At 57.4% G+C, this 115343-nt stretch carries 93 protein-coding genes and 5 pseudogenes (1 of these 98 cut by a window edge); 49 read left to right on the top strand and 49 right to left on the bottom strand.

Features of this window, described 5'->3' with window-relative positions:
• The 4 genes in view from ACP7BS_RS10615 to ACP7BS_RS10600 are tightly spaced (at most 39 nt apart) and all read left to right on the top strand, a layout consistent with a single transcriptional unit that may run on beyond the window.
• Window positions 1-808: the final stretch of a glycosyltransferase gene (locus tag ACP7BS_RS10615; RefSeq protein WP_426237988.1), read on the top strand. The gene continues 1871 nt to the left of window position 1, outside the view; 808 of the gene's 2679 nt are visible here — the last part of the coding sequence; its start codon lies beyond the left edge, outside the window; it ends in the stop codon at window positions 806-808.
• A gap of 39 nt (window positions 809-847) precedes the next feature.
• Window positions 848-2026 (top strand): polysaccharide pyruvyl transferase family protein, encoded by a 1179-nt coding sequence (locus ACP7BS_RS10610; RefSeq protein WP_426230702.1) that lies wholly within the window; start codon window positions 848-850, stop codon window positions 2024-2026.
• 38 nt (window positions 2027-2064) lie between these two features.
• Entirely contained in the window at window positions 2065-3237 is a 1173-nt protein-coding gene (locus ACP7BS_RS10605; protein ID WP_426237986.1) for a polysaccharide pyruvyl transferase family protein, read from the top strand.
• Window positions 3238-3259: 22 nt separating this feature from the next.
• A complete protein-coding gene (locus tag ACP7BS_RS10600; protein WP_426238079.1) occupies window positions 3260-4366 on the top strand; it encodes a glycoside hydrolase in 1107 nt (368 codons plus the stop codon).
• Between the two features lie 189 nt (window positions 4367-4555).
• Here ACP7BS_RS10600 and ACP7BS_RS10595 read toward each other — a convergent pair whose 3' ends face one another.
• A complete protein-coding gene (locus ACP7BS_RS10595; protein WP_426237984.1) occupies window positions 4556-5263 on the bottom strand; it encodes a GGDEF domain-containing protein in 708 nt (235 codons plus the stop codon).
• A gap of 477 nt (window positions 5264-5740) precedes the next feature.
• Between ACP7BS_RS10595 and ACP7BS_RS10590 the strand changes: the two genes are divergently transcribed.
• Window positions 5741-6403, top strand: coding sequence for a transcriptional regulator (locus tag ACP7BS_RS10590; protein ID WP_426230774.1), 663 nt, complete (start codon window positions 5741-5743; stop codon window positions 6401-6403).
• A 127-nt stretch (window positions 6404-6530) separates the two neighbouring features.
• Window positions 6531-7073 (top strand): hypothetical protein, encoded by a 543-nt coding sequence (locus ACP7BS_RS10585; protein ID WP_426237982.1) that lies wholly within the window; start codon window positions 6531-6533, stop codon window positions 7071-7073.
• A 565-nt stretch (window positions 7074-7638) separates the two neighbouring features.
• On the opposite strand, the pseudogene ACP7BS_RS10580 reads toward ACP7BS_RS10585, so the two are convergent.
• A pseudogene (locus ACP7BS_RS10580) lies at window positions 7639-7824 on the bottom strand (DUF2945 domain-containing protein); the annotation flags it as partial.
• A 76-nt stretch (window positions 7825-7900) separates the two neighbouring features.
• On the opposite strand from ACP7BS_RS10580, the gene ACP7BS_RS10575 reads away from it, so the two are divergent.
• On the top strand, window positions 7901-9184 hold the full coding sequence (locus ACP7BS_RS10575; RefSeq protein WP_426237980.1) for a DUF3095 domain-containing protein: 1284 nt from the start codon (window positions 7901-7903) through the stop codon (window positions 9182-9184).
• Window positions 9185-9489: 305 nt separating this feature from the next.
• On the top strand, window positions 9490-9795 hold the full coding sequence (locus ACP7BS_RS10570; RefSeq protein ID WP_426237979.1) for a pyridoxamine 5'-phosphate oxidase family protein: 306 nt from the start codon (window positions 9490-9492) through the stop codon (window positions 9793-9795).
• On the opposite strand, the pseudogene ACP7BS_RS10565 reads toward ACP7BS_RS10570, so the two are convergent.
• From ACP7BS_RS10565 to ACP7BS_RS10555, 3 genes and pseudogenes are all read right to left on the bottom strand, one after another.
• A pseudogene (locus tag ACP7BS_RS10565) lies at window positions 9729-10286 on the bottom strand (ISNCY family transposase); the annotation flags it as partial. The gene ACP7BS_RS10570 and the pseudogene ACP7BS_RS10565 overlap by 67 nt on opposite strands.
• 228 nt (window positions 10287-10514) lie before the next feature.
• Window positions 10515-10826 (bottom strand): helix-turn-helix domain-containing protein, encoded by a 312-nt coding sequence (locus ACP7BS_RS10560; protein WP_426230696.1) that lies wholly within the window; start codon window positions 10824-10826, stop codon window positions 10515-10517.
• A 200-nt stretch (window positions 10827-11026) separates the two neighbouring features.
• Entirely contained in the window at window positions 11027-11758 is a 732-nt protein-coding gene (locus ACP7BS_RS10555) for a GntR family transcriptional regulator (RefSeq protein ID WP_426230695.1), read from the bottom strand.
• Window positions 11759-11999: 241 nt separating this feature from the next.
• Between ACP7BS_RS10555 and ACP7BS_RS10550 the strand changes: the two genes are divergently transcribed.
• The gene (locus ACP7BS_RS10550) at window positions 12000-13013 is read left to right on the top strand and encodes an SIS domain-containing protein (protein WP_426237977.1); all 1014 of its coding nucleotides are present in this window, start codon (window positions 12000-12002) and stop codon (window positions 13011-13013) included.
• Window positions 13014-13135: 122 nt separating this feature from the next.
• Window positions 13136-13948, top strand: a complete 813-nt coding sequence (locus ACP7BS_RS10545; protein ID WP_426230693.1) for a PfkB family carbohydrate kinase — start codon at window positions 13136-13138, stop codon at window positions 13946-13948.
• A 249-nt stretch (window positions 13949-14197) separates the two neighbouring features.
• On the opposite strand, the gene ACP7BS_RS10540 is transcribed toward ACP7BS_RS10545, so the two are convergent.
• The 7 genes and pseudogenes from ACP7BS_RS10540 to ACP7BS_RS10510 form a co-directional block, all read right to left on the bottom strand.
• Window positions 14198-14938, bottom strand: a complete 741-nt coding sequence (locus tag ACP7BS_RS10540) for an amino acid ABC transporter ATP-binding protein (protein WP_426230692.1) — start codon at window positions 14936-14938, stop codon at window positions 14198-14200.
• 14 nt (window positions 14939-14952) lie between these two features.
• On the bottom strand, window positions 14953-15837 hold the full coding sequence (locus ACP7BS_RS10535; protein ID WP_426230691.1) for a DMT family transporter: 885 nt from the start codon (window positions 15835-15837) through the stop codon (window positions 14953-14955).
• Window positions 15827-16798: an amino acid ABC transporter permease gene (locus tag ACP7BS_RS10530; RefSeq protein ID WP_426230690.1), complete on the bottom strand. Its 972-nt coding sequence runs from the start codon at window positions 16796-16798 to the stop codon at window positions 15827-15829. Before ACP7BS_RS10530 ends, ACP7BS_RS10535 begins: the two co-directional genes overlap by 11 nt.
• A 19-nt stretch (window positions 16799-16817) precedes the next feature.
• Entirely contained in the window at window positions 16818-18098 is a 1281-nt protein-coding gene (locus tag ACP7BS_RS10525; protein ID WP_426237975.1) for an NAD(P)/FAD-dependent oxidoreductase, read from the bottom strand.
• A 62-nt stretch (window positions 18099-18160) separates the two neighbouring features.
• The gene (locus ACP7BS_RS10520) at window positions 18161-18985 is read right to left on the bottom strand and encodes a transporter substrate-binding domain-containing protein (protein WP_426230773.1); all 825 of its coding nucleotides are present in this window, start codon (window positions 18983-18985) and stop codon (window positions 18161-18163) included.
• A 735-nt stretch (window positions 18986-19720) separates the two neighbouring features.
• A pseudogene (locus ACP7BS_RS10515) lies at window positions 19721-19887 on the bottom strand (IS6 family transposase); the annotation flags it as partial.
• Complete coding sequence (locus tag ACP7BS_RS10510) at window positions 19881-20564, bottom strand: GntR family transcriptional regulator (protein ID WP_426230688.1); 684 nt, start codon at window positions 20562-20564, stop codon at window positions 19881-19883. The gene ACP7BS_RS10510 and the pseudogene ACP7BS_RS10515, both read right to left, overlap by 7 nt.
• Before the next feature lie 143 nt (window positions 20565-20707).
• Here ACP7BS_RS10510 and ACP7BS_RS10505 point away from each other — a divergent pair, with 143 nt between their 5' ends.
• From ACP7BS_RS10505 to ACP7BS_RS10475, 7 genes are all read left to right on the top strand, one after another.
• On the top strand, window positions 20708-22222 hold the full coding sequence (locus ACP7BS_RS10505) for an aldehyde dehydrogenase family protein (protein ID WP_426238077.1): 1515 nt from the start codon (window positions 20708-20710) through the stop codon (window positions 22220-22222).
• A 124-nt stretch (window positions 22223-22346) separates the two neighbouring features.
• On the top strand, window positions 22347-23297 hold the full coding sequence (locus ACP7BS_RS10500) for a substrate-binding domain-containing protein (protein WP_426230687.1): 951 nt from the start codon (window positions 22347-22349) through the stop codon (window positions 23295-23297).
• An 83-nt stretch (window positions 23298-23380) separates the two neighbouring features.
• A complete protein-coding gene (locus ACP7BS_RS10495) occupies window positions 23381-24388 on the top strand; it encodes an ABC transporter permease (protein WP_426230771.1) in 1008 nt (335 codons plus the stop codon).
• Complete coding sequence (locus tag ACP7BS_RS10490) at window positions 24388-25125, top strand: ATP-binding cassette domain-containing protein (protein ID WP_426230770.1); 738 nt, start codon at window positions 24388-24390, stop codon at window positions 25123-25125. Before ACP7BS_RS10495 ends, ACP7BS_RS10490 begins: the two co-directional genes overlap by 1 nt.
• Window positions 25109-25999, top strand: coding sequence for a 5-dehydro-4-deoxy-D-glucuronate isomerase (kduI, locus tag ACP7BS_RS10485; RefSeq protein WP_426230686.1), 891 nt, complete (start codon window positions 25109-25111; stop codon window positions 25997-25999). The genes ACP7BS_RS10490 and kduI overlap by 17 nt, the downstream gene beginning before the upstream one ends.
• Entirely contained in the window at window positions 25996-26751 is a 756-nt protein-coding gene (kduD, locus tag ACP7BS_RS10480) for a 2-dehydro-3-deoxy-D-gluconate 5-dehydrogenase KduD (RefSeq protein ID WP_426230685.1), read from the top strand. The genes kduI and kduD overlap by 4 nt, the downstream gene beginning before the upstream one ends.
• Window positions 26752-26762: 11 nt before the next feature.
• Window positions 26763-27092 (top strand): cupin domain-containing protein, encoded by a 330-nt coding sequence (locus tag ACP7BS_RS10475; protein WP_426230684.1) that lies wholly within the window; start codon window positions 26763-26765, stop codon window positions 27090-27092.
• Between the two features lie 201 nt (window positions 27093-27293).
• Here ACP7BS_RS10475 and ACP7BS_RS10470 read toward each other — a convergent pair whose 3' ends face one another.
• The 3 genes from ACP7BS_RS10470 to ACP7BS_RS10460 all read right to left on the bottom strand — a co-directional run bounded on the left by ACP7BS_RS10470 (window position 27294) and on the right by ACP7BS_RS10460 (window position 31225).
• Window positions 27294-28943 carry an ATP-binding protein gene (locus ACP7BS_RS10470; RefSeq protein ID WP_426237973.1) on the bottom strand — a complete coding sequence of 550 codons (1650 nt, stop codon included), beginning with the start codon at window positions 28941-28943 and terminating at the stop codon, window positions 27294-27296.
• Window positions 28940-29737: an alpha/beta fold hydrolase gene (locus tag ACP7BS_RS10465; RefSeq protein ID WP_426230682.1), complete on the bottom strand. Its 798-nt coding sequence runs from the start codon at window positions 29735-29737 to the stop codon at window positions 28940-28942. Before ACP7BS_RS10465 ends, ACP7BS_RS10470 begins: the two co-directional genes overlap by 4 nt.
• 120 nt (window positions 29738-29857) lie before the next feature.
• On the bottom strand, window positions 29858-31225 hold the full coding sequence (locus tag ACP7BS_RS10460; RefSeq protein ID WP_426230681.1) for a cytochrome P450: 1368 nt from the start codon (window positions 31223-31225) through the stop codon (window positions 29858-29860).
• Between the two features lie 99 nt (window positions 31226-31324).
• Here ACP7BS_RS10460 and ACP7BS_RS10455 point away from each other — a divergent pair, with 99 nt between their 5' ends.
• Window positions 31325-32005: a TetR/AcrR family transcriptional regulator gene (locus ACP7BS_RS10455; protein ID WP_426230680.1), complete on the top strand. Its 681-nt coding sequence runs from the start codon at window positions 31325-31327 to the stop codon at window positions 32003-32005.
• 365 nt (window positions 32006-32370) lie between these two features.
• On the opposite strand, the gene ACP7BS_RS10450 is transcribed toward ACP7BS_RS10455, so the two are convergent.
• From ACP7BS_RS10450 to gmd, 4 genes are all read right to left on the bottom strand, one after another.
• The gene (locus tag ACP7BS_RS10450) at window positions 32371-33318 is read right to left on the bottom strand and encodes a helix-turn-helix transcriptional regulator (RefSeq protein ID WP_426237971.1); all 948 of its coding nucleotides are present in this window, start codon (window positions 33316-33318) and stop codon (window positions 32371-32373) included.
• A 630-nt stretch (window positions 33319-33948) separates the two neighbouring features.
• Entirely contained in the window at window positions 33949-34275 is a 327-nt protein-coding gene (locus tag ACP7BS_RS10445; protein WP_426230677.1) for a hypothetical protein, read from the bottom strand.
• A 578-nt stretch (window positions 34276-34853) separates the two neighbouring features.
• Window positions 34854-35795 (bottom strand): GDP-L-fucose synthase, encoded by a 942-nt coding sequence (fcl, locus tag ACP7BS_RS10440; RefSeq protein ID WP_426230676.1) that lies wholly within the window; start codon window positions 35793-35795, stop codon window positions 34854-34856.
• Entirely contained in the window at window positions 35795-36856 is a 1062-nt protein-coding gene (gene gmd / locus ACP7BS_RS10435) for a GDP-mannose 4,6-dehydratase (protein ID WP_426230769.1), read from the bottom strand. Before gmd ends, fcl begins: the two co-directional genes overlap by 1 nt.
• A 287-nt stretch (window positions 36857-37143) precedes the next feature.
• Between gmd and ACP7BS_RS10430 the strand changes: the two genes are divergently transcribed.
• Entirely contained in the window at window positions 37144-37896 is a 753-nt protein-coding gene (locus ACP7BS_RS10430) for a glycosyltransferase family 2 protein (RefSeq protein ID WP_426230675.1), read from the top strand.
• An 18-nt stretch (window positions 37897-37914) separates the two neighbouring features.
• Here ACP7BS_RS10430 and ACP7BS_RS10425 read toward each other — a convergent pair whose 3' ends face one another.
• Window positions 37915-38817: an FkbM family methyltransferase gene (locus ACP7BS_RS10425; protein ID WP_426230674.1), complete on the bottom strand. Its 903-nt coding sequence runs from the start codon at window positions 38815-38817 to the stop codon at window positions 37915-37917.
• 182 nt (window positions 38818-38999) lie between these two features.
• The gene (locus ACP7BS_RS10420) at window positions 39000-39728 is read right to left on the bottom strand and encodes an FkbM family methyltransferase (protein WP_426230673.1); all 729 of its coding nucleotides are present in this window, start codon (window positions 39726-39728) and stop codon (window positions 39000-39002) included.
• Between the two features lie 122 nt (window positions 39729-39850).
• On the opposite strand from ACP7BS_RS10420, the gene ACP7BS_RS10415 reads away from it, so the two are divergent.
• Window positions 39851-41107: a hypothetical protein gene (locus ACP7BS_RS10415; RefSeq protein WP_426237969.1), complete on the top strand. Its 1257-nt coding sequence runs from the start codon at window positions 39851-39853 to the stop codon at window positions 41105-41107.
• Window positions 41108-41191: 84 nt separating this feature from the next.
• On the opposite strand, the gene ACP7BS_RS10410 is transcribed toward ACP7BS_RS10415, so the two are convergent.
• From ACP7BS_RS10410 to ACP7BS_RS10395, 4 genes are all read right to left on the bottom strand, one after another.
• Window positions 41192-41533, bottom strand: coding sequence for a hypothetical protein (locus ACP7BS_RS10410; protein WP_426237967.1), 342 nt, complete (start codon window positions 41531-41533; stop codon window positions 41192-41194).
• A gap of 167 nt (window positions 41534-41700) precedes the next feature.
• Window positions 41701-42204, bottom strand: coding sequence for a ferritin-like domain-containing protein (locus ACP7BS_RS10405; RefSeq protein WP_426237966.1), 504 nt, complete (start codon window positions 42202-42204; stop codon window positions 41701-41703).
• Window positions 42205-42478: 274 nt separating this feature from the next.
• On the bottom strand, window positions 42479-43933 hold the full coding sequence (locus tag ACP7BS_RS10400; RefSeq protein WP_426237964.1) for a family 16 glycosylhydrolase: 1455 nt from the start codon (window positions 43931-43933) through the stop codon (window positions 42479-42481).
• Between the two features lie 168 nt (window positions 43934-44101).
• Window positions 44102-45499, bottom strand: coding sequence for an NAD(P)-binding protein (locus tag ACP7BS_RS10395; RefSeq protein ID WP_426237962.1), 1398 nt, complete (start codon window positions 45497-45499; stop codon window positions 44102-44104).
• 199 nt (window positions 45500-45698) lie between these two features.
• Here ACP7BS_RS10395 and ACP7BS_RS10390 point away from each other — a divergent pair, with 199 nt between their 5' ends.
• Window positions 45699-45959: a hypothetical protein gene (locus ACP7BS_RS10390; RefSeq protein ID WP_426230667.1), complete on the top strand. Its 261-nt coding sequence runs from the start codon at window positions 45699-45701 to the stop codon at window positions 45957-45959.
• 14 nt (window positions 45960-45973) lie between these two features.
• On the opposite strand, the gene ACP7BS_RS10385 is transcribed toward ACP7BS_RS10390, so the two are convergent.
• Both ACP7BS_RS10385 and ACP7BS_RS10380 read right to left on the bottom strand, forming a co-directional pair.
• Window positions 45974-47296, bottom strand: coding sequence for a polysaccharide biosynthesis/export family protein (locus ACP7BS_RS10385; protein WP_426237960.1), 1323 nt, complete (start codon window positions 47294-47296; stop codon window positions 45974-45976).
• Between the two features lie 4 nt (window positions 47297-47300).
• Window positions 47301-48866, bottom strand: coding sequence for a polysaccharide biosynthesis C-terminal domain-containing protein (locus ACP7BS_RS10380; RefSeq protein WP_426237958.1), 1566 nt, complete (start codon window positions 48864-48866; stop codon window positions 47301-47303).
• A gap of 104 nt (window positions 48867-48970) precedes the next feature.
• Between ACP7BS_RS10380 and ACP7BS_RS10375 the strand changes: the two genes are divergently transcribed.
• Window positions 48971-49789 (top strand): glycoside hydrolase family 16 protein, encoded by an 819-nt coding sequence (locus ACP7BS_RS10375; protein ID WP_426237957.1) that lies wholly within the window; start codon window positions 48971-48973, stop codon window positions 49787-49789.
• Window positions 49790-49839: 50 nt separating this feature from the next.
• On the opposite strand, the gene ACP7BS_RS10370 is transcribed toward ACP7BS_RS10375, so the two are convergent.
• The 8 genes from ACP7BS_RS10370 to ACP7BS_RS10335 all read right to left on the bottom strand — a co-directional run bounded on the left by ACP7BS_RS10370 (window position 49840) and on the right by ACP7BS_RS10335 (window position 58566).
• Complete coding sequence (locus ACP7BS_RS10370; RefSeq protein WP_426237955.1) at window positions 49840-50901, bottom strand: glycosyltransferase; 1062 nt, start codon at window positions 50899-50901, stop codon at window positions 49840-49842.
• Complete coding sequence (locus ACP7BS_RS10365; RefSeq protein WP_426230662.1) at window positions 50898-51755, bottom strand: hypothetical protein; 858 nt, start codon at window positions 51753-51755, stop codon at window positions 50898-50900. Before ACP7BS_RS10365 ends, ACP7BS_RS10370 begins: the two co-directional genes overlap by 4 nt.
• Before the next feature lies 1 nt (window position 51756).
• A complete protein-coding gene (locus ACP7BS_RS10360) occupies window positions 51757-52914 on the bottom strand; it encodes an acyltransferase family protein (protein WP_426237953.1) in 1158 nt (385 codons plus the stop codon).
• A gap of 119 nt (window positions 52915-53033) precedes the next feature.
• On the bottom strand, window positions 53034-53951 hold the full coding sequence (locus ACP7BS_RS10355) for a glycosyltransferase family 2 protein (RefSeq protein ID WP_426237951.1): 918 nt from the start codon (window positions 53949-53951) through the stop codon (window positions 53034-53036).
• A 1-nt stretch (window position 53952) separates the two neighbouring features.
• A complete protein-coding gene (locus tag ACP7BS_RS10350; protein WP_426230659.1) occupies window positions 53953-54588 on the bottom strand; it encodes a class I SAM-dependent methyltransferase in 636 nt (211 codons plus the stop codon).
• 16 nt (window positions 54589-54604) lie between these two features.
• On the bottom strand, window positions 54605-56344 hold the full coding sequence (locus ACP7BS_RS10345; RefSeq protein WP_426230658.1) for a GumC family protein: 1740 nt from the start codon (window positions 56342-56344) through the stop codon (window positions 54605-54607).
• Window positions 56337-57569, bottom strand: coding sequence for a hypothetical protein (locus ACP7BS_RS10340; protein ID WP_426237950.1), 1233 nt, complete (start codon window positions 57567-57569; stop codon window positions 56337-56339). The genes ACP7BS_RS10345 and ACP7BS_RS10340 overlap by 8 nt, the downstream gene beginning before the upstream one ends.
• Window positions 57570-57918: 349 nt before the next feature.
• Window positions 57919-58566 carry a sugar transferase gene (locus ACP7BS_RS10335; RefSeq protein WP_426238075.1) on the bottom strand — a complete coding sequence of 216 codons (648 nt, stop codon included), beginning with the start codon at window positions 58564-58566 and terminating at the stop codon, window positions 57919-57921.
• A gap of 278 nt (window positions 58567-58844) precedes the next feature.
• Between ACP7BS_RS10335 and ACP7BS_RS10330 the strand changes: the two genes are divergently transcribed.
• The 9 genes from ACP7BS_RS10330 to ACP7BS_RS10290 are packed head-to-tail and all read left to right on the top strand — an operon-like array spanning window position 58845 to window position 69268.
• A complete protein-coding gene (locus tag ACP7BS_RS10330) occupies window positions 58845-59543 on the top strand; it encodes a Crp/Fnr family transcriptional regulator (RefSeq protein WP_426237948.1) in 699 nt (232 codons plus the stop codon).
• On the top strand, window positions 59524-60657 hold the full coding sequence (locus tag ACP7BS_RS10325) for an acyltransferase family protein (protein WP_426237946.1): 1134 nt from the start codon (window positions 59524-59526) through the stop codon (window positions 60655-60657). The genes ACP7BS_RS10330 and ACP7BS_RS10325 overlap by 20 nt, the downstream gene beginning before the upstream one ends.
• Complete coding sequence (locus tag ACP7BS_RS10320; RefSeq protein ID WP_426237944.1) at window positions 60654-62087, top strand: glycosyltransferase family 4 protein; 1434 nt, start codon at window positions 60654-60656, stop codon at window positions 62085-62087. Before ACP7BS_RS10325 ends, ACP7BS_RS10320 begins: the two co-directional genes overlap by 4 nt.
• Before the next feature lie 26 nt (window positions 62088-62113).
• Window positions 62114-63091: an ADP-glyceromanno-heptose 6-epimerase gene (gene rfaD / locus ACP7BS_RS10315; protein ID WP_426230767.1), complete on the top strand. Its 978-nt coding sequence runs from the start codon at window positions 62114-62116 to the stop codon at window positions 63089-63091.
• The gene (locus ACP7BS_RS10310) at window positions 63057-64397 is read left to right on the top strand and encodes a polysaccharide pyruvyl transferase family protein (protein ID WP_426237942.1); all 1341 of its coding nucleotides are present in this window, start codon (window positions 63057-63059) and stop codon (window positions 64395-64397) included. Before rfaD ends, ACP7BS_RS10310 begins: the two co-directional genes overlap by 35 nt.
• Window positions 64394-65587, top strand: a complete 1194-nt coding sequence (locus tag ACP7BS_RS10305) for an AGE family epimerase/isomerase (RefSeq protein WP_426230652.1) — start codon at window positions 64394-64396, stop codon at window positions 65585-65587. Before ACP7BS_RS10310 ends, ACP7BS_RS10305 begins: the two co-directional genes overlap by 4 nt.
• Complete coding sequence (rfaE2, locus tag ACP7BS_RS10300; RefSeq protein WP_426237940.1) at window positions 65584-67053, top strand: D-glycero-beta-D-manno-heptose 1-phosphate adenylyltransferase; 1470 nt, start codon at window positions 65584-65586, stop codon at window positions 67051-67053. The genes ACP7BS_RS10305 and rfaE2 overlap by 4 nt, the downstream gene beginning before the upstream one ends.
• A gap of 2 nt (window positions 67054-67055) precedes the next feature.
• Window positions 67056-68198, top strand: coding sequence for a glycosyltransferase family 9 protein (locus ACP7BS_RS10295; RefSeq protein WP_426237938.1), 1143 nt, complete (start codon window positions 67056-67058; stop codon window positions 68196-68198).
• Between the two features lie 44 nt (window positions 68199-68242).
• Window positions 68243-69268, top strand: coding sequence for an adenosine kinase (locus ACP7BS_RS10290; protein ID WP_426237936.1), 1026 nt, complete (start codon window positions 68243-68245; stop codon window positions 69266-69268).
• A gap of 314 nt (window positions 69269-69582) precedes the next feature.
• On the opposite strand, the gene ACP7BS_RS10285 is transcribed toward ACP7BS_RS10290, so the two are convergent.
• From ACP7BS_RS10285 to ACP7BS_RS10265, 5 genes are all read right to left on the bottom strand, one after another.
• Entirely contained in the window at window positions 69583-70227 is a 645-nt protein-coding gene (locus tag ACP7BS_RS10285) for a MarC family protein (RefSeq protein WP_426237935.1), read from the bottom strand.
• 261 nt (window positions 70228-70488) lie between these two features.
• Window positions 70489-71829 (bottom strand): HlyD family type I secretion periplasmic adaptor subunit, encoded by a 1341-nt coding sequence (locus ACP7BS_RS10280; protein WP_426237933.1) that lies wholly within the window; start codon window positions 71827-71829, stop codon window positions 70489-70491.
• Between the two features lie 12 nt (window positions 71830-71841).
• Window positions 71842-74031 carry a type I secretion system permease/ATPase gene (locus tag ACP7BS_RS10275; protein ID WP_426237931.1) on the bottom strand — a complete coding sequence of 730 codons (2190 nt, stop codon included), beginning with the start codon at window positions 74029-74031 and terminating at the stop codon, window positions 71842-71844.
• Between the two features lie 8 nt (window positions 74032-74039).
• The gene (locus ACP7BS_RS10270; RefSeq protein ID WP_426237929.1) at window positions 74040-76019 is read right to left on the bottom strand and encodes a hypothetical protein; all 1980 of its coding nucleotides are present in this window, start codon (window positions 76017-76019) and stop codon (window positions 74040-74042) included.
• Between the two features lie 119 nt (window positions 76020-76138).
• Window positions 76139-77833: a hypothetical protein gene (locus ACP7BS_RS10265; protein ID WP_426237927.1), complete on the bottom strand. Its 1695-nt coding sequence runs from the start codon at window positions 77831-77833 to the stop codon at window positions 76139-76141.
• A gap of 777 nt (window positions 77834-78610) precedes the next feature.
• Here ACP7BS_RS10265 and ACP7BS_RS10260 point away from each other — a divergent pair.
• From ACP7BS_RS10260 to ACP7BS_RS10250, 3 genes are all read left to right on the top strand, one after another.
• Window positions 78611-79432: a LuxR C-terminal-related transcriptional regulator gene (locus ACP7BS_RS10260; protein WP_426237925.1), complete on the top strand. Its 822-nt coding sequence runs from the start codon at window positions 78611-78613 to the stop codon at window positions 79430-79432.
• Window positions 79425-79907 carry a hypothetical protein gene (locus ACP7BS_RS10255; protein WP_426230636.1) on the top strand — a complete coding sequence of 161 codons (483 nt, stop codon included), beginning with the start codon at window positions 79425-79427 and terminating at the stop codon, window positions 79905-79907. Before ACP7BS_RS10260 ends, ACP7BS_RS10255 begins: the two co-directional genes overlap by 8 nt.
• A gap of 213 nt (window positions 79908-80120) precedes the next feature.
• Complete coding sequence (locus ACP7BS_RS10250) at window positions 80121-82331, top strand: tetratricopeptide repeat protein (protein WP_426230635.1); 2211 nt, start codon at window positions 80121-80123, stop codon at window positions 82329-82331.
• Window positions 82332-82354: 23 nt separating this feature from the next.
• On the opposite strand, the gene ACP7BS_RS10245 is transcribed toward ACP7BS_RS10250, so the two are convergent.
• The 6 genes from ACP7BS_RS10245 to ACP7BS_RS10220 form a co-directional block, all read right to left on the bottom strand.
• Window positions 82355-82882, bottom strand: coding sequence for a YHS domain-containing (seleno)protein (locus ACP7BS_RS10245; protein WP_426237923.1), 528 nt, complete (start codon window positions 82880-82882; stop codon window positions 82355-82357).
• Between the two features lie 40 nt (window positions 82883-82922).
• A complete protein-coding gene (locus ACP7BS_RS10240; protein ID WP_426237921.1) occupies window positions 82923-83513 on the bottom strand; it encodes an ankyrin repeat domain-containing protein in 591 nt (196 codons plus the stop codon).
• A 319-nt stretch (window positions 83514-83832) separates the two neighbouring features.
• Window positions 83833-84105: a hypothetical protein gene (locus tag ACP7BS_RS10235; protein ID WP_426237919.1), complete on the bottom strand. Its 273-nt coding sequence runs from the start codon at window positions 84103-84105 to the stop codon at window positions 83833-83835.
• Between the two features lie 338 nt (window positions 84106-84443).
• Window positions 84444-87293, bottom strand: a complete 2850-nt coding sequence (locus ACP7BS_RS10230; RefSeq protein ID WP_426237917.1) for an ATP-binding protein — start codon at window positions 87291-87293, stop codon at window positions 84444-84446.
• A 92-nt stretch (window positions 87294-87385) separates the two neighbouring features.
• Window positions 87386-87805 carry an Ohr family peroxiredoxin gene (locus ACP7BS_RS10225; RefSeq protein ID WP_426237915.1) on the bottom strand — a complete coding sequence of 140 codons (420 nt, stop codon included), beginning with the start codon at window positions 87803-87805 and terminating at the stop codon, window positions 87386-87388.
• A 78-nt stretch (window positions 87806-87883) separates the two neighbouring features.
• On the bottom strand, window positions 87884-89191 hold the full coding sequence (locus ACP7BS_RS10220) for an epoxide hydrolase family protein (protein WP_426237913.1): 1308 nt from the start codon (window positions 89189-89191) through the stop codon (window positions 87884-87886).
• A gap of 327 nt (window positions 89192-89518) precedes the next feature.
• Here ACP7BS_RS10220 and ACP7BS_RS10215 point away from each other — a divergent pair, with 327 nt between their 5' ends.
• Together ACP7BS_RS10215 and ACP7BS_RS10210 are read left to right on the top strand one after the other, a co-directional pair.
• On the top strand, window positions 89519-89914 hold the full coding sequence (locus ACP7BS_RS10215) for an Ohr family peroxiredoxin (protein ID WP_426237911.1): 396 nt from the start codon (window positions 89519-89521) through the stop codon (window positions 89912-89914).
• A 105-nt stretch (window positions 89915-90019) separates the two neighbouring features.
• Window positions 90020-91033 carry a DUF3095 family protein gene (locus tag ACP7BS_RS10210; RefSeq protein ID WP_426230619.1) on the top strand — a complete coding sequence of 338 codons (1014 nt, stop codon included), beginning with the start codon at window positions 90020-90022 and terminating at the stop codon, window positions 91031-91033.
• A gap of 203 nt (window positions 91034-91236) precedes the next feature.
• On the opposite strand, the gene ACP7BS_RS10205 is transcribed toward ACP7BS_RS10210, so the two are convergent.
• Window positions 91237-92592: an FAD-containing oxidoreductase gene (locus ACP7BS_RS10205; RefSeq protein ID WP_426238073.1), complete on the bottom strand. Its 1356-nt coding sequence runs from the start codon at window positions 92590-92592 to the stop codon at window positions 91237-91239.
• A 545-nt stretch (window positions 92593-93137) separates the two neighbouring features.
• Here ACP7BS_RS10205 and ACP7BS_RS10200 point away from each other — a divergent pair.
• Window positions 93138-95882, top strand: a pseudogene (locus tag ACP7BS_RS10200) (DUF4347 domain-containing protein); the annotation flags it as partial.
• Window positions 95883-96089: 207 nt separating this feature from the next.
• Window positions 96090-101024: pseudogene (locus ACP7BS_RS10195) on the top strand (DUF4082 domain-containing protein); the annotation flags it as partial.
• Between the two features lie 685 nt (window positions 101025-101709).
• Here ACP7BS_RS10195 and ACP7BS_RS10190 read toward each other — a convergent pair.
• On the bottom strand, window positions 101710-101973 hold the full coding sequence (locus tag ACP7BS_RS10190) for a DUF982 domain-containing protein (RefSeq protein WP_426230615.1): 264 nt from the start codon (window positions 101971-101973) through the stop codon (window positions 101710-101712).
• A gap of 333 nt (window positions 101974-102306) precedes the next feature.
• On the opposite strand from ACP7BS_RS10190, the gene ACP7BS_RS10185 reads away from it, so the two are divergent.
• The 6 genes from ACP7BS_RS10185 (at window position 102307) to ACP7BS_RS10160 (ending at window position 109094) form a co-directional block, all read left to right on the top strand.
• Window positions 102307-103227 (top strand): ArsR/SmtB family transcription factor, encoded by a 921-nt coding sequence (locus tag ACP7BS_RS10185; RefSeq protein ID WP_426230613.1) that lies wholly within the window; start codon window positions 102307-102309, stop codon window positions 103225-103227.
• 114 nt (window positions 103228-103341) lie between these two features.
• Window positions 103342-104850, top strand: a complete 1509-nt coding sequence (locus tag ACP7BS_RS10180) for an alpha-N-arabinofuranosidase (RefSeq protein ID WP_426237909.1) — start codon at window positions 103342-103344, stop codon at window positions 104848-104850.
• Window positions 104851-104877: 27 nt separating this feature from the next.
• Window positions 104878-105975 (top strand): ABC transporter ATP-binding protein, encoded by a 1098-nt coding sequence (locus tag ACP7BS_RS10175; RefSeq protein WP_426237907.1) that lies wholly within the window; start codon window positions 104878-104880, stop codon window positions 105973-105975.
• Complete coding sequence (locus tag ACP7BS_RS10170) at window positions 105976-106857, top strand: carbohydrate ABC transporter permease (protein WP_426237905.1); 882 nt, start codon at window positions 105976-105978, stop codon at window positions 106855-106857.
• Complete coding sequence (locus tag ACP7BS_RS10165; protein WP_426237903.1) at window positions 106854-107705, top strand: carbohydrate ABC transporter permease; 852 nt, start codon at window positions 106854-106856, stop codon at window positions 107703-107705. Before ACP7BS_RS10170 ends, ACP7BS_RS10165 begins: the two co-directional genes overlap by 4 nt.
• A 78-nt stretch (window positions 107706-107783) precedes the next feature.
• Window positions 107784-109094 carry an extracellular solute-binding protein gene (locus ACP7BS_RS10160; protein ID WP_426237901.1) on the top strand — a complete coding sequence of 437 codons (1311 nt, stop codon included), beginning with the start codon at window positions 107784-107786 and terminating at the stop codon, window positions 109092-109094.
• 202 nt (window positions 109095-109296) lie between these two features.
• On the opposite strand, the gene ACP7BS_RS10155 is transcribed toward ACP7BS_RS10160, so the two are convergent.
• Window positions 109297-110001 (bottom strand): GntR family transcriptional regulator, encoded by a 705-nt coding sequence (locus ACP7BS_RS10155; RefSeq protein WP_426230601.1) that lies wholly within the window; start codon window positions 109999-110001, stop codon window positions 109297-109299.
• A gap of 268 nt (window positions 110002-110269) precedes the next feature.
• Here ACP7BS_RS10155 and ACP7BS_RS10150 point away from each other — a divergent pair, with 268 nt between their 5' ends.
• The 5 genes from ACP7BS_RS10150 to ACP7BS_RS10130 all read left to right on the top strand — a co-directional run bounded on the left by ACP7BS_RS10150 (window position 110270) and on the right by ACP7BS_RS10130 (window position 115318).
• Window positions 110270-111358: an ABC transporter ATP-binding protein gene (locus ACP7BS_RS10150; RefSeq protein WP_426230766.1), complete on the top strand. Its 1089-nt coding sequence runs from the start codon at window positions 110270-110272 to the stop codon at window positions 111356-111358.
• 32 nt (window positions 111359-111390) lie between these two features.
• On the top strand, window positions 111391-112680 hold the full coding sequence (locus ACP7BS_RS10145; protein ID WP_426230600.1) for an ABC transporter substrate-binding protein: 1290 nt from the start codon (window positions 111391-111393) through the stop codon (window positions 112678-112680).
• Between the two features lie 208 nt (window positions 112681-112888).
• A complete protein-coding gene (locus ACP7BS_RS10140) occupies window positions 112889-113758 on the top strand; it encodes an ABC transporter permease (RefSeq protein WP_426238071.1) in 870 nt (289 codons plus the stop codon).
• A 1-nt stretch (window position 113759) separates the two neighbouring features.
• Window positions 113760-114581, top strand: coding sequence for an ABC transporter permease (locus tag ACP7BS_RS10135; protein WP_426230598.1), 822 nt, complete (start codon window positions 113760-113762; stop codon window positions 114579-114581).
• Window positions 114582-114586: 5 nt separating this feature from the next.
• Window positions 114587-115318, top strand: coding sequence for an aspartate/glutamate racemase family protein (locus tag ACP7BS_RS10130; RefSeq protein WP_426230596.1), 732 nt, complete (start codon window positions 114587-114589; stop codon window positions 115316-115318).
• Window positions 115319-115343 lie beyond the last annotated feature (25 nt).

Raw genomic sequence — 115343 nt, 5'->3', positions numbered from 1 at the left:
GATCGCCCACGAGCACTGCTACGATGCCTTCCTGACCTGCTCCGAACAACTGAAGATCTATCTGCACAGCTATGGCGTCCCGCACGAAAAAGTCTTCGCCGTTCCCAACGGTGCGAGCTTCTCGGTGCCGCCCAAGGCCCTGGCAGAGGTTCTCGCCGTCCGGCGCATCGATCGCAAGGATGACCGGTTGCGGCTTCTTTACATGGGCCGGCTCGATCAGCAGAAGGGTATCGACCGGCTGGCGGCAGCGCTCGCCATATTGCGGGCTTCCAATGTTGATTTTGACGCCCGCGCCATCGGAGGAGAAATCCTTGCCGATTCAAAAGGTTCCTGGAGCGAACGGCTCAAGGACTTGGGTGTCGACGTGCGGCCGCCCGTCTTTGCAAGCAAGGAACTGATCAAGGCGCTGGGCTGGGCCGACGTTCTCGTCATGCCCTCGCGGTGGGAAGGCGCACCGCTGATGATCGCCGAGGCGCAGCAGCTCGGCTGCGTGCCCATCGCGACAGCCGTCGGAGCCGTGGATGAGCTTATTTCCGACGGCGAGGACGGCATACTCATCAATGCGGCTTCCGATCCTCAGGTGGTGCGGGAGATGGCGCGGATCATCGAAGAGGTCGCGCGCAATCGCGAGATGCTTGCTCCGCTCATGGAGGGCTGCATCAGGACTGCTGCCCACCGGTCATGGGCTTCATCCTTCTCGGATTTCCTCTCGTGGAGCGATCGGTCCGTGAAAAATTCTTCCCTGTCCCGCGCCGCGGTCTTTCGCGAGCAAGCGGTGGCAAATCCCGTGGTCGCGGCAATTGGCTGATTGCCGGGCCGCTCCTCTGAAACAGAAAGGTCTAGTCGAATGCGTCCGCGAATTCTCGTGACGGGTATCCCTGGTCACTACACACGTCTTGTCAATGGCGCTCAAGGCTTGTCCGTCTCCTATGCCGAGCGGCAGCCGCAGCCGGAAACGAAAGACGAGTTTCTGCTGGAGATGCGCAACATCAGCAATACCGGGAATTATCTCATCGGTGAGGGTGCCCTGCGCGCTCTCGCGCCGCATGCCAAGCACATTCCCTTCTGGCACCTCTACAATTTAAGCAAGAGCGGCAGCGGGTTCGACGAGTTCAACGCAAACTTCGATATCTGCGTCTTCACCTGCGCGAACCTCTTGCGCAAGGGGCTCTCCGCGGATGCCGAGGCGGATGTCCTCAGCCGGCTCAACATGCCGATCGTCATGCTGGGCATCGGCCTACAGAACCGCAAGGACCTTGAGAACAATCTTCCAGAGGGAACGAAGCGGCTTCTGGCCGTCCTGAAGGAGCGTGAACACTACTTCCTGACACGCGGCTACGAGTCGGCAGGCTTCCTGAAGGATCAGGGCTTCTCCTTCGTGCGCCCGACCGGTTGCCCTTCCGTCTATTTCATGCCGGACAACATGCGCCGGTCCATGAAGAAACTGCCGGGTGTGGAAATCGGCAAGGCGCGGACCATTTTTTCGGGCTATCTAGGCGGCAATCAGGATGCGATCCTCGATGCGAATGCGCTGGCCCCGCGGGGCACCGTGCCGCAATACGTTGTGCAGGACGAGTTCCTCCACTTCGACATGAAGGTGGAGCCTAACGACGAGGGACGTGCCTATGATTCCTCATCAGGCCTGATGATCGGCAATGTCGCCTATCCCGGCACGGAGCGGGAGAAGCAGCGGTTCGAGGTGCGCACCTTCTTTGACAACAACCAGTGGCGCGCCTGGGCCTCGTCGATGGACTTCAATTTTGGCCGTCGTTTCCATGGCTCGATCATTGCCATGCAGGCGGCCGTGCCAAGTCTGATGGTGGCGGTGGACGACCGCATGCGCGAAATGCTGGGTTTCACCGGCCTGCCGGCTGTCGATATCACGGATGTCGATAAAGCGGAGAACCGCGCCGAGTTCGTGGCCGATCATTTGGCAAAGCTCAACACCACCGAACTCGTCGACCGGTATTCCGACCGTGAGCGCGCCTTCCGCACCACACTTCGTGAAATCGGCATCGGTCTCTAGCGGCCGAACGGCCATCACCTTCGGATCAAAGGACAGTTATGCGTATCTTGCTCACAGGAATTCCATCCTACTTGCAGCGGACGATTGCGGACGTCTCCGGCACGACCGTTATTCACCGACCCTATTTCGACGAAACCAGGACCAAAAAGGATCTGCTTTCGCAGGTCAGGAAGATTGCCAATACTGGTAACTATCTCATCGGAGAAGGGGCGGCTGCGAGCTTGCGCGGTCACGACGTCACCTATCTGCCGTTCTGGCATCTCGCCAACAATCGGGACTCGAACGAGCTCTACGAGCAAGTGAATCGCGAATTTGATTTGTGCGTCTTTGCTGCCGCAAATCTGCTACGTCCGGGCTACTCCGCCGACCTGGAAGCGGAAATCTTCGCGAAACTGAACATGCCGATTGTGGTAATGGGCATCGGCATCCAGCGGAAAGAAGGCCTCAAAGAACAGCTGCCGGCCGGCACACTCAAGTTCTTGGAAGTGCTGCGCAACAAGGAAAGTTTCTTCCTCACACGCGGCTACTTCACCGCCGAATTCCTCAGGGAACAGGGGATGAAATTCGTCAAGCCTACGGGTTGCCCGTCGCTCTACTTCTCACCGGACGACATGAAACGATCGCTTTCGGCGCTTGCCAATCCTGGACTGGCAGAAGCCCAGAAGATAGTCTTCGGCGGCTATCTCGGCAGTGTTGCCGATACGATCGTCGATGCGCATGCCTTGCTTAATCCTGAGAGCGTCGCAAGCTATGTCGTCCAGGACGAGCTGGTTGCCTATAACCTCTCGCTTACCGGCGACGACACTGACAATGTCTATGATCGGGCGAGCGGGCGCATCACTGGCGCGACCGAATACAAGCATTCGGAAAAATGGCAGCGGAAATCCGAGCTGCTGGTTTATTTCGACACGAACCAGTGGCGGGGCGCGATGTCCTCGCGCGATCTCTGCTTCGGCCGCCGTTTCCACGGTTGCATCATCGGTATGCAGGCCGGCACACCCGCCCTGATGATCGCCGTCGACGACCGCATGCGGGAAATGCTGGAATTCATCGGCTTCCCCTATATCGAGGCGTCCACCTGGAACCGGGAGGCGGACAAGCGCGCATACCTGTCGAATTTCCTCGCCAAGATCGACACGCAAGCCGTGATCGACCGCTATTCCGCTTGCGAGGCGAATTTCCGAAATGCTTTGGGGCAGATTGGACTTTGAGAGGATGAAAGCGGCAGCGCGCATGGGCGCGCGCCTCGCTTGCGCGCTGGCAGTGTTCTGGGCCTTTGCACCCGCGCCGCCGGTGGACGCAGACGATGTGTTCCCCGATCGCATCGGCATGAACCGGGTAAACCTCGCTTGGCTTTCCCGCGCCGATCAGAACCGCGTGCTGCAGGAAATTGCGGCAAGCGGCATCACCCACGTCCGGCTTTCGCTGTCGAGACCGATGGACAAGAGCATCGAAGCGGTCGAAATCGCGGAACGGCTGGGGCTGAAAATCCTTATCGAGATCCAGCTCGGCAACAAGGATTACTATGCGGTGGGGGTGCGCCCTCGCACCGGTTTCGGGCGCATCTGGGATGTTCTGCGGCTTTCGGATCTTGACCTCGATCTTTACCGAGCGCAGCTGCGCTCGGCGCTTCGCCGCATTGATGACATGGGCATCCGCATCGATGCCGTCGAGCCCGGAAACGAAATAAACTACAGTGCCTACAATGGCGACCTCGTCGTCTACGAAAAACCGGGGCGGCAGACACCGCGCAACGTTTCGGAACTCGCCGATCGCCCGGCCTTCGAGCGCGGGCTCGACGCATATGTCGGCGCCGTTCGGATCACCCGGGAGGAATTGCAGGCAACGGTCCATAGCCGCGGTGCGCTGCTGATTTCCGCAGGACTTTCCGATGTCAGCGCAGACGAGGCCGACTATCGCGGGAGGGAGCGGCTCGATCCTGGTGCGTTCGTCTCGCTCCTGCGGGAACGGGGGATCGACGCGTTGATCGACGGCTATGGCATTCATGTCTATCCGGGGCGCAGAGGTGGCGCGGCGCTTGCACAGTATGTGACCGCGCTTCTGGACTTTTGCCAACCTGAAGGGGAGGGCAAGCCGTGCTGGGTTACCGAATGGGGCATTGCCAACACCACGCTTTCTTGTCCGATCGACGACCGGAAGCGAGAAGGGGCGATTCGCGCCATGCGCCGCGTCTTTCGGCAACTGATGGCGGAGCGAACACTGGAAGCGGTCTTCTACTATGATTGGGATACCCAGCCGGTCTACAGCGTCTGGCGTTGCGGTACCTTGAGCCCGGCCGGCGTTGCGGCCATCGAAACGGATGCCGGCGAGGATCGGTGAGGATCGGTGAAATGACCAATGTGATCTGTTCCCTTCCTGTATTTCCCGGTCTTAGATTATCTGGCCAGTTTCGGCGTCCTTGCGCACCCAACGTGTCGTTTCAACCGCCGCCTATGTGGCCGTCGCAGAGACGGCGACCCGTCGCGAAGTATCAATCATCCATCGCGAGCAGGCTCCAGCGCCTCCCTGTCACGAAAACAGCTCCCGGAATAGCAGGGGGCCAGCCTCTTCCTCTGCAAGGGCGTCGTGGTTAGCAGCCTCGCGGAGGGCCTGAAAGTCGGACTGGTCTCCGACCCTAGTACCGCCAAGCCGGACCGTCACCGAGAGATGGTGCTCCTGTCCGGCTGTGAAAGTGGTCTCGTCTATGCGCGCGCGGATGCGCTCGCAGAAGTCTCTTGCGTTTTCTGTTGCTGTGCCAGGCAGATAGATCCCGAGTTCGTCGGAAGAGAGGCGGGCAACAAGATCACCGTAGCGTACACAAGAATGGACGATCTGAACAATCGATTGAAGCAGTGTATCTGCCCATTGAGGACCATAACGACGACCGATCTCATCGAAATTGCTGATACGGAGAACGAGCATGACGCCATCCGGGTTTTCCGCAGTGCTCAAGCGCCTGCGATCAATCGCGTGCTCGACCGAGGCCGCAAATGCGTTGGCGCGCAATGTACCCGTGACAGGATCATGCTGCAGGGCGTGCTGAAGCTCTTTTTGCATATCACGAAGCGCTTCGTTTCGTAGGCGAAGAGCCAATTGAAGCGGAAATGTAACAGCTACCGTTAGTGACGCCACGATGGTCAACTCTACCCAAAACTGACGGTCGGGAACAAGCAGGCTTAATACATAAACGAGTGCGATCGCCCCAACGGCACAGCCAAGGGTGCCGAGCGTTGCCATCTTGATATGCGGGACTATTGCGGCTTGGCGAGAACGAAATTGCAGGGTCATCGGTTAATGGAGCTTTTGCAGGGGATGCTATCTTTAGGGGATTCGGTGGAAATATCGGGTGAATAAATCTGACTGCATTTTAGCAATCGGCTACACAAAACTTGATCATCATGCCAAACAGAGTGTCGCGTGTGAAAAACACTGCGGTTCGATTGCCCTCAAGGCGTTGTATCCGCGCGAACCTCTTTACCGGCGTAACCGCGCAGACGTTTATAATCGGCTGGGGTTAAGAGCGTCCAGGTAAGTTCCGTCTCCCCGACCGGCCGGTTTGCGCTTAACGTCTAGAATTGCGTCAGACAACGCAAAAATCGCAATGTGCCTTGTCTCACAAGGGCTGGACTAAAACACGGGCATCGCATATCCCCGAGCTTTCTTTCAACGGTGAACTGTCGATGAATGATCCCATCGCCACCCAAGGTCTTCAAATTGAAAAAAATCCAACGCAGTTTTGCTGTTGAATATAAAAACGGTCGGCGAAAACCAGATGCCAGGTCGAACTCTATCTGGGGGAACATGGATCTCAAATCTGTGGCGCTCGCGATGGAGGAAGAGACGATGCTCTTGCCGGATGCCCAACTTGCCAGAACATCCGACGGCGAAATTTCTCCTTCAAACGCTAAGCCAGCAGTGTTCTCGTTGACACCGCCGATTGGGCAGAACAAAACTGTTGCAGTGATAGAGGAGACAACAATGGCTGACGAAATCGATACAATCACCACTGAAGCGCCGGCCGTTGCGGAAACGCCTGTCGTACCAAAAAAGCAGCGCAAACCTCGAGCGACAAAGGCGACCCTGGAAGCAGTCTCGGTTGAAGTTGCAGCGGAACCCTCCATTGTCTCTGGCAAGCAAAAGCGTGGACGAAAAGGGAAGCCCGTTGACAACGCCGGCGCTGTAAAACGTGCACCTGTGAAACGCTCTCCAAAGGCCGTGCAAACAATGCCTGCCGTGCTGACGCCTGCCGAGGCTGCGGGCGATGAGATGACGGACATCTTGCAGCTGGAAGAAGAAAACCAAAGGCTCCGCAAGCGGCTGGCAGAAAAACTTCGGACCGAAAACGCTGATCTGCGTAAGCGGCTGAACCTCGACTGAAAGATGTAGTCGGCCAATCGCCGACCGCATTTCTGTGTTAAGGGAGACGGTGTTCGGCGGCGGCCATGACTGCCGCCAGATGGCAACCGCTCAACCTGTATGCGGATAGTAACGCGAGGTCGAAGTGATGGCGTCACCCTGGAAGTTTTTTAACCGGCTTATCTCACCGCGACGACAGCGAAAGCAGGATGATACTGCAATTGGTATCGAGCCGGATGTCGCGGCGATCTCGGAGCAGACGGACACCCCAGTCGGGGAGAACGTCGACCAGCCAACACGCGAGACTCCAGCGCCCTTCATTCAAATAGAACCATTTTCGGCAGAGCCCAAACCGCCGATACAGACCGGCCGCGACGGCCAGGACACGCCGCAAAGCGATAGTGACGGGGGTGCAGGAACCTCTAACCCCGCGACACAAGGTATAGGCGCCACCATCGCATCTGCCCCTTCAAGGGAGAGATCAGGTGCTAAAGCTATGGGGAAGAGAAGAGGGCGTGCTGAGAAGATCGCTACGGATGAGGGTGTCTCGCAACCAGCTGAAGTCGTTCCCAAAATTTCGGACGAGATCATACTGGATCATGAAATCAGGATGCTTCGAATTCAACTGACAAGCAGGCTAAGGCTGCAGAACGACCAATTGAAAAAAATGTTGGAGCGGTTCGAACGTTGAACCAGTGGCGATATTTGACCACTTGAGGGCGCATTGCGTCACGCGACTAATGTTAAACAGGAAGCGTAGTTTGACAAGACCGTCGAGCGCGCCACTTCCGGCTGCCCAGGGTTTCGACAAAGCGCATAGCTTTCCAGCCGACAGTTGCGAACCGGTGCGAAAGGCCGCAGGCAGTGGTCGTTGCAACTATTTTGATTGCGAGGTGTGCTATGAAGGGATGCGGTGAGAAGCAAGGCAACAGGCATGCTGAGCGCTGACGCAGTCAATGCCCACACGGAATCAGTTCAATCAAGCGCATTTTTCGTGCGCGAGCATCGTCCCATTCGTATGCCATGCTTATTCCTCCGAGCGGCAATGCAGGTCTCCGCCTCCACCCACGGCTGCTCAGCAATAGTTTTGAGCCAGCGGAATGCATGATTTTGACTATCGAGCGTAAAAAATCCGCCAGACGATTTCTGCTCTCGCTTCATCCGAACCACGCACAGTGTCGAACCGAGGGTAATAATAGCGCGTTTTCCCTGTCGAGAAGTGGCTCAAGCAGCCCTTCGGATTCGAACCATTTAGTTCACGATCGACTCAAAGGTTCTGATTGGCTCTTTCGTACCAGACCTCCGTCTTCCTGCTCGATCAGGTAGGCTAATTTCTCGGCGGAGGCCCTGCGCTTTACTGTTTCGCCTTTGATGGTGCGCTCTACGTCTTCGGTAAAACTTTCTTGAATTTTGCCCTCCGTAGTATACGCGCCCCATTTCCAAGTTACTGTTTGATCTTTTCGAAACCTTGGGTAACAGCAGGTTCCCTGGTGCTAACAAATCTGACTGGGAGCAGTAGTGCGTGCGGTCGCCGCAGGCGGACGTTTAATCGATACCGTGCGTGCCATTGAACACAGTTCGCGCTACAATCCAACGTTCGAACAGGTCGAAGGTGGTGCAATGTCGGGTAATGGTGACTCGAAATTTTTCGACGAACTGACCGTTTTGGACGAGTTCGCTGGCGTGACAGACTTTAACAGCTATAGACCGCTTCCACTGGATTGGGTGCTCGCTGTCGCTGACGTGGTGGATTCGACGAAAGCCATTACCGAAGGACGGTATAAGGCCGTAAATACTGCAGGTGCAAGTGTCATAACCGCTCTTTTGAACGGTCTTGGGAGCTATAAGCACCCGTTTGTTTTCGGCGGTGACGGGGCAATGATGGCATTGCCTGGCAGTCGGCAGGAGGAAGCGGTCGCCAACCTTTCCGCACTTGTCGTGTGGGTCGGGGAAGCGCTTAATTTGGAGATGCGCGCTGCTATCGTTCCGATGGCAGATGTCAGAAACGCTGGCTACGATGTCCAGGTATTACGGTATCGTGCAAGCGTGAACGCCGTCTACTCCATGTTCGTCGGAGGAGGTTCCAGCTGGGCCGAAGATCAAATGAAACGCGGTCGGTACTCGGTGCCAGCGGCTAAGTCAGGTTCCAGGCCTGACTTAACTGGCCTATCCTGTCGCTGGGATCCAATCCCGGCCAGCCATGGCGAAATCCTTTCGTTAATAATCGCCCCAGGCGGCGATGGACTCGGGCCCCGATTTAAATCTCTTCTTACGGATATCCTTCAAATTGTTTCTCAGCAGGCGAGGGATGGGCATCCCTTGCCTCCCAACGGCCCACCGCTTACGCTCACAACCAAGGGTATTGATACCGAGGCACGTGCAACTGCCTCTGAGGGGCGCTTACTGGCTCGTAAACTAGGTATATTCGCGGAAACTATGCTGGCGGTAGGCATCGATTTTCTAGGCCTCCCAATCGGTTCGTTTGATCCGAAAGGTTATAAGGTGGAGGTCGCCGAAAACAGTGATTTCCGCAAATTCGACGACGGCCTAAAAATGACCGTTGATCTCAGCGCGGTGCAGTCAAATCAGATTGAGGACTTACTCGTGAAAGCTGCGGCGTCAGGTGTTTGTCGCTTCGGTATCCATCGCCAACTCGAAGCCCTTATGACCTGCTTCGTGCCGTCACTAGACGCACGAGATCATATCCATTTCGTAGATGGAGCGGGTGGCGGGTATGCTCTCGCTGCAAGCATGATGAAGGCAGATTTTCCCCAAGCGACGCCGCCTGACGAGCTTCCTTAATTGATAACCGCTACCGGCCACCACTGCCCCTTGAATTCATCGGCAGTAAAGGCACTTCCCCTTTCGGCCTGGGGAATAGCAGGCAGTTTTCACGGGAGACGAGCATTGCCGACGAACAGGAATTACGGGACAAATTCTGGAAGGGGTTGAAATCAGACATGACCGTGATGCTTGGTCTGTCCGGCGTTGAAGAAAGCCATACCCGGCCAATGACAGCCCAACTTGACGTGGACCGCGGTCCCATTTGGTTCTTTTCATCGGCCGACTCGTAACTCGTTCAACAGGCCACTGGCGAGGGCCGAGCGGTGGCAACCTTCGTCTCCGAGGGCCACGATATTTTTGCGGCTATCCATGGTAACCTCGGTATCGATAACGACCGCGCACTCATCGATCGTCTTTGGAACAATTACGTTGCAGCTTGGTACGAAGGCGGAAAGGACGACCCAAAACTGGTTCTTCTGAGGCTTGATGCTGAACACGCGGAAAAATGGAAAGGTGGTTCCAGTTTGTGGGCTGAAGTAAAAACTCTGTTCGGTGGGGCCGGGCCAAGCCGCTTGTTCTCGGTGATCGCCGCATGCGTCACCCGCTGGTCCTTGTCGAACACCGTGTAGGGCAGGGAATGCCCCTTCCAACGCACATCCAAGCGACCGTCGGCATAGGCATAAGTCTCGACATAGCGACCGACCAGACCGCGCGTCACATCACTCTCTTCCAGCATGATCCGCTGGCGCTCGAACGAGAACGTCCACTGCGCCCCGTGCTCGCGCTTGCACAGGATCTCGTGTAGTCGATCCGGCGCCAGGTTCATCGGCCGATGCAGGTCTTCCGGCCGGGCAGGGGCAATCGCAAAGCGTGCGTTGTAGTCTTCCATGAAGCCAGGCAAAAACGTATTGCCTGCCGCCATGTCGGCTATCCTGGCCAGCCGCAATTCCTTGACCAACCGATCCTGCAGCGCCCGGTTCATCCGCTCGACACGGCCTTTGGCCTGGCTCGAATTCGCGCAAAGAATCTCGATGTTTAGCTCACACAGTGCACGCCCGAACTGGGTCATGCCCTGGCCAGCCTTGGCATCCTTCTTCGCTACCCGGAACACCGAAATCTTTGAACGCCCACTCGGCACACCAATGTCACCACTCTCGTGGAGCGCAAAAGCCGCTGTACCTTTCTCATCAAGAATCCGAGCCGGCAACCTTTTGCCGATAGTAGAACGTGCTGCGCGAAAGGTCTGCCAATTGCAAGCAGACCGGCAAACGAATGGAGCGGCCTTAACGCCTGAACGGCCTGCGCTTTTTCAGCGGCTGCCGTTCCTGCGCTATGGCCTCCAATTTTTTTAGGTAGGCGTTCTCCATGCGCAGATAAGCAAGGTCCGAAAGCAGTCCGATTCAACGGCGGCGGGTGGTTTGGACATCGATCGTGGTCCTCCTCTGCGGCGCGCGGCCAACGCCTCCAGCCCGCCGCGCTCGTAACGTCTCTCCCAGTCGGCAAAGCAGCCGTTGTTGCGGATGTCAAAGACCGCAGCCACCTGGCGATAGGACAGTCCATCGTCCCACATCCGCTGCAAAACCGCTTGAAGGCCGCATCGTAATGGCTGAACCTGCGGGCTAACCCAGCCAGCCCGTGCGCCGAATGGGCCGCCGCCCATACACGCACCGTCGAATGATCAATGCCGAACCGAGCCGCAACCGTGTGCGCGCCTTCCGCTCGCATAAGTGGCGACAACGCTCCGCTTGAAATCCAAACTATATTTACACATCAAAAAAACCCCCGAAGGTTGATGTCCAACGTTCGGGGATCAGTCCAGGAGAGGCGATAAGTTTTGGGCCCGAACATAATAGAAGCTGTCTATTTGCGTACAAGGCTGAAGGTGAAATGGCTGCCGCGATGATAATCAATCGCGTAGACTACTGGAACGCCCATTGTGTTGAAGCAGGTTTCAGTGATTAGGAGGGCAGGGCCGAAATCGCGAAGATCGTTACCCGCGACGACGTCATCAGGTAGCATTACCGCCGTTACGGACGCGGCCGACATGCGCGGTCGCTGCTTGTGCTGCTCAAGCAATGAAAGCAGCGATCCACCCCAGTCGATATCGTAAAGCCGAGCCGAAATGATGCTGCGTGGAACATAGTCGAGACAATACATGATCGGTGTATCGCCTTCGAGTCGGAGTCGCTCGATACGGATCACTCGCCCGCCGGGCTCTAGGCGCAACTGCCTCGAAATCGTGCCGTCCGCCATTTCTTCGGAGATCGACAATACCTTGTTATGCGGCTTGTAACCATACTGGCGCGCCATGTCGGTCACGCTTTCGAAAACGGTAATCGGCCGATCCACATGCACCGCAGACATCGCCGAAATGAACCGGCCCCGACCGTGCTCGACATAGATGATGTCGTCTTGCTCAAGCAGTTTCAGCGCCTCGCGAAGGGCCGGGCGCGAAATCTTGAACCGCGCCGTCAGCTGAGCCTCTGTCGGCAGCTTGCCACCGGGCAGGAGACCTTCGTCCCGGATTAGATCGGCAATGCGATCACGAAGCTGGATCACCAGGGTGCGGTTGTCGCGAAGGGGCTCGTCCAAGGCAATCCTCATATGGTTTCAAACCTCATTTTCTTGTGCGACAAATCTGCAAAGGTCAAGCGACGGCGCTTCGACAGGCACTGGCTGTAAGAAAACGGTACTTAGGCGCGGTCTCGGGATAGTCCTTTTAACTTCATCTTGACAGTCTGAGGCGAAGATGTCAGTTGTCTTACAACATGTCGAGAGCGACAAGGTCGAGAGGCTCCTGGGCAGCCAGGATCATGACAGAAGAGAGTTTTCCATGCTGAACTTTGACGAACAGAGATTCCTGCGCATCCAATCCGGAGCTGCCGCCCTGGCTAAGCGCTTCGACGACGTGATCGCGGACTGCAATGCCGCGGGCGCAGAGAACGTGTTTTTCTTGGGAACCGGAGGCGCCGCGATCCTTATGCAGCCGGCCTACCAGTTGCTGCAGCGCAAGTCCCGCTTCCCTGCCTTCATCGATTTGACGGCCGAACTCATCATCACCGGCTCAACAAACCTAACTAAAAATTCGATCGTCGTGATGCCGTCGCTTTCGGGCACGACCAAGGAGAGCGTTGCTCTGCTTACGAAAATTAAGGAGATCGGGGCAACCGTTCTGACCCTCGTCGGCCATGAGGAAACGCCACTTGGGAAGGGCGGCGATCATGTCTTCGTCAACTTTGCGGAAGACGACACATCCTGTGAATCCTTCTATCTGCAGTCGCTGTTCGTAGCACTTTCGATCATGAAGCACCGGGGTGAAATTGCCAACTACGACCAACTGATTGCCGAAATCCAGAGCCTTCCCAAGCTCCTGCTTGAGGTCAAGCGCAATTACGAGAGCAAGGCAGAGGATTTTGCCAAGATCCTCGCGGGTTCCGACTACCACATCATCACGGGCGCCGGAAACGTTTGGCCGGAAGCTTTCTATTACGGCATGTGCATCCTGGAAGAGATGCAGTGGATCCGTACCCGTCCAGTCCATGCGTCGGACTTCTTCCACGGCACGCTAGAACTGGTTGACAAGAATGTCAGCGTCATCCTGTTCAAGGGCGAGGACGAGTGCCGTCCGGTTGCCGACCGGGTCGAGAATTTTGCACCGAACTATACCGACAAGCTCGCCGTGCTCGACACCGCCGGCTTCGAACTGCCGGGCATCTCGGCGGAAGTGCGCGGGCTGATTTCGCCGATCCTGCTGGCAACCGTTCTGGAGCGGATCAGCGCTCATCTCGAAGTCATGCGCAATCACCCACTGACGACGCGCCGCTACTACAAGAAGGTTGCTTACTAGGCCGACATCGGCATGATGAGCCATCGCTAGCCTCCAGGTTGTGGGGGCCATCAGATACGGGCCGTGATCGTCGCAATGATGGTCGCGGCCTTGCTGTTAAATACAATTCACTTGAGGTTCCCATGTCCCGTTACCGCTTTGCCGTTGTCGGCGACAATTGCGTCGATCGCTTCCAGCCTCCCGTCGGTCAGTCGCTGATTGGCGGCAATGCCATCAACGTCGCCGTCCACCTCGCGTTACTGGGTCACGAGGTGTGCTATTTTGGAGCTGTCGGGGATGATGCCGATGGCGCTCGCACCCGCGACCTTCTTGTGGAGAACGGTGTGCAAGTCGTTTACTTGCAGATGCTACCAGGCGACACCGCCTATACGAATATAGACATTACAGAGACGGGCGACCGCATCTTTACCCATGAGAATTTTGGTGTTTGCCAGGATTACATTCCGGCCGAAGAGGATTTTGCAGCACTTTGCCGCATGGATCATGTCCACATAGGCTGGATTACGGACGGGGGCATTGTGCGCCGCCGGTTGGCGGAAGCAGGTGTCAGCGTCTCGCAGGACGTCTCGGTTAATAACGACCCCGCCCACCTTGGGGTCGACACACTGCGCATTGCTTTCGGTTCGGCAGGTGAAGATCCACAGAAAGCCGAAACGATGATGCAGGAGTTTCTTAGCGGCGGCGCCCAGCTCGCCGTCGTGACACGCGGTGGCGACGGATCGGCAGCAACGGACGGCAATGAACGTGCCGAAACCAGCATCACGTCTATCGAGGTGATCGATACGACGGGAGCGGGGGACAGCTTTATCGCCGGGTTCCTGCACGCCTATCTTTCTGGTGAAAGTCTTGAAACAAGTCTGGTCTCAGGGAGGGACTGCGCTACGCGCACGTGTTGCCATGTTGGCGGCTTTCCACAAGAGCCGCAGCCGCTTTGACGGTCTAGCAGCGCGTGCAGTATATCGTGATGGCCTTTTTACCCCACTTTCACCTTAGTAAAGCGGGATAATAAGCCTCCCCCCTCCCCACAAGAGGGGCACAAGCTCGCCACCCCAAAACGTTGTTGTCGCGCATTAAGGAGGCCTTGCTGGCAAGTGAGGTGTGACTATCCAACCCCTCCGCTTTGCGGGGCTGGTCGGGGAGGGTCTCGTAGGCTACTGGGCTGTCCTTGAAGGAGAACAGATTCTTCAACGCAAAATCTGACTCAAAAACAGCCTGCTGCGTTCATTTTGCGGATTGTCAAAGAAATCCGCCGGTGCGGCCTCTTCTACCACGCGCCCCTGATCCATGAAGATCACCCGATCGGCCACCTGACGGGCAAAGCCCATCTCGTGGGTCACGCAAATCATGGTCATGCCTTCCTGCGCTAGCGAGACCATCGTATCCAGCACCTCCTTAACCATTTCGGGATCGAGCGCCGAAGTCGGTTCGTCGAAAAGCATGACCTTGGGGTTCATGCAAAGTGCACGGGCGATCGCCACGCGTTGTTGCTGGCCGCCGGAAAGCTGACCTGGATACTTGTTGGCCTGTTCGGGGATTTTGACACGCTCCAGGAAATGCATGGCAATCTCTGTCGCCTTGGCCTTGCTTAGTTTGCGCACCCAAACCGGCGCCAGGATGCAGTTATCAAGGATCGTAAGATGCGGGAAGAGATTGAAGTGCTGGAACACCATTCCGACTTCACGCCGCACCTCATCGATGTTCCTCTCGTTTTCGGTCAGCTCAATGCCACCTACAACGATCTTACCTTGCTGGTGTGTTTCTAGCCGGTTGATGCAGCGGATCAGCGTGGATTTGCCTGAACCAGACGGGCCGCAGATGACGATGCGTTCCCTCTTGGCGACGTCCAGGTTGATGTCGTCGAGGGCATGATATTGCCCGTACCACTTGTGCACGCCGGCAAGCTTGATTTCGGTATCGTGCGGCATGAATTCTCCTCCGGTTACTTCAGGACCAGCCAGCCGGAGACGATGATGATCAAAGCGCCGACAAGGGTGTGAGTTTCTATGGGAGCGCCAAATAGCAGGGCGCCATAAAGGCAACCCCAGACGATCTGGCTATACTGGAAGGGGGCGACGACCGAAGCATCGCCGAGACGGAAGGCGCGCACGAGAAGCGCGTGACCGCCGAAAAGCAGCAGCCCGGCTGCGGCAACGATCGTGATGTCTTTCGAGACAACGGGCGTGAAGCCCTCACCGGCCACCGCGATGGTAAGGGAAAGCACGCTCAGGACCAAGAGCAGGCTCGCTACTAGCGCCCCATCGGATTCCGTCGCTTTTGCCCGGCGCAGGAGAACAAGCGAGAAGGCGAACAGCAGGGCAGAACCTATCGCCGCCGCATGCCCGGAGTTCATTGGGGTAACGCCAGGCTGCAGCGCAACGATGACGCCTGCAAAGCCGAGAAGCACGCCGATCCAGCTTAACCGCGACATCCGCTCACCGAGAAAGGCAAAGGCAAGCACGGCAACAAGCACAGGAGAGAGGAATGCCAGTACATAGGCCTCGGCAAGCGGCAGGGCCGCAAAAGCATAGTAGATCAGTAGTGTGTCGCCGGCGAGCAAGGCGGCACGGAAGAAGGCAAGGCCGGGATGACGCGGCCAAAGCGAACGACCACTCCCGGAGATAACAGCAGACCCCACAACGAACACCAGGGAGGCCATCGCGACCATGAAGGTCACCTGCGGCACTGGAAAATTCTGAGCCAGTAGCTTGACCAACGCATCTGTGCCTGAGAACGCGGCGAATGCGTAAAGTACGATCATGGCGGCGCGCAGGTTGGAGCGGGGCGAGGAAGCCTCGATCTGCAAAGTGATCGCTTCAGCGGACATTGAACCGCCCGAAATGGGCTTCGATTCGCGACTGAAGGAATTCGAGCCCGATCGACAGCACCCAGTAAATCATCGAAGCGGTAATCAGCATTTCGATATGACGGAACTCCGTCTGCCCCTGGGTACGGGCAAGATACATGATCTCCCACACGCCAACCACCGAGACGAGTGACGAGTCTTTCAGCATGGCGATAAACTGGTTGCCGGTCGGCGGTACAATGACCCGCATCGCCTGCGGCAGAATAACAAGGAACATCGTCTGGTTGGAGCTAAGGCCAAGGGCCGTTGCGCCCTCGGTCTGCCCGCGGTGGATGCTTTCGATACCGGCCCGGAAGATTTCCGTCATATAGGCACCGTAGCAGAGCGAAAGTGCAAGGATGCCGGCCGGTATTGCGCCGATGACATAACCGACCTGGGGCAGGCCGAGATAGATAATGTAGATCTGCATGAGCAGTGGCAGGCCGCGAAACAGCGAGGTGTAGAAGGTGGCGAGGCCATAGATCACGCCATTCTTCGAAAGTTTGGCAATGGCGCCAGCCAGCGCGATGACGGTCGCGACGGCAATCGAGATCGCGGAAATATAGAGCGTCGTTACCACGCCCTGCGAGATCATGAAGCCGATCTTTCGGGCGATAAATGTGAGCGACAGGTCGAACGAATAAAAGAATAGCATCAGCAGTGCGAAAAGCTCGATCCAGACTGCCACAATTTGTTGCCTCCGCGGCAGAAGCTGAAGCAATCTCCAATTGAGTGCGATGATGAGGGCGATAGTGATGGATGACACGACCCGGCTGAGTTGGTTGTTCGCCTTCAGCCAGTCGATGGCGGAGGGAAAGAGCTTGCCAATCCAGGCCGAGCTGATGCCAAGCGCATAAAGTGCGGCCGCGACGAGGGCGAAGACCAGCCCGATGCCGATTCGACGCGCCGTCGTGGGATAGGTGAGTATCAGTCTTCCGAGCATGGATGTTCCCCCCGCGGGATCAGGCGACGCGTTCGCGCCACCAGTCCTGCGCCTGCAATTTCCAATAGGTAAGTTGTGCTGTGGCAAGCCCGGCGACGCCGCCGGCCCAGACGAGGCCGAAGGGTTTGAACAGCTTGTAGCGATCCGACTGGCCGAGGATGCCCTCTGCAACCAGCTTGCCGCCGATGGCCGTGGTATTCAGCCCGTGGCCGCCGAAAGCGGTGCAATGCCAGACGCCGGGCTGCATCTCGCCGATCTGGGGCATGAGATGGCGGGCATAGGACATGAGACCGGACCAGGCGAGTTCGGTCTTCAATTCCTTGAGCTGGGGATAGGTCCCGGTCATCTCTCGGCGCAGTTCGCCGGCAAGTACCGCAGGCGACGCGGCGCGCGTGGTAATGCGACCGCCCCAGAGAATGCGTTTGCCGTCTTCTACCACGCGGTAATAATCACCAGCGCGACGGTTGTCGCCGATAGCGTCCCGGGTTGCGATCGCCTCACGGATAAGGCCCGGCGCTTCCTCAGTCAGCATGACGTAGGTGGCGATGGGCAGATAGGAGCGGCTAAGTTTGCTAACCAGCGGCCCGGTGTAGCCGCCGGTCGTGAAGACGATACGCCGCGCCTTTATCTCACCACCAGCCGTCGTGGCGCTCTTTTCAGCGCCGCCGAGTTTGCAGCGTATGACAGCGGAATTTTCGTGGATGCGTCCGCCCAACCGCTCAATTTCTGCGGCAAGCGCCCGCAGATAGTTGAGAGGGTGAATGTGGAACGCGTTGGGATCCCGCAGCGCTTGGAAGTAACGTACCGATTTCAATCGGCTGCGAACGGCATCGGTGCCGAAATATTCGAGTTCGTAACCATAGTCACGGCGCAGCTGGTCGGCGTATTGCTTCAGGCTGTTGCCACCATCGTAGCGCAGCACGCTCATAATGCCAGGCCGCGGCTTTGCATCCACAATGCCGAGATCGCGGATCGCGTCGCGGACGAAATCGACACCTTCGATCGAGAGCCGATGAATTTTTTGCGCAGCTTCCTTGCCGGTGGCACGGGCGATCGCATCGCTGCCCGTCGCAAAACCGGGGCTGACAAAACCGCCATTGCGGCCTGAAGCGCCAAAACCGACGTTTTCGGCCTCGAGCACGACGACGGAGACGCCGGCGCGGGCAAGTTGCAGGGCCGTCGTCAGGCCGGCAAGACCGCCGCCGATGATAACAGTGTCGCAATCGAAGGTGCCGGAGAGGGTCGAGTGCTCGGAGCCATTGGCCATGGTGCGGCGGTAGTAGGTATCTGGATAGGTCATGTTTGGCTCATTTCGGCATGGAAAGGTAATGCCGGGCGCCGGGCCCGGCATTGCTCGACGTTTTAGTCGGCGCTGTAGTCCTTGCCGTACCACTTGGTGGTGAGGGTGGCGAGTGTGCCATCCTTTTTCATCTCCTCGATGAGGCCGCCGACCTTAGCAGTCCATTCCGGATCGACTTTTTCAGCGATGACGACGAGCGGCTCGCGGAAGGCGTACCCGCCTTCAAGAATTCGCAGTGGATAACCGTTCTTGATGGCGTTCATCGCGGTCTGCTCGGGTGCGATGACAGCATCTAGGCGCACCCCAGGACCCAGGCGCAGGTCGTCAAAAGGCAACATGGAATCGGCGAAGGTGCGAACTTCGCCCTGCTCCAGCTTGTATTCGACCGGTGGCAGGCCCGGTGCGTCGATTTCAAGCTTTCGGTTGACAAAGTCTTCCGAGGTCGTCGCTGTTTCCACGCCTATGACCTTTCCTTTGAGGTCGGTGGCAGACTTTGCATCGCTGTCCTTATGAACGACATAGACATAGGGGCTGTAGTAGTAGATGCCAACGAAGTCGATTACATGAGCCCGCGCCTTGGTCGGCGTAACGGAGCCGACACCAAGATCGTAGCGACCCTGCCATCGGCCCCCGGTCAACGTTGCCCAGTCCGGGGTCTGGAAGCTCACCTCGACGCCGAGGCGCTTGGCGACCTCGCGGGATACGTCGATGTCGAAGCCCACCATTTCATTGCTGTCGTCAAGATAGCTCTGAGGTGGCCAGCCGCTATTGGTCGCGATCACTAGCGCCTTGTTTGCCATGACACGATCAAGCGTCTCGCCTGCAAACGCAGAGTTGGCGGCAACAAGCATTGCGACACTGGTAATCAGCTTTGCGAAAATTTTCATGATACCCTCCCAGGGATTTGTAGCGACATTTTGTAAGATGTCTGACAACATAATTGGTGTGAAAATGGCGCCTGTCAACTCTACTGAACTGTAAAAGTAATGAATAATCGCGATGACCAAATGCTTCATGAGCACCACCTACATAACGACCATTGATCACGTACGCGCGAATAACCAGATCGCACTTTCCTCAATTGAAGTCTGGGCTTTAACCGAGACTAGCCTTTAGAAGAAATTGAAATCGATTTTAATGGGCCAGTATCTCTGTTGGATGCTACTTTGAGTAATGACAGACGATGACTTTCTCTCATTCCATGCGCGCGGATGGGTAACGGCCCTGGTATGGCGGTGGTCGAGGCAAACGGGGCAAGCGGGTGTATTTTGTCACCGGATCAAGCTAGGGTGATTGGGCGAAAAGGCTGCGACCCACCTAGCCCCCCTTACACGAAAATCACCCCATCAGAGGCCTCCCTTAATCTGTAAACTGGCGGATGCAGGCTTTCGTGGAGGGTTGCCGAACAAAGGGGATCAGTGAGGCGGTCTTCTGCGTACGTGAAGGAGAGTATGACCCAGGATGAGGTGGTCTATACACCAGCGATGCCGTGGGGGTGGTCCGCCCGCCGCGGCCTACAGACACAAGGGGCATCGCGCCGGCGGCGGCCCGGGCGTAAAAAGTCCTCGCGTCGGGCAATTGCAAGCCGCCGACTGACCGAATCTCTGCATCATCCGTTCTCATTTTCGCAATGGATGTGAGAATTTTCCGCCCGGTTGCTGAGCCCCTTATGAGATAGATGCTCGACACCTCGCATGACTTCCCGCTTTACCGCAGCGTTTTAGTGCAACCTTTCGGTGAAAATGCGGTTTGGCATGAGATGAAATTTAAGCAGTTGTATCACTACTCGAATAGGTCGCGGTTATCAGATTCAATCTGCGGCAGGTCATTCAGAATACCGTTCAGATGTGCCCTCATAGCGTCCGCAGCCGCGTCAGCGTCCCTGGTGTCGATTGCGGTCACGATTTTTTCATGCTGCACGATGAGGTTGTTCATGGAAGTGGGATTACGGAGCTGCAAATTGCAGACCCTGTCCATATGGGCCTTGATATCTGAAATGGCGTTCCATGCGAGACCACAGCCGGCGCCTTCGGCAATCGCGATGTGAAACTGCTCATCCTCTCGTCGGAAGGCATTGTGGTCGTGCTCGCCCATCGCCACTCTTTGCCGCTGCAAGATGCTGTCGATCTTTTTGCGCGTCCAGGTGTCGAAGCTTTCGCTGGCACGCCGGGCGACGGCAACTTCGATCGCCTCACGAACAAACCGGGCCTCCATCATTTGACGGGCTGAGATACGAACCACCACAGTTCCGCGATTGGGGCGGATTTCAACAAGTTTGGACTTGGCAAGGGCAATCAGTGCCTCGCGAACCGGTTGCCTCGAAACGCCAAGACGGGAGGCGATCTCCTGCTCAGACAACCGAGATCCGGGCGCAAGGTCGAGACGGATGATCGCCTCGCGCAGGTCGCGTTCGACCTGCGCTGCCGTCGTTTCCCCAGTTTCAATTTTCAATGTTTCAAGGTTCATGCTTTTCGCCGCCGCCGTCTCGTTGACATCCGCTTATAACCACCATACAGTACCATACACATTAGCGGTAACACAAGCGCGGCGCTCGATACACCGGGCGGGCATGAAGGAGCCGGGGCAGAAATCCCGGTTGGTCAATGACAATACAGAGCAATTTCATAACTCCGGATTCTACTGATCCGCGCTTGCAGAGTAAATCCCGCTACAAGATGCTTGTCGATGGCAAGTCGGTGGATGCGACGTCTGGCAAAACCATCGATCGCCTCAGCCCAGGTCATGCTGACATCGTGGTCGGCACGTGGCCCGATGCGTCAGCCGATGATGTTCGCGCAGCCATTGCAGCGGCCCGTCGGGCCTTCGATACGGGGCCGTGGCCACGCATGTCGGGGGCTGAACGGTCACGCCTGATGTTCAAGACAGCAGAGCTCATCCTGGCTAATGTGGAAGAGATCGCTCTGATCGAGAGCCTTGAGGTTGGCAAGCCAATCGCACAGGCACGCGGCGAAATCGCCTTCTGTGCAGATCTCTGGTCCTATGCGGCAGGTCAGGCACGAGCGCTGGAGGGTCAGACCCACAACAATATCGGCGACAATCGCCTCGGCCTCGTACTAAGGGAACCTGTCGGCGTCGTTGGCATCATCACCCCTTGGAACTTCCCCTTCATCATCGCCTCAGAGCGTGTCCCGTGGGCGATCGGCGGCGGCTGCACCGTCGTGCTAAAACCCTCCGAATTCACGTCCGGTACCTCAATCCGCATGGCGGAGTTGGCGCGTGAGGCCGGCGTTCCCGACGGGGTCTTCAATGTCGTCACCGGATACGGCGACCCCGCAGGCCAAGTCTTGGCGGAAGATCCCGGCACCGACATGATCGCGTTTACCGGCTCGGTTCGGGTCGGCACAAAGCTTGGCGAGATCGCCGCCCGCAGCGTCAAGCGTGTTGGCCTGGAGTTGGGCGGCAAGGGGCCGCAGATCGTCTTTGCCGATGCGGACATCGAAGCCGCCGCCGATGGTATCGCTTACGGTGTCTACCACAATGCCGGACAGTGCTGCATTTCGGGAAGCCGTCTGCTTGTGCAGGAGGGCATCAGGGACGAACTACTGGAGCGTCTACTCGATATTTCCCGCAAGGTCACATTCGGTGATCCGCTGAACGAGCGGACGAAGATCGGCGCCATGATTTCGGAAGCGCATGCCGCCAAGGTGCATTCCTATGTCGAGGCAGGACAGGCCGAAGGAGCCGAACTGTTGCTCGGCGGCGTGCGGGTCGGGCAGGGTTCCGGCCTCTATTACGCGCCGACTGTTTTTTCCGGGGTCACCGCCGACATGTCGATCGCCCGGGAGGAGATTTTCGGGCCGGTTCTATCGACGCTGACGTTCAAGACGGCCGATGAGGCGGTCGCCTTGGCCAACGCGTCGGAATTCGGCCTGTCGGCCAGCGTCTGGTCCACCAATCTGGAAAACGCGTTGCAGAGCATCCGGCGTATCCGGGCCGGACGGTGCTGGATCAACAGCGTCATCGACGGTGCGCCGGAGCTGCCGATCGGCGGCTACAAGAAGAGTGGCCTCGGGAGGGAACTCGGCCGCTACGGTTTTGACGAGTATTCGCAGTTCAAGGGCATTCACGTGACCTTGGGCCGGCCGGATCCTTGGTTCGGGTGACGTTGCTCACCGGACACTGAGGCAGAGGAGGAAAATCTCGGCCGGCGCGATCTTTGGTCGGAGCTCGCCAGCCGAGACATGGGTCTTTCGACCCCGATTGCACATCCAAAGGGAGGATACGCAAATGAAATTGACCAGACTGAAAACCGCAATGCTTGCGGCGTGCGCAGCTATGGCTTTCACATCGACCGCAGTGGCGGCAAATGTCAAGGCGACGATGATCATCTACCTTGATCCGAGTGTCCAGTTCTTTAACCCCGTCGTCAAAGGCGCACAAGACGCTGCGGCGCAGTTCGGCGTCGATCTCGACGTACAATATGCCAATAACGATCCGGTGCGCCAGAACGACCTGATCGAGAGCGCCACGGTCAGCGGTGTCGATGGCATCGCCGTTGCAATCTCCTCGTCGGATGCGTTCGATGCCAGTATCTGCGCTGCCGTCAAGGCGGGCATTATCGTCATCGGCTTCAACAATGACGATCTCGACGGCGCCAAGGGCAATTGCCGCCAGGCCTATGTCGGCATGGACGAATTCGCTTCGGGATATGAACTCGGCAATCGCATGATCGAGCAGTTCGGCCTGAAGGAAGGCGACATGGTCTTCAACCCGCGCGAAATTCCCGAGGCCAGCTTCGCCGTGGCGCGTGGCGGCGGCATCGAAAAGTCGATGAAAGAACATGGCATCAAGGTGGAGACCGTCAAGTCCGGCCTCGATCCGGCCGAAGCGCAGAACATTCTCGCTCAGTTCCTCATCGCCAACCCCACCACCAAGGCTTTGTTCGGCACGGGCTCGGTCACCTCGACGGTCGGCGCGGGCGCTATCAAGGATGCTGGCATCAACATTCCGTTCGGTGGCTTCGATCTCGCGGTCGAGATCGTCAATGCGGTGGAATCCGGCACAATGTTCGCTACGATGGACCAGCAGCCTTACCTGCAGGGCTACTATCCGATCGCCCAGATCGCACTGGCGAAAAAATACGGCCTGACGCCGACGGACATCGACACCGGCCAGGGCGCCTTCCTCGACAAGTCGCGCATCAGCTCGGTCAAGCCGCTGATCGGCAGCTACCGATAAGCGGCACGCCTGAAGACCTTCCGGCCATCAGCCGGAAGGTCAATCGCGATCCCTGGAACAGAGTGATGACAGTGACCTATGCCATGACGGACAGTACCGTGCCAAAATCGCGCACGAAAAAACAATCGCTGCTGAAGTACATTATGACCATGCCGGCCGGAGCTATTCTCCTGGTTTTCGCGACCCTGCAGATCGTCTGCATCGCCGGCGCGCTCGCCTATCCCGACGACTTCCGATATTTGTCGCCGCAGAACCTGACGATCCTGATGAAGGCCATTCCGGTGCTCGGATGCCTAGCGCTTGGTGCGGGTATCCTGATGATCGCCGGCGAGTTCGACCTGTCGATCGGCTCGGTCTATACGTTGACGGCCGTCCTGATGGCGAGCCTCGTCGATGGCGGCATGAGCGCCTTCATCGCCGCACCGCTCGGTATCCTGCTGGGTGTGATGATCGGCCTGCTCAACGGCACGATTACGCTGCGCTTCGGCCTGCCGTCTTTCATCGTCACGCTCGGCGGCCTGTTGTTCTGGCGCGGTGCGGTTCTGCTCTATAACGGCGCCGTCCAGGTGCGGTTCGATCCGGAACCAGCCTTTTCCAGCCTGTTTGCCGGAACGCTGTTCGGCATCAACGCCGCCTTCATCTGGATCGTCCTGTTCGTCGTCGGCTTTTATCTTCTGCTGCACCGTCACAAGTTCGGCAACCATGTGTTCGCCACCGGCGGCAACCCTGCCGCGGCAACGGCGATCGGCATCAACACCGACCGCGTCAAGATGGTCGCCTTCGCCATCGCCGGCGGCATGGCGGCGGTTGCCGGCATCATCGCCACGGCCCGTGTGGGCAGCGTTCAGCCGGGGCAGGGTGCCGGTCTCGAACTGCAGGCGATTGCCGCCTGCGTAATCGGCGGGCTTTCCCTACGTGGCGGTCGCGGCGCGATCATTGGCATCTTCCTCGGAGTCATGCTGATCCACACCATCACTGACGTGCTGCTGCTGCTTCGAGCCCCGGGGTTCTACCTCGATATGTTCATCGCCACGCTGATCGTCGTCGCTGCCGCCTTCAATCATCTCATTGAACGCCGGGGGGCTGCATGATGTCCGCACCCAATCTTCTCGAACTGCACAATATCTCCAAGAGCTTTGGTGCGCTGACGGCGCTGCGAGACCTGAGCTTTCACGTCGGTCCCAGCGAAGTCGTCGGCCTTCTCGGCGACAACGGCGCCGGCAAATCGACCACGGTCAACCTGATTTCGGGCATCCACAAGCCGACTTCCGGCCATTTGAGCGTCGACGGTCAGAAAACAGTGTTCACCTGCCGGTCGGATTCCGCCGATGCGGGCATCGAAACCATCTACCAGAATACCGCGCTCGTGGATTCGCTGTCGATCACCCGCAACATCTTTATGGGGCGAGAACGCACCGATGCGTTCGGATTTCTGAAGCAAGGTGAAATGCGCGACATCGCCATGGAAGTCTTGGAGAAAGCCGTCCACATTTCTGGCATCGATTCACCCGACAAGCTGGTAGGGGACCTCTCCGGCGGCCAGAAGCAGGCCGTTGCCATCGCGCGCGCTGTCTTCTTCAAGCGGCGAGTGCTGCTGCTCGACGAGCCGACCTCAGCTCTATCCGTGCGCGAAACCGAAGCTCTTCTGGCGCAGGTGCTGAAGCTCAAAACGGAAGGCGTGTCTAGCGTGCTGGTGACGCACAATCTCTACCACGCCTACCAGGTCTGCGACCGGTTCGTGATCATGAGCCACGGGACCAAGGTGTTCGATGTGAACAAGGCCGATACCAGCATCAGCCAGCTCACCGAATATGTCGTCCTCACCTGATCCTTCCATCAAACGCCAAGAGGCAAATGCCGTGACACTTTCCGTGAATGTGCGCCAGGTCGTAGGTCCAGAAGACACCGCCCGGCGAAATACGCGAGGCCTGCGCGACGGGTTTCTAATCGAGGGACTTTTTTCCAAGGGTGAGATCAACCTCACCTACAGCCATCTCGACCGGATGGTTGTCGGCGGGATCGTGCCGGTGGGACAGGATCTAATGATTGATCAGGTCAAGGAAACTGGCACCAGCCAGTTTCTCGAGCGCCGCGAAGCCGCCATTCTCAACATCGGCGGCAAGGGCACGGTGATTGTCAGCGGTGTCGACTATGCGCTCGGCTTTCAGGATGCGCTCTATGTCGGCATGGGACAGGGCACACTCAAATTTCGCAGCGACGATCCCTCCAAGCCCGCCGAGTTCTATCTGCTCAGCGCGCCCGCGCATCGTGTCTGCCCGACGGTGCTGATCACGCTCGACATGGCAAAAAAGGTGCGCACGGGCTCGGCCGAAGAGGCCAACGCCCGAACGATCAACCAGTATGTGCATCCGGATGTCTGCAACAGCTGCCAGCTCCTGGTCGGTCTCACCATATTCGAGCCGGGATCGGTCTGGAACACCATGCCCGCGCATGTGCATGACCGGCGTATGGAGGTCTATCTCTATTTCGGCATGGAAGAGGCGACCCGCGTCTTCCATTTCATGGGGGAGCCGCACGAAACGCGGCATCTCGTGCTGAAGAGCCATGATGCGGTGCTGTCGCCGGGGTGGTCCATCCACTCCGGCGCCGGCACCGGCCGGTATTCCTTCATCTGGGCGATGGCCGGCGATAACATGAGCTTCACCGATATGGACAAGATCCCCATGGAAAGTCTGCGATGAACCCGTTCGATCTTTCCGGCCGGTGCGCCATCGTCACCGGCGCCAATACCGGTATCGGCCAGGCGATCGCCGCCGGTCTTGCTGGAGCGGGCGCCGACATCATCGGCGTCGGGCGCTCGCCGATGGAGGACACCGCGCGCCTTGTGACCGCCACGGGCCGCGTGTTTTACCCGCTTTTGGCCGATCTCTCCGCAATGGATGAAGTGCGCGCCGTCATCGCGGGTGCCTGCTCCATCCGGCAACGTCCCGATATTCTAGTCAACAATGCCGGGATTATCCGCCGGGCCGATACGATCGACTTTACCGAGGAAGATTGGGACGCCGTCATGGATACCAATCTTAAATCGGCATTCTTTCTCTGCCAGGCCTTTGCAAGAATGGCGATGGCCGAAAAGGTCTCTGCGAAGATCATCAACATTGCGTCCCTCCTGTCGTTCCAGGGCGGCATTCGGGTTGCATCCTACACCGCTTCAAAGAGCGGTCTTGCGGGGCTTACGCGGTTGATGGCCAATGAATGGGCGGCGCAAGGCATCAACGTCAATGCCATAGCCCCTGGTTATGTCGAGACCAACAACACGACGGCGTTGCGAGCGGATGCCGAACGTAATGCCGATATCCTCAAACGCATTCCGGCCGGACGCTGGGCGCGGGCGGATGATATGGCGGGAGCGGCCATCTTCCTCGCATCCCGCGCGTCGGACTATGTGCATGGCACTGTCCTTCCTGTTGATGGCGGATGGCTGGCACGATAATGGGAGTACGGATGTCCGATCACACCACATTGCCTCACGACCTTACCTGGACGGAAACATCGCCCGGCAACCGCCGCGCCGTTCTTTCGCACCGCCCGGAAATGATGCTTGTTGCCTTCAGCTTCGACAAGGGCGCGATCGGCGCGCTTCATTCCCATCCCCATACGCAGGTCAGCTACGTTGCTAAGGGTTCTTTCGAGGTAACCGTCGACGGCGCTACCAGCACGCTGCCCACCGGAAGCAGCTTCATCGTCGCTCCAAATCTCGTCCACGGCGTTGTGGCACTCGAGGAGGGATTGTTAATCGACACGTTCACGCCAAGGCGAGACGATTTTCTGTAGTGTGAAGGGCGTCACACGGTTCCATGCCGAGATTGATATCCGAGCTGTGCCGTCTCGATCCGTGCTGTTACCGATTTATCTTGTAATCATGATGTCGACCCACACCTGTGTGGGGTCGTCAGCTATAACCCCCGCGTGTCAAATGCTGTCGCCACGTTGCGAAGAGCTCGATTCGCAGCAGCACAGGGACTCCGAGGCCTGTCATGCATCAAGAGCAGTGCGTAATTTTCGGGCGAGGTCACCAAGCGTGGCAGGCTTTTGGAGAAAGATGACGCCTGGATCTAGGATTCCGTTATGGACAACCGCGTTGCGACTATATCCCGTTGTAAATACCACCGATAATCCGGGTCGCTTGACCCTCGCCCTATCCGCAAGCTCCCGGCCATTCATCTGCGGCATTACAATGTCGGTAAACAGTAGCTTGACATCGGGACGCTCGTCGATGACGGCGAGAGCCGCGGAGGGCCTGTCGACGGCGATAACCGTATAACCGAGCTCTTCCAGCATTCGGCTGTGGACCTCCCGGACGCTGGCGTCGTCCTCAACCAAAAGAACGACGTCGCTTGCAGACCCGCGGGGCACGCTGTCGTTCCTCACATGCTGCGCGGTGTCTTCTGCTCCATACTCTCGCGGCAGGTAGATCTTCATCGTCGTGCCGATTCCGACCTCGGAGTAAATCTTCATATGCCCGCCGGATTGTTTGGCAAAACCGAAGACCTGGCTGAGGCCGAGGCCGGTTCCCTTGCCCACCGGCTTGGTCGTAAAAAATGGGTCGATCGCCTTCTTGATGACCCCCGGCGGCATTCCACAGCCCGTATCGGTCACGGCGATCATTACATACTGGCCGGGCGTTAAGTCATGCTCCGCAGCGTAAGTTTCATCGATATGGGCATTTGCTGTCTCGATCGTGAGCTTGCCGCCATCAGGCATGGCGTCACGGGCGTTGACGGCTAGATTGAGGACGGCGTTTTCCAGCTGGTTCGCGTCTGCCTTCGTGCGCCAAAGTCCCGCCGCCAGGACCGTTTCCTTTTGAATGATCTCGCCGAGAGTCGAGGCAAGGATTTCCGCCATGTTCGCCACCAGCTTATTGGCGTCCAGCGCTTCGGGAGACAACGGCTGCTGCCGGGAGAAGGCTAAAAGCCGTTGGGTCAGCGTGGCGGCGCGGTTGGCGCCATCGAGGGCAGCCGCGAGTAGTTTCGGGATGTCGTCCAGAGCGCCTCGCTCGATTCGGCGCTGCGCCATGTTTAGGCCGCCGATCACGACGGCGAGCATGTTGTTGAAGTCGTGGGCAACACCACCGGTGAGGTGACCCAGAGCCTCGATCTTTTGAGCCTGATGTAACGCGCCTTCCGCGGCAAGCTTCTCCTGCACGGCCGCAGCGACACGCTCTTCGAGGCTCGCGTTCAGGTCTCTCAGAGCGGTCGCAGAGCGTTCCGCCACTGCGCGTGCTTCAAGCAGTTCCTTCTCGTATCGACGCCGATCGGTAGCGTTGAAAATGGTGATCCGGATGAACCTGACGCCTCCGCCTTCCGCGATCCGTGCAACAGCGTTGACCAGCACAGGCAGGCGGGTGCCGTCCGCCTTCACCATGTCGAGCGCGACTTCGTTGAAGGCGCCCTGCATCGCCACCAGCGGCGCAAAATGCGTCTCGAAGTAGATCTTCCCGGGCATGGTCAGGAAATCGATTAACTTGCGGCCGACGATCTTTTCGCTGGACATGCCAAGCCATGAGGCGAGTGTTTTATTGGCAAGCATGATGTGCCCCTCGGGAGCCGCCGAGATGTAGCCGCAGGGCGCATTCTCGAAGAGGTCGACGAGATCATCGACATCACTGCCAGTGATCGGGTTCATTCGACGCCTACAAACGACCGGATTGCCCCAGTCGTCTCTTTGGGATGGCTGAGGTTCGGGCAGTGGCCGGTGGCTTTCATCAAGACCAGCTTGCTGTCCGGCAGTTTGGCATGCAGATAGTGGCCGACGGATACAGGGGCGATCACATCCTCCGCACATTGCAGGATCAGGCAAGGAATCGTGACGTTGTCGAGATCGGCGCGGTTATCTGCCGTGAACGTCGCGCGGGCAAAATGCTTCGCAATTTCGGGATCGGTCTTGCAGAAACTGTTGGTCAGCTCCTCGGAGAGCTCGGGCTGTTCGGGATTGCCCATGATCACGGGCGCCATGGCCTGCGACCAGCCCATATGATTGCTGTCCAAAAATTCCAGCAGTTCATCGACCTGCTCCTGGGTAAAGCCGCCGTGATAGTCGCCGTCGTTGACATATCGGGGCGATGGGCCAACAAGCACCAGCTTGGAAAACATGCCCGGCGCCTTCAACGAGGCGAGCACGCCCATCATGGAACTCACGGAGTGGCCGATGAAAATGCCGTCCTCGATCCCAAGCTCCTGCCCGATCTCGAGGATGTCGGAGGCGTAGCCCTCTAGCGTGGCGTATTTTTGAAAATCGTAGGCGGAAAGATCAGAGCCGCCGGCGCCGACATGGTCGAAGGTCACGACGCGGAAGTCGTTTTGGAATTGCGGCGCCACATATCGCCACATGTTCTGATCGCACCCGAACCCATGGGCGAACAGCATCGTCTTCGTACCGTTGCCGGTGATTTTTACGTTGTTGCGGTGGATGACTGACATTGAGGAGACCCCTTCTTTTGCCCGGAAAGATAAAAGGCTGGCCGCAGTGTGTATGTCAGGCTTTAATCGCAGATATACGCATCGGTCAAGCGAGCTCCTGCCCGCTCAGCGCATTCGACCCTAGCGCACGACGAGGTGCATGTTGAGCCGCCGGATCGGGCGCAAAGTCACCTTCATAATAGGCTTTGGTGCTTGGGGCTCGATTGCAGTAAGCCGAACCTTTTGAAGCAGCACCGCAAGAATGGCGACGGCCTCCATCACCGCGAAAGCACTGCCAATGCAGACGCGAGGCCCGGCGCCAAACGGCATGTAAGCATAACGGTGTCGTGCCCTTGCAGCCTCCGGGCTGAACCGCCCGGGATCGAACACCTCTGGATCCGTCCAGAGTGACGCGTGGTGATGAATAGCGTAAATCGGCACAATAAGCACTGTGCCCGCCGGAATCAGGTACTTGCCCAGCTGGAAGTTCTTGAGCGCTGTTCTCGTGATCATCGGGGCGGGTGGATAGAGGCGCATCGCCTCGGAAAACACCTGCCGGGTATAGATCAGCTTCGAAACGTCATCCGCAGCTACAGGCCGCCCCTCAGTCAAAGCGTCGATTTCGGCCAGTACCTTGCCCTCGACGTCGGGATGACGGGAGAGGAGATCGAACGTCCAGGCAAGGCCAAGTGCCGTCGTCTCGTGGCCTGCCGTGACGAATGTCATGAGGTTGTCGACGATCTCCGCGTCACTCATTGTTCTTCCTGTTTCAGGGTCCGAGGCCGCGAGAAGCATGTTCACCAGGTCATGGCGGTCATCCGGGCTTCTCCGCCTCTCCTCGATCACGCTCGAAAGGCTGGACCGCAGGAACGCGACGGCTGCCTTCGCCTTGCCGCGACCAGGATAGGGTATCCACTCGGGAGCGTGCATAAGGCCGAGCGCGAAAGCCCAGCCGGTCGGCGTGAGGAAGTCGGAAATACCTGTCTCGACCTTTTCCACATCGATACCATCGCCGCCGGACATCATCGTCTCGACGATAATGTCGAACGTGGTGCGCATCATCTCGTGGCCGACATCGATGGTTCCGTGACCCTTCTCAAGCCATCGGTTGCGCGTACGCTCTGCGGCGTCAATCATCGTTGGTTGCAGCTCAAGGAGATTGTCGTGCCGAAAGGCGCCTGCAACCGACTGACGTTGCCACTTCCAATGCGCGCCGTCCGCAGTCAGTAGACCCTCACCGAGGGCTGGTCCGAGAGCGCGGCGAACCTGGTCGCCCTTGCCCAACGAGTCTGCGTTTTTCACCAGCGCTTCGTGAATCAAAACGGGGTCTGCGAGATAGACCTTCACTTCGCCAGCAGTTTTCGAGAAAACAAGCGGCTCTTTGAAGATCGAAGGGGGCAGAGCGTCAAGAGGGTTGCGGACGATTGCCACCAGCGCGCCAAGCGTCGACTGTGGCGTCAGGGGAAAGTTCGTCTTCAACTCGCTGTCATTCTCAATCGCCGTGGCCATGCCTCTAATCCTTGATCGCGTTTCGACGATGAAGTACCCGTTTAGGTAGCCGCCTTAACTGAAGTAAGGTGTGTACCTTAGGTTTGCAAGGGGTGAGACATGGCCGGGGGCGACGATGGAGGGAAAATGAGACGTGTCAGTACGCGTGATCGGGTCCTGGAAGCCACCCTGGTTCTTTTCAACGACAGGGGACCGGACCGGGTCACGACCGCGGAAATAGCGCGCACCGTCGGGATCAATGAGGGCAACCTCTATTACTACTTTAAAACAAAAGAAGCTCTTCTAGAGGCTCTGTTTAAAAAACTGGAGGGGGACGCCTCCCGGTTCATGAACCAAGCCGCGTCGAATTCCACCACCGAGCCCGGTACTTACTCGAAATTCATGCAGCGCTGGTTTTCGATCGTCTGGGCCCACCGTTACATTTTCCGGAATCCGCCCGGCGTGATCGCTATTGCTCCGTCGCTGCGTGAGCCAACGCGTGCGCTGAGCATGGATATGCGCGTTGTCGTGGAAGGGATGCTCCATCAAATGGCAGCCGCGGCCTTGATAGATGTCCCAGTCGACGATGCGCCACAGCTGCTGGCCAATGTCTGGATCGTATCGACCTACTGGGCCGTATACCTCAGCTTGCAAGAAGGTATTGAAGAGCTGACACCAGAGCATCTCGACTGGGGACTAAAGCAGGTTGCAAGCCTGTTTAAACCATACCTCTCGGGTGTAGGGAAAAGCGAGCTTCAGGCCATGCTCGATGGTTCTTTCGCGCAGGAAGATGTTTCTTGATGTTCGGTTACTTGGGAAGGGCGCGATGGTCGGGGTCCTGCCAGGACGACTGGGGCCGATCAACGCGGTCGCGATGCTGGTCCCGGTCATGACCGCGCTAGAGGGATATCCGCTCGCCCGTCAGGGCTAGGCGGGCATTGCTCTTTCTCTCTCTGCCTGGACGTCCTTCGTCGGGTCTGCGATCGCGACCACCGGAATAGTGCTGGCAGCGCCGGTTCTGGCGAGTTGGGCCTTGGCGTTTGGCCCGTCGAATATGTCGCGCTGATAATTTTCGCGTTCGCATGTCTGACCGGGCTCCTGACAGACCAGCCGGTGAAAGCACTGCTTGCGATTATGTTGGGGCTCGACATCTCGACAATCGGTATCTAGACGAATTCCGCACGGGGCGGATGGCCAAAATGCTTGCTGTAGGCGGCGCTGAAGGCGGAAGCGCGGGAAAATCCGACCTTACGGTCCGCCTCGGCGACGGAGAGCCGGTACTCCTGCAGGAGAACCCTTGCCATCATCAGCCGCTGTTCGCGCACATGCGCGAAAATGGTCCTGCCGAAGGCGGTCTTGAAATTGGTCTGCAGCGTCGTCACGTTGATGCCGACGCGACGTGCAAGCTCAAGCGTCGTCGGCGTATCGACCAGATCGCTGTCGAGTATTTCGCGGGCATGGATGACGCGGTCGTATTCCCGCCGTCCCAGAAGGGCCACCAGCCGACGCCCGTACTTAAGGGCCTGCGCGGCCTCAATGACATAGGCAAGCGCGCTGCTTTCCAGGAAGAGCTTGCCGAGGTGCCCGCCATAGGGATGATCGATGCAGCGCTTGGCTATCTCCGTGATGCGCGGCGAATGAGTGATGGCGGCGGTGCGGAAGCCACCCGACATCAGATCGCGCAGGGCAAAAAGGCCGTCATCCTCCACGTCCTGGCTGAACCGGTCGAAAAACGAGGGCTGCAGCACAAACCCGACGGAGCGCACGCGCTGGCCGCGCGTCAGGGGCGTGCTGTAGCGGATCGGGTTGTTGATCCCCATCAATGAAACCTGATGAGGGTAGCGCGTGAAGGAGCCGTAACCTTCGACCTGCGTCTCCACCGGCGCCCCCGACAGCATGATGCCGCAAACGAGCGCCGGCTCCATCTCGACCGTAAAGATCTGATCGCAGACATAGGTTACGTCGGCCGCGCTCATCAGCAGGCCGGGCTGCACCTCCGAGGCCACCAGACGCCCGGTGTAGATGGGCGTTCTCTTTTCCTCCGGTGCCATATCGACCGGCTCGGCCCCGAGCGCGAACTCGGCGCCGAGGCGCACGAGATCATCGGCCGTCATTCCGCCCGGCGGTATCAGATTGCTAGTGGATATCCCCATCGGGTGGCCTCCCATCGGCATTTAGCCCGAAAAGCGGGTGGATCGTGAAACACCTAACTAAGATGAGCAGTCAAGTTTTCATTGCGGATGCCGCCCTTGTCCCTTTTGCGGATTAGCCCAGTGCCACACGGCGGCGGAATTCGCTTCCGAACATGGGCGTCCGATCCCGAAGCGGCGGCTGCCGGGAGCGGTATGGCGTCGACCGGATCATAGCCCATCCGGTCGATGAACCCGGCGACAACCGCGCGGGCTCAGGCATCGTTGCCCGCCAGCGCAAGGGCCTGCCGTTCGGATCGCCATGCGGGCGTGCGCCCTGCTGAGTCTCATAATAGCGGGGTCATTGAAGGTGCGGAAAAGACGCGTGCCGGCCAGTTGGTTCTGGACAATCTCGGCGATTGAAGGTGCGCTTTCGAATTCCAATATCGTGCCGTCGGTCGGCGCCCAATAGTTCATCGCCCAGATGACGATCTTTCGTGGCAGCTTTCGACCTGACGGAGCGGCAGGGAAAGCAGCGCGGCGATGCGCTTCAGATCAGGCCGAGACAGGTGATGCAAGCGGTGCGACCGGCATTTTCGTCTCAGCTTGATGAGGTCAGAGCCTATGATTAGGGATAATGAAGGTCCCATCAAGGTTGTCGATGCTCTGGCAGTTTAAGACCGGACACGTCTTGTCATCGCGAGTCGGAATGTTCTTCCACTCCGCATACTGGTTGCCGTCGCAGTAGCCGCTGTCGCGAACGAATCGGTCATATAGGGGAAGACCACGCGGCGACGCCCACCGGAAGATCACCGCGCCCTGATTGTGGACAGCCGCCCGCGCGCGCTCGCAGCTCATAGACAGGGGATTAAGGCGCGAGATGGCGAGTGAAGGTGAGGCGGCGGAGGCTGCGATTACAATAGCAAGTGCAAGTTTGTTCATGGCGCTATCCTTAAAGTTGGTTACAGTAAACCTTCCGCAGTGCATCCGGTTCCAGCAGCTCTCCGGCCCTTTGTGACGCGCCGCGACGACGATTGCTCTTTGTATCCATGAACTGATCACGAATGCCATCAAGTACGGTGCGCTTCGTGAAAAAGATGGCAGCGTCAATGTTGTCTGGACGATCTCAGAACATTCCCCGCCAATGTTCTCGCTGCATTGGACTGAAACTAACGGCCCCAAGGTTATCGAGCCGACCCGCCAAGGGACCCTGGGTCTAGAGTTCGAGCCCGCCGCGTCGCGGTTGGCGCCTCGCGTCGGCATCGTGGTCGCGGTCCAAGGTGGCAGGCGTTGGCGAACTTTTGGAACTCGGACTGCAGTATGGCGCAGGCGCCCAGTCCTTGGGAAGCGCATGGCGCGTTAGCGTTGCAGCTAGGTCGGCTGGATCGGTGATGAACCGCGTCCGGCCGAGCGTCTCGAAGCGGTGGCGTGCGTCGCCGGCGGAGCAGCAACCTCGTGTATGGGTACCTTGAGCCGCGCCGCGCTCCGTCAAAGCACGTGGATAATTATGGTGAGGTACATTAGGTTCTTTTCGAAGAAGACCCCAGGAACCACTGATACGTGTCTTCAAGTCCCTTCCGCAACGGGATGGACGGAGACCAGCCCATGTCTTTCAGCTTGTCCGCATTCATGAGCTTGCGGGGTGTACCATCAGGTTTGGAGAGATCCTGAACGATCGCACCAGTAAAACCGACAATGTCGCATACCAGCTTGGTGAGCTCCAGAATCGTCACATCATCCCCGTATCCAACGTTGACGTGCTGGTCGCCCGAGTATGTCTTCAAAAGAAACACGAGCGCATCAGCACAATCGTCTGCGTGAAGGAACTCCCGGCGCGGCGCGCCGGTGCCCCAGACGGTAACCTGCTTGTCACCGGTTCGCTTGGCTTCATGCGCTTTCCGGATAAGAGCGGGTATCACGTGGCTGGTCGTCAGATCGAAATTATCGCCCGGCCCGTAGAGATTTGTCGGCATTGCTGAAATGTAGTCACGGCCGTGCTGCCGGCGGTAGGCTTGCGCCAGCTTTATTCCTGCAATCTTGGCGATTGCATAGGCCTCATTCGTGGGTTCAAGGGGGCCGGTCAGCAGGGAGTCTTCGGTAATCGGCTGGGTGCTTAGCTTTGGGTAGATGCAACTTGAGCCGAGAAACAGGAGGCGTCCGACATCGTTTTCATGCGCCGCCTGCATGATGTTCGCTTCTATCATCAGGTTGTCATAAAGGAAGTCGGCAGGGTAGGTGCTGTTGGCAAGTATACCGCCAACTCGTGCTGCCGCCAAGACGATCGCATCGGGTCTGACATCCTTCAAATACGCTTCCACTTGGGTCTGGCGTTTGAGATCAACCGCGCTGCGCCCGGCGGTCACCACCTCACAGTTTTCAGTGGCAAGACGCCGGACAACCGCTGCGCCAACCATTCCGCCATGACCTGCAACCCACACGCGCTTCCCGGCAAGTTCAAACATCAGGCGCCCTTTAAAACTGCAGAAGCCTGCATGAGCTTGTAATCTTCCCGGACCATTTCCGTCACCAATTCACGCACGCTGGTCTCGTGAACCCACCCGAGCTTTTCCTTAGCCTTGCCTGGGTCGCCAAGGAGTAGTTCGACCTCCGTCGGACGAAAATAGCGCGGATCTACCTCGACCAGAATGTCGCCGGTGGCTGCATTACAGCCAATTTCGTCGACCCCAGTTCCCTCCCATTTGATATCGATACCGACGTCATTAAATGCCCATTCGACAAACTGCCGCACCATGGTGGTCTTGCCGGTGGCGAGCACATAGTCATCGGGCTCGTCCTGCTGCAGCATCAACCACATGCCGCGGACATATTCCTTCGCGTGACCCCAATCGCGCTGGGCATTGAGATTTCCAAGATAGAGCTTTTGCTGCTTGCCCAGCGAGATGGCTGCGACGGCGCGTGTAATCTTGCGCGTCACGAACGTTTCGCCTCGCAGGGGGCTTTCATGATTGAACAGGATGCCGTTGGACGCATGTATTCCGTAGGCTTCGCGATAGTTCACGGCGATCCAATAGGCATAAAGTTTTGCAACCGCATAGGGTGAACGTGGATAAAATGGCGTTTTTTCACTTTGGGGCACTTCCTGGACGAGCCCATACAGTTCGGATGTGGAGGCTTGATAGAAGCGGGTTTTCTTTTCCAGTCCCAGAATGCGGATCGCTTCGAGAAGTCGAAGCGTTCCGGTGCCATCAGCATTGGCGGTATATTCCGGTGTCTCGAACGAAACCTGGACATGGCTCTGCGCAGCAAGATTGTAGATCTCGTCGGGCTGGGTCTCCTGCACGATCCTGATCAGATTGGTCGCATCCGTCATGTCCCCGTAGTGGAGGATAAAGCGTGGATCCGTTTCGTGCGGATCCTGATATATTCCCTCTATGCGGCCAGTATTGAACGAGGAGGACCGCCGTTTGACGCCATGAACCGTGTACCCCTTATCAAGCAGAAGCCGTGCCAGATAGGCTCCGTCCTGACCGGTTACGCCCGTAATCAATGCTGTCTTTGTCAACTCATCCTCACTCTCCAACAGGAATAGATGTCTGGCCCGTTGTCGTGGCGTTCTATAACTTGTCTTGGGTTTCAGGCAAGCTTTAGACTTAGCCAAGCTTGGGGCTCTTTCCGGCTGGATCAGCGTTTTTCCTCATTTCGTCATCAGCCCTGGGGTTGAGCGGCCACCTTCAAAGCATAAGCCCGGTCGAATTACGCAATCCTGTACACAGCGGTCGAACATTGATAATTGCATTCCGATCCTGGGCGATCGAGGTATCGTCCCGATAGACGAGATAGAGCTGCGAAATGCATGAGAAATCCCACAGCCTGACGATTGATTTATGCATTGTCTTGGGCAGAAGGCCAGATCTTCTGCAAAGAACGCTGGAGAGTTTCGAAAGAGACGTCTTCCCCAACTTCGTATTTCAAAACGTATTCGTCAATATTGATCCGATTTTTGGAACAGAACAGGACGAGCGTGATTGCATGCATCTTGTCAAACTCTGCTTTCCGTCGGCCCATTTCTTCCGTCCGGAGAAACCAGGGTTTTGCGCGGCCGTAAAAAGGCTCTGGAGCCATACGCTCTCGGATTACGTGTTCCACCTTGAGGATGACTGGGTTGCTCTAGACCGTCTTGACAAGCAGCTCATGGAGCCCTTCCACGACCCGCATGTCATGCAGGTATCGTTTCACACGGCGGACCAACATTGGGACATCGCCAGGAAAGGGCACCTCCACCAAAGAAATGAATATGCGCGGGTGTTTGGCGTGAATATCCCTCTGTTTCGGAAGTTTCCCAAATTCACCACATCGCCCTCAGTGCTGCGCGGTGATTTTGCGCGCCAAGCGGCGGGCCTCATGGACGAAACCCGTGATCCGGAGAAGCAATTTTATTCCGGCGTCAACGCTCCGCTGGAACGGCTCGCAAAGCCGAACAAGAACTTTATTTTCTCGCCCCAGCAGAAACCGGTGATCCGCGACATCGGCCGGGAATGGCGGGACAATTGTAGGATCAAGAAAGTTGTCCAGGACGCAACCTCAATCTGGGTTAGCGAGTGATATCGGAATGGCCCCTGCCTAGTGTCCTCTGACCGAGGCGAGATAGGCGACAAGCTGTTCTGGGCCGGCCATTGCGATGTCAAGGCGACCTAATGGAACAAACCCAGCAAAGACGGGGGGCACGGTGGGGGAAGATGCGAGAATAAACCCGTCAAGGCTAGTTGACTGATTGTCGAAGTCTGCAGAGATTTCAATTCGATATCCATGATCGGCAAGAATATCGGCCACCTGCGTATGCAGTTTCTGGCTGTGAGTCGAAATGAAAACGTAGTCTATCCGTTTTTCTCTTAGAAAATTCGAGGCTCCCCGCAGCATCTCCACCTCATATCCTTGGATATCGGAATGCAGGATATCGAGCCGGTCCACTTTGCGTTCCGTGGTGAATGCATCAAGCTCAAAAGCGTTCGACCCCACGAAGGACTGAACGAATTCACCAGAATAGTTGTTTATCTTGAAATTGTTTTGACCACACCGCAGGTTGATTTCATCCGGTTCGACCATGACACAGTGTGCATTTGGAAAATGTTGCAGAAACCACATTGAATAGTGAGCCCAGTAGGCGCCGAGCTCTATCATTTTCGGCGAGCCGGATTTGATCTTCTTCAATGTTTCTTGAAAACAATATTCCTCCAGCGGCTCATGAACGCCCCTGTTCAAAATGAGAATATCGCTAAAATCCTTATAGTACGCGAGATCGCCCTCGACAGCGACGCGGTGACCGTTGTGGAGGATCACACATCTGTCGCCGTCCACGTACCCGGCTTGTGGAACCTTGCTGATCAACAGGTTGAGAGGGTCGGAAATGATCTCCCTGTATCTTTCTATGACGATACTTGCCTTATCAAGTGTCGCCGGACTGCAGTAAACTCTCGGAGAATAGGACGCCAGGCTCTTTTTCAGCAGTTTTTTCAGTATCCGCATTCTCTACGCCTTTTAATAGTCAGACCGGGCACCCGGCAAAGGACTTTAAGAGTCCTGGAAATATTGGATTCTCTGCCAATCAGGCCGAAGACGTCGCGTCCTTGCTAGGCCGTTCGTCAACAGCCCTTAGCGAAGACTGACGGCAGCTGTTGAGCACGCTCCTGTCAGCGTCTCGGCGCAATTTAGAGTTTCCGGTACCATGCGTCCCATCTGGACCATTCACGGTAAACGCGCTCGTACCCTTTTGTCAGAAGGATCTTGTCCAGGTTTTCGTTTGCGTCCGTGTTGTTGTGTTCGATGCAGAAAAGGCGGACCTTAAACCTGTCGAAATCGAACGTGGACAGGATATCCGGCTCATTGCCCTCGGTATCGATGCTGATGAAATCAATATCGGAGGGTGCGCCGTGGGCTTGGAGCAGTTCGTTGAGGCTGATCGTGGTCTGCACGATCTCAACGCTCTCCTTCCTCCTCGTATCGGCATGGCGATCCTTGAACGCGTGATCGGCCATGGATGAAAACTCAGGCTGATCGGCGACAAAGCGCATCGTCACCGATTTGCCCGTAACCGCATCAACGGGCTGGGTGTAAAGCGAGGCTTTCCTGATTTTGCGAATGCCATCGGCAAGCAAGGGATTTGGCTCTGCCAAAATGCCCTTCCAATCGAATTCGGTTTCAAGAAGATAAGTGTTGCTGAGCTCTTTGCCATCGAAGGCGCCGATCTCGACAAAGAAGCCACCCCGCTTTCCGCCAAGTTCCGACAAAACCCATCGGTCCTGTTGCAACTGGGAAAAGCTATGCTCATTCCAAAAGGGCGGGTGCTCCAGTGAAGCGCGTTTCTTCTTTAGTCCCAGCCAAGTTCTAATGCCCATGTCATTAACCTGCTTTGATTGGCGCTCAATTAAATCTTTCAATTAGCGGCTACTTGAAGTCTACGCCAAATGCAAGAAGCTTGCACATGAGATCCCATCATGAGATCCACACGGGTCAATCTCACAGGTTTCACCTGAAGCCCTTGATAACGAAAGAATCTCAATTGCTCGAACAACCTGAAGCGCCGGCTTTACTTCAATCTCGCAGAATGCTCGTTGTGGAAAGGAAGCTTGTTCGCAACCACGGACATTTCCAGACACAGATATGGGCGTTGCAACGCCTTTTGCCGAACTATTCGCTGCATCTGCTTGCGGGCGAAACCTACGACGATTTTCTCGGGCCTGCGGCGGGTAAATTCAGCGATAACGCTGTCAGGCTGACAAAACTTGCCACGCGCGCCAAGTATGGAAATACCCTCCAAAAGCTTGCCGCGTGCCTGACGATGGCTGCGAATGGCACTTTCTTCAAACATCGAGCATCACCCTTGGCTGATACGCTTGAGGAGACGTGCGAACGGTTGGGCCTTAACCGGGATGATCTGGTGATTATTCCGACCGCCGACCTGAACATGCTTGAGGCGGCGCTGGCGCTTATCGACAACAAGAAAGACACCGCTCCAAAATTCTGCTTGCGCTTTTTAAGCCCTGACTTTGGCGAACCCGACGACGGTATCCGCAAGCGGCGGCTGGATGTCGCGTCTAGGGTGAGGACAGATAGACTGGCTCTGTACTCGGAGACAGAGGAACTTGCCGGATATGTACGGGAACGGTTTGGTCTCGCGATACAGCCCTATTTCTATCTCCCTTGCAGCGTCGAACTCACTGCAATTCGATCCCGGGGAATAGGCGGGAGGGGCGCATTCCGGGTTGGAGTGTTCGGGGCGCCGCGGTCGGATAAGGGAAGCCACAGGCTTGCTGGGATCGTTGAAGCCACAGCAAAAGCAAATCGAGGCAACTTCGCCGAAATCGAATTCGTCGTCCAAGGTTCAGAAAACGATTTCGAAAGAGGCGCGTACAAGGGTTTGACTGGTTTTGATCCCGGTGACGGCAAGGTTCAGGTCGAAATGCATTCAGCCAGAATGCCCCCGGACGAATTTTTGGCTCTCTTCCAGTCGGTCGATGCGGTGCTGCTGCCCTATGATGTGTCGGTGTATGGTTTGCAAGGATCAGGTATCGTGCAGGACGCCGTGGCTGCTAGGAAGCTGATTATTCACACCGACAAAATGTCGATGGCTGAATTGCTGGCACACGGGAATGCGAGGTCGGCGACAACCGATGAGGAATTTGCGCATCAGATCATCACCTCGGCGCAGATTGGCGAGGCAGAACTCGAAGCTGCGACCGAACAGGCATTTGCGCATTTTCAGCGGGGACAGACTGAACATCCGATCTTTCATGGCGGTGCGGAAAGAGCGTGGTGACCGAACACTTTCTATCAGTTCGTCAACCGGCCCTTTTCAACGCTTTTGGTTGGAAACCATCGATGGTGTACCGGATCAGTAATTTCAACTTTCGCAGACAAATGTCTTGCTTGCCAGGGGTTTGATCCGCGCGATCTCCGATTCACCTTCGGTCACGCGCAGATCGACGTCAAACCAGCCATTCTGGTTGATGAGATCAAGCAGCGCGATTGCGAGCCTCCCGGCACATACTGGATTCGTGCGGAGATCAATATGTCCGCCGTCTTCTCCCGCCAGCCGCATGACCATTTCGCCATCACCCATGGGGCGAAAACATAGCGCGCTGACAAACCCGACAACGCTTTCCTCTGTCAGGTCTTGCGGTGATGGCCGCTGGTCATTGAAGAGGATATGCGCGTCTGATTTCGCGCTGGCTGTAAAGGGCATGGTTCGGTTTCTCCTCTTGGGAACAATCAGTCCTTCGTCCCCGGTCCTCGGGGATCGACGCCTGTCGATGCACACCATTCCCAACCTGGTGGATAATAAGGTAGGTGAACGGAAAGAATAAGGGCCGCCTCGTAGAGACGGCCCTGGGTTTGGTGACTGCGACGAAATCAGGCGGCTTTCACTTTAGCGCCCTTCGCGTTCGCCGAAGCTTCGCCGAGCTGGGTCAGCTTCTGATCAGTGGCCAACTCTTCCTGCAGATTGGCGTCGAACAGTGCGACGGCATCGGTGTAACCAAGCTGCGCCGCCCACGACTTCAATGTGCCGTAGCGGGCAATTTCATAGTGCTCGACTGCCTGAGCCGAAGAGATGAGGCCAGCGTCGAGTGCTACGGAACCCTTGAACTCCTCAATGATTTCCTCGCCTTCGGCAATAATGCCCTGAATGGCCTCGCACGTTTTTCCGCGCGCGGGTTTGCCAATAATCTCGAACACCTGCTGCAGGCGTTCGATCTGGCCTTCCGTCTCGTCCTTGTGCTTTAGGAACGCGGCTTTGCCGTCCGGTGACTGCGCGGCACGAGCCATTTTCGGCAGCGCTTTCAGGATCTGTTTTTCTGCGAAGTAGATATCCTTGAGCGTATCAAGAAACAAATCGTCCAGTGTTTTCTCAGCCATGGTGGTGTCCTCGTTGGGTTGATAGTAATACTCAACTCAGACCGAGTGCATTCGTTCCGTAGTTTCCAATCCGGAATCGCCGCAGACATGCAGACTGCTTGCCCAAGCATTACATCCAACGGCCGGAGATTTTTTGCGGACGTGATCGTTCCAACGAAGGACTTCTCCGGCGACTGTGATCACCCCTTCGACAGATCATGCCGGGTTGTGAACACAAGGGACCTAGCTCAGTTTGAGATGCCGCGCTCCCTCTGCAGGCGCTCGGCCAAGACCTTCAAAGAATTACAAAGCCGGACAATAGCGAAGACGTGCCGATGTTGACGGCGAAATCGGCTATCCTGTCGCCGTTAACGTCGGCCGAAAGCACCCCGTCGCTGAAACGAACCTGACCTGCCTCGGTGAAGGCGCTCGACCCGATGAAATTGAAAGCTTGATTGCCACCGACAAGTGTGTTGGCATCAAGTGCACTCAGATCAACGCGATCTCCTTTCGCGCCTGAAAAGCCGATGATCGTGTCCCGCGCGGAATATGGGCTTTCCGCTACGCTATCAAAATGGAAAGTGTCTGATCCTCCTTCGCCGTCCAGTCGATCGATCCCAAGACCGCCGGTTAGCACGTCGTTCTGGTTTCCACCAAAGAGCTTGTCGTTTCCTGCACCGCCCAAGAGCGTGTCATTGCCAGCGTCCCCATAGAGGTAATCGTCGCCTGCCAAACCCGCCAAGCCATTGGCATCGCCATTGCCATACAGCTGGTTGTTTCCGCCGTTTCCGGTCGCGCTGAGGGCACCCGGACCCGAGAAACGCAATTTTTCGACATTATCGGGCAGAGTGTAGGACACAGTCGCGTATACAGTGTCGAAGCCGCCTCCGCTTTGTTCCTTAATTTGGGTTGTAGACGCCGAAACGAGGAAAGTGTCGTTGCCGCTCGTGCCCACAAGCACGCCGGATGGTGGGGGGACTGCCTCGTTCAATTCATAGGCACGGAAATAATCGATGTACATCTTTTGATGATCGAGTGCTGGGTCGATCGGCCAGCCGCCACCCGCGGCCAGATCGATCATGAACATCAGATCGGTATCGAGGCCTTTCGGCGTCGCAATGGAAAAGTGGGCACGGCCGTCAAAGTAGAATATCGTCATATCGGGCCTGATTTCGACGCCGTAAGTATGCCACCCGGCCGTCATGACGCCGGTGCCGACGACGTTGTGATGATACTGGCTGGTGTGGCCTTCCAGCACCGTCCCATTCCAATTCCAGTCGTGCAGAATGCTGGCATATCGATCCGGTACCGCACTACCGTGCTGTTCCAGCACATCAACTTCAAAAACATGATCTCTCGCTGCTGAGAGCCGTTCCTTCTCGCTGGCCCAGAAACTGGGCCAAACGCCTTTTCCCGCAGGCAGCCAGGCGCGCATTTCATAATATCCATATGGATCACCGTCCTGGGGCGTGGCGCTCGTTCCGTCTGGGAAGGTATTTGAGATCAGCCCACTCTGGAGCTGTCCCGAGGCGTTCCGCGTCAGTTCGATCTGGAGCGCAGTTTGTCCTCCCTGCTGCACGATCGAAAACGGCGAATTGCTTGCGCCCGCCGGCAGGAACTGGGCGCTGCCAAAGCCGCCACCCCACGCCTGTGCGGTGTACCAGTTGGCCGTTGCGGTAGCCGTGTTGGCAAGGCTTAAACGATCGAATTCGTCAGCGAAGACTATGGAATAGCGGTCTGGTACGGGCATGGTTCCCTCGCAATAAAACAGATCATGAAAGACGATTGAGCGCGCTCAAAGACGCTTCAGGTTCCGGGGATCGCACCGCCAAACCAAAAATTTTATGCATTGCGGCAACGCGCTTTACAAACACCGGAACGCACGACTGACTTGACGGCACCTTGCAGCGTCACGATTTCACGTTGTAACAGGTAGCGCAGGCAACTCGGTGCGCAATTTAACAAGTGAAGGCTCTCGTTGCTGTGGCAGCTCCACGGGTTCGAGCGCCTTTTCCAATGTGTTGATCGTTTCCTTGGCGGCGACGTTCGAATGTGGGATGTACTCAAACTTGCCTTGTCGTCCCAGGCAGATCACTTCCTTGGACGCAAGCCGGACGATCGCCGCATCGCGGCGCGCCTTGAACCCCTTTTGGGGAATTGGGTACGCGTTCCTAAGTTCGGAACTGCCGATCAGGACGAGCTCACCCTCGATGATATTCATGTCACGCAGGTGCGCTTCCACATCCGCGAAAGCGTCTGCCGGCGCCGGCGACATCATCCCGGGCGGGACGGTGATTTCCACAGTGCAGTGTTTGTCGTAGGAACCTGGGCCGGGGTAAAAGTCGGAATGTACGGTGATGCGTTTCCAGTTTCCGAATTTATGAAAATTATAAAGGATGGAACAGCCCGGCAACCAAGACCCGCGCAGCGCGACGAACAGGCTGAGAAGTGTGACGGTCGGCAACGTTGTCTCCGGCAGCCCACATAGTTTCGACGCATCATCCAAAGGGATCGTCGAGATCAGTTTTTTGGCAAGATACGTCCGGTTCGAAGTGGTCACCGCAGTGATGCCGGCTGCAGTTTCGATCTTGAGCGCTTTTTCGTCGAGAACGAATTCGACGCCTTCATCTCTCAACCTGCTGAGAGCTTTTTCGTAGTAGCACCCAAATCCCCCGGGCGGTCTCACCACCGTTTCGCCCCACACCGGGATGTGTTTCATCTTTCTCCGGATGAGCCGGCGAACGCGAAATCTGAGTGACGTCTCGCGGGAAAGCCATTGCATCCGCTTTAAAGCGAAATCGTAGTCGATATGTGCAGCATCGATCCCGAATAGACGCTTTATATAGAGGTCGAGGCCCACCCGCTGATACAGTAAATCGCCGATCCGTGACTGGGCGTAGCTGCGTGCATCATCCTGCCCGCCCTTGCGAAGACGGCATGTCACCAAGCTGACAAGGCAAGATATGCGTTCGGTCAAGCTCATCGACGAGGCCTCCGCGTGCCAGTCGAAGGGGTATCGGCCAACCGAGCCGTTTGTGCAGATCTTCTTGACCTCGACGGCCTTGGGTATGCAAGAGCCAAGCAGTTCGGGAAAATGCTTGAACTGTTCGTCGGTTGTATTGAAGCAGATGGCACCGATGTCGAACTCCATCCCATCGATCACATAGGACTGGTGATTGCCTCCCGGCACCCTGTAGCTTTCAAGGATCAGCACCGCGTTGTTATCGAGCAGGTGTTTTGCTGCGGTCAAGGCAGAAATCCCACAGCCCAGGATGATGTAATCATACACCCGCGGTTCATTTCCGGCATGTTGCATCAATGCGCCTCCCTTTGGCCAAAAAAACAAGTGCTCGAAGACGTGGAACTTCAGCATAAACAGTGCGAAATGGGACGATCACAAAAATTCAGGCATAACGCGGTCCTTTGGGCTCTCTCTGTAAATTACAGTTTTATGGTATGTCTGCTTTGGAACGGCTTCTGCTGACATCCGGCATGCCCAACGAGGTTGTGAAAGGATGACTGTTGCATTTGTTTCGGCGGGGCTTGTGTCCTTTGCTGCTGCGTTTTTCTTGCGCATCGGCGCTTTTTTCCTATTTGCAGTGCTTGTCAGCCTGATCTATCTCGCGCTGACCTATAAATCCGGTTCCCCATTCGCATCACTCGCGCCCGTGCTTGGACTATTCGTGGTGATGCAGGTCGCTTATGTGGTCGGTGTGCTCCTCCCTTGTCCAAAGCTGCGTCATCGTATTGATTGCTTGCGAAAAACAGGCGACTGATTGAGGAAGTCTCCCTAGTGTTCCGGATCCTTGGAAAGAGCAAAATCGGACCGCGTTAGACTTGGCACTGCGGCCCTTAGCTTCAGGCCGTTCGAGGGGCCAGCAATGACTTCCACCAGGTCGCGTGGCTCGATTTTCGAATCGGCCGAGACGTTGATCCGCACAGTTTCCCCGTTTTCGCCGCGGCGCGCAATTTCAAATCGGATGGCGTCGTCGGCGTTTTTTTCGTCAATCATCTGACGCTGCTTCTCGTAGGCTGTTTCCTCGATCAACAGGCGAGCGACCTTTGTTTGGAGATCGGCCTTGGCGATGTCCCTGACAACTTCGTTCATTTCCGTCTGGATTTGCGAATTCATTGAATTAATGAGCTCCTCGCCGTCTCGCCTGTTTTCTTCAAGAAGTTGCCGGGCGCGGATCAACTGAAAATCGAGATCCAAAAGCTTGGTTTCCGCATCGGCTTCGTCCCTGTCGAGTGAAAGGCGCCGCGAGCTTTGGATAAGGCCTTTGTCGACCAGGGTATTGATGCTGGAAAGCTCCTTCTTCACCAATTCGACCTGCCGTTGTTGGGCACTGATCTTGTTTTGCAGCGTCTCGATCTCGTGCGCATAGAGATCGCCGATACCCTTGGCGGCTGCAATCTTGCTTTCAAGTTCGACGCGGCGCAACTTCATGAGATCGAGCTCCTCTGCGTGGATGGCTTCGACGCCGTCCACGCCGCGTAATTCCTCGGGTGTCTCGAAATCCGGTTTTCCATCTTTTTCAGCCCTCAGGCGTGTGCGGCGCATCAACAGGCCGTTGTAATCAAGTTCCGCGCCCCCGAGCACGCCCGCCGCCTGAATCCTGTCGCGCTCAAGCCGCGAGCCTGCGGCATCAGATTCTCGCTCGAAACCGCCCGCGAGGCTTATCGCTTTCATCACAGTCAAATCCGGGCTGAAAGCATACTGTCCGGGCTTATCGACGGCGCCGGTAATGAAGATCGGTCCGTATTGGACAATCTCCACGGCCGCTGATGGCGTCTTGGCGAGGCCGGCACTTTGCTGCAAAAGGAGTGCAATGCGGGCCGATAATTCCTTTGTCGTCAAGCCCATTGCCGTAACCTCGCCAACGAGTGGGACCGAGATGGCGCCATCGTCATTGATCACGAAGGTGCCATTCAAAGCGATCCAGTCCTTGACCTCCGCCTCGCCCGGACGCCATTCGACCACTCTCAGGGCTATCCTGTCTTGCGTGGCAAGCCGGTAGGGGTCAGCTGCCGCCGGTAGCAACACAGCAAGGTTCGCCGCTGTGAAAGTCAGAAAATGGATGAACCAGCCGGCTCTGAGATTTCCGCTTCGCATGGTTTCACCTCGTGGTCGTGATGATTGTCGGGCTTAGGGATCCCGGGTGGATGAAGGACAGAATAATGCCGACCATCCGCGCAAATGGTTGGGGCAAGGGTGCGCTCAAGCGGCGGACCAGCGCGATATCGTCTGCATTTGTAGCGCCAAACAGCCGGAGGCACAGGACGTAGGTGAAAGCAGCAACGGCAATGGCTGCAAACAGTCCTGCCGGATGACCTATGGCTCCGATGGTCACAAACGCGGCACCCGCAGCTGCAAGCGACGCGAGTAGAATGCGTAGAAACGCACCAAAGGGGAAGCTGAAACCGAGCTGCGCGGTAATGAACCAAAGGCCGATCGCCACCATGGCAAGTTGAACGATGGCGCGCGAGATTGCTGCCCCGACCAGTCCAAAATCCGGGATCAGCAGGAAGCCGAAGAGCGTTGACAGCAAGGCGCCGGAGAGCGACGAAAAGAAAATGAAGTCGCTGCGCCCGAGTGCGTTGACGAGATGCGAACCGATGACCGTGGTAATCGTAAAGGCAGCCGCAGTCACAATAATCATCGCCGCTGGGACGGCCGGTTCGAATTCTGGGCCATAGAGGAGCGTTACAAGACCTGGCACGACTGCGGCCATTCCCAGGCAAGTTGGAAGGGCAATCGTTGCTAGCAGGCGTGTTCCCTTTGTAAACGCAGATTGCAATCCGGCATTGTCATCCTGGCCATGTTTTCGCGCCAGCATGGGCAGGAACGCGCCGGTCAGAAGAAGTGGTCCTTGCGAAGCAAGGCCGGAAAGAGCCAGTGCAACACTAAACCAGCCGACTTCCCGATAGCTCCAGAAGACCTGAAGGAACAGAATTTCGATGCGGGACCAAACGAAGGTATTGCAGACATTGGCGGCCCAGGAAAAGCGTCCGTATCGCCAAACCTCGCTGGTGAGGGCAGGGGATACTTTTCCGGAGCGGAAGATGAGGGACAGGGCTGCTGCTGCGAAGCAGACTTGTCCGACCGCGTAACCGGCAAGCGCGCCCACCACACCGTTGAAATGAGCGCCGATGTAAACGGCGCCGATCTGTAGGAACATCGAAACACAGGCGAGCGTCGCAAGCGTGCGGAAACTCTGGGCGCTGCGAAGGTGTGAAGTGCCGAACAGGGCGAAGGATTGAAGCGATGTCAAAGCGGCGACGGCGAGGACAACGGTCAGGGGGATACGTGAGCCGATATCATCCCCTGAGACGGCTTCAGAAACGAGAGTGACATCCGTCCCAATCGAACAGAATGCTGCCAGCGCCGTGACGCCGAAGAGGTGGTAGAGCAAAAGTCGCCTTGCCAACACGGCGGGCAACGCATGTGCAGCGGCATTATTGTCCTGTCCCCGCAACTCGGCAGGAAACCGTCCAACGCTCAAGGCTGTTCCGCCGTCAATAATCGGAGCGAGCATCGCCGCGATCCATACAGCAAAAGCAACCATACCGGCCCCGTGAACGCCGAGAAGATTGGCAATAATTACACCACTAGTGAAGCTCGCAAATACAGTTGCAAGACCAGATGCGGCAGAATACAGAGATTGTCTTGCAAATTGGCCCATTATATTTTGACTTCGTCTTTAAATGATGTAATTTTATCGCAATTATAGTTGATTAAATCATAATGGTAATTTACCTTTCCTGTTCGATTACAAGGATTGTCGCTGTGGATTTCTTCTTCAAAGTATCTAGGACGATGTATTTCTGTGCGGCCGTGTTTTCCGCGTCGGCTGTCTTTCATTCCACTTCGCCCTGCCAGGCCGAAGTGATAGATCCCGACTCTTTCGCTTTGAAACTCGACGAAAATTTTGACTGGCTCGATGTTTCCGCGCGTGGCCCGGGTACCCGCTGGACGGCGCACACGCCGTGGAACGGGGACTTTGGCGATGCCCAGTTCACCGACCCAGTTCCCGACTTTCCTTTTACCGTCAAAAACGGAGTGCTGAGGATCGAGGCTCGTAAGTCTGCCGACGGAAAATGGAAATCCGGCCTGCTCGCTTCGACGGATGCAAATGGCGATGGGTTCAAGCAGCGCTATGGCTATTTCGAAATGCGGGCCCGTTTTCCGGCCGGCGAAGGCGTTTGGCCTGCGTTCTGGCTCGCCAGCCGCGGGGTGGAGAAAGCTATCGAGGTCGATGTGGTCGAGCATTACGGCCATGCTCCCAGCCAATACACCGCCTCTCTTCATATCTGGGACCGCAAGACACCGGCTCTCAGCAAGAGTTTCCACCAGAGCGTGCCGGTAGTCGCTGGAGCTCTCTCGGCGGATTTTCATACTTACGGCGTTGCCGTGCAGGAAGATCGGATAAAATATTTCCTGGACAGGAAGGAAGTGTGGTCCATCGAGACGCCGCGCGAACTGGAGCATCCTTTCACGATCCTGATCGACCTCGGACTCGGCGCTGGCTGGCCGATCGACAAGACGCCGAATCCGTCGGTGATGGATGTCGATTATGTTCGCGTTTGGTCTTTGCCACCGGATTGAGTGGACGGTTGGAGGCAAGGTCAAGAAGTCCTGGATGGGGGAGGGGCGCGTCATGCTGCTGCCCTCTGTGTAATTTCGACCAGCTGGTCCATCTGGTAGCCGATATTAAGCGCAGCACGGCCTGCATGCGAAAGCGTCGCCTCACGTTTCAAGCGGTAAAGAGCCGGATCGCTCCACAGGCTGCGCAACTGGTCCGCCCACAATTCCACCGGGTCGTTACGGCGCAGAAGGATACCGCCAGGGCCGACCGATTCCGGAAGGCCCCCGCTGTCGCTCGAAAGAACTGGTATTCCGCTGAAATGTGCTTCGCTGACGACCCTGCCCCAGGTTTCGTCCCATTGGCTTGGGACAAGAAGAACCCGAGTTTCGGCATAGATACGTTTCATGTCATCGCTGCGCGATACGAGACGGACATTGGGGAGTCGCACAAGACAACGTTTCAATAGTTCGTCGGCCTTCGAGGAGAGCGGCCAGCCACGAACGAACAGGAACGGGATGTCCGGGCTTAATGCTGCGATCGCAAGCGCCAGCTCCAAGCCCTTGACCGGCACGGGATTGATGAACGTTACGTATTTGCCTTTTCCAGGCGTCCGATATTGCTCGGGATGAAATATCGGCGGGATAACAGCTGGCTCTATGCCGTATTTCGACTTGAAGCGTGTGGCGGTATAGCCCGAATTGGCGATATAGGCGGAAAATGGGAGTTCCTCTTCGTTTTCAAGCCACGAACGGGGGCCGGTATCGAATTCAAGGCCGTGAAGATAGGCTACGCTCGATATGCCCCGGTTGGCGAATGTTCGCCCCATCTGCACCATATTGCCGTTTTGAACGACCACGACCTTGGGAAGGGCGAGGCCGCGCAGATCTTTCCAAGGCTTTAACGAGCGATAGACCTCATATCCAAGTGTTCGATCCATCGAAATTTTGCTTAAACGCGCCCGACTTGCCAGAAAAAGCGCCGCACCGAAGAGGTCCCGGAGGGATAGCTTGGAAAGAACGGCCGTCGTGTGTCCGCGTCGATTCAATTCCAACGCAATCTGGTGCGTGTTGATTTCCAATCCGCCAAACAATTGCGGCAGATGCGGTGTTCCGCTGGCGAGCAGCAAGCTCATGACGAGGGCTCCTTGTCTGCCCGCTGGCGCGACGTCATGAAAAGCCACTCTTGGACCCCGGTCCGCCGTTCATTCATCAATTCAACCGCAGTACGAGGCAGCCATTTGGCAATCAACGGCAATTTTCTCGCCGGGAAATCGCGGGCCGTGCGGGGACGGGCGTAAATCGACGTGATGTCATGGGTTTCGCTGAAGCGTTGAAGCAGAGCTTTGCTACATCCGGCGACAAGACCGTCATGTGTTTCGACCAGGATGTCTGCGCGGTTGAGCTCGGGAATTTTGTCGTTGTCGAGCAGGACCTTTTCGCCGCCCTCGATGTCGCAAAGTACAAGTGAACGCGAGTTGGTTTCGGCAAGAACTTTCTGAAGATCCGCAATGTCGCAGAACCCGTGCATTGTGATCCGGTCGGAGACGCCATTGGTGCGCGCGGTATGCCAAAACGGCTCGTGATGCTCAGGCAGACCCTCAAAACCTATGATGTGTGTCGCCGGCATGCGGCGCGCAAAGCCGATTGCATAGTATCCATCAGCAACGCCGACATTGATTACGGTGCGATAAGCGTTGCGGATGACGGTTTCGATGATGGGATGCAGCTCCAATTCCTGTGTGCCGAGTAGATAGCCGAGAAGGTGTCGGCTCGAGATGGGGCTCAAGTGAAGTTTCATGCCCTCGAACGGGCCTGTCAGCACCACATCGCCGGTCTTGTACCTCACAAGCGCGCAGGCGGTTTGCCAGACCGGCGCAACTGCCCAGCGAGCGGGTGCACGCAAAGGCTCTGGTAGATTACGATAGGATCGATAAAGCCGCATGGCGGCGGCGTTCCCTTGGATTGCGTTCCAGGTTGCGTGGCGCATGTTACTTTCTCCCGTAGAGATGCGCTGGCTTTTGAAGCGTCTGCGCAGGTTGCGGTGGAGTTGCCTCGGCTTCTATGTCCGGTATCAGCAGTGCTGTTTCCGAGCGGCCGGAACGCGAGGAAAAAAGGCGGGTCACATTCACCTCGAACAGGTGATGAATGGCATATGCTGCAGCCACAGAGGCAAAATAGGCGGCGGCGACAAACAGGATCGACGGACCCTTTCCAAAAAGCAGCCACCAGATTTTTTCCGCCGCGACGATTGCAAAGAAATGAAACAAATACAGCGCGTAGGAGATATCTCCGAGCTGTGTTCCGAGGCCCCGAGCGAGATTTCTCGGGACGGGCTCTTCAAGCACACATAGCCCCACCGAAAGGATACACACGGCCCAGCCGCCTAGCTGCCATGCCATGGGTATGGGGTAGGAACCCACTATCCAGAGAAACACCGCAGCCCAAATTGACAAAATCACGGCGGCAATCGGGAAGAAATGGATACTGCTTACGGCTCCTCGCAGCGCCTCTGCGGCGAGACTGACTGCAGCGCCGGCAGCAAACAGCAGGATGATAGGGTCGGTCCAAAAGGTAATGACGCCGTGCGGAGCAGACGTGTCGCTAAGCGGTTTGTATATCGCGCCGATCGCCACCAGCCCGGCAAGAGTTGAAAAAAGCAGAAGCAGACCGACTTGCCGCTTGAACAGCAGGCAGACTGCAAAAATGCAGTAGAAGAACATTTCGTAGTTGAGCGTCCAGCCGACGCCTAGAAGCGGGCGCATGTATTCGCCCGGCGCAACGGGTACTGGAATGAAGAATAAAGATGTAAGAAGTGTCCTTAGCTCAATTTCGCCGCCCTTATGCAGCCGTAACGCCGCCTCCAGGGCGGTGGCAGCCCAGTACAATGGTACGATCCGTACGATGCGCTTGCGCAGGAAAGTCAGTGGAGCGCCCATTTTTCCGAATTGATCGCCCGCAGTGTGCATCATGATAAAGCCACTGATCACGAAGAAAATTGCAACACCGAGGGTGCCGCTATAGGGAGCGGCGACCCTGACGATGGCCGGATAGTTGGCCCATTCTGCGTTACGCAGGATGCTGTGATCGACCACCACCAGGCTTGCGGCGATACCCCGTAGAACCTGAAGAGAATCAAGCTTACGCATCAAGGCCCCCTTGTCGTCCCAAGCGTGGAGCGCAGGCGCGTTCATTGCCAAAGAGTTCTATTGCCTTGGAAATGGAAACGATCCGCTCGCACGCTCCGGCCGGTTTCATCACCGTACTCCTAAAACCTGAGGGCGCGGGATGGCGCGAGGCGTTGTGTGAACAGGTCCATAATGGCCTTGAGATTGCCGAGAAGCCTGCCAGGCCTATCGATTGACCGTTCGCCGCGGCATGTCCCGTAAAGATTGGCGGCGAGGTTTCGGCCAATGTGGTTGAGTCCCTTTTTCCAGGAACAGGTTCCCTTGGCGATGAGGTAGCAGGGATTGGCGATTTGCGAATAGCCCAGCCGCACGCCGGTTTGCCGGCCCGATTTCACCCCAAGGTGAACACCACAGGCGCGTTCCGCGCGTACGATGCGGCCAAAGGGCGCAAGGCTGCGGCTGAAGTCGACGTCCTCCAACCAGGCATACAGCGGCAACTCCTCGTCAAATCTCAAAGTATTCGCTCGGACGGTTTCGAGTCGAACCGCCATATTGCAGCCGTAGCCGTTATAGATTTCACGAAGACGGACGTCTTGCGGCTCTGATGGAAGCGACAGCCGCCGTAAAGCCTCCTCAAAGGACAAGCCGGGTCCGATTATGCCGTCTGCGACGACGCGGCCCGTGGTCATCACGATATCGGGATAGTCAAAAAACACGGCTGCAATCTCTGCAAGGTAGTCGTCTGCGATGATGAAATCATCGTCGAGAAACAAAAGAATATCGAAATCCTTGGCGGCTTCGATAAGCCGGTTGCGCTGATGTGGCAGCCCGCGGGGACCGATAATGTGGGTCACATCCGCGTAAGTCTCTATCAACGGCGCAACGTCCCCTTCCTCCGGCGAACAAACGAGAACACCGTCGGCCTTACGGGTCTGTCGTGCAAGAAGGCCGACGGTTTCGTGCGCGACCTGCGGACGGTTGGCAGTCGCAATCGCGATGCCGATCCGCAGGCCACCCTCGGTTGGTCCCCGCTCTCCTGATCTTTGCGCCAGCGCCATGCTACTGCTCCGCGCTCTGAAGTGGTTTGCGGGCGAATGCCCAGACCATCACCGGGAAATTCGGTTCGTTCTTCAACGATCCCATGAAGCCGGCCTTTTGCCAGCGTTTGAAGTTCGCCTGCACGCAGCTGCGATTACCCCAGGAGTTTGTAGTGATGTCCTTCTCGGAAAACCCCGCCTCCTGCAACAGGCAGGAAAGCCCCGTTTCCGTCCACCGGTTGCAATCGATCGGGGAAGCGTGCACGCGCAATAGGAATGGGGTGGCGATGACGAAGTAGCCACCCGGCCGCAGCATATTGTAGACGTTGCGCGCTGCGCGCATTGGCCATTTCAGATGTTCGAAAATCTGGTCGGCAATGATCAGATCGAACTGCTGGGGCAACGCTTCACTGCAGATGTCAAAACCTGGATATTCCGTCGTGCGGTAAGACCTGAATTTGAACTCACGCCGCCATTGAACACCGCCGGAGATCTCCAGCGTATCAAGTTCCTCCGGGCCGAGGTCATGGATGAAGGCGAACGCATCGCGGTACATCATGACGCGGACCCAGTCATCCGTCTCATATCCGACGGACTGCAGCGTTTTTCTCAGACGGTCTTTCAGTTCCGGATGGTTGCGCAATTGGACAAGGTTCATGATGACTGCTTCTCCTTCAGTTTTTCCGTTGTGGGCTTCCGTTGAGAACAACCCCCAGGATGTCGGCGCCGACATCACGCAATGCATCGACGATCTGGGCGAGGGTGTCGAAGGAAGACCGGCCGTATAGGGCGACGATAAGCGATCCATCGAGATAGGGTGCGATGGACTTTGCATCGGAGGATCCGGGCATGGAGGGGAGGTCGATCAGAATGAGATCGAAGCGCTCTTTTAGATCCGCAAAGCTGAACGCGATGCGTTCCGATCCGATGCGCTCGCCCGGCGTCACCTCTCGAAAGGTACCGATCGGCAGGATGGTGAAACGCCTGTCGATCCGGCTGACGAAATCAGTGTACGTGCGTGAATCATTCAACACGTCCATCAGACCCACAGCCCGTCCTTCGCCGAAAGTCTGGCTGAGAGTTGGGTTGGTTGCGCTTGCATCGATCAACAATGTCTTTGAGCCAGAGGCAGCCGCAAGGCGCGCGAGATTGTAGGCGACCGTGGTTGCGCCGGCCTTGGCTTCTGTCCCAACCAAGCCGATCAGATTGGCTTTCCGGCTGCGTCGCAGTCCGCCCAAAGTTGCCCTAAGGTCGCGCATGTCACGATCGAACCATTCGCGTGTGCCGGGTTTTCCCGCTTCCCCGGTTTGTAGCAACTCGGCCGGAGACGCCATCCGCTTTGCCCTGCCCCGATTGGCCTGCGCCACCTCACCGATACAGGGAACTCCGATTTCGGTTGTTATGCGGTGGGCCGAAGTAATGAGACGGTTGCCGAAATGGCGCGCGATTGCGACCACAACGCCGGCACCCAGACCGAGTATCAGGGCGAATGCGACCAGAAGCATGCTTTTCGGCTGGCTTTTCGCAACGGGTATGGTTGCTCGCGACACAAAGGTCGCATCGGAAACGGGGTAGGAAATGCGTTGCTTGGCCTCTGACCAGCTTTGCAGATAAGTCTCATAGAGGCGGTGCTGGGTCTCTGCCACGCTCTTGAGCTCGGTGAGTTTGAATTGGCTTCCCGGATCGCCCGAGGATTGAAACTTCATGACCGCGCGGTCGGCAGAAAAGACTGCTTCCTGCAAGTCGGCTACCCGCTGGGCAAGCCATTCGCTCGACTGAAAAGCTGCCTGAGATTTCATTTTCACATTCTGCGCAATATACTGTTCTGACACGGCATTCGCGATGAGGGCTGCCTTGCGCGGATCGCTGGACGCTGCAGAAATCTCTATCACTGTGGACTGGCCCACCCGACGGATCCACAAGCGGCTCCGGAGGGTTGCTATCGTGTAATTTGCCTGCGCGTCTTCCGGTGAGGTTTCCGTTGTTCCTGGGGTTTCACTCCTCTTTGCTGGATCGGAAAGCATGGAGCGAACAGTGTCGGCAATCGGCAAGTGGTCTAGCTGGAACTCGGCATCCGAGGAAAGATTCATGTTTTCGACTACAGCCGTCAGAACGCCTCCGGACTTCATGATTTCCATCTGCCCTTCAACCAGGGATTCTTCGGCAAGTGTCCGTTGCGCATCCGCCCCTGTTGCCTTCTGTGTTTCCAACATAAGTTGGGCACTGGAGACATAGGTTGGCGAGGTGACGGTGACGTAGACGACGGCAAGCGCAACGAAAAGCGCGGTGATGGAAAAGATCAGCAGAGAGTTCGATATAAGGAAGCGAAAAAGCTGGCGGATATCCAGCGGCTTTTCGCGAACCGGAGGGCCTGATGAGGCAGGATAGGCAAGCGAGACCGGCGGGTTATACATGGCGATAACCCCTGTCGCCTGGCATGAAAGCTCCCCGGCCCGAGGCCCGCTGTGTGTCAGTAGAAGCAAACCCTTTGACAAGCGCATTGAGGCGCGGTGGCGATACGAGCACCGGTGCAATCGCCGCAACCGCGGGCGCCCGCAGCGGCCCAAGCGCATAGGCGACGCACAGCCCTGCTGTAATTGCGAACAGGGGACCGAGATCGATTGCGCCAGCGGAAATGGACGCGGCCGTAACCTGCGCGATACAAGAAAACATCGCCGCGAGCCCGACTTTCTGTTCGACGCCGCCGTCCGTATCGCGCCGAAGCACAGATCGAATGAGGCTTGCCAGGAAGATGAAGAAGATCAGCGTGCCGGGAATGCCGACATTGGCAAGGAGCGCAACGACGAGGCTGGATGCCCTTATACTGCCAACGCCGGCTCCCATCCCGCTCGTATCGAGAAAAGAGCTCAGGGCTTGTGCGTTCCAGCGCATCCGTTCCTCGCCGGATGATGACTCCAGTTTCGTTGTAACTGTCGCGTGTATGAGATTGCTGATGCTTTCCGATACGGAGGGGATCAGCATGATTGCCATGACAAGAAGCGGCAGTGCGAACAGGCACGCAACGACATAAGTCAGATGGCGGGGTGTTGCGTTGTTTCTTAGAATGCGGGCTATGCAGAAAAAAAGGACGAGGATACCTGTAACTGCGCTTGCGGCGTAGGCGGTGGTTGAGGTGCACAGGAGCAGCGCAGTCCCAAGCGCGGCCGTTATCGTTCCCAGAAACCGGGCGGGGAAACCCTCTATGGCAAGCATCAGTACGAAAGCAAACAGGGCCAGTGCCGCATAACCAAAGGCCCCTGCCTCGGGAAATGAGCCGACGATACGTTTGAAGCCCTCGATATCGCCGTCGTTGAGCATTCGGTAGTTGGCATTGCGAATGATAGTGAGCAGGTCTGCCGTATTTGTGGCATATGTCACAAGGTCGGCGATGGCGAAGAAAACGCAGATGGCACTGGTGACGATCAAGGCTTGCGCGACGATCGCCATTCCACCGAGGCGGCCGAATCCAGCCACGATCGCAAAGCAGCAGAAGCTTCCGATCATATAGATGGACTGCGTCAGATTAGTCGTGGTTGGCGAGAGCGGTGTGCTCAGAATCCGGTGCATCTCGTTGGTGCGGGCAAGAGAATAGACAATCGTTGCACCTGCAAAAATCCGGGGCAGAAACAGCGCCGTCAAAACGCTGTAGAGTACGAAAAGCGTGAACCAGAACCCGGGGCCTGGATAGCTTAAAGAAGACAGTGCTGCCGAAAGCGTCTTTGCACGCAAGGCGACAGCGGCGGTCAGAAAGAGCAGGGCAAAGTGCGAGGGCTGGATGTTGGCGCCGCCCAGAGCAGGAAGGATCAAGGCCGCTGCTGCCCCAAGGAGCGTGCAGATGCAGAGAAAGTACATTCCAGCCGTCAGGCCAGCCGCCATCGTGTAGATGCCGGCGATAGCGAGAAGTATACCAATGGGCTCTACGATCATTGTTTGGCCTGTCGTTTGGCCGGATGCCCATGGGGCTCCGGCGCTCAATGAAAATGAACGCTCAGTAAGAACCCCGTCCGGAAAACAAGACCGGAACTGTTTTCAGCATGATTGTCAGGTCTTTTGTAAACGACCACGTCGTGCAGTACTCGGTATCCAGCCGCACACGCTCCGCATAGGACACATCGTTTCTGCCATTGACTTGCCAAGCGCCGGTTAACCCAGGCCTCACGGAGTAATAGTGGGCAATATCCCGGCCGTAGCGGGGCACCTCTTCGGCCACGACAGGCCGGGGGCCGACTAGACTCATATCGCCGCGAAAAATATTGAAAAGCTGAGGTAGTTCATCGAGGCTGGACCGACGCAGAGATTTACCGATCGGTGTGAGCCTTGGGTCATACTTCAATTTTTGCGTTGCGCTCCATTCTTCTGCCGCAACGGGATTATTGAGAAGCCACTCCTGTAGACGCAGCTCGGCATCGGTTTTCATCGTCCTGAATTTCAGACACTCGAACGTTTTTCCGCCGTATCCGATGCGCCGGTGCCGAAAGAGTATCGGACCGCCATCACAAATTTTTACCATTATGGCAACCGACGCGAGTACTGGCGACAACAGAACAATCGCGATGAGCGACGCCATGACATCGAGAGTCCGCTTGTATACTCCATTCGGAGCAAAGGACGATGATAAACTATCAGCCGCAGATATCCTTGATTTTCTAACATTAAAAACACTTGTTCTTGGTTCAAGCGTGGGAATTTTCCGGAGATATTTATTCACTCGAAACCCCCTATTTTAAAAAATAACTGATCACGTTTAAATCTAGGAAACGATATTTTGGCGAAACTGTCTGTGACCATGGTCATAGGCAGGTCCGCATTTTTTCGGCATAGTGGAAAAAATTACTGCAATGCAAAAAATAAAAAAAGGAGGAGATACCGGGCGGCAGCACCCTGATTCAGCTGAATATATTTTAGGAGTTTGCTATGTTAAATGCAGACCGAAGTATCGATGGATACTATAGAAGTAAAAGGGGCGAATATCTTTCCATTCTCGGTAAAGATCTTGCCGGAAGGCTTCTGAAAACAAAGACCGTTAAATTTTATGATAAAGGCGACATCATCTCGCAAGGCGAGAAGTCAGCAAATTATATATTAGTAATACATAGTGGTGTCGTTAAAATTCTAACATACCTCATGGATGGCCGGGAATTCGTGGTTGATACCCCAGCCCCGGGCAGCGTGTTTGGTGAGATCGACGTGTTGCGACGCACCAAGCCTTCCTTTGAAGCTCACGCGCTTACGGCCTGCGAAATTTGGGCGCTTGACGCAAAGATTCTCAGAGAGGCGATCGCATCGGATCCGCAAGTCAGCGCGAACGTCCTCTACTACGTGGTGGAGCGGGTCAAGGACCTCGAAGATCGCCTGGTCTGCTTGGCGTCGGTCAGCATCCCATCTCGTCTGGCAAACGCCTTGCTCAGGCTCTATTCAGCCGAAAGCCCATGCGGCCATATGGCTGCGACAATCAATATCTCGCAGCACGAATTGGCGTCAATGCTCCCGGCATCACGCGAAAAGGTCAACAGGTGCCTGAGGGAGTGGGAGCGCAGCCGGATAGTCGATCTTTCGCCAGGTGCGATCACCATCACAAACCCGCGAGCTCTCTATGAATACGCGATCTGCTGACCGGACGGAAATCGACGGCGCAAGCGCCGCATTCGCACGCGCACCGCGGCAGGCCTGGATCGACGTCGCACGCGCCGTTGCCCTGGTGCTGGTTGTGACCGGCCACACCGAGCGTGGCCTGGTCGCTGCGGGCATCATGACAAGTGACGCAGCGCAAGATTTCGATCTGGTGGTTTACAGTTTCCACATTCCGCTATTTTTCTTGATCTCGGGATTGCTCTTTGCGCAGTCGACTAGGCGGCGGCCGTTTGTCCAGACTTGGAAAGCCCGCACAATGCGGCTTCTGCGTCCATGTCTGATCTGGTCCGTTGTGTTGCTTGTCCTTATCGTTCTCGCGGCCAATCTCGCCAACGCTCCGGTCAGCCCAGCCGACGCTTTCTCCAGCCTTTTGTTACTGCCGTTGCAACCAGTCAGTATCTTCTGGTTTTTGTATACGTTGCTTTTATGCATGGCGGTCTCAGGCCTTGCCATTGAAAACCGCCTCTGCACGGTTCGTCAGCTGCTATTTTGGTCGATAGCGCTTCATTTGGCCTATCTGCTGTTCCTGAGCGACCGACAGGCCGGGATGGGGCTGCATTTTATCCGGTTTGCGGAACATCAATTTTACTTTGCACTCGGGATTTACCTTGCCCGAGCCGTACCGGAAGACGGAAGCCGAAAGGTTGCCAAAAAAGCAATTTCCGGAAAGTACATTGCCACTGCCATCGTTTTCATGGCTGCATGTTTCTTCGCTGCTGCCACAGCTCTGATCAGATTTCAGCTTTCCTATCATTCTCCGATTGGGACGATTGCTGCCTTGAGCGCTAGCGGGGTGATTCTCGCTACCTGTTACCTCGCTTTGAGCATCTGGGAATTCTCCGCGCCGGCTTCGGTCCTCTCTATATCGAAGGAGACTCTTGCGATTTTCTGCATGCATGTACCTTTCGTCAGCGGTACACGGATGGCGCTCAGCCACTTGGGCGTGGAGGGAGCAGCACTCCACCTCCTGTCGGGAACGGTAATAGGAATTTTTGGGGCGCTGCTCGCTCTCAAATTACTGGATAATATGGGTCTGGCAGCAATTGCAGGCTTTGCTAGCGAGCATCGCGCTCAATCATTTGCGAGGCTGCCATGATCACGCGCTTGCGGGATATTCCTGCCACCAGTCTTGCATCTTCAGATACAAACCCTGCGCACGGGGTGACTGATGCTCCGTTTTTACGCCAAGCCCGCAGTGCAGGAGCTACTTCCACCATCCCGGCGCTTCAAAAATCCGGCGGGGTGAGCGGGCGAAGCATCGAAGGAGACATTTTCCGCAAGCACGAAGGTTTCCACGCCATCGATCGTTTGGTGGTTATAAACGATCTCGCGGTCGCGAGAGGTGGCGGGACGGGGCTTGCACTATTGTCGGTGAAGCTGTTCCGCCAGCTAAGTATCCCGGTAACTTATATTTGCGGAGACGACGGAGTAAATCCGGAACTTGCTGCGCTCGGCGTCGAGATCGTACCGCTCTGCGGCGAGCATATTTTGACTGGCTCCCCAGGCCGCACGATGGCGAGGGGCATCCACAACTGCAGCGCCAAGAGGATGCTCAAAGGGTGGATCGCCGCCAATGATACGGCAGGTACGGTCTATCACGTTCATGGCTGGTCAAAAATCCTGTCGCCAGCGATTTTCGCTGCGCTCGCGCCCGTTTCGCACCGGAGCATTCTCCACGCCCATGATTTCTTTCTGGCGTGCCCAAATGGCGCATTTTATGACTATCAGCGTCAAACGGCCTGTGCGCGCACACCACTCAGTTTCACTTGCGCGGCCTGTAACTGCGACAAGCGGAGTTACGCGCAGAAAATCTGGCGCTCTGCCCGTTCGGCCAGGCTGCGTTCGCTCCTACTTCGCAAAGGGACATCCGCAAGGCGTGTGCTTCTACTGCACGAAAAGATGGCGTCCGCCTTCGAGCGGTCCGGCTATGCGCCTGACAGGCTGCATACGCTGCGCAATCCGGTCGTTCCCTATCGCAGCGAGCGTGTTCGCGCCGAGGATAACTCGGACTTCTTCTTTGTTGGTCGATTGGAGCCTGAGAAAGGCGTTGAGGAAGCCGTCGATGCCGCCGCCGCCGCGGGCGTGCCGTTGACGATCATCGGGGACGGTCCCCTCAAAGAGAGACTTTCCCGGCATTCCAAGGGTGTTCGGCTGATGGGCTGGCAAAGCCACGCTCAAATTGCCGAACGCGTTCGCAGCGCCAGAGCCTTGCTTATGCCGACACGATATCCCGAGCCTTTCGGGCTGGTTGCGGTCGAAGCCTCGCAAAGCGGTATTCCCGTTTTGCTCTCCAACAAAGCCTATCTTGCCGATGAGATGGTCTCGACCGGAATTGCCCTGGCTTGCGACACGTCCAACGCATCTGTTTTTGCCGAAACGTTGCAGCATCTTGCTGAGATGTCCAGGGATGACATCCAAGCTATGAGCGAGAGGGCCTTTCATCGAGCGGCGAAGCTATCGACCTCTCCGGAAGAGTGGCGCGACGCACTCGTAGAGCATTACACCCATTTGATCGCGGGGGCGTAACAATGTCAGGGGGATTGACCGGCAAGTTGATCGTGGTGACGGGGGCTGCTGGGTTCATCGGCTCCAATATCGCGCATGCGCTCATCCGCAAAGGCGCCTCTGTCATTGCGTGCGACTGGTTTGGCAGTGACAACCGCTGGCTCAATGTTGCTGACCTCAGGCTGGATGACATCATCCGGCCGGAAGATTTGATGACCTGGCTTCGCAACAACTGCCGACCGCTGGATGCCATCGTCCACATGGGAGCGATTTCCGCGACCACTGAGCGCGACGTTGATCGCATTATCAGCAACAATGTTCGTCTGTCGCTCGATCTGTGGGATCATTGCCGGCACAGCGACGTCGCTTTCGTTTATGCCTCCTCGGCCGCGACATATGGCGATGGGTCGCACGGGTTCAGCGACGACGATACGGAGGGCGGGCTGGCGAGGCTGGCGCCTCTCAATCCCTACGGCTGGAGCAAGCATTTTGTCGACCGGCGTATCTCTGCGGATGTCTACCGTGGTGATGCGGCTCCGCAACGTTGGGCTGGTCTGAAGTTCTTTAACGTCTACGGACCACGCGAGAGCCATAAGCTCGATATGCGGTCAGTGGTTCACCAGATCTGGCCGAGGGTGGCGGCGGGTTCCCCCGTCTATCTCTTCAAATCGCAAGATGAACACTATCCCGACGGTGGACAGATGCGTGACTTCGTATCCGTGGATGACTGTGTGCATGTGGTGCTCCGTGTCCTCGAGGCGCAAGCCGTCGGCGGCATTTTCAATGTCGGAACCGGTCAGGCACGCTCATTTCGCGACCTCGCGATCGCGGTCTTCGATGCCGTCGGCGCGTCTCCGCGGATCGAATATATGGACATGCCGGAGCGGTTGCGCGGTCGCTATCAATACTTCACCCAGGCGGACACGACGAGACTCGTGGCCAATGGCCTAGCCCCCAATTTTCAGACCCTGGAAGAGGGAGTGACACGTTATGTCGACTGGCTTTCAAAGCATCCAGACCAATAGCAGCGCCATACCTGTGCGCCCCGCCTCACTGCCGGATGGCAGCGCGCCAATGGTATTGGCTCGTCCGGCGATGGCATTGCCTGTGGAATGGACCGGAACCGGCACTTTGAAACCCGCACCGCTTCGCATCCGGCTTTTCAATGTCAAATTCAGTCCCAATCTCGGCGATGGCCTGCTGTCGGAGTGCTTGGAAAAGGCTCTGATTGCGCTCGGAGCAAGCGAGGATACCTGGTCAATCGACCTCGCGGGCAGGCAGGCCTATGGCGATGGCCTGACAGGGCGCCTTCAGATCATGTCTGCGCTTGACAGAATGCCGAAATGGTTAAGACGCCATGTCATCCGCATCCCTTTGGCGATCCAAGCATATCGCAAATGGCATCCCCATTATGCAACCTGCGTCGAGGGCGCCAATGCAATCGCGATCGGCGGCGGCAATCTCATTTCTGACATCGATCTAAATTTCCCCACCAAGCTAACGCTGGCAATCCGGGAAGCGGAGCGGCTGCAATTGCCGTTCGTCGTTTATGCATCCGGAGTAACCCCGGACTGGACCGCAAGGGGAACCGGAATGATGAAAAAGGCCTTTGCGAGCCCATTCCTACGCGGCGTCTTTGTTCGCGATCACGATTCCAAGATCCTTTGGGATGAGAAGCTGGGCGAGGCAAGTGGGTTCAAGGCCATTGTGGTGCGCGATCCGGGTCTGCTTGCATCCGACTTCATCTCGCCATCCCGCCTATTCGCCAGCGAACGTCCGGTTGCCGGTGTGGGAGTTATGAGCCACATAGCGATCCGATATCATGCCGACAATGCGCCGGACCCCGCTTATCTTGAGAATTGGTACGTGGATTTGGTAGGCGGCTTGGTCGAGAAGGGCTACCACGCTGTTGCCTTCACCAATGGAAGCCCCGAAGACGTTGTTTATCTCGCCAAACTCCGACCTCGGTTGCAGGCCATTGCAGGAGACGCGATTTCGTTCCCAGTCCAGGACACGCCGAGCGAACTCTGCGCGATTATTTCGAGCCTTGATGTGCTTGTCGCCTATCGCATGCATGCGGTCATCGCGGCCTATTCGTTCGGCGTTCCGGCCGTAGGCCTTGCCTGGGACCGCAAATTGCGGTCGTTCATGACATCCGTGAACCGCGACGAGTTTCTCTGCGAGGTCGCCCGGACAAAAGCCGCCGCAGCCGTTGAACTCGCCTGTCGCGCACATTTAACGCCCATTTCGCGTGTTGAACACAAGCAGGCGCTCTCGGAAGCGTGGGAAGGCGTGACGCAACTCCTTGAAGTATTGGAGGCCGCATCATGAACGTTGTGGCACTGGAACGACGCCCCAATCTTGCCGGACTTTGTAACCGTATGAGAGAGTGGGTCTTCCGGGATGCTTTGCCTTTTTGGAGCACGACGGGGGTCGATGGCAATCGGGGCTTCGTTGAGGCCCTGGATCTGGACGGCAAGCCCAAATCCGTCGGCTTCAAGCGCACCCGCGTTCACGCCCGTCAAATCTATGTTTTCAGCCACGCCTACACGCTCGGCTTCGAGCCGGGCCTTCGAACTGCCAATAACGGGCTCGATTTCCTGCGCGCGAATGCTTGGCGGCCCGGCGGAGGTTGGGTCACGTCGATGGGGGAGGGAGGCGGGATCGTCAACGCGGATCTCGATCTCTACGATCAGGCCTTCGTTCTTCTGGCTTTCGCCTGGTGGACGAGGGCAACGGGTAGGAATGATCTTATTCCCTGGATTGACCTGACCCTGGAAGCAATTGACGACCATTTCGGCCGCGTTGACGGACAGGGATGGAGCAGCGGGCCAGCAGGTGAAGGCAGGCTTTTGCAGAATCCGCACATGCACATGCTTGAAGCGCTCTTGGCGCTGCAGACCGTTCATCCAACCGCCGGCGTCACGCGGCGTTTGAAGCAAATCTTCAGCCTTTTTGAAGATCGGCTGTTTGATTACACGACTGGAACGATAGCCGAGTATTACGACGACCAATGGCGCCGCATCGGTGGCGATTATGGCCATATCGTCGAGCCGGGACACCATTTTGAATGGTATTGGCTTCTTCGCCATGCCGAGCAATGGACGGGTTATCCCGGCCGTGAAGCCGCTGAGAGGCTGTTTGCCTTTGCTCAATGCCATGGGGTCGATACAAAGACCGGTCTCATTCATGACGAGCTGTTGAGCGACGGTACAGTGCAGTCAAGCCGCCACCGGTCGTGGCCGCAGACGGAGAGGCTGAAAGCGCTTCTGGCCCGCGCGGAATTCGACGGTGACTTCGACCGAGACTGTGTCACGACAGTGCTGAGCGTACTCTTGGAGAAGTATCTCGGTATTGCGCCGCGCGGATGCTGGATCGACCACCTCGATGGAGCTGGCCGGCCGTGTGTTTCGGCTATTCCTGCAAGCACCCTTTACCATATTTTCTTAGCAACCGCCGAGCTCATTCGCCTTGAGCGACTCTGGGCTGGGGACAGAACAAGTCATGGAGCGCTGCAATGATTGTAGACAATTTTCTCAGCTGCCGCATTCTTGTCGTTGGAGACATCATGCTCGACCACTATGTTCGTGGATCGGTCCAGCGTGTCTCGCCGGAAGCCCCTGCTTTGGTATTGCAAATTCAAGACGAGCATTGGGCAATTGGCGGCGCCGGCAACGTCGCCGCTAACATCGCCTCGCTCGGGGGGGCCGCCATCCTACTGGGCCTGGTTGGCTGCGATCCGGCGGGCGCAATGCTGAAGGAGATGAATCTCAACCGAAACCCGCGGGTCGATGCGCGGCTCTACTGCCAACCGGGCTTCAACACGATCGAGAAAACACGGTTCCTCGCGCAGGACAGGCACTTGTTGCGCGCCGATCGTGAGAGCCTGATTATCAGCGATGAGGCGGAACAGGGCATTATTACAGAAATACGAAAGGCTGCTGCAGAGTGCTCCGCCATGGTTATTTCCGATTATGCGAAAGGCGTTATAACCCCAAAGGTCGTCAAGACTGTGATCGAAGTGGCCGAGCAATGGGGCATTCCCGTCATTGCCGATCCGAAGCAGCCCGATTTCTCATATTACAAAGGCTGCTCGGTGTTGACGCCGAACCGTAAGGAGCTTGCCGCTGCAAGCGGTAGAGAGGCAGACAGCGAGGAAGGCATTGCTGCAGGCATCGCCACCGCGCTGGAACAGTTCGCCGCGCCGATCCTGCTGACGCGTTCCGAGCAGGGTATATCGCTTTTCAGGCCGGGCAAGTCACCCGTTCATGAGCCGGCGCGCGCGCAACTCGTGCGCGATGTATCCGGTGCAGGCGACACGGTCGTGGCGGCATTCTCGCTCGCACTCGCGGCAGGTGAAAGTATGCCGAAGGCGATGACTATTGCCAATATCGCGGCCTCGGTTGCTGTTACCAAGAGCGGAACGGCGATGGTGACGGCGGAGGAACTGGCCGGAGCGCTCCTTATCGAAGCTGAACCCTCGAGGCGAGACAAGAAGCTTGGGACGCTCGCACTGGCCTATGCTCGCCGCGAGGCGTGGCGGCGGGAGGGGCTCACCGTCGGCTTCACGAACGGGTGCTTCGATATTCTGCACCCAGGCCATGTGAAGCTCCTGAAGGCCGCCAAGTCGCAGTGCGACCGGCTTGTGGTTGGGCTCAATACGGACGCTTCGGTTCGTCGCCTGAAAGGGCCAGAGCGGCCGATACAGGCTGAAGGATCGCGGGCCGTCGTGATCGCGGCGCTCGATACCGTCGATATGGTCATGCTCTTCGACGACGACACGCCCATGGAACTCATCCAGGTCTTGCGTCCGGACGTCATCTTGAAAGGGGCCGACTATACCGTCGACAGCGTTGTTGGTGGCGCATTCGTCCGCGCCTATGGTGGGAAAGTGGTGCTTGTGGATCTTGAGGCGGATCAATCCACCACGGGCGTCATCGCGCGGGCTCAGGCCGCACGCATGCCGCATAACGAAGCGGTACACTGACCATGGCCCGCTCTAACGGTTGGATGCGATGGCTCGATCGGTCGCTGCTTGCAGCCGCAGCCAGGGTGTTGGCAACGGCAAACCGGCATCGATCACTGCCGGTGTCACCCAGCCGCATCGGCATCATCCAGCCATCTGCGATTGGTGACACGCTGATTGCCTCCGGTGCGGTCACAGCGATCGCGGACCGCTATCCGGAAGCAACCCTTTTTATCTTCCATGGCGAAAACAACGCGCCCGCGGTGGGTATGATTGCGGCGCCGCTGACCGCTATCCGTTGCGATTTCTCGCGGCCGCACCGCGCCCTGCGTATGTTGCGAACGGCCCGCCTCGATCTCGTGATCGATCTGACCCCTTGGCCAAATCTGACGGCTATTCTCGCTCGGCTGAGTGCGACCTGCACAGTTGGGTTCGCGCCGGAAGGCTCTGTGCGGGGCGGGCTCTTCGACGTCGCGGTGCCCCACCGGGGCGAACGGCATGAGCTGGAAAATCTTGCCGCCATGGCACGCGTCTTTGGCGCGATAGGCAAATATCGAATGGAGCTTCGCAGCACGGAGTGTGCGCTGGCTCGTGAACTGCCGCTTGAGCGGCTCGTGGTCTGCCAACTCTCTGCCGGTGGCACAAGGGCAGCGGAAAAGGCTTGGCCACTGGACTACTGGGCGGCTCTATGTCGCAAACTGATCGATCTCGGATATGCGCCGGCCTTTACTGGTGTCGATGCGGATCAAAGGACCGTCGACGAACTGTCGGCGCAACTCGGCCTTTATGCCGCATCGACCATCTCGCTTTGCGGCAAGATCCCCTTGAGCGAACTGGGGGATCTCCTGCGCAGGGCTTATGCCGTCGTCAGTGTCGATACGAGCGTGCTTCATCTCGCAGGTGCGGTCGATGCCCGGGTTTTCGGTCTGCATGGGCCGACGCGCTCCTGGCGATGGGGGGCCCGTTCCGCACGCGGGTACAGCTTCGATTCCCCTCATCCGGATGCTGGCTTCATCGTTTACGGGACCGAAACACATCCTAGCGGCATGGATATCATGAAAGCGCTGGCACCCGACGTCGTTCTGCCAGTCCTCTGCGAGCATAAGACTTGGAAGGAAGGTCGTCTCGAACCGGTCCTGCCTGGCGTATGTCCGGGAGTGACATAAAGGCTTATTCAGGAGCCGTTCTTATCGATGCCAAAGGAGCCACAATGACTGTAACTCGTTATGACGTGCTCACGATCGGTAATGCCATCGTCGATATTATTGCACCCGTCCTGCCCGGCTTCCTCGATCAGGAAGTAATACAAAAAGGCGTGATGCACTTGATTGACGAGGCTCGGGCAGAAAGCCTCTACCGGAAAATGCCGATCCAGAAGAGACAAATTTCAGGCGGCAGTGCCGCCAACACTGCAGCCGGTATCGCATCGCTAGGTGGGAATGCCTGCTTCATTGGCAAGGTTAATGATGACGCACTCGGCGATTTCTTTGCGGATGACCTGACCGCCGCTGGCGTCTATTACAACACTAGACGGCTTGCGAACGGCGAGGCGACCGCCCGCTCTATGATCCTGGTGACGCCGGATGGCGAACGCACCATGAATACCTATCTCGGCGCGTGCCATCAGCTGACCGAGGCCGATATTGATGAACAGGATATCGCGGCAGCTTCTATCACTTTTATGGAGGGCTTTCTCTGGGATCCGCCGAAGGCGAAACAAGCCTTTCTTACCGCGGCGCGTCACGCCCATAAACACGGCAAAACCGTCGCCTTCACCCTCTCAGATCCCTTTTGCGTCTCCCGTTATCGCAGGGAATTCCTGGAGTTGATCCGGTCCGGTACCGTGGATATTCTTATAGCGAACATCCACGAGTTATTGTCGCTCTATCAAACAGGCGACCTGAGGGAGGCTGTTCGGCTCTTGAAGAACGACGTTTCGCTGGCGGCAGTTACCATGGGGGAGGACGGCGCCATGGCCGTCTGCCGCAACGAGGAAATCAGCATGTCTGCCTACCCGGTCGATAAAGTCGTCGATGTTACGGGAGCCGGCGACCTCTTCGCCTCCGGCTTTCTCCTCGGAATCAGTAATGGTCTCACCCCCGCCAAGGCACTCAGGCTCGGCTGCTCGTCCGCCTCCGAGGTTATTACTCATATCGGCGCGAGGCCGGAAGCCAATCTCGCGACATATGTGAGACAGCAAGGCTTCTTTGAAACGCCGTTGCGGCTGGCACTGTGAATCCTTTTTGAGCCAAGGCGCACCAAACTCATGCGCCAATGAAGGTTTAGAACCGGTAAGACGCCGTTGGTCTTTTCGGGAAGAACCGGGCTACGCTACAAATGAATGTTTCATCGTAGACCCACCAATACAGCAATTCCAGAAAACAACTGAAAATTTGCCCTTTTTAGGCCTTCTTCATTTAGCGCCGCGGGTGCGCCGCCAGGAACGATCACATCCGTTTCCGTGTTCGACCCTCCGTCCTACGGTAATAGTGGCTGGCCTATGGGAACGGCCGTGTGCCACTGAGAAGTGCCGTTTCTCTGCCGAACGGATTAATGCGGAGCGGTCGCCGAGATGATCCCGAGCTGACCAAGCCCGCTCACGAAGAGCTGGACCGCAACGGCCGTGAGAAGTAGGCCGAAGACCACCTCCGAGATGATGAGGCTTGCGGGCTTCATCCGTTTTGCGAGCACCTCGATATTGGTGAAGATCAAGTAGTCCAGTGCCGCGACCAACAGGATCAAGACCAGAACAGTTGCTGCGCTGGCGACGGAAATGACCTCGCCGGAGGCAATGATCAACACCGTGATGCCGACGGGGTTGAGAAGGTAGGGAACGGCAAGCGGAAAGACAGCAATCTTCTCCGGATCGATAGGCAACCCAAGTTCGTCATGTTTCTCCGCCGGACCAGCTGCCATTTTCAGTGCAAGGAGGCCGAGAACAATACCACCGGCAATTGCGACCGCTCCGCCCGTTATGTGGAGCAGCCGCATTAGCAATGCGCCAGTCGCGAAGATGATCAGAGCGGTAACGGTTGCAGTCAGGACCATCTGGCGGCCAATCTTGGCTTTGGAGGGTGCGTCGAAACTCTTGGTCATCTCAAGAAAAGGCACGAGGGCGATCTTTGGCCCCATTCCCACGAGGAGCAAAAGGAGAAGCTTCGCGATTAATCCAGCATCGATGACGGTGAAATTCATCCCAATGTTCCCGCGCTCTCATCCCCGTGCAAAGCCGGAGGCATCTTCCCCGAAAGCGCAGCACAAGTCTTTCTGCGCCGTGTCAGTATGCGGAAAAATTCTGACGATGCGAGTATCTAGTGGAGGTTACGTATTATATTTTTTGAATTTCCCATTCGCGCCGGGCGTGGCGTGCTCCAATACGCTCGCTAGCGTGTTCAGATCAACCGGTCGCGTGACCAACAGTTTCCACGCATCTGCCCAACCGGCATCTTAGATCGATCATTGTTCGGAGAAGGCCCTGGACATGCTGTCTGTTACCGGCTTTGCGAGGTAACTGAAGAATGTTCTCTCAGCCGTCTGAATCATCACTTCCACGGGCATGCCGGGCGTTGGAGAGAAACCATGGACCCGTGCCATCTCGCTAGTCGTGATGTTGATGCGCGCAAGATAGACATCGTGAACCGCCATGCCGGCCTTGCTGTCCTGCAGGGCGTCTGCCGAAATGTAGAATACCTTGCCTTGAAGGACCGGTGTTGTCCGCTGGTTGAGTGCGATCAAACGTAAGGTGGCGGCCTGACCCAGCTTCACGCTGTCAATGTCATTGCGAGGGATCTGCGCTTCAATGATCAACGGCACCCCCGCAGGGAGAATTTCAAGAATTGCCTTGCCACTTTCGATGACACCGCCCGTGGTGTGGTAGTGGATACGGACAACGGTTCCGGAAACTGGCGCATTAATGGTCGCCCGCTTGAGGACATTTTCAGCCTCACGCAATTGTTCGCGTACAGTATCGCGTTCACTTTGTATCGACTGCAGTTGTTCGAGAGCCTCTTCCTGGTAAACACCTTCGGCCCGCAGGACTTCTTGTTGGCCCTTAACCATCTGCGCTTGTGTTTCCGCTACCTCCGCCTCAAGGCGGCCGATCTGTCCCTCAGCCTCGGCAATTGCCCTTTGTATGGCCTTTACCTCGTTTGCACGTACGAGCCCCTTGGCCATCAGGCCCTTCTTGCTTTCAAGCTCATCCTTGAGCAGGTCCAACTGGCGCATCGTCGCGCTACGCTGCCTTGTGTATCCTATCTCACGAAATTGCAGAGCTTTCGTGTTCTGCTCCAGAAGGGAAAGTTCACTGGACAGCTTGTGCTGCTGTGCCTTGAAATTGAGTTGCTGGCTGACGAGGATCGACCAGACGTCCTGGTCGGCGCGATGTTCGTTCAGCAGGCTGGTTATATCTAGAACTTCGGCGTTCTCGAATTGTGCCGTCAGACGCGCCGCGGTAACGTCCAATCGTATGCGCCGCAAAAACAGCTCCCGCTTTCTTGCCTGTGCTGCAGTCTCATCAAGCCGGACAAGTGGTTGGTTTTCGATCACTTGATCGCCTTCGCTGACGAGAATCTCCTTGATGACGCCCCCCTCAAGATGCTGCAGGATCTTGTTCTGGCCTGTGGCTACGAAACTCCCCTGGGCAATGATCGCTGCCGCGAGCGGAGCTGTGGACGCCCAGACGCCGAAACCCCCGAAACACACGCCTAAGAGGATCAACCCGACCGTCGTCTGCTTCCAGATCGATCTTGGAACGTCGGAATACCATTGTATATCGTGGACCTTTACGATGTCAGACATAGTGAGCGGCCTCTATTGTAATTGATGACCGAAGACGCCGGTCTCGATATTTATTCCCCGGTTCTCCAAGGCTTTCAAAACGTCCATACGCATTCCAAACAGCGCCACCGTTCCGTTCACCAACAACAATATCTTGTCGACGCTTTTCAGAAGCGAGGGGCGTTGCGTGATGGTGATCACGGTAATCTTCTGTTCCTTAGCATGCTCCAGGGCTCGCGCGAGTGCCGCGTCACCCGCATTGTCCAGATTCGAGTTGGGCTCATCCAGCACCACGAAATGGGGGTCTCCAAAAAACGCGCGCGCAAGCACGATACGTTGCTTCTGGCCGCCGGAAAGGGGCGAACCATCAGCTGCGACGACCGTTTCATACCCGTGGGGCAGGCTGGCGATCATCTCGTGGACATCAGCCAGCATGGCTGCTCGATAGACCTGCTCATCCTCGGCGTCCGTTCTCATCCGGGCGATATTGGCCTTGATCGTGCCGGGGAAAAGTTGCACGTCCTGCGGCAGGTACCCGATATTCTCACCGAATTGGCGCTGATCCCAATTGCGCAGATCCATCAGGTCCAGCCTCACATTGCCAGAGGTCGGCAATATCGAGCCCACCAGCATTTTGCCCAGCGTTGTCTTGCCGGCGCCGGAATTGCCGATGACGGCGAGGGAATCTCCCGGTTGCAGGGCGAACGAGATGCCGTTGAGGACGACACGCTTGGTGCCGTGCGGCACGTAAAGCAGCCGTTCGACGTCAAGGCGTCCTTCGGGCTTCGGTAGATAGAGGCGTTCAAAGTTCAAAGGCGAAGTCGTCAGCAGCGCGGCTATCCGACCATAGGCCGAACGCGACTGGCTGAATTGGTTCCATCCCTCTATTGCCCCTTCAATCGGCGCAAGTGCACGGCCGGCGATTATCGATGAGGCGATCACCATGCCGCCGGTCAGTTCGCCCTCTACGGACAGATACGCCCCCCAGCCCAGCATCGTCACCTGGGTTAAGAGTCGTGTGCCCCTTGAAATCGCCGATATCGCGATATTCCTATCTTGCGCAATAACCTGCGCTTTCAGGGAGGCGGCAGTGTCCTTTCCCCATATCTGCACAGCTTCCGGTATCATCGCCAATGCATTGATGATCTGCGAGTTGCGTGTCATCGAGTCCAGGTGAAGATTGGCTTTCACTTGGGCTGTGTTGGCATCCGCGAAGGGAGTTGCTGTCAGGCGCTGGTTTATTTGGGTGAGAATCAAAAGCAGGATTGCCGATGTCACGACGATAAATCCGAGATGCGGATGAATGAGGAACACGGCGAGGAGAAACACAGGGGCGATGGGAGCATCAAGAAATGACAGGAGGGTTCTGGAAACGAGGAACGATCGAACCTGCTGCAGGTCCCCGAGAACTTGGTATTCCCGGCCGTTGCCCTGTAGCGAAGCGCGCGATGCCGCGCTCAGGATAGGCGCCCCAAGTTGAGCGGCAACCTCTACGGCAGTGCGCATCAGTACGAAACGCCGCAAGGCGTCGAACATGGACTGAAGTATGATCGCACTGACGATGACGATCGTCAGCATGATCAAGGTGTCAATCGAGCGGCTCGTCAGGACCCGATCTGAAATCTGGAACAGGTAGATCGGGATTGCCAAGACAAGCACGTTGCTGGCGATCGTAAATAACATGACAATCATGAGGTTGTGGCGAACGGCATTAACGCCTGCCTTGAGACTGGCGTTGAAATCGATGGGGCCGAGACGCTTGTGGAACGTACCGCGTCCACTGCCCGTTCCCTTCCCGCCTCCACCCGCATTTGGTTTTTCGGAAGACTGAGGATCGATCAAAACCGGTCCACGGTCACCCTCCAGGATTTTCATGCCATCGCCCGCCTTGGCTTGCGGTACGTCGCGTGCCGACGGCTCAGCCGGCGCGGTGTCAACGGTTTTCAACGTGGCGCGGATAGTGCCCGGACGTGGGGTGAAGGTTTTGGTGATAGTGTGTGGGCGTTGTACTTGCTGACCATTCATTTCGCCTTGGCGGCTAGATCTGTCCGTGGGGGCTGGGGCGTCTCCCAGGCTAGCCTTCAGGCATTCCTCCACCGCCTGCTCAAGTTTCGCACATGCCGCCTCGATATCTTCGTATGCGTCCCGGGGCGGTCTTTTATTTTCTATCTTCGCCTCCCTCGGTCCAACCGGAACGGTCAGGCGACTGCGAATATCGAACATGCATCCCCCTAATGTCCGAGCACGCCGTTAACCCCGTCGTCCGGGTGTATATCGTGCTCTGCTGTGTATGGCGTGTGGGCGGTATCGGTAGCGTCCAGCATGGAATCGTCGAGGAAAAGCACTGCCTCGTTAACCAGCGCATCCGGATGAGGACTGCCAGACTCAGCGTGCCCCGATATCAGTTCGGCATGATAAAGTGTCTCGAGAGAATATTGGTCGCCGCCGACATATGTCTTTCCGAAAGAATCAAGATCTGCGATGGCGGCGCTGTTGACGAGCGCGTTGGAGCCCGTCGAGATCGACCATTCCGCAGTAAGATTGGGGGCGACGGCATCCTTTGCGAGGGCAATCTGATCACTGTCGCCAAGAATGTTTGTCTGCTTAATATATTGAAGGTTGAGAAGGTCACCACGGATGTACAAAACACTCAGCCCGTTCAGGCCCGCGAAAGCGTCATCGGAACGCACATCATCTGGAATATCCCTCCCGCCGTCCGCAAGTCCCGCTACGGCATCCAGATAATGTTGCGGCATGTCTTCGAAGCGGTCTGGATTTCCAATGTTGGTAATATGGGCCTGGTTCCAGAGCAGGTTTGCCGAGGTTGAGACTTCACCCGTTCCGGTCGTGTGGAAACCAGCGCCTGCGCCAACCACATCGTTGTCGAACAGCACGTTTGTCTGCTGAATGAAGTTGGCATCGTAAACCGAGCCACCAACGATTATCAGGTCGTACGAGAAGCCTAACTCGAAGACCGATACGTGGTTCACGCCGATGTTGTTTCCACTCACAACGCTCGTCGTTACTCCGGACGATGAGAGAACGCCGACATCGTTGTCACTCATGAAGGTGAACTGTTCAAGCCAGTTCACGATCAACAGGTCACCTTTGATCTCCGTGATTGACCAGTATGTTGGATAGTGGTCCAAATCAACGGGATCGGCGCCGGGGTTCTTGGAGACATCTAACCGCTCGAACGTCGCGATGTTGAACAGTTCGTTGGCTTCGGCATTCGTTGGGATGCCGATTGAAGATGTGATTGCGTCGGTGTCCCACAAGGCATTGGTCTGGACAATTACGTTTAGCTCTACATGATCTCCAACGATGGCGGTTACAGTCCCGCCCGTCCAGAAATTCTTCAGAAGCGCTTCGTTGACCAGCGTGTTTCCACCGCTTTGCAGTTCGACTGAGGCCTTGATCGCGACTGTTCCATTCTCCATCGTCCAGGCATTGGAACCGGTATCATCCTCGGTTTCGTCATCAACGAATGAATGGTAGTCTTCAAGCTTGGGTGCCTGTGCGACCAATTCGCCGTTGACATAGACGCCTTCTATCGTCTCCTGATTGGTGAAAATCTGCACGGCTTCATCCGAAGCCAATTCTGAAGTTTCGATTTCAAGAACGCTTGTCTTGATCAGCGTGATAATGTCATCGCTGGACCCAGGGCGCTCCAGGTCGCCGAGTGGCGATAGTGATAGGGCGGACTCCGCGCTGGCAAGCAGCCGGTCATTGTCTATGGCGGCTGGCGAAAAGTCGAGGTTGTGGCCCCCAACACTGAAATAGTCGTCGTCGGAAAGGATGACGATCTGGTTGATGAAATTGGCGACTGATCCGGGAGGTTCTGGGTCCGGGGACGTGAATTTCGTCGTCCAATGTGCGCGGGCGGCTTCATATTTTGGCCAGTCGTACCATGTGCTGCCAGGGTCATTTCCATCTACGTTGTTTGGACGGTGCGTGTCCTGGAATCTTGCCGGTCGCGCATAGGCGTGCCAAGGCTCAGACCTGGGGGAACGGTAGTCGAATCCCGGCTCGTAACCCAGCAACTGATACGGTGCGGCGAAATCGGGAACGATAGCCGGAAGCGGCTCCAGTTCGGACGGAACAGGATGAAAGGAGAATTCGTGATAGGCTTCTCTAAAGCGAGCTTCCTCCACGCTGACATGAAACACGCCAATGAAATGGGCAATCTCTTCGGTGATCTTGTCAAACATCGACATAGCCCAACCCCCCTGCCAGTTTCAACGATCGCCTGGCGGAATAAGAGGCTGCGCAGGGGACCTGCGCAGCCTTGATCGCGTGTTCACATCTGTCGAGAGCAGGCTCTCCCTTATTAACCGTCGTGCGTATCTTCTCCGACAACGGAACTCGTCAGGTCACCACCGACCACGGTCATGTCGACCGCGTTTTGTTGAAGGTTTGCCCCCATCACGATTTCCTGGTTGAAGGCACTTGTGTCGATGACAGCATCGGCATGGGCTGAACTCGTACCGGTGACGAAACCGTCATCACCATTGTCTGAGCCCCACGAACCACCATCGCCAGCGCCGCCATAGCCCGTGGTGGCCGTGCCGCCATCACCGCCGGCCCCGCCAGCACCGCCATATGACCAGCCACCATAGCCGTCACCGCCTATGCCGTCGGCCCAAGCGCCGCTCAGAGCAGAGCCACCGTCGCCACCACCAGCTTCAGCCCAGCCGCCATAAGCGTCGCCGCTCGTGGCGCTGCCGCTGGTTGCGTCGCCGCCGGTTCCAGCTGCACCATTGCCGCCGTCGCCGCCGGTACCCGTGCCGCCGCCGCTGCCGGTTCCAGTGCCGGTTCCTGTCCCAAGCGCATCACCACCGCGGCCACCGTCACCGGCGTCCGTAGCACCGCCGCCTGCACCACCTTCTCCGCCTGCACCTGGATCGCCGCCGGCGCCTCCCGTGTTGCCGGCACCGGCACCGCCGGTGTTGTCGCCGCCGCCGTCGCTATCGACGATAACGGGGTTGATCAGGCCGAGAACAGCGCCGATTCCGGTGTTGGCCGCACCGCCGGTAGCGTTACCGCCGTCGCCGGCATCCGATGCTTCGCCACCGTTTGCATTGCCGCTGTCGCCGCCGTCAGCTCCGTCGCCGGCCGTGTTGTCGCCACCGTTGCTGCCGTCACCGGCAAAGGCAAGACCTGCACCAAGCCCGAGGCCGAGTCCCAGGCCGACGCCAAGACCGTCTGCTCCATTGCCGCCACGGCCGCCGTCACCGTTACCGCCATCGGCGCTGCCGCTTGCAGCCGCTCCACTGGCGCCCGAACCACCGCTGGCCTGACCGCCTTCACTGATGCCGCCCGCTGCCAGGCTGGCAGCAAGACCGCCAGTACCCGCGCCGGCGAACCCGAATCCGCCTATAGAGCCACCGCCGCTTGCGCCATCGCCGCCATCGGCATCCGCATGACTACCGCCACTGCCGCCAGAACCGCCGCCATTGATGCCTTCTTCGGCCGACGCCGTTCCGCCATTCGCATTGTTGTTCAACGTGAACGAGCCATCGTTGCTGACCTGAGCGTTGGCCAGACTGTCGTTGTCCTGAAGGTTGGCAACCTGGTTGATGACGTTTGCGACGTTGCCGTCGCCACCCATGGCGTCGTTGAGAATGTCGTCAAACTGGATATTGAACACGCCATCGATGGAGCTTCCGCCGCTTACATCAATGTCGGCAAAGTCATCATCAGACGGCAGGTAGCCCTCCAGTCCAACATCGACAGTTACGCCCACGTCAACGGTCGTCGTATTGACGTTTTCGTTGACATTCTCGCTGTCGTTGAAATTGGCGTTGCCATTCAGGTTTCCGTTCCCGTTAAGGTTGAGATTCCCGTTGCCGTTTCCGTTGAGATTGTAGTTCGCGGACTCGCTGCTCTGACTTTGATCTTGCTCGCTGCTTTGATCCTGATCCTGATCTTGATCTTGATCTTGATCCTGTTTCTGCTTCTGTTCTTGTTCCTGGTCGTCGTCGTAGTATTTCAGATCGTAGTTATTTCTGAACTTGTCCGACATTGTCGTGTCCTTTGTCTTTGGATCCGCGACAGTTTGACCGTTATTCATCTTGTATACGGTCTTGGCCTCGCAGATGTTGAAAGTGATCTATTGGTCGAAGACGGACGTGCACCGCATGACCGCTCCATGCTGCTTTCATTGTCGTGATCTGTGATTTTTGATCCTCCCCATCGGTGAGGGGGCTCGTCGCTTAAGGCATGATCGCGCCCCAAAAGCGGCCCGATAACTCAAGCCGCGCCGCGTAGACTGTGCTCATTGCCTTGAGAAGGTAAGCTGCTAGTTAGAGCTAGACGCGTTGGGAATGCTCTTGACGCTAAATTCACGGGGCAAGTTGATTATCGCGGCTGGATTTAGCTCAAGGGAATTACGGGCAAAACTAAGAGCTCAGATGAGATTTGCAATTTGTGGTAAAACCGCAGGACACTTCACTGCCGCGGCACATGACGCGCCTGCGTTCGGTTCGGCTGCATTCGCGTCATGGATGCGGTAAGGGGAACCGCTCACCTATTGCCGGGTGGTCAAGAAAAGCTGTAAAAATGAGGTCGCGATATCACGGTTACCTCATTGTATGTAGCCTCGATGCTCCTCAGTGCCCAACATTAGTGCATCAACGCTGTTTGCTCACGTTTTCTGCCTCTTTTGTTCCCATTTTTGAGGCTCAATGGCGTTCGCGTAGCTCATTCGGTCTATTCCAAATCGAAGCTCTTTAGGTTAGGTTTTTCTAATGAAGAGGGCGAGACGGCTCTGCGATACCATATCCGGGGGGAGGCACTCTAAATGACGCACACAGCGCCTGGCGTACGAAATGGCAGCGCGGATGGAGTGGCGTCGTTGGAGGCTATCCCCTATCTGCGCACACTTCTGTTTGTCGGTCCTCCTGATATCATATCTGGAGCAATGACTGCTGCAATCGAGCGGGAATTCCCGTGTTTGAGTGTGAAGCATGCAGCCAACCTGAAATTCGCCTTAGGTGAATTTGAAGTGCCTGTTCGACTCCTATTGGTAGATATGAGCCTTGCCTATGAACTGAGCCGCTGCGCTGCGGACGTGCTCAAGCGACACCCCTCTGCATCGTTTGCCATAGTGACTGATGGCGATCTTCGAGGAACGACCGGATGGCTTCCTGCCGTAGATACCCGCCTGGTTCGGGGTCTCCTGCCGTTGAACGTTAGCCTCGACGTCCTGCTTTCCATGTTGAGGATCATCCTCAGGGGCGGGACCTATTTTCCATCAACTGCCAATAACGATCAATATAACGCGTCCTGGGAGGGAGACAGTACACGTCCGTTCGATGGGATGAGATTGCACGTTGAGCGAGAAATTCAGGGCAAAAAAATGGATCAATTGACCAAACGCGAGAATGAAATCTTGGCCAGGACAGCACTGGGTAATCCGAACAAGATCATCGCGGCGGGTTTGGGGTTGTCCGAACATACGGTGAAAATTCATATCCACAACATCATCACAAAGCTCGGCGTCCACAATCGAACGGAAGCTGTCGCGCTTTACTTTGAGCAAAAGGAAAAGGATGCCCGCGACGTATCGGCAGACGGACCCCTCCGTCCAAGCGGCGATGCGGCGCCTGGCGGCGATGCGTAGATTTCAGGACATCCTGCTGCTCTTGGGGCAGTTGAACTATACTTGGACAAACACTGAAAGCCTTCTCATTCACATGATAGCCGGGCTCGCCGTGTCGGACAAGGAAACGGCAATCGTCATCTTTCTGACGCTGAACACCCCGCGCGCGCGCATTGATCTCGTGGAGCGTCTGGCAAAGATGCAAAAAACTCCCGCCGGTTGCCGAAAAGAGATTCTGGAAGCGACAAGGCGCCTGTCCGAAGAGGCCAAACTCCGAAACAAATATAACCACTGCATCTATTCGTTTGATCCGGACAGCGGTCGGGGGCTCACGCAGTCAATGCGGATTTTCGAGGGCAAGGAGGACATTAAGTACGGAAAGATAGAACAGCTTGATGATCAGGAGATCAACCGGATCAAGGAAAGCGTAAAGTCCCTGATCGACATCAACCAATGTTTTTGGCGGATCACTGAGAAATTCGGCTTCCCCAAGTAGGATGTTAGCCGGAAGTCCGCAAGACGTTGAAATCCGGACCGAGTGTGCCGCGAAAATCTGTCCATACAGAAACAGGCGCCGAGTAGATCATGAGGTCTATATGCGCTCGGCTGTTTCGACTTTGCAATTCACTCCGAAAATGCGCGGTCTCAATGGTAACCGCTGGAGACCTACGGTAGTATATTAGGGGTAGCTTTCCTGTGGGTCCGGAACATGAAGCGTCATCTCGCAGCAATCCTGATCGCCGATGTCGTTGGTTACGGTCGCTTGAGCCAGATCGATGAGGAGGGGACGCGCCTCCGGTTCCAAGCCGACATGAAGGATATCTTCGAGCCGAGAATAAGTGACAATGGCGGCCGTTTGGTCAAGACCATGGGCGATGGCTTGCTTCTTGAGTTTCAAAGCGTTGTTGATGCATTGCGCTGTGCGGTGGAAGTGCAGCAGCAAAAGTCCGAGCAGGCTGCCTCTGCGCTGCCCGAACAGCGCCTGGACTTCCGGATCGGTATCAATCTCGGCGACATCATCGTCGAGGGCGAGGATATTCACGGTGATAGCGTCAATATTGCCGCCCGGATACAGACGCTTGCGGAGCCGGGCGGCATCGCTATTTCCGGGCCTGCCTATGATCAGGTGAAAACGAAGCTTGCTGTCGGCTTCATATCGCTTGGCGAACAGAGGGTCAAAAGCATTCGCGAGCCGATCAGGGTATATCGTGTCCTGCTGGATCCGGCGGCGGCCGGCAAGACGGTTGGCGCAGCAAAGGCGCGGCGTTCTCTGTGGATCCTTACCGCAGCGGCCTTACTGGTGGTGGTCATGGCTGGCGCCGCAGTCTGGTGGAGGCCCGAATTGCTCCAGACTCCAGTGGCGACGAACCGGTTGGCGTATCCATTGCCAGACAAGCCTTCCGTTGCCGTTTTGCCTTTCATCAATGTGAGCGGGGATAAGGATCACGATCACCTAGCTGAAGGATTAACAGACGATCTCATCACCGAACTGTCCAAGGTTTCGGGCCTGTTCGTCATTGCGCGACATTCAGTTTTTGCCCTGTCGGAGAAGTCAGGAAGTATTCAGGATGTCGCAGCGGAACTTGGTGTCCATTTTGTTTTGGAAGGGACCCTGCAGCGTGCGGGCGCACGGCTCAGGATCAACGTCAAGCTCATCGATGCTGTCACGGGGCTTTCCCTTTGGGCAGAGCGGTACGATCGGCAATATGAAGATCTTTTCGTCGTTCAGGATGACGTCATCGGTAAAATCATTTCCGCCTTGGCAGTCAAGTTGAGCGAGGGTGAGAGGGACCAGTTGGCGCGGATACCGACCAACAATCTTGAGGCCTATGACTATTATCTCAGGGCCGAGCAGGAAGGTATCACCTACAGCGATGTCGAAACATATCGCCGGACCTTGTCCTATTACCAAAAGGCAATCGATCTCGATCCGAAATTTGCCAATGCGCATGCAGGCATTGCGCGCGTCGCCGTCGATGTCTGGCGCAACGACTACACCTATCTCTGGTCGGCGGCCGTGGCACGCAAGATTGCCTATGACGCGGCGGGGGAAGCGCTGAAACTGGAGGGGAACAATGCGCGGGCACTGGCTGTGCTGGCTTTGTTGCAACTGGTAGACGGCCGTGATGCCGAGGCGCTGAATTCCGCCAACAAGGCGGTCGAGGCACAGCCAAGCGACGCAGAGGCATTTGGAAACCTCGCACTTATTCTGGCTCATACCGGTAAACACGAGCAGGCAATCGTCGAGATGGAGAAAGCCCTTCGTCTCGACCCGTCGCCGCCGCCGAGTTTTCAGCTCTTGGCCGGCATTGTTTTCTATACGGCAGGCGACATTGAGCGGGCGATCCCCTTGATGGAAGCCGCGCGCGGCGCCCTCCCGGATGCAGAACCCGTGCATGAATATCTGACCGCCGCTTATACTATCAGGGGCGATCGGGTGAATGGTGCAGATGAAGCGGCAAGACTGCTCAAACTCTTCCCAGACAGCAATCTGACCTACTATGGCTATCTCTATGACTATTGGCATGACGACGATCTTCAGCGTCATCTCGGCAGCCTTCGCGCTGCCGGCATCCCTCAGTGGCCGTTCGGCTTTGAGGGAGCGGAGGCAGATAAGGTTGTCGGAGTGGACCTACGCTCCATCGTCAAGGAAAAGACTTGGGTGGGAAAACACAGGAACGGAACAGGTTTCATCCAATACTTCGACACTGCGGGAAACACTGCGTACCGTACCGCAAATACAAGCATAACCGGGGTCGTTGAAATCCGCGACGATCGCCTGTGCGAGACGTTCGCCGGATATTTTATGGATCGAATGGTTTGCGGATATGTCTATCGCAACACGACGCAGTCGAATCCTGCGGCACGATATGTTCACGTGACCCCGCAGGCACTGAAGTACTTTTCCCTCGCCCAATGACAGGCGAGGAAGCCCACCCATCCTCAGTTCGCACTATTTTGGCGCCAATCCTTCTGCAGCTTTTCCGTCACAAGCGTATGTTGCACGTCGGCCCAATGCTTTTGCGAGTTGATGACTTTCGCCGTGTTCTTTTCGAAACCCTCGGCGGCGCCGGGGTCGTAGCTGATGTACAGCTTACCTTCGATGATACGCCAGGCCTTCGGGTCGATGTTCGTGGTCACTGTTCCAAGGGATACCCCATCAGCGCAATATCCGCCGTACTGCGGTGCGTATTTAGCAGGGTCGTGCATGAACATCTCACGGTTTCTGGCGCTCGCAAAATGCCAGGTTGCACCGAGCCAATGATGTGAAAACTTCGCCGATCCCTGTACTGCCTCGTTCTGCGTGAAATAGGCGACCGGATCATACCCCTTGATGGCCACGTCACCGAAGTAGCCTGTGTTGACGAGCGGATCTTCCGCCGCAGCGATCGGCACGAAAAATATTGCAATGCCCAGCCCTGCCCATAGCGCCGCTGAGGCAATCCGTCGTATTCGCTTTTCGTAGGTCATGATACACTCCGTGTGCCCGGCCCCGGCACTCAAGCTAGCTTTATTTACGTTTCCTGCACTCGGTGTAGAGCCACTCTCCGACGACACTCGCCTGTTGACAAACGGCTCCCGCTTTCAGGAGTAGGTCTGCTGCATCCCAATGCTCGCGCCAGCCCGCCTGGGTCAACGGCGTGACGCCGTTTCGCTCCTTGGCATCCACAGTCGCATTGTTGGCCAGGAGAAATTCCACCACGTTTGCATGGCCTTCTTCGGCCGCCGCATGAAGCGGCGTCATATGGAAAAAATTCCGGTTATCGTTGACTGTCGCTCCCTCGGCGACGAGCAGCTTCACGACGTCGAGACTTCCGCCATACGCCGCAGCATGAAGGGCAGTCAGCCCGGACTTGTTGCGAACTTCAATATTAGCGCCGCGCTCAAGCAAAACAGCGACGAGCTCCGTATGGCCGGCGAGCGCAGCGAGGATCAGGGGTGGATCGCCCGCGCTGTCGGGTTCCGCCACGTCGATACCCTGATCCAGCAGCTGTTTAACGTTCTCGACATCCCCGCTCGAGGACGCCTCGTGCAATGGCCCCGCCGTCGCGGCCGACACCCAGAACGCGAAGCCGAGCACGGAAGTGTAAAGAAATTTCATCACACACCACCCGATCTTGCTACTGTTTGTCGCGAGCTGAGCTTAATATAAGCTATCACGAATACGTCATGGGAACAATGATCGGCGCTGGCATATTGGCCGAAAATGCCCTTGATTGGCCTTTATTACAACCCTGTCTGGCAAGAAGTGTTGCCGCTCGTGGCGGTGTCGGAAGGCAAATAAGACTTGCAAGGCCACAACATCATCATCAGTCTGGCAAAGCTTGCTCATCTATTTGATCAAGCAAGCGACCGTACGAAACCCTGATCAGATGTGCCGATAGACCGGACAGGGTAAACGCCTTGCCGATCATGAGGTCCTACAAGCCCCCGTTTGCGTTGAGCCGGAAGTCTTCGGCCCTGCGTCTGGAAATGATCTCAAGCGAGCGATCCGGCTGTATTCGATAGGTCTCGCTCCAATAGTTGCCGCGCTGGTCGTGGAACGTATGAGTAAACGTACTGCCGGCTGGCGACTTGGTCAGTTTGGTTCGAGGCTGCCCACCATAGGTTATGCTCCCGGGAATGGGTTCGAGCGCCACTGTTGTGCAGGCGGCAAGTGCAAGCGCCAACGCCACGAAAACTCCAGTTTTCATCTCAGGATTCCCCTCAATCGTTTACCTCATTTCACCCGCCCCCACGCGATGATGTTCTTGATAATGCGTAAATTCAATATCACTAAAAAAATTAGGAACGAGGATGGAACGGTTCCAGTCCGGTTGATGAACTGTTGCGTCGCACTACGGCTTTAGAGGTAACCTGCAACTCTCAAACCATCGTGCGGTTCATGACGTTAGTCGAGTACCGCTGGGGCAGTCCGGGCTTTTAGACGGTCGGGTGCAAATGACGGCTGTTTGCTGGAAGAAGAAGTTTTTTCAGAGCATCAATGATTTCCCACGAACGCCAGAGCAGACCTGGCGGGATGAGCGATGGGTCAAGACAGTGTTGCCAATAAACGTTTGGCGGCAACCAGATCTGCTGTATCCAAGCCTTCGTCGAACGCTTCGAAGACCGGCTGTAAAAGTGCCCGCGCATCCCTAGACCGGCTGCCGCGCGCCCAGCGTGCGGCAAGATCAGTCGCGGTTCTTAACTCCCAGGCAAGTGCGCCCATTGTCCGGCTTCTTTCCAGTGAATGCATGAAGAATGCTTCCGCATCTTCCGTCAGAGAAGGCGACATCGACAGAAGTAGGTTAGCTCTGATACGCAGCAACTCCGGCAGGTAGCAGAGGTCCCCGTTTCTGTCGACGAGTTCAATCGTTCGGTTGATCCTGACCAGGCCTTCATCGAACTCGCCGATCGCCGCCAATCCCTTAACAAGCGAAATCTCGAGCATGGTCGTGAAAACCTCGTAAGTCGCCGAATGGAGCTTGTCGATACATCGCCGCACCGTCTCGACCCCGAACGTCACGTCCCCTCGGCGGATGGCCAATTCCCCCTGAAAACCTCGGGCTACGGATACATATGGTGACAGGAAGTGCAGCCCTGCGCGCGAGATCAGCCATTCTATATGCTCCTCGGCACTCGGCAGATCGTCTCGCCACAAGAAGACAGCGATACCACCCAGAAGGGCAATGCAAAGCGTGAGCGAATGATCCAGCTTCGCCGCATCGCTGATAGCCTTGCGCGCCTGAATGTTGGCTTGCTCCGGATAGCCTTGCAGCCACAGGTTCCGGGCAAGGATGCCGCCGGCGAGATGCTTGCCTTCGAAGCCGACGTAGCTGGCGGGAGTTGGTTGTGGTCGTGGTTCGCTCCGTGCTGCGGCTTCAAGTTCAGTCCGGGCATTGACGAGATCGCCCGTGAAATGCAGCGAGTTTCCAAGAAAGAAATGCCCCAGTTCAACCGTGGCAGAATCGTCAACCGTTGCTGCGATTTCGGAACACTCACGCGCATAGTGAAGGGCAGCATTGAAATCGCCGATGCGAAGGTTGAACATGCTTAGCGGGCCCAAAACACGTAATCGGTCCAGCGTATTACCCCGTTCTTGCGCAATATGAAGCCCGCGAGTGAGGGCGGCTTGCGACGTTTCGCGGCCGCCTTGCAGATACATCCGTGAAATGCCAAGACCGGCCTGCAGGTGCATTTCCTCGATACTTCCCTTGGATGCATCATCCAGCGCAAGGAGGGCGCGTTCCGACCATCGCTGGCATTCGGGGAAGAGGGCCATCACCTGGAAAACCGGCGCAGCGGCAGCTGCGAGCCTGATGCCGACGCCGATATCGCCATGTTCCCCGAACGACCATTCCAATGCCGCTCTCACATTGTTGATGCTCACGAAATAAGGTAGCCGCTCCGGACCGGTCGATAAAGTCGGCCAATCCGGCCCGAACTGCTCCAGCCAACGTCGATAATACGTGGCATGGCGTGCAGCCAATCCCTCGCGGTCCTCGCTGGTCTGACATTGCAGCGCATAGGCCCGTGTCGTGTCGAGCAGGCGGTAGCGCATCATCGCGCCTACGGGATAGGTGGTGAGCAATGACTTGGCGACAAGATTGTCGATGGCTTCGAAGACGGCTGGGGGATCCATGTCCGATGTGGCAATAACCTCCAGTGCGGCGTCGAGCGTAAAGTCTCCGACGAAAACTGCCAGCCGCCGAAGCACGACACGCTCTGTATCCGTGAGAAGCCCAAAGCTCCAGTCGAGCGTTGCCTGTAGCGTCTTTTGTCGCGGCGGCGCCGTTCGCGATCCAGCCCATCCCAATGTCAAATGCCGATCGAGCAGCTTGGCGGTTTGAACGAGGCCATAGCTTTCAACGCGACGGGCGGCGAGTTCCAAGGCAAGCGCCATGCCGTCGAGTTTTCGGCAGATGCTCGCAACGACGCGAACATCCTCGTCGCTGAGATCGAGAGATGCGCCGCTCGCTGCTGCCCGTTCTATGAACAGCCGCGTTGCCGGAAAAGATAAAACCGCCTCGGTCGAAAGTTCCGGGTCATCCGGTGGGCAGGCGAGGGTGTCGAGCCTGTAAACGCTCTCGGCTTCGATCCTTAAAGCTTCGCGGCTCGTTGCAAGGAGAAATACTTGCGGCGCTGCCTCGACAATAGCTGCCACGAGGTCGGCAATGGCGTCGATCAAATGCTCGCACGTATCAAGTATCAGCATGATCTGCTTGTCGCGCAGATAGGCAATCAGGTTGGGACGCACGTCGTCGGATCCGACCGGCAGGCCGAGCATTGAGGCGATCCCTGCCGCGACCAGACCCGGATCGCTCAACATGCCGTAATCGGCAAACAGAACAGCCCCATTGAATGTCGGCGCGAGATGATGGGCGACCGCCGTCGCCACAGTGGTCTTTCCGACGCCACCAACGCCAACGATGGTGACCATGCGTGCCGTCATCAGCTTTTCCGCCAGTCGAAGGATGTCCTGTTCACGACCAACCATGCGATCAAGCCGGCCAGGCAGCAAGGCGTGACGGAAATCGGACGCTGCAGACCCCTGTTGCTTCCGGCCGGAACGTGAAATCGGCGCTACGAAGCAATACCCCCTTCCGGCGACAGTGGTGATATAGCGCGCGCCGTCCTGGCCATCGCCAAGCGCCTTCCGCAACCCTGTCATGTGGAAACGAAGGCTGCCCTCATCGACAATGACATCGGGCCATACGCGAGATATCAGGTCCCTCTTGCCGACGACGACGTTTGGCGCAAGAGTAAGAGCAACAAGCAAGTCCAGGGCACGCGCACCGAGGTCGATCGCAACACCATCCTTCGCAAGGAGCCGTTGGCTGACACTCAAGCGGAACGGACCGAATGATAACTCGTCGGCGGGAATGTCGCTGGCATTGTTCATGGCTCTTGCTCCAGCCGCTGCTCAATCTCCTTATACTTGAACGGCCTCGTTGGCGCCATTCAGGACGTCGGCTCTCCGGACCCGGCGGGCGCTCACACGATCTTAAACGAAACCTCGACATTGCCCCGCGTGGCCCGTGAAAACGGGCAGATGCGCCGAGCCTCCTCTATCAAAATCGACGCGACGGCGCGTTCCAGTCCCGGAAGTTGGACGACCAGTCGAACGCCGATGACAAATGCACCATCGTTCGACGACAGATCCACTTCCGCGTGGATCCTCACATTAGCGGAAAGGTTCAGTCCGGCCTCTCGAGCCACCTGTAACAAGGAGCTTGCGAAGCTTGCCGACCAACCGGCCGCCATGAGCTGTTCGGGATTGGTCCCGATGCCGCTCGAAGCGGGGTCCGAGAGCCTGATGTCGAGGACGCCGTCCATGCTGCGGGCAACGCCGTTTTCGCGCCCGCCCGTGGTTTCGGTGGTGGCCGTGTAAATCAGATGCATGGTCTTCTTCATCGGACACATCTCTTGGGCCGCAGCGCCCGTTGGAGAAATCGGCGCGCAGAGTGCACGCGCCGAGGTTTCTGCATATTCTCAGCCAGATTTCCGAAGGCTGCGAAAGCCAGCCCGGACTTCATCGGTGAACAATTGTGGTTGCTCCCAAGCCGCAAAATGCCCGCCCTTGGGAAGCTTGTTGTAGTGCACGAGATTCGGATATGCCTTTTCGGCCCAGGCACGCGGTGTCTGGTACAGTTCGTCGGGAAAGACGCTGACGGCGACCGGCACTTTCACCCCCTTCGGGGCAAAGAATGGGAGCTTGTTTTCCCAGTAAAGCCGTGCGGCCGACACGCCCGTATTCGTCAGCCAGAACAGCGTCACGTTGTCGAGGACATCGTCAGGGCTGAGGCCTTCATCCTGGCCATCGAATGATCGTGCGATCATTTCCAAGCTCGCCCTGTCGTGATCGAGCATATAGGTTGCAAGAGCGATTGGAGAGTCCGTCAACCCGGTCAGAGTTTGCGGACGTGTTCCCATCAAAAATGCGTAGTAGACATTCTTGTAGAAGAACACGAGCTCGTCGTACGAGCGCGTTTCTTCATCCGAAAGCCCGAGGGGAGCCGGCGCGCCGGCAAAAGATGCGTTGTTTATTTCGTCGGGAATTGCGCCCGGCATGTTGGTATGAATGCCGAGCAGTTCCGGGGGAGCTTGTACGCCGATCATATCGGTAACGACAGCACCCCAATCGCCGCCCTGCGCCACAAACTGCTTGTAGCCCAGACGCCGCATCAAGGTGATCCAGGCTTTTGCGACGCGTTCCGGCCCCCAGCCGGTCGCTTCCGGCTTTTCCGAGAAGCCGTACCCCGGCAACGACGGGATGACGATATGGAATGCATCCGAAGCACTGCCGCCATGGGCCGTCGGGTCAGTGAGAGGTCCGATGATCTTCAACTGCTCGATGATCGAACCGGGCCAACCATGCGTGACGATGAGCGGAAGCGCATTTTCATGCTTGGAGCGGACATGGATGAAATGAATATCCAGGTCATCGATCTCGGTGATGAAATTCGGCACCGCGTTGATCCGAGCCTCCACCTTGCGCCAGTCGTATTTGTTCTGCCAGTGATCCAACAATTGCCGGGTCGTTTTCAGTGGAACCCCCTGGGAAAAGTCGCTGACCGTTTCTTTCTCAGGCAACCGTGTGTGGGCGAGGCGGTAACGAAGATCGACAAGATCCGCTTCGGGAACATTGACCTGGAACGGGCGGATGGCATCGGATTGCGCCGCTGCCGTCGAATATGCGGGAAGCAGACTTGCAATACCCAGCGTGGCGATCCCAGACGCCGCGGCACCCAACAGGCGACGACGGCCCTCGTTGATAACGTCAGTCTTGATTGCGGCCATGATCATTCTCCTCGGAAACATTGGATTGAGACTGCACGACTGTGCTGCTCCAAGGGGTACGCCGACGAGAGTAGAGGCACACGTTAGGCGTTGTTAGATGTTCATAGCGTCCTATGCCCGCCGGAAGGAGCGTCGCTCTCCCCCTGCCAAAGCCGGCCCACAAAGCGTTTCAACGTTACATCGGGGGCGCTGTTACTGGAGGCCACTCATGGCGGCTAATGACGACTAACAACGCATAACGTGCGGTTCCTGTCATGGAGGGGTACCTCTTGGGCAGCACAGTTGTGCAGACGATCAATCATCAAAACCAAGAACAGGATATTCGTTATGACCAACAAGGTTCTCTTTACTGGCAAGACGCACAACACTAACGGCCGCGATGGTGGAGCCCGCAGCAGCGACGGTTATCTGGACATCAAGATGAAACAGCCGCATCCTGCCGCCGAAAACCTCTTCGGTGCCGCCTGGTCGGCCTGCTACATGGGGGCCATCGAGGTCGCCGCCTCGCAAAGGCAGATCAAGCTCCCGGCTGGGATCGCCGTCGATGCCGAAATCGATCTCAACGCTGATGATGGCAACTATTTCCTGAGCGCTCGCCTCAACGTCATCGTACCGGAAGTCGATCCTGCAATCGCTCGCGAACTGCTTGAAGCTGCGCACAGCATTTGCCCGTATTCGAAGGCGACACACGGCAATATCAACGTGGTCACCAACCTCGTCTGAACACGGTCTCTCGGGTCTGTCAGCGACAAGCCGGCAGACCCGGCAATTACCGAGCTCATCGTGTCATCCATCATCCCAAGGCGCGAAAAGGTCTGGAGGCTATCCATGTTGAAGTTCCGCATGCAGCGCGAGGCGTACCATGACTTCGCCGAACTGCTCGACACCTCAATCTATCAACCGTTGCCGGAAGACTGGCTTGTCGGAGTAACGGACGTTACCGATTCCAGCTTATCGATCGCGTCTGGCCGCCACAGAGATGTCAATTACGCGGGCGCGTCGATAATCGCAGCGCTGGGAAACGCGTGGAACAGTTTCGACTTTCCATTCGTGTTCCGCGGCGATGGTGCGGCATTCGCCATACCCCCCGAAAGACGTGAAGTCGCGACCTTGGCGCTTCGGCAGACTGCAGCATACGCCCGCGAAAGGCTCCAGTTTGATCTGCGCGCCGGCTTGGTCTCGGTGAAAGAAATCCGCGCAGGCGGACGCGATGTGAAAATAGCGCGCTATGCCGCCTCCACGGCCGCTTCATATGCGATGTTCGCCGGCGGTGGGCTGAATTGGGCTGATCGGCAGATCAAAACCGGAAAGTATGCGATCGCTCCGGGTCCCCAGCATGCGACGCCGGACCTGACTGGATTGACCTGTGAATGGGCACCGATCCCGAGCCAGCACGGCGAAATACTCTCTCTTCTGATAGAACCTTGCGATCATGCGAAGTCGGACGATTTCGCGATGCTGGGAAAGCAGGTTCTCTCGGTTTTTGATGCGGGAGAACGGCAGTCACACCCTGTGCCCAATGATTTAGTCGTCACGAAAGATATAGCAGACGACCTCGGGGGCAGGGCGTGGTCCGATGTTGTCTCGAATTCGGATTATCGCAGGTACGACGATGTCCTGCGTCTCACACTGGACTGCACGGCGGAACAGATCGACATGGTCGAGGCACTTCTCCGCGCCGCCAAACTTCGAGGGCAGGTCAGTTTTGGCCTGCATCGGCAGTCACACGCCTTGATGACCTGCCTGGTGCCCTCCGGCAGTAAAAATTCGCACCTTCATTTCCTGGACGGAATGGGTGGCGGGTACACTAAGGCGGCCGCAATGCTGGAGGCTATGCATTGACCGTCATTCGGCGAAGTGCGCGAATCTCAATCAAGGCCTTCACTACGGAGTGGACCAGGATGTTGTTGATCGTACAGCTGAGGTGGTACGGGGTCGTTCACGCCTTATGACCTCTCGGCGTTGTCCGTTGGCGAATACCTGGGCTAGACGTCCATCGTCGCAGCCACTGGGAAAGACGGCGGTCCGGCTTGTGCCGTCATTTGTTAGCCCAAGCCTCTTAGAAGCGTCGGTATGAGCTCCGACACCGTCGGATGGATTGGAACCGACCACTGGAGATCGGTGTAGCGGGTCCCTGCACTCATGGCATTGATAATACCGTGGATTGCTTCGTCGCCTTCTATGCCGAGTATCGCCGCTCCAAGGATTTGTCCGGTGTCGGCGTCGGCTATCACTTTCATGAAGCCGAGGGTCTCGTCGCGCTCTTTCGCCCGCCCGACCCGGGCCATGGCACGTTTGGAGACATGGATATTGCGGCCTGAGGAGGCTGCTTCCCTCTCCGTCATTCCGACCCGGCCCAGCGGTGGATCAATATAGAGGGCATATGCTGGAATGCGGCTCGACAGTTTGCGGTCTTCACCATCGATAAGGTTGGCGGCAACAATCTCGAAATCATTGTAGGAAGTGTGTGTAAAGGCACCGTGCCCGTTGCAATCGCCGAGCGCCCAAATGCCTGGGACGTTGGTCGCCAGCTTTTCATCGACGACGATGTAGCCGCGTGCATTTATCGCGACCCCCGCGAGATCGAGGCCAAGATCGTCGGTATTCGGCGCGCGCCCGGTCGCCACAAGGACGTGACTGGCATCGATCGCGGCGCTATTCAGGGATATCCTTGCCCCGTCGCCGTTTCTGGCAAATGCGATGCTTTCCGCGCCTGTGCGAACGTCAATGCCCTCGATTTCTAGGATTTCCTGAATGGCCTGGGAAACGTCGCTGTCCTCGCGAGATGCGATCTGGGCTCCGCGCTCGATCACCGTGACCTGCGAGCCGAATCGGCGATATATCTGCGCGAACTCCAGGCCAATATAGCTTCCGCCAATGACAGCGAGGTGGCGGGGCAGGGTGTCGAGCTTGAGGATTGAGGTGCTGGTCAAATAATCGATGCTGTGGATTCCCGCTAGGTCAGGAATAACCGGGCGCGCTCCGACATTGAGGAAGATCTGCGGGGCAGTGAGGGTCTCGCCATTGACGCTGACCCTGTCTGCGGCTTCGAACCGAGCGTGGCCAAAGATCATAGTGACGCCATCCATGGTGCCGAGCCAAGTCCCCAGTCCATCGCGGGCGTCCATGGTTATCCGGTGTGCGCGGCGCTGAACGACCTGCATATCGACGGATACAGCGCCCGCGATTTTAACGCCCAACTCGGCGCTGCCCCTGCTGACATAAGCCGCGCGGGCACTGGCAACCAGCGCCTTGGTAGGCATGCAGCCCGCATTGACGCAGGTTCCGCCGAGGAACTTTCGTTCAATAAGCGCAACCCTCATGCCGCGCTCGGCCATCCGGGCGGCAAGGGAGGGGCCGGCCTGGCCAGCGCCGATGAAAATCGCGTCAAACCGTTGCATCAGGCTGCTCCCGGCTGTCCGGTCGGTGATCCTCAAGGGTGCGTTTCACCGCAGTGCCCCGCTCAGCGACCAAGCTCGATGGTTACTGCGTTCAGCCGCGCGTACAAACTGGTTGGTCGCAACGCCTCGGCTCTCAAAGTTGATTACACCCTCAGTTGACCTCGATCCAGGCCTTGTCAACATCGACCGCGACTGCGGCAATGATGATCGCGCCGTTTTTCAGCGCGAACACAGAACGCGTTTGCCTGTGAGCTCAGGCCTTAGCACCGATTATCCTTAGCCCTGCCGGAAATCCCCCGCGATCCGTCATCACATTGGAGTACGGGCCCGTGCAACACTTACCAACTTTGGAAGCGCCTTGCAGACCGATTGCTAAGGTTTGCGGTCAGGTAAAAACTGGCAGGATCAATGTTTGTAAAATCGGGGTCCGGCCGGCCTTTTTTTGGGCGAAATCGCCGGCCGCGACCGGGGTGGCGTGAAAAAATCCAAGGGTCGTAAGGCTAGGCCGGACGTCCCAACATTGATCCAACTGTCGGGGAATCAGCATGACCAGTTTTCGCGAGATCGCTTTCATCGACCCCGCAGTTGCGGATTCCGAAACGCTGCTTGCCGGTCTCCGTTCGGATGTCGAGTCAGTCATGCTCTCATCCGATGAGCCGGCTCTGACCCAGATGGCGCGGAAACTGGACGGTCGCAGCAATCTCGACGCAATCCACGTGATCGTGCACGGTCGGCCCGGCGAAGTAACCTTTACGGCGGGCGCGGTCTCGTACGAGGCGATCAAGGATGAAACGACCGAGCTTCCTGACTTCAGCACAGCGCTGGGAACGCAAAGTGCCATGCTGATCTGGGCATGCGAGACCGGCGCTGGTGAACGCGGTGCAGCATTCGTCGATGCTCTTGCTGCAAGGACAGGCGTGCGTGTCGCCGCCGCCAGTGGCTTTGTCGGCGCGGAATTCCTCGGTGGAACGTGGTCACTGGATCGCGGGGCCGGACCCGGTCTTGCGCCACTGACACCAGAGGCAATGATGACCTATGCGGGGATCATGGCGACGTTCACCGGGACCACCGGCAACGACACCGCGAATGCAACGACGGGCACCCTTACCGGGTTCTCAGGCGGTACTGTGGCTCAGCTTCAGGACGCCATCGGTGATACTTTCAATGGGGGCAACGGTGCCGACACAATTGTCGCTGGCAGTGGCGACGACACAATCAACCTGGGCAGTGGTCAGTTCGTTGCTGGCGAGTCGATCCAAGGCGGCGCCAATAGCGCCAGCGGCACGCGCGACCAGCTGGTACTGACAGCCGGCGGTACCTTTAATTTTTCGCTTGGCTTGGTTTCGGGCATCGAGACGCTTACCGGAAGCAGCGGCAGCGATAATGTGACGATGACTGCAGCGCAATGGACCGGGTTCATCGCAATGGATTTTGGCAGCGGCTTGCTGACCACCGATGTGCTGAATGTTCTGGCGAGCGGCAACATCTCGGCACTCACCATACCGACGGTCAGCAATGTCGAAACCGGCAATCTCATCGGCACGGCAGGCACCGACACGGTGACACTCAGCGGTGCTCAGCTCGATGCAATCCTCATCGGTACGGGGACAATCAATCTCGGCGCCGGTATTGGCGACACGATCAATCTGACCTCGACCTCGTCCGACCTCAACAACCTCGGAGCGACGAACGCATCCATTCAAGGTGTCGAAGCAATCTCGGCTTCGGGCGCAGCGGCAGGCGTGACCATCGCGCTGACTGGCCAAACCGAAGCGTTCGCTGTTACCGGCAGCAACCAGGCGGATACAATCACCGGTGGGGCCGGTGCCGACACATTAGTTGGCGGTGGCGGCGCCGACACGCTAAACGGCGGGGCAGGCAATGACGCGATCACCTATGACGGCTCGGATGTCTCGATCGCTGGTGGAACCAACACCGACACGCTGATTGTCAATGGTGCAGCGACGATCAACCTGGCGTCCGCCGATCAAACCTCCGGCGATACCGCCGTTGTCACGGGGTTCGAAAATGTGAATGCCGGCGGTTCGAGCGCGGCCGTCAGCCTCACCGGGGATGGCAATGCTAACGTGCTGACCGGCGGATCGGCCGCTGACACGATTGTCGGCGGTACGGGGGCGGACACGCTGAACGGCGGGGCAGGCAATGACACGATCACCTATGACGGCTCGGATGTCTCGATCGCTGGCGGAGCCAACACCGACACGTTGATCGTCAACGGCGCGGCGACGATCAACCTATCGTCCGCCGATCAAACCTCCGGCGATACCGCCGTTGTCACCGGTTTCGAAAATGTGAATGCCGGCGGTTCGAGCGCGGCCGTCAGCGTCACCGGCGATGGCAATGCCAACGTGCTGACCGGCGGATCGGCCGCCGACACGATTGTTGGTGGCGCCGGTGCCGACACGCTTAACGGCGGGGCAGGCAATGACACCATCACCTATGACGCCTCCGATGTGTCGATCGCTGGCGGAACCAACACCGACACGCTGATCGTCAACGGCGCGGCAACGATCAACCTTTCGTCCGCCGACCAGAGTTCCGGCGATACCGCCGTTGTCACCGGTTTCGAAAATGTGAATGCTGGCGGTTCGAGCGCGGGCGTAAGCCTCAGCGGCGACGGCAATGCCAACGTGCTTACGGGTGGATTGGCGGCCGACACGATTGTTGGTGGCGCGGGCGCCGACACGCTCAATGGCGGAGCGGGCAACGATACTATCACATATGACGCCTCCGATGTGTCGATCGGTGGCGGAACCAACACCGACACGCTGATCGTCAACGGCGCGGCAACGATCAACCTGTCGTCCGCCGACCAGAGTTCCGGCGATACCGCCGTTGTCACCGGGTTCGAAAATGTGAATGCTGGCAGTTCGAGCGCGGGCGTAAGCCTCAGCGGCGACGGCAATGCCAACGAACTGACCGGTGGATCGGCGGCCGACACGATTGTTGGTGGCGCGGGCGCCGACACGCTCAATGGCGGAGCGGGCAACGACACGATCACCTATGATGGCTCGGACGTCTCGATCGCCGGTGGAACCAACACCGATACGCTGCTGGTCAATGGTGCCGCGACGATCAACTTGTCGGCAGCGGACCAGAGCTTCGGCGACACTGCAGTTCTGACCGGGTTCGAGAATGTCAATGCCGGCGGATCAAGCGCGGTCGTCAGCCTCACCGGCGATGGTAATGCCAATGTGCTTACCGGTGGAACTGCCGCCGACACAATTGTCGGTGGCGCCGGTGCCGACACGCTGAGCGGTGGAGCGGGCAACGACATGCTCACCTATGACAGCTCAGATGTATCGATCGCCGGGGGAGCGGATCTCGACACGCTGCTGGTCAATGGTGCAGCGACGATAAACCTGTCGTCTACTGACCAGAGTTCCGGGGACACGGCGAACACGTCCGGTTTCGAAAATGTGAATGCGAGCGGGTCGATTGCAACCGTCAGTCTGATCGGCAACAATGGCGTGAACGTGCTCACTGGCGGAGCCGCAAATGACACGCTGAACGGCGGCGCCGGCAACGATACGATCGATGGCGGCGGTGGAACTGGAGACACCGTGGTCTTCAGCGGGGCGTTCGCAAACTATACGATCGCTCTTTCAGGGGCCACCTACACGATTGCCGACAACCGCAGCGGCTCCCCGGATGGCGCCGATACCGTCACCGGTGTCGAGAATTTCCAGTTTTCCGACGGAACACGCACCGCAAGCCAACTCAATCCGCCACCATCCACCCAAAACAAGATCGTCCTAGAAAACCAGAAACAGGGCAATCCGATCAGCGAATGGGGTATCGATGGAGACGGTAGCGCCAACATCCAGGGATTTGCAACCGAGATCAGCACCAATATCGGTCAAACCGTCAGTTTCAAGATCGCGACCGACTCAACCAACTATCGGATCGACATCTACAGACTGGGCTATTATGGCGGCGACGGTGCCCGCAAGGTCACAACGGTCGATGTAAATCTTGCAACCGCACAAATCCAGCCCCACCCAATCGTCGATATGGCGCGCGGCTTGATCGACGCAGGCAATTGGGCCGTCTCGGCAAGTTGGGCGATCCCGCAGGACATGGTATCGGGCCTCTATATCGCTAAGCTCGTCCGTGAGGACGGCACGGAAGGCGCCAGCCAAATCCCCTTCATCGTCCGCGACGACAGCTCGACCAGCGACATCGTTTTCCAGACGTCGGACACCACTTGGCAAGCTTACAATGAATGGGGTGGGGGCAGCCTCTATTTCGGCGACGTGCCGGTCGATCCCGCCGATATGATCGGTTACCTGCCGCCCAATTGCGGTTGCGGGGTAAACTCTATCGGCCGGTCCACCGCGGTGAGCTACAATCGGCCGTTCGTGACCAACACGAGCGTTAAGGGCGGCACGCACGACTTCATTTTCGGGGTAGAGCATTCGGCGATCCGATGGCTCGAGCAAAACGGCTACGACGTTTCCTACATTTCAGGTCTCGACTCGACTCGAAGCGGTAGCCTGCTCCTGAACCACGATGCTTTTCTTTCGGTCGGCCATGACGAATACTGGTCGGCTGAGCAGCGAACCAATGTCGAGGCGGCGCGTGACGCAGGCGTCAATCTTGCCTTTTGGAGCGGCAACGAAGTCTATTGGAAGGTGCGATGGGAAACCAGTATCGACGGTAGCGGCACGCCCTATCGGACCATGGTCACCTACAAGGAAACCTGGGGTGGGACCCCCGATCCGAGCTCAACCGGTACTGGCACCTGGCGGGATCCTCGGTTTGCCGATCCTGGACAGGAGCCCGAAAACTCGCTGACCGGCACCATGTTTACGGTGGACAGCTATCGGCTGGACACGATCACCATACCCTACGACTATTCCAACTTGCGGTTTTGGCGCAACACCGACGTTGCCGAGCTGCAGCCAGGGCAGACTTACTCTTTGGTCCAGAATCTGCTCGGCTACGAGTGGGACTCCGACGTCGAAAACGGCTTCCGGCCCGCCGGGCTGATCAACATGTCGTTGTCGACGGTATCAGTCGAAACTTATCTGCGCGATTACGGCACGTCGATCGGCCCCGCCGATGTGACGCACAGCCTGACGATGTATCGGGCGGAGAGTGGCGCGCTTGTTTTCGGAGCGGGTACTGTTTTCTGGTCCTGGGGACTTGATGCCAACCACGAGGGTGCAACCACGCCAACAGATCCGAATGTGCAGCAGGCGATGGTCAACATGTTTGCCGACATGGGGATTCAGCCCGGGACGCTCGATGCAAGCCTGATCATGGCGTCGCAATCAACCGATACGATCAAGCCGACCTCGACCATTACCTCTCCGATTTTCGGCGCGAGCTTCGTTGAGGGACAGAAAGTCACGGTCACCGGTAGCGCTCAGGATCTTGGCGGCGGCATTGTCGCAGGTGTGGAGGTGTCTCTTGACGGAGGCCAGAGCTGGTGGAAAGCCACGGGCCGTGAGGCCTGGAGCTACAGCTGGGTCGTGCAGGCATCCGGGTCCTACAGCATCATGTCGCGGGCGGTGGACGACAGCCTCAACCTTGGCAATCCGTCGGCAAGCACTCAGGTGACTGTCAACCTGCCTTCAACATCGAGCATTTGGACCCTTGCCAGCAAACCACAAGTCGAAACCAATCTTGACCGGGATGGTGTCGAACTTGGCGTCCGCTTCAAGGCGGCGACGGACGGTGTCATAAACGGCATACGTTTCTATAAGGGGTTCTACAATGTCGGTCAGCACGTGGTTAATCTGTGGACGTCCACCGGTACCCTCATCGCCACCGGCACGTCCTCCGTCGAACCCATAAGCGGCTGGCAGACGGTGTCGTTCGCCAATCCGGTGCGGATCACTCCCGGAACGACATATGTCGCGTCCTATCACACAGGCGGATACTATTCGTCGAATGACAACTATTTCGCGTCAAGCTACACGAACAACCTGCTCACGGTGGAGGCGGGTGGCGGTGTCTATGCCTATACCAGCAACAGCAACGGATTGTTTCCAGGAAACAGTTCCAATGCAAATTATTGGGTCGATGTTGTTTTCGCGCCGGATCCAAACCTTGCTCCGACGGCGGCGAATGATTCGGGGTTCTCGGTCGGGAAGAACGGTACACTGCCAATCTCCTTCACCGCGCTGGTAGCCAACGATAGCGATCCGAATAACGACCCGCTCACTGTCAGTGCAGTCGGCAACGCCACCCACGGGACCGTGGCGCTCGACACCCAGACAGGCAATGTCATCTACACGCCGAATGCCGACTATAGCGGTCCGGCAAGCTTTTCCTACACCGCTTCGGACGGACGTGGCGGCACGGCGACCGCTAACGTCTCTCTGACAATTGGACCCGACCCCGCCGGGGCGTCGCTGTTCCAATGGACCGAAGGGCCAACGGGGCCGGCGGTCAGTGACACCCAGCCGCTGGAGCTTGGGATGAAGTTCACTGCCTCCGTGGTTGGAACGATCACTGGCATACGCTTCTACAAGCCGGCAAGCGCCACCGGAATTCACACCGGTTCGTTATGGTCATCGACGGGGACACTGCTGGCAACCGTTAACTTCACCAACGAATCGACCAGCGGCTGGCAGACCGCGACATTTTCCAATCCTGTAGCGATTACGGCGGGCACGACCTATGTCGCCTCCTACCACACCTCAGGGGTCTATGCGGCCACTGCAAATTATTTCACAACCGCAAAGGCCAATGGGTCGCTGACGGCCCCGTCATCAGCGACAAGCGGTGGAAACGGCCTCTATGTTTCCTCCTCGGGCACAGCGTTTCCGACGGCGAGCTACCAGTCGACAAACTATTGGGTGGACGTTGTCTACAACCGCTCGACCGTCAACACGGTGCCGATTGCGGGCAATGACAACGGCTTTACGGTGTCCAACAGCAACTCGATTTCGATTGCCGCCGCTACTCTGCTTGCCAACGACAGCGACCCTGACGGGGATCCGCTGACGATCACCGCTGTGGGCGGCGCCACAAATGGCACTGTGGCCTTCAACAGCCAGACCAACACGGCGACGTTTACCCCGACATCGGGCTATATCGGCCCGGCAAGCTTTTCCTACACCATATCGGATGGCCGGGGTGGAACGGCGTCTTCCGTCGTAAGCCTGACCGTGGGCCAATCGGCAACAACGCTCAACCTGTTTTCTTCCTCCAACGCACCGAGCACGGCTTCCAACGATCCCGGCTCCGTGGAGCTGGGTGTGAAATTTACCGCCTCCTCTGCCGGTTTGATAACCGGACTGCGTTACTACAAGAGCGCCTTGGACACGGGCACGCATACTGGCTCGTTGTGGACAAACGGTGGAAACCTGCTTGCCTCTGCGACCTTTAGCAATGAGAGTGCCAGCGGCTGGCAGACTGTAACCTTTACTCAGCCAGTCGCGGTTTCTTCAGGGGCGACCTACATCGCCAGCTATCATTCAAACGGCTATTATGGCGTGACGCCCAACTTTTTCGCAACCAGCTATACGAACGGTCCGTTGACTGCACCATCCAGCGGGGGGAGCGGCGGAAATGGTGTCTTTGCCTATGGTACAAACAGCCTTTTCCCGACAGCCACCTACAATGCAACAAACTACTGGGTTGATGTCCTCTACGAGCAGGCGACGGGGAACCTGAGTCCTGTGGCCCTCGACGATTCAGGGTTCTCCACACCATTTAACACCGCGTTTTCCGTACAGGCGAGCACACTGCTCGCCAATGACAGCGACCCTAATGGCGATCCGATGGTCATTACCGGGGCCGGAAATGCGGTGAACGGCACCGTTGCCTTCGACACACAGTCGAGTGCCGTCACCTTCACGCCGACGAGCGGCTACTCCGGCCCTGCAAGCTTTACATACTCGATTTCCGACGGGCAGGGCGGATCCGACACCGGCCAAGTATCGCTCGCCGTCGTTCCCCAAGGCGAGCAGACCCTGTTTTCATCGGCCAGCACGCCGGCGACTACGACCGTCAATGACCCCGGCGATGTCAATCTCGGCATGAAGTTCCAGGCGGATGTGGCCGGCTGGATCACCGGAATCCGCTTCTACAAGGGTGCGAGCAACACGGGTCCACATACCGGCTATCTCTGGACATCAACGGGCAACCTTCTCGCAAGCGCGACCTTTTCCAACGAGAGCACGAGCGGCTGGCAGTCGACCAATCTGGCTCAGCAGGTCGAGATTCAAGCCAACACAACCTATGTCGTCTCCTACAGTACCAATGGTTTTTATTCGGCGACGAGTAACTTCTTTGGTTCCGAGGTCTCAAACAACAATCTGCACGCGCTGTCGTCGGCGCTCAGCGCCGGCAACGGGGTGTATGACTATGGGGCGGCTGGGGTGTTTCCGACCAGCAGCTTCAACAGCACAAACTATTATGTGGATGTGGCCTTCAAACCGCAACTGGCAGCATAGCGGCAGGCCCCAATAGGACAGGCGACCGAGGTTGATGGAGCATTCTGTCAACCACGAACCTTATGTCGGGAGGTATGATCAAATCATCCTTCCGACGTTAGGATCAAGCGGATGCGCCTCGCGGTCGACGGCCTGAACCTGGGCCGATATCATGCCAGGGGACCATACGCTGATCCAAGCCTTGCCTTAATTAGTTAATCAGACGTCCGCGTGTGGCTGTATCACCGCACAACGGTCAGCAACCGGCATCGGATCCGACGCATAAGCAAGCCGTCGCAGCCATTGAGCGAAGTTGAGCTTGCCCATTCGTCTTGAGGTGCTTTTAGCTCCCAATGCTATTACCGAACACAATGACGTCGGCGGCGATGGGTCAGCATTGTGAACGCTCCATCGTTCTTGCGGCCGACGTTCTCCTCGCGCAGGGCTTTATCATCCGCGCAGTTGTCGCAGGAATGCTCGCCAAAAATCCGTTTAGCTGATGTCCTGCAATACATCACCGATACTCGGATCGTCCGGACCGGGTTCCGGCAGATCATCGGGAAGCCGACCCGGGTCAGGCTCTGGATCCAGACCCGGGTTAACCGGCGGCAGGTCCGGTACATCGACTGGCTGGACCGGTGGAGTTGGACCAGGGAGGTCGGGACCGGGATTTACAGGAAGTGTCATAGTCAAATCCTCTGCCTGCTCAATTTGCGCGAAGCTCTTGGTCCATCGTTGCTGCGACGAATGCTTGACGAGCCTGTTCCGGCGTCATCTTGCGTTCGAGCGCCAAACGACAGCAACGGGCAGCATTCGCAGTTATATTGCTGTGCGGACCTACAATATGCCTGTTCAATATTTCGAAGCCTTGCAGCGGACCGCAGACTTTTCTTTCGATGCCGCCACGGAGCCTGATGGTCACCGGCTGCCACTGAATTTCGGTTGGGTTACAGATTTCATTCGGGTGCATATCAGTCCTCCCAAAGACGTTAATGGCACAAAACTAATATTCACGAATTTTTGTTCCATCGGAGTGCGGTCAATAGTCGATCAACTTTCAAACAATCAACTCGGGTGTTCTAACCAGTGGCGTTTACACGCCGAAATTGGTCCGAAATGCCGCATCATGCGGAATTGAATTAGAGTTTGCCTTGATGACCGCTCGCTTCCCTAATCTTCGTCGAGGGGAAACGGTTCCCGGTCATCTCCGCCTCTCCGGGCGTGAACTATGATGAGAACCTCTCCAACCATTGATCATATCTATTTATCTGATACAAATCAGGTTCGCAGTTGGGGAGGGTATATGACCACGCGATTTCTGATGATCGGTCCAGAGGACGGGAAGGAAGTGCTCAAATGTCTGGCGGCACCAGCGCGGCTCTCCATGCTGGAACTTCTGCATGCCCGGGGACCGCTTAACGTCAACGAAATTGCCGAGGCACTCGATCTGCCGCAATCGACCACATCGACCCACCTGAACCTTTTGGAGGAGGCAGGTCTCATACGCACCGAGGTTTCCAAAGCGCGCAAGGGCAGTCAGAAGGTCTGTCATGCCGTCCACGAGGAAATCGTTCTTTCCTTTGCAAGCCCGGCCAAGACCGGCCAGGAGGTGATCGAGGTCGCCATGCCGGTTGGCCTCTACAGCGGCTACGAGGTCGCGGCCCCCTGCGGCATGTGCTCGCGTGAGGGAATTATCGGTTATCTCGACAGCCCTGACACGTTCCTTGCCCCCGATCGGATGAAGGCAGGGCTTCTATGGTTTACAAGAGGGTATGTCGAATACCAGTTCCCAAACAATGCTCGCATCAAGGGCGCCGAGGTCAAGGAACTGGAGGTCGTGCTGGAGCTTTCATCAGAGGTGCCCGGTACCTCCGACAACTGGCCGTCCGACATCACGCTCTCCATCAACGGCACCGGCATCGGCGCCTGGACCTCACCCGGTGACTTCGGCGACAGGCGCGGGAAATACACGCCGGACTGGTGGAAGCTGAGAGGCAGCCAGTACGGCGTTCTCAAGTATTTTCGCGTGACCGACAACGGTACCTTCGTCGACGGCATCCGGATTTCCGATGCAAGCCTGGCTGACCTCAACCTGCTCGAGCACCGCTCGATCCGGCTGCGCATCGAGGTGCCAGAGACTGCAGAACATCCCGGCGGCATCAATATCTTCGGCCGGGGTTTTGGCAATTACGACCAGGATATTGTCCTGCGCCTTAAAACCTGACGCATCCGACTTTCCCCTCGATCCACTGCAGGCGGGTTGACGCCTGGGCAATCACGTGTATTGTATCAGACAAAAGGATATATATCTGATATTCAGATATAAAGGGAGGACTACATGCGCGCAGCCGGCACCGTTCACAGCGGTTACGTCATCGGTACGATTGACCCACGTCTCTACGGCTCCTTCGTTGAGCATCTGGGCCGGGCCGTCTATTCGGGTATTTATGAACCGGATCATCCGACCGCTGACAAGAACGGCATGCGTCAAGACGTTATCGACCTTGTGCGGGAAGCTGATGTTCCGATCGTCCGCTATCCCGGCGGTAATTTCGTTTCGGCCTATGATTGGGAAGATGGCATCGGACCGCGCGAGGAGCGTCCTGTGCGCCTTGATCTCGCCTGGCACAGCTCGGAGAGCAACCAGGTCGGCATCCACGAATTCGCCGATTGGGCGGAAGCTGCCAATACCGACATGATGCTGGCAGTCAACCTCGGTTCGCGCGGTCTGGATTCGGCTCGTGCCTTCCTCGAATACGTTAATCATCCGGGCGGCAGCTACTGGTCTGATCTTCGCCGCAAGAATGGCCGCGAACAGCCCTGGAATGTCAAGATGTGGTGCCTTGGCAACGAGATGGACGGCCCTTGGCAGATCGGCCAGAAAACCGCTGAGGAATATGGCCGCATCGCATTCGAGACCGCCAAGGCAATGCGCGCCTTTGACAAGTCTATCGAGCTTGTTGTCTGTGGTTCGTCGTCGCCGAAAATGACGACTTATCCGGCCTGGGAAGCAACAGTTCTCGATTATACCTACGATTCTATCGATTATATCAGCCTGCACATGTATTTCGACAACCATGCCGGCAACACCGCAGACTACTTGGCGCAGAACGCCCGCCTTGATGATTACATCGCCACGATCGCTGGCGTGATTACCTATACCAAGGCCAAGAAGCGCTCGAAGAAGGATGTCTATATCAGCTTCGACGAGTGGAACGTGTGGTACCATTCCCGCGAAGCCGACCGGAAGGTTCTTGAGGGCAATGAGGGTTGGCCGCATGCGCCGGCGCTTCTCGAAGACATCTATAATTTCGAGGATGTGCTGCAGGTTGGCTGCATCCTGAATACATTCATCCGCCGCTCGGACGTAGTGAAGGTCGGCTGCCTTGCCCAGCTCGTAAACGTCATTGCGCCGATCATGACTGTTCCCGGCGGGCCGGCCTGGCGCCAGACGACGTTCTTTCCCTACGCCTACGCCTCGCGCTACGGCCGCGGCAAGGCGCTGCAGCTCTCGCTGGATTGCCCAAGCTATTCCACGGACTTCGCCGACAACGTCGCATATCTCGACATTTCCGCTGTCGAGACGGAGACCGATGGCGCGCTCACCTTTTTCATCGTAAACCGCCATCAGACGGAAATGATCGAACTTGATCTTTCGCTGGAGGGCTTTGGCGACCGCAAGGTAATCATGGACAAAGTCATGGAGGGGCACGACCTTCGCGCCGTCAACGGTCCGGGAGATGAAGCTATCGAGCCACGCGAGGGCTCGGGCACATCCGCCACCGGCCGCCGTCTCGTCGCCGCCATCGCGCCGTTGAGCTACCGGATGATCCGGCTCGGCGCGTAAGACGGCATCACGACGGGAGGAGGAACCATGTCGGCATCGATCGAAATTACCAACGTTTCCAAACGCTACGGCGCGCTAAGCGTGCTCGACGACATTTCGCTATCCATCGAGGCGGGCGAATTCGTCGTCTTCCTCGGTCCCTCGGGCTGCGGAAAATCCACGCTTCTGCGGATGATCGCAGGGCTTGAGGATGTAACGGATGGGACGATTTCGGTCGGCGACCGACGGGTCGATACGTTGCCGCCGGGCAAGCGCGGCGTCGCCATGGTCTTCCAGTCCTACGCGCTCTATCCGCATATGACGGTTGCGCAGAACATGTCCTTTGGCCTTGAAAACATCGGCCTGCCAAAGGACGAGATCGAGCGGCGCGTCCAGCAGGCCGCAGCGACGCTCGAAATCGCGCACCTTCTCGAGCGCAGGCCGGCAAAGCTGTCGGGCGGCCAGCGCCAGCGGGTGGCGATCGGCCGCGCCATCGTCAAGGAACCGAAAGCCTTCCTGTTCGACGAACCTCTGTCGAACCTCGATGCGGCCCTGCGTGGCCGCACCCGGCTGGAACTCGCCCAGCTCCACGCCCGGCTTGGAAGCACGATGATCTTCGTCACGCATGACCAGGTGGAAGCCATGACCTTGGCTGACCGCATCGTCATCATGCACAACCGCAAGATCGAGCAGATCGGCACGCCGATGGAAATCTATCGCCATCCGGCAAGCCGCTTCGTCGCAGGGTTCGTCGGCTCGCCGGCGATGAATTTCGTGCCTTTGAAAAGCGTGATCGACAATGGCGTTAGCTTGACGATCGCCACCAGCGGCCTTGGCAATGTCAATGCAGCCTTCCGGTTGCCCGCAGGTTTTTCGCCGGATGGTGCAAGCCTCGGCATTCGCGCCGAGGACGTTACTGTTCTGCCTGCAGGGCAGACGGGCATCGCGCTCACAACCGAGGTCATCGAACGGCTTGGTGATCGCACGCTCATCTATGGCCATTTGGCCGATGGCACAAAACTGACCGCAGAAACAGATGGCCGCAGCGAAGCGCGCGGTGGCGATACGCTGCAGATCGCGCTTGATACGACGGCCATTCATCTTTTCGACGCGGCTGGCATCGCTCATCACTCGGAGGGCGAATGAATGGCCGAGAGTTATCGCCGCAGCCAGTGGAGCAATGGTCTCTTCATCCTTCCCTATCTGTCCGTCTTTGCGGTTCTGCTGGTCTTTCCGCTCTTCTGGGGGGCGTGGCTGAGCCTGCACAAGGTTGATCTCTTCGGCCCGGGCCGTTTCGTCGGTTTTGGAAACTATGCGCGCGTGCTGGCCGACCCCGTCTTCATGCAGGCCCTGCGCAACAGCATCATCTTCGTGCTGGTGAGCGTCCCCACGCTGGTGGCGCTCGGCCTGTTTCTGGCCCTTGCGCTCAACAAGACAACGCGGACAACCTCGTTCCTGCGCGGCCTGTTCTTCTCCTCGTCCGTTCTGTCGGTGACGATTGTAACGTTGATCTGGCGTTTCGTTTTCATTCCGGGCGACGGTCTTCTGGCGGTCGTCTCCGAGCAATTCGGGATCGAGCCGGTCAATTTTCTGTCGACGAGCGGCTGGTCGCTATTCTCCGTCGGCGTCGCCACCGTCTGGTGGTGCCTCGGTCTTCCGATGATGCTGTTTCTCGCTGCCCTGCAGCAGATTCCCAACGACCTCTATGAAGCAGCAGCTCTCGACAATGCCAGCCCCTGGCGAGTGCTCATTCGCGTCACACTGCCGTCGATCGCCCGCACCATCATGCTGGTGACGATCATCCAGATCGTCATGCAGTTCCAGCTTTTCGGACAGGCGCAAATCATGACCAATGGCGGCCCGAACGGTACATCCCGCCCGCTTGTCATGTACATCTATGAGGTCGGCTTCGTGCGCTGGGATGTCGGCAAGGCCGCCGCGGCTTCCGAATTTCTGTTCCTGATCATCCTCGTGGCAGCGATGGCGCAGTACGTCGTCTCCACCCGCAAGTCGGAGGCCTCCGAATGAGCGCGGATCCATCAACCTATCGTCCCGAAGCCTTGACCGGCAATCGAACCCTGCTGGCAATCGCTATTGTACTCTCCGTTGCCATGATGGCGCCGGTTGCCTGGCTCGTCGGTCTCTCGATCAAGGACAATAAGGAACTGATGCTCGGAACGGAATCCGTTTTCGAGTTGCCCTACACGCTCATCAACTACATCAATATCATCCACTCATCGCAAGCTTTCGGGTGGTTCTTCAACAGCCTCGTGGTGGCGATCGGACAAACGGCTGGCGTACTCGTCCTGGCATCGCTTGCCGGATACGCCTTTGCCCGCCTCGAATTTCCGTTCCGGCGCACGATCTTCGTCATCGTGCTCTTTGGCCTTGCCGTGCCGGAGCAGGCCGTCATCATCGCCCGCCACCAGATGTTCAACTGGTTTGGCCTGCATAACTCCTATATCGGGCTGATGCTGCCGGGGATGTCGTCGGCCTTCGGGGTGTTTTTGATGACCCAGTTCTTCAAGGCGATCCCCAAGGAGATCGACGAGGCGGCCCTTCTCGACAATGCCTCCCCCTTGCGGATCTTCTGGAAAGTGCTCTTGCCGCTGACACTGCCGGCCCAGGCGACACTCGGCATCTTCACCTTCCTGCATGCCTGGAACGACTACTGGTGGCCGCTGATCTCTGCGACGCGCAAAGAGATGTTCACGCTTACCATCGGCATCGCTTCGTCCCAGACCAATTTCGCCCAGAGTGAAGGGCTTGGTTTCCTCAGCGCCCAGGCGGTCTTTGCCAGCCTGCCAGTGTTGATCGTCTACGTGATTTTCCAGCGCCATATCGTCACCGCGGTTTCGGGCGGCGCTGTGAAGTGACTGTTGCTGCGGCCGGGAGGGAATGGCCGCAGTGGTTTCAACGGGGCAGGGAGCCCCTCACAAAGGGAGAGATAGACCATGAGACGTTTTCTATTGAGCACCGCTGCAGTGATCGCGCTGACATGCGGCACGTCTGCACAGGCCCAGACAAAAATCGAGCTCCAACGGTTCTTCGGTGCCTGCGACGCCGACTATGGCAAGGTCACCGAGGTGTCGAAGGCGGTCGGCGAATGCGGCATCATCACATCGTTGATCAACAAATTCGAAGCAGATAACCCGGATGTCGATGTCAACGTCACTACCGTCGAATGGCCCGGCTACGATCAGCTCAATGCACAGCTCGCGTCAGGTGCTGCTCCTGATGTTGTGTCGATGCACTACTCGGCAATCTCCGACTACCAGTCGCGTGGCTTGATCGACCCGGTCGATGAAGTCCTGTCGGCGCAGGGGATCTCGCCCGACAGCTTTACCGATGCGGCGCGCGGCGGCGTCACCAAGGAAGGCCAGATGTTCGGCCTCCCCTTCGATAACTGGACGATGCTGTTCCACGTCAACCTGAACCTGATGAAACAGGCTGGCCTCGTCAACGCGGACGGAACGCCGATCCTGCCGACCTCCGTTGACGAACTGATCGCACAAGGCAAGCAGTTCAAGGAAAAGACCGGCAAGCCCTATCTTGTGCAGATCCTCGCCAATGAGACGGCAGCTTACGCCCGTGTTCTCTACACGTTGCTGCAACAGCAGAACGCCGACTTCTTCGCCGACCCGACAAAGATCACGCTGAACACGCCGGAAGCAAAGTCCGTCGTCGAGCTGATGAAGAAGATCAAGGACGAGGGACTGACGACAACAGGCCTCGACTATGCGGCTGCAGTCACCTCTTTTACCAATGGCGACGGGGGCATCGCGGTCAACGGCACCTGGCTGATCGGCGATTTCGTCGCCCAGTCGGAAAAGGAAGGAACGGCGCTTGCCGGTGGCTACACCGTTTATCCGGTTCCTCAACTCTACCCGGGTCGTGACAGCACCTATGCTGACGGCCACAGCTGGGTCCTGCCGCACAAGGACCGCACGCCAGAACAGACTGAAGCGATCGGCAAACTCTTCAAGTTTTTGGCCGAGAACGACTTCCAGTGGGCCCGCACGGGTCACCTACCGGCGGTCAAGGCAGTCTTCGACATGCAGGACTTCAAGTCGCTGCCGCATCGTGAAAACATTGCCAAGATCGCCGAGACCGGCCGTTCCTTGCCGGGCGCCGTGCAGCGCCAGTTCGCCATCCAGGATATTATCGGCGAAGAAGTCGGCGCTGCCGTTAACGGCGACAAGACCATCGATGAAGCCCTTGGCAGTGCTGAGAGCCGCATCAACGATCTGCTTGCCAACATCTGATTGTTGCGATCCGAAAGCACCATTGGGACGCGGGAACTGGTTTCCTGCGTCCCTGGCCTCTGCCGAACGATTTTATCCGCCGGTCAAATCGTTTGTAGAATTATACGGATCACGGCTAATTTCTTCGCCTCTCGAAAAACCGCCACACACTTTTCGTCGGTCGAAAAACAAACACGTTCACAACATGAGGCGTTTCTCAGCGCTATACCCGGAACGCCTCGTGCAGGTCGCTCCCCCTGGTCGCACGCATGTCGAGGTCGGCTTCGATGTGATCGATGTGATGGACCATCAGGTGGCAGCCACGGTCGAGATCGCCGCGTTCGATGGCGGTGACAATGTCCTGGTGTTCCTGGTGGCCACAACTTGAAATGGCCGATTGACCATAGAGCGCGATGACCAGCGAAGAGCGGGCGACAAGTTCATCCATGAAGCGTTGCATGACGGCGTTGCCGGTCATCGAGGCGAGCAACAGGTGGAAATCGCCTGACGCCTTGATCTCGGCGCGACGCGCCGTCTGGCCGCGCTCGTTCATCAAGCGGCCTTCTTCCATCAGCAATTGGCGAAGGTGCTGGAAATGCGTGGGCCCCATATGTTTTGCGGCTTCCCGCAGAATACCCGGTTCAATCATCCGGCGGGTAGCAAATATCTGGCGGGCTTCCTCGGGCGATGGGTAGGCGACGAAGGCGCCGCGGTTTTTTTCGACATTGACGAGCCCTTCGTAGGAAAGGGCCTGAAGAGCGCCACGTACCAGCGTGCGGCTGACATTGAACAGGGCGCCGACATCAGCTTCCGAAAGCTTCGTGCCGGGCGCAAGCCTGCGGTCAACGATCGCATCGCGGATGGTATCGCGGATATGATGTGTGCTGATATCGATCTGCTCTTCGGCAGGCGCTGCTACGATCTTCATGAAATGTGGTTTCCGGGTTGAGGCGCTGATCCTAGCGTTCTTTCTGAGCAAAGTTAACCGGAATCTGTCTGCATGTGACTGGTGAAATTGTATACGATCTGTTGCTGATATTGCCAACGAACGTCTAAATTTTAGGCGTTCCTTATGTTGATTAAATTTGCAGCAAGACCCAAGGACCACGATTAACGCTGGCTTTTCAGTTGGTTGTCCCCGGACACCGATTCTGGCACGCTTGATGCATTGCTCTTCCCGTCACAGGGGAAGCATGATGTCCAAAGCGGCTGAAATCGATATCATATCCGTTTCCAAGATTTATGGCAGCACCACTGCCGTCCATTCCATCAGCTTGAAAATACCCTCCGGCAGCTATTGCTGCTTCCTTGGCCCGTCCGGCTGCGGCAAGACCTCGACGCTCAGGATGATTGCCGGGCACGAGAGCATTTCGTCGGGCGATATCCGGCTCGGCAATATTGTCGTCACCGATTTCCCCCCTGCCAAACGCGGCACGGCGATGATGTTCCAGTCCTATGCGCTGTTTCCCCATCTTGACCTTGTGGACAACGTTGCCTTCAGCCTGAAGATGAAGGGCGTCGAGAGGCAGGAGCGCCGGGCAAAAGCTCTGGACATGCTCAGGCTCATGCAGATGGAGCCCTATGCCAACCGGCGCCCGGCCCAGCTTTCCGGCGGCCAGCAGCAGCGCGTGGCGCTGGCACGGGCGCTGATCACCGATCCGGAAGCGCTGCTGCTCGACGAGCCGCTGTCGGCGCTCGATCCATTCCTGAAAATCCGTATGCGGGCTGAGTTGAAGAAACTGCAGAAGAGCCTCGGCATCACCTTCGTGCATGTGACCCATAGCCAGGAAGAGGCGATGGCGCTTGCCGATATCATCGTCATCATGAACGATGGCCGCATCGAGCAGGCGGCGCACCCGCGCGAAGTCTTCGAGCGTCCGGCCACGGCCTTTGTCGCACGGTTCATGGGCGATCACAATGTTCTGACCGGCCGTGTCGTCGATAGCGGCGAGGGGAAGGTGACGCTGGAAGTCTCCGAAGGCCAGACATTCACTGTCGCGGGACCGGCACAAGAGCCGGGCGCACCCATCGATATCGGCGTGCGCACCGACCGTGTGCGGCTTGCGACGCCTTCGGAAAAGACGCTCGGATTTCATGGCATCGTATCCAATGTCGAATACCGCGGCGCCTCCGTGAAGATCACCGTCATCGGTGCCGGCAGCGACGATTTCACCGTCATCGCCACCGATGCCGATTATTTCGAGAAACCCGTGTCGGTTGGCGATGCCGTACCGCTCAGCTGGGGCCTTGAGGATGCCGTCCTATTGGGCCGCATTGCCGCCTAGTCCGACTCACAATCAAAAAAGAGGGAAATGATATGACCACTGAAACAAAGACTCCCAAGGGCATTTCAAGGCGTGGCCTGCTGAAGACCGGTGCTGCCGCAACCGGCGCGGTGATCGGTTCCGGCCTTATTACCGGCTTCCCGACCATCTGGGCACAGAACCCGATCACGCTTCGCCAGTTTGGCACCGGCGTGTCGAACATCAATGCCATCGCCGAGAAGTGCAAGGCCGATCTCGGCATCACACTCGAGATGACGGCAACCGACAGTGATGCCGCTGCCCAGCGCGCCGTAACCCAGCCGGATAGCTACGACATCGCCGATATCGAATACTGGATCCTGAAGAAGGTCTTTCCGGCCGGCGTCATCCAGCCGATGGATATCAAGAAGCTGAAATACTACGACAAGATCGTGCCGCTGTTCAAAACCGGAAAGCTGAAGCCGGACAGCGTTATTGCGCAGGGCACCGCACCGCATACCGTTGGTTATGTGGAAGCCATCGGCGACAAGACGTTTGCCAAGGGCGAAACCCAGTTCTTCACCATGGTCCCGACCATCTACAACGCCGATACGCTCGGCATCCGCCCGGACCTCGTCGGCCGCGACATCACGTCCTGGGCCGATATCATGGACCCGGCCTTCAAGGGTAAGACGTCCATCCTGAACATACCGTCGATCGGCATCATGGACGCGGCGATGATCATGGAGGCGCTCGGCAATATCAAATATGCCGACAAAGGCAACATGACCAAGGAAGAGATCGACGCAACGATCGACTTCCTGATCAAGGCCAAGCAGGACGGCCAGTTCCGCGCCTTCTGGAAGTCCTTCGATGAATCGGTCAACCTGATGGCTTCGGGCGAAGTCGTCATCCAGTCCATGTGGTCGCCGGCCGTTGCCGCCGTCCGCTCGAAAGGCATTGCCTGCAAGTATCAGCCGCTCAAGGAAGGCTACCGCTCATGGGGCGGCGGTCTCGGCCTTGCCTCGCATCTGGAAGGCGCTCAGCTCGACGCGGCCTACGAATATATCAACTGGTATACATCCGGCTGGGTCGGCGGCTACCTCAACCGCCAGGGCTACTATTCCGCCGCCATGGACACCGCCAAGGAATTCATGACCGCCGACGAATGGGGTTACTGGATCGAAGGCAAGGCTGCGACAGGCGACATCATGTCCCCTGAAGGCAAAGTCATGGAGAAGGCCGGCGCCGTGCGCGACGGCGGCTCCTTCGAGGAACGCATGGGTAAGGTCGCCTGCTGGAACTCGGTGATGGACGAGGACCGCTACATGGTCAAGCGCTGGAACGAGTTCATCGCTGCTTGATGATCTCCACCCTCCCCTTGAGGGAGAGGGTTGGCACGCAGTGCCGGGGCGGGGTGACTGTCTTGACATCCGATGGTTAACCCCCACCCGCAGCTTCTCTGCGACCTCCCCCCCTCGAGGGGGAGGTACAGAAGACAAACCGGAGACCCAGGACGTGACAGCAGTCATCACGCAAGAGACGCAAATTGAAACGGCGGGAAAGACTGGGCTGGCTGCGCGCATCGGCAGGACCTCAGCTCATCTCGCCTCCTATCTGCAGGCGGTGCCGCTGGCGCTGATCCTTGGGTTTTTCTTCCTGCTGCCGATCCTGATGATCGCCGTCGTCAGTTTCTGGGATTATGATTTCGCCGGTCTCTATCCTGACTTCTTGGCCATGAATTACACCGACACGCTTGGCTCGTGGGTGACCTGGAAAACCTATCTGAACACGCTGAAATACACGGCGATGGTCTGGGCCCTGACCTTGCTGATCGGCTTCTGGGTCGCCTATTTCCTCGCCTTCCATATCCGCACGACTACCATGCAGATGGTGCTGTTTCTCGTCTGCACTGTGCCCTTCCTGACCTCCAACATCATCCGGATGATCTCGTGGATCCCGGTGCTCGGGCGCAATGGCCTCGTCAACACGACGCTGATCGAAATGGGCGTCATTCCCAAGCCGATCGAATGGCTGCTCTATTCCGATTTCGCTGTTGTGCTGGCCATGGTCCATTTGAACACTCTGTTCATGGTGACGCCGATCTTCAACACATTGATGCGCATTGACCGCTCGCTGATCGAAGCGGCCCGCGATGCCGGTGCCAATGGCTGGCAGATCCTCTGGAACGTCATCATTCCGCTGGCAAAACCGGGCATAGCTATCGGCTCCATCTTCGTTGTCACGCTGGTCATGGCGGATTTTTCCACCGTTCAGGTCATGTCCGGTGGGCAGAGCGCCTCGGTAGCGCTGATGATGAAGAACCAGATGTCGCTGCTGCAATATCCTGCCGCAGCCGCCAATGCGGTCGTGCTTCTGATCGTCGTGCTGTCTATGGTCGCTGCCATCCTGCGCGTCGTCGATATCCGCAAGGAGCTTTGAGATGAGCCACGAGAGACGCACCTTCGAATTCTACGTGCTCGCCGCGTTCTTCACGCTCTTTGTGCTGTTTCTCTACGGACCCCTATCGGCCGTGTTTATCCTGTCCTTCCAGGGGCCGGATGGCGGTCTGACCTTTCCGCTCAATGGTGTCTCGGTGCACTGGTTCTTCAACCTGTTCGAGCAGCAAGCTGTCGGTGATTTCGGAGCGTCGTTCAAGCGGTCCTTCACCCTCGGGCTGATGGTGATGGTCGTCAATGTGGCGGTATCGCTTCTGGCGGGTTTGGCTTTCCGCCGCAAGTTCCGTGGCTCGACGGTGCTGTTCTATCTGACGGTCGCCAGCCTTGTCGTGCCATCGATCATCATATCCCTCGGCATCGGCGTCGTCTTCCAGCAATTCGGCCTGAAACCCGCCTGGTACTCCTCCGGCTTTGGAGCGCACCTGACGTGGACGCTACCGTTCGGCGTGCTGATCATGTTTGCGGTCTTCAACCGCTTTTCGCCGGCCTATGAGGAGGCGGCGCGCGATCTCGGGGCGACGTCCTGGCAGACCTTTGCCCATGTCGTCCTGCCAATGATTGCGCCAAGCCTGATCGGCGTCGGCCTGTTCGGCTTTACGCTCTCCTATGACGAATTCGCCCGTACTCTGATGACATCCGGAACTTACAACACGCTGCCCCTGGAGATCTACGGCATGACGACCAACGTCACGACGCCGGTGCTCTATGCGCTGGGCACCGTCACCACGCTGTTTTCCTTCTCCATCATCCTTTTGGCGCTCGCGATCATTCTCGCTCTGCGCCGACGGCAGGCGAAAGTGATCTGATCCGCATGCGCATCCTCGTCGTCAATCCCAACACCACCCGATCCATGACGGACAAGGCGGCCGAAGCGGCCCGTGCCGTCGCCGGCAGCGGTACGGAAATCATCACGGCCACCGCAAAGATGGGACCAGCTTCAATCGAAGGCCATTATGACGGCGCTCTCGCATTGCCGGGCTTGCTCAAAGAGATTGCCGCAGCGGAGAAAATTGATGCTGCCGTCATCGCGTGCTTCGACGATACGGGACTGGATGCGGCCCGCTCGCTCGCCGGGTTTCCGGTGCTGGGCCTGTGCGAATCAGCGCTTGTGACGGCAGGCTTCCTGGCCCAGCGCTTCACCGTCGTAACGACGTTGGAGCGCTCGCGCGCCCTGTTGGAAAACCTCGTGCGCCACTACGGTTTTGGCGCGCGGGTACGGGTTAGGGCGGCAGATATTCCCGTACTTGAACTGGAAGATCCCGTTTCCGGAGCGCTTGGCAAGTTGCGAAGGCAGATTGAGCGAGCACTTGCTGAGGATGGCGCCGAAGCGATCGTTCTCGGCTGTGCCGGCATGGCCGATCTCGCTTATGCGCTGCAAGGGGAATATGGCGTGCCCGTCGTCGATGGCGTTTCGGCAGCGGTCAAGCAGGCGGAAGCACTGGTCGCCCAGCGCCTGACCACCAGCAAGCGCGGCTCTTACGTCACGCCATTCGCCAAGCACTATGCGGGTGCGATGGCGGATTTCTCGCCGGTTGGTGTTTGAAGTGCGACGGGCCTTTAAGACACTG

Source organism: Pararhizobium sp. DWP1-1-3 (assembly GCF_049896125.1).
Lineage (GTDB): Bacteria > Pseudomonadota > Alphaproteobacteria > Rhizobiales > Rhizobiaceae > Pararhizobium.
Note: the sequence above shows the minus strand (reverse complement) of the source record. Positions and strands in the feature narration are given on the sequence as shown.

What these genes read in the sequence shown, in the direction of transcription:
- ACP7BS_RS10610 (WP_426230702.1), top strand. Translation starts at nt 848, where the DNA reads ATGCGTCCGCGAATTCTCGTGACGGGTATCCCTGGTCACTACACACGT.
- ACP7BS_RS10605 (WP_426237986.1), top strand. Translation starts at nt 2,065, where the DNA reads ATGCGTATCTTGCTCACAGGAATTCCATCCTACTTGCAGCGGACGATT.
- ACP7BS_RS10600 (WP_426238079.1), top strand. Translation starts at nt 3,260, where the DNA reads ATGGGCGCGCGCCTCGCTTGCGCGCTGGCAGTGTTCTGGGCCTTTGCA.
- ACP7BS_RS10595 (WP_426237984.1), bottom strand. Translation starts at nt 5,263, where the DNA reads ATGGCAACGCTCGGCACCCTTGGCTGTGCCGTTGGGGCGATCGCACTC.
- ACP7BS_RS10585 (WP_426237982.1), top strand. Translation starts at nt 6,531, where the DNA reads ATGGCGTCACCCTGGAAGTTTTTTAACCGGCTTATCTCACCGCGACGA.
- ACP7BS_RS10560 (WP_426230696.1), bottom strand. Translation starts at nt 10,826, where the DNA reads ATGGGCGGCGGCCCATTCGGCGCACGGGCTGGCTGGGTTAGCCCGCAG.
- ACP7BS_RS10550 (WP_426237977.1), top strand. Translation starts at nt 12,000, where the DNA reads ATGCTGAACTTTGACGAACAGAGATTCCTGCGCATCCAATCCGGAGCT.
- ACP7BS_RS10545 (WP_426230693.1), top strand. Translation starts at nt 13,136, where the DNA reads ATGTCCCGTTACCGCTTTGCCGTTGTCGGCGACAATTGCGTCGATCGC.
- ACP7BS_RS10540 (WP_426230692.1), bottom strand. Translation starts at nt 14,938, where the DNA reads ATGCCGCACGATACCGAAATCAAGCTTGCCGGCGTGCACAAGTGGTAC.
- ACP7BS_RS10535 (WP_426230691.1), bottom strand. Translation starts at nt 15,837, where the DNA reads ATGTCCGCTGAAGCGATCACTTTGCAGATCGAGGCTTCCTCGCCCCGC.
- ACP7BS_RS10530 (WP_426230690.1), bottom strand. Translation starts at nt 16,798, where the DNA reads ATGCTCGGAAGACTGATACTCACCTATCCCACGACGGCGCGTCGAATC.
- ACP7BS_RS10525 (WP_426237975.1), bottom strand. Translation starts at nt 18,098, where the DNA reads ATGACCTATCCAGATACCTACTACCGCCGCACCATGGCCAATGGCTCC.
- ACP7BS_RS10520 (WP_426230773.1), bottom strand. Translation starts at nt 18,985, where the DNA reads ATGAAAATTTTCGCAAAGCTGATTACCAGTGTCGCAATGCTTGTTGCC.
- ACP7BS_RS10510 (WP_426230688.1), bottom strand. Translation starts at nt 20,564, where the DNA reads ATGAACCTTGAAACATTGAAAATTGAAACTGGGGAAACGACGGCAGCG.
- ACP7BS_RS10500 (WP_426230687.1), top strand. Translation starts at nt 22,347, where the DNA reads ATGAAATTGACCAGACTGAAAACCGCAATGCTTGCGGCGTGCGCAGCT.
- ACP7BS_RS10495 (WP_426230771.1), top strand. Translation starts at nt 23,381, where the DNA reads ATGACGGACAGTACCGTGCCAAAATCGCGCACGAAAAAACAATCGCTG.
- ACP7BS_RS10490 (WP_426230770.1), top strand. Translation starts at nt 24,388, where the DNA reads ATGTCCGCACCCAATCTTCTCGAACTGCACAATATCTCCAAGAGCTTT.
- kduI (WP_426230686.1), top strand. Translation starts at nt 25,109, where the DNA reads ATGTCGTCCTCACCTGATCCTTCCATCAAACGCCAAGAGGCAAATGCC.
- kduD (WP_426230685.1), top strand. Translation starts at nt 25,996, where the DNA reads ATGAACCCGTTCGATCTTTCCGGCCGGTGCGCCATCGTCACCGGCGCC.
- ACP7BS_RS10475 (WP_426230684.1), top strand. Translation starts at nt 26,763, where the DNA reads ATGTCCGATCACACCACATTGCCTCACGACCTTACCTGGACGGAAACA.
- ACP7BS_RS10470 (WP_426237973.1), bottom strand. Translation starts at nt 28,943, where the DNA reads ATGAACCCGATCACTGGCAGTGATGTCGATGATCTCGTCGACCTCTTC.
- ACP7BS_RS10465 (WP_426230682.1), bottom strand. Translation starts at nt 29,737, where the DNA reads ATGTCAGTCATCCACCGCAACAACGTAAAAATCACCGGCAACGGTACG.
- ACP7BS_RS10460 (WP_426230681.1), bottom strand. Translation starts at nt 31,225, where the DNA reads ATGGCCACGGCGATTGAGAATGACAGCGAGTTGAAGACGAACTTTCCC.
- ACP7BS_RS10455 (WP_426230680.1), top strand. Translation starts at nt 31,325, where the DNA reads ATGGCCGGGGGCGACGATGGAGGGAAAATGAGACGTGTCAGTACGCGT.
- ACP7BS_RS10450 (WP_426237971.1), bottom strand. Translation starts at nt 33,318, where the DNA reads ATGACGGCCGATGATCTCGTGCGCCTCGGCGCCGAGTTCGCGCTCGGG.
- ACP7BS_RS10445 (WP_426230677.1), bottom strand. Translation starts at nt 34,275, where the DNA reads ATGAACAAACTTGCACTTGCTATTGTAATCGCAGCCTCCGCCGCCTCA.
- fcl (WP_426230676.1), bottom strand. Translation starts at nt 35,795, where the DNA reads ATGTTTGAACTTGCCGGGAAGCGCGTGTGGGTTGCAGGTCATGGCGGA.
- ACP7BS_RS10430 (WP_426230675.1), top strand. Translation starts at nt 37,144, where the DNA reads ATGCATGAGAAATCCCACAGCCTGACGATTGATTTATGCATTGTCTTG.
- ACP7BS_RS10425 (WP_426230674.1), bottom strand. Translation starts at nt 38,817, where the DNA reads ATGCGGATACTGAAAAAACTGCTGAAAAAGAGCCTGGCGTCCTATTCT.
- ACP7BS_RS10410 (WP_426237967.1), bottom strand. Translation starts at nt 41,533, where the DNA reads ATGCCCTTTACAGCCAGCGCGAAATCAGACGCGCATATCCTCTTCAAT.
- ACP7BS_RS10405 (WP_426237966.1), bottom strand. Translation starts at nt 42,204, where the DNA reads ATGGCTGAGAAAACACTGGACGATTTGTTTCTTGATACGCTCAAGGAT.
- ACP7BS_RS10400 (WP_426237964.1), bottom strand. Translation starts at nt 43,933, where the DNA reads ATGCCCGTACCAGACCGCTATTCCATAGTCTTCGCTGACGAATTCGAT.
- ACP7BS_RS10395 (WP_426237962.1), bottom strand. Translation starts at nt 45,499, where the DNA reads ATGCAACATGCCGGAAATGAACCGCGGGTGTATGATTACATCATCCTG.
- ACP7BS_RS10390 (WP_426230667.1), top strand. Translation starts at nt 45,699, where the DNA reads ATGACTGTTGCATTTGTTTCGGCGGGGCTTGTGTCCTTTGCTGCTGCG.
- ACP7BS_RS10385 (WP_426237960.1), bottom strand. Translation starts at nt 47,296, where the DNA reads ATGCGAAGCGGAAATCTCAGAGCCGGCTGGTTCATCCATTTTCTGACT.
- ACP7BS_RS10380 (WP_426237958.1), bottom strand. Translation starts at nt 48,866, where the DNA reads ATGGGCCAATTTGCAAGACAATCTCTGTATTCTGCCGCATCTGGTCTT.
- ACP7BS_RS10370 (WP_426237955.1), bottom strand. Translation starts at nt 50,901, where the DNA reads ATGAGCTTGCTGCTCGCCAGCGGAACACCGCATCTGCCGCAATTGTTT.
- ACP7BS_RS10365 (WP_426230662.1), bottom strand. Translation starts at nt 51,755, where the DNA reads ATGCGCCACGCAACCTGGAACGCAATCCAAGGGAACGCCGCCGCCATG.
- ACP7BS_RS10360 (WP_426237953.1), bottom strand. Translation starts at nt 52,914, where the DNA reads ATGCGTAAGCTTGATTCTCTTCAGGTTCTACGGGGTATCGCCGCAAGC.
- ACP7BS_RS10355 (WP_426237951.1), bottom strand. Translation starts at nt 53,951, where the DNA reads ATGGCGCTGGCGCAAAGATCAGGAGAGCGGGGACCAACCGAGGGTGGC.
- ACP7BS_RS10350 (WP_426230659.1), bottom strand. Translation starts at nt 54,588, where the DNA reads ATGAACCTTGTCCAATTGCGCAACCATCCGGAACTGAAAGACCGTCTG.
- ACP7BS_RS10345 (WP_426230658.1), bottom strand. Translation starts at nt 56,344, where the DNA reads ATGTATAACCCGCCGGTCTCGCTTGCCTATCCTGCCTCATCAGGCCCT.
- ACP7BS_RS10330 (WP_426237948.1), top strand. Translation starts at nt 58,845, where the DNA reads ATGTTAAATGCAGACCGAAGTATCGATGGATACTATAGAAGTAAAAGG.
- ACP7BS_RS10325 (WP_426237946.1), top strand. Translation starts at nt 59,524, where the DNA reads ATGAATACGCGATCTGCTGACCGGACGGAAATCGACGGCGCAAGCGCC.
- ACP7BS_RS10320 (WP_426237944.1), top strand. Translation starts at nt 60,654, where the DNA reads ATGATCACGCGCTTGCGGGATATTCCTGCCACCAGTCTTGCATCTTCA.
- ACP7BS_RS10310 (WP_426237942.1), top strand. Translation starts at nt 63,057, where the DNA reads ATGTCGACTGGCTTTCAAAGCATCCAGACCAATAGCAGCGCCATACCT.
- ACP7BS_RS10305 (WP_426230652.1), top strand. Translation starts at nt 64,394, where the DNA reads ATGAACGTTGTGGCACTGGAACGACGCCCCAATCTTGCCGGACTTTGT.
- rfaE2 (WP_426237940.1), top strand. Translation starts at nt 65,584, where the DNA reads ATGATTGTAGACAATTTTCTCAGCTGCCGCATTCTTGTCGTTGGAGAC.
- ACP7BS_RS10295 (WP_426237938.1), top strand. Translation starts at nt 67,056, where the DNA reads ATGGCCCGCTCTAACGGTTGGATGCGATGGCTCGATCGGTCGCTGCTT.
- ACP7BS_RS10290 (WP_426237936.1), top strand. Translation starts at nt 68,243, where the DNA reads ATGACTGTAACTCGTTATGACGTGCTCACGATCGGTAATGCCATCGTC.
- ACP7BS_RS10285 (WP_426237935.1), bottom strand. Translation starts at nt 70,227, where the DNA reads ATGAATTTCACCGTCATCGATGCTGGATTAATCGCGAAGCTTCTCCTT.
- ACP7BS_RS10280 (WP_426237933.1), bottom strand. Translation starts at nt 71,829, where the DNA reads ATGTCTGACATCGTAAAGGTCCACGATATACAATGGTATTCCGACGTT.
- ACP7BS_RS10275 (WP_426237931.1), bottom strand. Translation starts at nt 74,031, where the DNA reads ATGTTCGATATTCGCAGTCGCCTGACCGTTCCGGTTGGACCGAGGGAG.
- ACP7BS_RS10270 (WP_426237929.1), bottom strand. Translation starts at nt 76,019, where the DNA reads ATGTTTGACAAGATCACCGAAGAGATTGCCCATTTCATTGGCGTGTTT.
- ACP7BS_RS10265 (WP_426237927.1), bottom strand. Translation starts at nt 77,833, where the DNA reads ATGTCGGACAAGTTCAGAAATAACTACGATCTGAAATACTACGACGAC.
- ACP7BS_RS10260 (WP_426237925.1), top strand. Translation starts at nt 78,611, where the DNA reads ATGACGCACACAGCGCCTGGCGTACGAAATGGCAGCGCGGATGGAGTG.
- ACP7BS_RS10255 (WP_426230636.1), top strand. Translation starts at nt 79,425, where the DNA reads ATGCGTAGATTTCAGGACATCCTGCTGCTCTTGGGGCAGTTGAACTAT.
- ACP7BS_RS10250 (WP_426230635.1), top strand. Translation starts at nt 80,121, where the DNA reads ATGAAGCGTCATCTCGCAGCAATCCTGATCGCCGATGTCGTTGGTTAC.
- ACP7BS_RS10245 (WP_426237923.1), bottom strand. Translation starts at nt 82,882, where the DNA reads ATGACCTACGAAAAGCGAATACGACGGATTGCCTCAGCGGCGCTATGG.
- ACP7BS_RS10240 (WP_426237921.1), bottom strand. Translation starts at nt 83,513, where the DNA reads ATGAAATTTCTTTACACTTCCGTGCTCGGCTTCGCGTTCTGGGTGTCG.
- ACP7BS_RS10235 (WP_426237919.1), bottom strand. Translation starts at nt 84,105, where the DNA reads ATGAAAACTGGAGTTTTCGTGGCGTTGGCGCTTGCACTTGCCGCCTGC.
- ACP7BS_RS10230 (WP_426237917.1), bottom strand. Translation starts at nt 87,293, where the DNA reads ATGAACAATGCCAGCGACATTCCCGCCGACGAGTTATCATTCGGTCCG.
- ACP7BS_RS10225 (WP_426237915.1), bottom strand. Translation starts at nt 87,805, where the DNA reads ATGAAGAAGACCATGCATCTGATTTACACGGCCACCACCGAAACCACG.
- ACP7BS_RS10220 (WP_426237913.1), bottom strand. Translation starts at nt 89,191, where the DNA reads ATGGCCGCAATCAAGACTGACGTTATCAACGAGGGCCGTCGTCGCCTG.
- ACP7BS_RS10215 (WP_426237911.1), top strand. Translation starts at nt 89,519, where the DNA reads ATGACCAACAAGGTTCTCTTTACTGGCAAGACGCACAACACTAACGGC.
- ACP7BS_RS10210 (WP_426230619.1), top strand. Translation starts at nt 90,020, where the DNA reads ATGTTGAAGTTCCGCATGCAGCGCGAGGCGTACCATGACTTCGCCGAA.
- ACP7BS_RS10205 (WP_426238073.1), bottom strand. Translation starts at nt 92,592, where the DNA reads ATGCAACGGTTTGACGCGATTTTCATCGGCGCTGGCCAGGCCGGCCCC.
- ACP7BS_RS10190 (WP_426230615.1), bottom strand. Translation starts at nt 101,973, where the DNA reads ATGCACCCGAATGAAATCTGTAACCCAACCGAAATTCAGTGGCAGCCG.
- ACP7BS_RS10185 (WP_426230613.1), top strand. Translation starts at nt 102,307, where the DNA reads ATGACCACGCGATTTCTGATGATCGGTCCAGAGGACGGGAAGGAAGTG.
- ACP7BS_RS10180 (WP_426237909.1), top strand. Translation starts at nt 103,342, where the DNA reads ATGCGCGCAGCCGGCACCGTTCACAGCGGTTACGTCATCGGTACGATT.
- ACP7BS_RS10175 (WP_426237907.1), top strand. Translation starts at nt 104,878, where the DNA reads ATGTCGGCATCGATCGAAATTACCAACGTTTCCAAACGCTACGGCGCG.
- ACP7BS_RS10170 (WP_426237905.1), top strand. Translation starts at nt 105,976, where the DNA reads ATGGCCGAGAGTTATCGCCGCAGCCAGTGGAGCAATGGTCTCTTCATC.
- ACP7BS_RS10165 (WP_426237903.1), top strand. Translation starts at nt 106,854, where the DNA reads ATGAGCGCGGATCCATCAACCTATCGTCCCGAAGCCTTGACCGGCAAT.
- ACP7BS_RS10160 (WP_426237901.1), top strand. Translation starts at nt 107,784, where the DNA reads ATGAGACGTTTTCTATTGAGCACCGCTGCAGTGATCGCGCTGACATGC.
- ACP7BS_RS10155 (WP_426230601.1), bottom strand. Translation starts at nt 110,001, where the DNA reads ATGAAGATCGTAGCAGCGCCTGCCGAAGAGCAGATCGATATCAGCACA.
- ACP7BS_RS10150 (WP_426230766.1), top strand. Translation starts at nt 110,270, where the DNA reads ATGTCCAAAGCGGCTGAAATCGATATCATATCCGTTTCCAAGATTTAT.
- ACP7BS_RS10145 (WP_426230600.1), top strand. Translation starts at nt 111,391, where the DNA reads ATGACCACTGAAACAAAGACTCCCAAGGGCATTTCAAGGCGTGGCCTG.
- ACP7BS_RS10135 (WP_426230598.1), top strand. Translation starts at nt 113,760, where the DNA reads ATGAGCCACGAGAGACGCACCTTCGAATTCTACGTGCTCGCCGCGTTC.
- ACP7BS_RS10130 (WP_426230596.1), top strand. Translation starts at nt 114,587, where the DNA reads ATGCGCATCCTCGTCGTCAATCCCAACACCACCCGATCCATGACGGAC.